103 protein-coding genes and 3 tRNA genes (1 of these 106 running past the window's edge) are annotated in these 115,343 nt (G+C 41.6%); 34 read left to right on the top strand and 72 right to left on the bottom strand.

The window, feature by feature from the left end; all coding sequences use genetic code 11:
* The 5 genes from OQ279_RS01685 to OQ279_RS01665 form a co-directional block, all read right to left on the bottom strand.
* Window positions 1–659, bottom strand: the 5' portion of a protein-coding gene (locus tag OQ279_RS01685; RefSeq protein WP_266068030.1) for a glutamate-5-semialdehyde dehydrogenase. The gene continues 538 nt to the left of window position 1, outside the view; the window shows 659 of its 1,197 coding nt (coding positions 1–659); its start codon is at window positions 657–659; its stop codon lies off the left edge, out of view.
* Window positions 660–790: 131 nt separating this feature from the next.
* On the bottom strand, window positions 791–4,243 hold the full coding sequence (locus OQ279_RS01680; protein WP_266068028.1) for an efflux RND transporter permease subunit: 3,453 nt from the start codon (window positions 4,241–4,243) through the stop codon (window positions 791–793).
* A gap of 1 nt (window position 4,244) precedes the next feature.
* Entirely contained in the window at window positions 4,245–5,417 is a 1,173-nt protein-coding gene (locus tag OQ279_RS01675) for an efflux RND transporter periplasmic adaptor subunit (RefSeq protein ID WP_266068026.1), read from the bottom strand.
* A gap of 22 nt (window positions 5,418–5,439) precedes the next feature.
* Complete coding sequence (locus OQ279_RS01670) at window positions 5,440–6,801, bottom strand: TolC family protein (protein WP_266068024.1); 1,362 nt, start codon at window positions 6,799–6,801, stop codon at window positions 5,440–5,442.
* A complete protein-coding gene (locus OQ279_RS01665) occupies window positions 6,798–7,406 on the bottom strand; it encodes a TetR/AcrR family transcriptional regulator (protein ID WP_266068023.1) in 609 nt (202 codons plus the stop codon). The genes OQ279_RS01670 and OQ279_RS01665 overlap by 4 nt, the downstream gene beginning before the upstream one ends.
* Before the next feature lie 157 nt (window positions 7,407–7,563).
* Between OQ279_RS01665 and OQ279_RS01660 the strand changes: the two genes are divergently transcribed.
* The gene (locus tag OQ279_RS01660; protein WP_266068021.1) at window positions 7,564–8,538 is read left to right on the top strand and encodes a polyprenyl synthetase family protein; all 975 of its coding nucleotides are present in this window, start codon (window positions 7,564–7,566) and stop codon (window positions 8,536–8,538) included.
* 5 nt (window positions 8,539–8,543) lie between these two features.
* On the opposite strand, the gene OQ279_RS01655 is transcribed toward OQ279_RS01660, so the two are convergent.
* Complete coding sequence (locus OQ279_RS01655) at window positions 8,544–9,080, bottom strand: alpha-ketoglutarate decarboxylase (RefSeq protein WP_266068020.1); 537 nt, start codon at window positions 9,078–9,080, stop codon at window positions 8,544–8,546.
* Window positions 9,081–9,193: 113 nt separating this feature from the next.
* Between OQ279_RS01655 and OQ279_RS01650 the strand changes: the two genes are divergently transcribed.
* Together OQ279_RS01650 and odhB are read left to right on the top strand one after the other, a co-directional pair.
* Entirely contained in the window at window positions 9,194–11,992 is a 2,799-nt protein-coding gene (locus OQ279_RS01650; RefSeq protein ID WP_266068019.1) for a 2-oxoglutarate dehydrogenase E1 component, read from the top strand.
* Window positions 11,993–12,044: 52 nt separating this feature from the next.
* A complete protein-coding gene (gene odhB, locus OQ279_RS01645) occupies window positions 12,045–13,331 on the top strand; it encodes a 2-oxoglutarate dehydrogenase complex dihydrolipoyllysine-residue succinyltransferase (RefSeq protein ID WP_266068017.1) in 1,287 nt (428 codons plus the stop codon).
* Window positions 13,332–13,577: 246 nt separating this feature from the next.
* On the opposite strand, the gene OQ279_RS01640 is transcribed toward odhB, so the two are convergent.
* Window positions 13,578–14,015, bottom strand: a complete 438-nt coding sequence (locus tag OQ279_RS01640; RefSeq protein ID WP_265162370.1) for a retropepsin-like aspartic protease — start codon at window positions 14,013–14,015, stop codon at window positions 13,578–13,580.
* 53 nt (window positions 14,016–14,068) lie between these two features.
* Here OQ279_RS01640 and OQ279_RS01635 point away from each other — a divergent pair, with 53 nt between their 5' ends.
* The 9 genes from OQ279_RS01635 to OQ279_RS01595 all read left to right on the top strand — a co-directional run bounded on the left by OQ279_RS01635 (window position 14,069) and on the right by OQ279_RS01595 (window position 20,481).
* The gene (locus OQ279_RS01635) at window positions 14,069–14,836 is read left to right on the top strand and encodes a TatD family hydrolase (RefSeq protein WP_266068016.1); all 768 of its coding nucleotides are present in this window, start codon (window positions 14,069–14,071) and stop codon (window positions 14,834–14,836) included.
* A 52-nt stretch (window positions 14,837–14,888) separates the two neighbouring features.
* A complete protein-coding gene (locus OQ279_RS01630) occupies window positions 14,889–16,031 on the top strand; it encodes a lysophospholipid acyltransferase family protein (protein WP_266068015.1) in 1,143 nt (380 codons plus the stop codon).
* A complete protein-coding gene (locus tag OQ279_RS01625) occupies window positions 16,015–17,043 on the top strand; it encodes an asparaginase (protein ID WP_266068014.1) in 1,029 nt (342 codons plus the stop codon). Before OQ279_RS01630 ends, OQ279_RS01625 begins: the two co-directional genes overlap by 17 nt.
* 96 nt (window positions 17,044–17,139) lie before the next feature.
* A tRNA-Ser gene (locus OQ279_RS01620) sits at window positions 17,140–17,227 on the top strand.
* Window positions 17,228–17,297: 70 nt separating this feature from the next.
* A complete protein-coding gene (locus tag OQ279_RS01615; protein WP_266068013.1) occupies window positions 17,298–18,098 on the top strand; it encodes a MotA/TolQ/ExbB proton channel family protein in 801 nt (266 codons plus the stop codon).
* 18 nt (window positions 18,099–18,116) lie between these two features.
* A complete protein-coding gene (locus OQ279_RS01610; RefSeq protein WP_266068012.1) occupies window positions 18,117–18,554 on the top strand; it encodes a hypothetical protein in 438 nt (145 codons plus the stop codon).
* 7 nt (window positions 18,555–18,561) lie between these two features.
* The gene (locus OQ279_RS01605; protein ID WP_266068011.1) at window positions 18,562–19,170 is read left to right on the top strand and encodes an ExbD/TolR family protein; all 609 of its coding nucleotides are present in this window, start codon (window positions 18,562–18,564) and stop codon (window positions 19,168–19,170) included.
* Between the two features lie 18 nt (window positions 19,171–19,188).
* The gene (locus OQ279_RS01600; RefSeq protein ID WP_266068010.1) at window positions 19,189–19,671 is read left to right on the top strand and encodes an ExbD/TolR family protein; all 483 of its coding nucleotides are present in this window, start codon (window positions 19,189–19,191) and stop codon (window positions 19,669–19,671) included.
* Window positions 19,672–19,773: 102 nt separating this feature from the next.
* Complete coding sequence (locus OQ279_RS01595; protein WP_266068009.1) at window positions 19,774–20,481, top strand: porin family protein; 708 nt, start codon at window positions 19,774–19,776, stop codon at window positions 20,479–20,481.
* Here OQ279_RS01595 and OQ279_RS01590 read toward each other — a convergent pair.
* The 6 genes from OQ279_RS01590 to pyrH form a co-directional block, all read right to left on the bottom strand.
* A complete protein-coding gene (locus tag OQ279_RS01590) occupies window positions 20,476–21,081 on the bottom strand; it encodes a hypothetical protein (protein WP_266068008.1) in 606 nt (201 codons plus the stop codon). The two genes, OQ279_RS01595 and OQ279_RS01590, sit on opposite strands and share 6 nt — an antisense overlap.
* Window positions 21,081–22,541 (bottom strand): RNA polymerase factor sigma-54, encoded by a 1,461-nt coding sequence (rpoN, locus tag OQ279_RS01585; RefSeq protein ID WP_266068007.1) that lies wholly within the window; start codon window positions 22,539–22,541, stop codon window positions 21,081–21,083. The genes OQ279_RS01590 and rpoN overlap by 1 nt, the downstream gene beginning before the upstream one ends.
* A 93-nt stretch (window positions 22,542–22,634) precedes the next feature.
* Window positions 22,635–24,077 carry an asparagine--tRNA ligase gene (gene asnS, locus OQ279_RS01580; RefSeq protein WP_266068006.1) on the bottom strand — a complete coding sequence of 481 codons (1,443 nt, stop codon included), beginning with the start codon at window positions 24,075–24,077 and terminating at the stop codon, window positions 22,635–22,637.
* Window positions 24,078–24,167: 90 nt separating this feature from the next.
* Window positions 24,168–26,588, bottom strand: coding sequence for an efflux RND transporter permease subunit (locus OQ279_RS01575; protein ID WP_266068005.1), 2,421 nt, complete (start codon window positions 26,586–26,588; stop codon window positions 24,168–24,170).
* 124 nt (window positions 26,589–26,712) lie between these two features.
* Complete coding sequence (gene frr, locus OQ279_RS01570) at window positions 26,713–27,267, bottom strand: ribosome recycling factor (protein ID WP_266068004.1); 555 nt, start codon at window positions 27,265–27,267, stop codon at window positions 26,713–26,715.
* Window positions 27,268–27,309: 42 nt separating this feature from the next.
* Window positions 27,310–28,017: a UMP kinase gene (gene pyrH, locus OQ279_RS01565; RefSeq protein WP_266068003.1), complete on the bottom strand. Its 708-nt coding sequence runs from the start codon at window positions 28,015–28,017 to the stop codon at window positions 27,310–27,312.
* Between the two features lie 145 nt (window positions 28,018–28,162).
* On the opposite strand from pyrH, the gene OQ279_RS01560 reads away from it, so the two are divergent.
* The gene (locus OQ279_RS01560) at window positions 28,163–28,528 is read left to right on the top strand and encodes a hypothetical protein (RefSeq protein WP_266068002.1); all 366 of its coding nucleotides are present in this window, start codon (window positions 28,163–28,165) and stop codon (window positions 28,526–28,528) included.
* A gap of 72 nt (window positions 28,529–28,600) precedes the next feature.
* Here the strand turns inward: OQ279_RS01560 and tsf are convergent, their stop codons facing one another.
* The 4 genes from tsf to rplM form a co-directional block, all read right to left on the bottom strand.
* Window positions 28,601–29,425 carry a translation elongation factor Ts gene (gene tsf, locus OQ279_RS01555; protein WP_266068001.1) on the bottom strand — a complete coding sequence of 275 codons (825 nt, stop codon included), beginning with the start codon at window positions 29,423–29,425 and terminating at the stop codon, window positions 28,601–28,603.
* A gap of 94 nt (window positions 29,426–29,519) precedes the next feature.
* The gene (gene rpsB, locus OQ279_RS01550; RefSeq protein ID WP_266068000.1) at window positions 29,520–30,419 is read right to left on the bottom strand and encodes a 30S ribosomal protein S2; all 900 of its coding nucleotides are present in this window, start codon (window positions 30,417–30,419) and stop codon (window positions 29,520–29,522) included.
* Window positions 30,420–30,601: 182 nt separating this feature from the next.
* Complete coding sequence (rpsI, locus tag OQ279_RS01545) at window positions 30,602–30,988, bottom strand: 30S ribosomal protein S9 (protein ID WP_029035773.1); 387 nt, start codon at window positions 30,986–30,988, stop codon at window positions 30,602–30,604.
* Complete coding sequence (gene rplM / locus OQ279_RS01540) at window positions 30,988–31,443, bottom strand: 50S ribosomal protein L13 (RefSeq protein WP_266067999.1); 456 nt, start codon at window positions 31,441–31,443, stop codon at window positions 30,988–30,990. The genes rpsI and rplM overlap by 1 nt, the downstream gene beginning before the upstream one ends.
* A 388-nt stretch (window positions 31,444–31,831) precedes the next feature.
* Here rplM and OQ279_RS01535 point away from each other — a divergent pair, with 388 nt between their 5' ends.
* A complete protein-coding gene (locus tag OQ279_RS01535) occupies window positions 31,832–32,437 on the top strand; it encodes a lipocalin-like domain-containing protein (protein ID WP_266067998.1) in 606 nt (201 codons plus the stop codon).
* A 140-nt stretch (window positions 32,438–32,577) separates the two neighbouring features.
* Here the strand turns inward: OQ279_RS01535 and OQ279_RS01530 are convergent, their stop codons facing one another.
* From OQ279_RS01530 to OQ279_RS01510, 5 genes are all read right to left on the bottom strand, one after another.
* A complete protein-coding gene (locus OQ279_RS01530; RefSeq protein ID WP_266067997.1) occupies window positions 32,578–32,910 on the bottom strand; it encodes a helix-turn-helix domain-containing protein in 333 nt (110 codons plus the stop codon).
* Window positions 32,911–32,922: 12 nt separating this feature from the next.
* Entirely contained in the window at window positions 32,923–33,255 is a 333-nt protein-coding gene (locus tag OQ279_RS01525) for a type II toxin-antitoxin system RelE/ParE family toxin (protein WP_266067996.1), read from the bottom strand.
* Between the two features lie 123 nt (window positions 33,256–33,378).
* Window positions 33,379–36,204, bottom strand: a complete 2,826-nt coding sequence (polA, locus tag OQ279_RS01520) for a DNA polymerase I (RefSeq protein ID WP_266067995.1) — start codon at window positions 36,202–36,204, stop codon at window positions 33,379–33,381.
* Window positions 36,205–36,425: 221 nt separating this feature from the next.
* Entirely contained in the window at window positions 36,426–37,736 is a 1,311-nt protein-coding gene (locus OQ279_RS01515; RefSeq protein WP_266067994.1) for a sugar MFS transporter, read from the bottom strand.
* 15 nt (window positions 37,737–37,751) lie between these two features.
* On the bottom strand, window positions 37,752–37,976 hold the full coding sequence (locus OQ279_RS01510; protein WP_266067993.1) for a hypothetical protein: 225 nt from the start codon (window positions 37,974–37,976) through the stop codon (window positions 37,752–37,754).
* A gap of 341 nt (window positions 37,977–38,317) precedes the next feature.
* Here OQ279_RS01510 and OQ279_RS01505 point away from each other — a divergent pair, with 341 nt between their 5' ends.
* Both OQ279_RS01505 and OQ279_RS01500 read left to right on the top strand, forming a co-directional pair.
* Complete coding sequence (locus OQ279_RS01505; protein ID WP_266067992.1) at window positions 38,318–39,538, top strand: metallophosphoesterase; 1,221 nt, start codon at window positions 38,318–38,320, stop codon at window positions 39,536–39,538.
* Between the two features lie 74 nt (window positions 39,539–39,612).
* On the top strand, window positions 39,613–39,909 hold the full coding sequence (locus OQ279_RS01500; RefSeq protein ID WP_266067991.1) for a thioredoxin family protein: 297 nt from the start codon (window positions 39,613–39,615) through the stop codon (window positions 39,907–39,909).
* A 141-nt stretch (window positions 39,910–40,050) separates the two neighbouring features.
* Here OQ279_RS01500 and OQ279_RS01495 read toward each other — a convergent pair whose 3' ends face one another.
* The 14 genes from OQ279_RS01495 to OQ279_RS01430 all read right to left on the bottom strand — a co-directional run bounded on the left by OQ279_RS01495 (window position 40,051) and on the right by OQ279_RS01430 (window position 54,756).
* A complete protein-coding gene (locus tag OQ279_RS01495; RefSeq protein ID WP_266067990.1) occupies window positions 40,051–41,892 on the bottom strand; it encodes a PLP-dependent aminotransferase family protein in 1,842 nt (613 codons plus the stop codon).
* Window positions 41,893–42,100: 208 nt separating this feature from the next.
* The gene (locus OQ279_RS01490; RefSeq protein WP_266067989.1) at window positions 42,101–42,301 is read right to left on the bottom strand and encodes a hypothetical protein; all 201 of its coding nucleotides are present in this window, start codon (window positions 42,299–42,301) and stop codon (window positions 42,101–42,103) included.
* A gap of 149 nt (window positions 42,302–42,450) precedes the next feature.
* Window positions 42,451–43,722, bottom strand: a complete 1,272-nt coding sequence (locus tag OQ279_RS01485) for a hypothetical protein (protein ID WP_266067988.1) — start codon at window positions 43,720–43,722, stop codon at window positions 42,451–42,453.
* A 111-nt stretch (window positions 43,723–43,833) separates the two neighbouring features.
* Window positions 43,834–44,313: a DUF423 domain-containing protein gene (locus tag OQ279_RS01480; RefSeq protein ID WP_266067987.1), complete on the bottom strand. Its 480-nt coding sequence runs from the start codon at window positions 44,311–44,313 to the stop codon at window positions 43,834–43,836.
* A 346-nt stretch (window positions 44,314–44,659) separates the two neighbouring features.
* Window positions 44,660–45,544: a hypothetical protein gene (locus OQ279_RS01475; protein WP_266067986.1), complete on the bottom strand. Its 885-nt coding sequence runs from the start codon at window positions 45,542–45,544 to the stop codon at window positions 44,660–44,662.
* Between the two features lie 38 nt (window positions 45,545–45,582).
* Complete coding sequence (locus OQ279_RS01470; protein ID WP_266067985.1) at window positions 45,583–45,879, bottom strand: HepT-like ribonuclease domain-containing protein; 297 nt, start codon at window positions 45,877–45,879, stop codon at window positions 45,583–45,585.
* 4 nt (window positions 45,880–45,883) lie between these two features.
* Window positions 45,884–46,219, bottom strand: a complete 336-nt coding sequence (locus tag OQ279_RS01465) for a nucleotidyltransferase family protein (RefSeq protein WP_266067984.1) — start codon at window positions 46,217–46,219, stop codon at window positions 45,884–45,886.
* Between the two features lie 203 nt (window positions 46,220–46,422).
* Window positions 46,423–46,887, bottom strand: coding sequence for a hypothetical protein (locus tag OQ279_RS01460; RefSeq protein ID WP_266067983.1), 465 nt, complete (start codon window positions 46,885–46,887; stop codon window positions 46,423–46,425).
* A gap of 288 nt (window positions 46,888–47,175) precedes the next feature.
* The gene (locus tag OQ279_RS01455) at window positions 47,176–48,588 is read right to left on the bottom strand and encodes a Kelch repeat-containing protein (protein ID WP_266067982.1); all 1,413 of its coding nucleotides are present in this window, start codon (window positions 48,586–48,588) and stop codon (window positions 47,176–47,178) included.
* A gap of 200 nt (window positions 48,589–48,788) precedes the next feature.
* The gene (locus OQ279_RS01450; RefSeq protein ID WP_266067981.1) at window positions 48,789–49,211 is read right to left on the bottom strand and encodes a type II toxin-antitoxin system VapC family toxin; all 423 of its coding nucleotides are present in this window, start codon (window positions 49,209–49,211) and stop codon (window positions 48,789–48,791) included.
* The gene (locus OQ279_RS01445) at window positions 49,212–49,460 is read right to left on the bottom strand and encodes a DUF6364 family protein (protein WP_266067980.1); all 249 of its coding nucleotides are present in this window, start codon (window positions 49,458–49,460) and stop codon (window positions 49,212–49,214) included. It lies immediately after the preceding gene.
* 100 nt (window positions 49,461–49,560) lie between these two features.
* Window positions 49,561–50,760 (bottom strand): site-specific tyrosine recombinase/integron integrase, encoded by a 1,200-nt coding sequence (gene xerA, locus OQ279_RS01440; RefSeq protein ID WP_274704419.1) that lies wholly within the window; start codon window positions 50,758–50,760, stop codon window positions 49,561–49,563.
* A gap of 69 nt (window positions 50,761–50,829) precedes the next feature.
* The gene (locus tag OQ279_RS01435; RefSeq protein WP_266067979.1) at window positions 50,830–51,471 is read right to left on the bottom strand and encodes a polysaccharide deacetylase family protein; all 642 of its coding nucleotides are present in this window, start codon (window positions 51,469–51,471) and stop codon (window positions 50,830–50,832) included.
* Between the two features lie 18 nt (window positions 51,472–51,489).
* Window positions 51,490–54,756, bottom strand: coding sequence for a glycosyltransferase family 117 protein (locus OQ279_RS01430; RefSeq protein ID WP_266067978.1), 3,267 nt, complete (start codon window positions 54,754–54,756; stop codon window positions 51,490–51,492).
* Window positions 54,757–55,013: 257 nt separating this feature from the next.
* Between OQ279_RS01430 and OQ279_RS01425 the strand changes: the two genes are divergently transcribed.
* Window positions 55,014–55,086: transfer RNA gene (locus OQ279_RS01425), tRNA-Gln, on the top strand.
* A 360-nt stretch (window positions 55,087–55,446) separates the two neighbouring features.
* Here OQ279_RS01425 and OQ279_RS01420 read toward each other — a convergent pair.
* Complete coding sequence (locus tag OQ279_RS01420; protein WP_266067977.1) at window positions 55,447–56,109, bottom strand: hypothetical protein; 663 nt, start codon at window positions 56,107–56,109, stop codon at window positions 55,447–55,449.
* Window positions 56,110–56,641: 532 nt separating this feature from the next.
* On the opposite strand from OQ279_RS01420, the gene lacZ reads away from it, so the two are divergent.
* The 3 genes from lacZ (at window position 56,642) to OQ279_RS01405 (ending at window position 61,541) form a co-directional block, all read left to right on the top strand.
* On the top strand, window positions 56,642–59,815 hold the full coding sequence (lacZ, locus tag OQ279_RS01415) for a beta-galactosidase, LacZ type (protein ID WP_266067976.1): 3,174 nt from the start codon (window positions 56,642–56,644) through the stop codon (window positions 59,813–59,815).
* Window positions 59,816–60,291: 476 nt separating this feature from the next.
* Window positions 60,292–60,651: a hypothetical protein gene (locus OQ279_RS01410; RefSeq protein ID WP_266067975.1), complete on the top strand. Its 360-nt coding sequence runs from the start codon at window positions 60,292–60,294 to the stop codon at window positions 60,649–60,651.
* Window positions 60,652–60,746: 95 nt separating this feature from the next.
* Window positions 60,747–61,541 (top strand): HAD-IIA family hydrolase, encoded by a 795-nt coding sequence (locus OQ279_RS01405; RefSeq protein WP_266067974.1) that lies wholly within the window; start codon window positions 60,747–60,749, stop codon window positions 61,539–61,541.
* A gap of 57 nt (window positions 61,542–61,598) precedes the next feature.
* On the opposite strand, the gene OQ279_RS01400 is transcribed toward OQ279_RS01405, so the two are convergent.
* From OQ279_RS01400 to OQ279_RS01390, 3 genes are all read right to left on the bottom strand, one after another.
* A complete protein-coding gene (locus tag OQ279_RS01400) occupies window positions 61,599–63,059 on the bottom strand; it encodes a glutamate synthase subunit beta (RefSeq protein ID WP_266067973.1) in 1,461 nt (486 codons plus the stop codon).
* 1 nt (window position 63,060) lies between these two features.
* Entirely contained in the window at window positions 63,061–67,584 is a 4,524-nt protein-coding gene (gene gltB / locus OQ279_RS01395) for a glutamate synthase large subunit (RefSeq protein ID WP_266067972.1), read from the bottom strand.
* Window positions 67,585–68,171: 587 nt separating this feature from the next.
* Window positions 68,172–69,152: an AraC family transcriptional regulator gene (locus tag OQ279_RS01390; protein ID WP_266067971.1), complete on the bottom strand. Its 981-nt coding sequence runs from the start codon at window positions 69,150–69,152 to the stop codon at window positions 68,172–68,174.
* Between the two features lie 169 nt (window positions 69,153–69,321).
* On the opposite strand from OQ279_RS01390, the gene OQ279_RS01385 reads away from it, so the two are divergent.
* The 4 genes from OQ279_RS01385 to OQ279_RS01370 all read left to right on the top strand — a co-directional run bounded on the left by OQ279_RS01385 (window position 69,322) and on the right by OQ279_RS01370 (window position 75,251).
* Entirely contained in the window at window positions 69,322–71,805 is a 2,484-nt protein-coding gene (locus OQ279_RS01385) for a TonB-dependent receptor (RefSeq protein WP_266067970.1), read from the top strand.
* A 10-nt stretch (window positions 71,806–71,815) separates the two neighbouring features.
* A complete protein-coding gene (locus OQ279_RS01380) occupies window positions 71,816–73,165 on the top strand; it encodes a DUF4374 domain-containing protein (protein WP_266067969.1) in 1,350 nt (449 codons plus the stop codon).
* A gap of 76 nt (window positions 73,166–73,241) precedes the next feature.
* Entirely contained in the window at window positions 73,242–74,414 is a 1,173-nt protein-coding gene (locus tag OQ279_RS01375) for a PepSY-associated TM helix domain-containing protein (protein WP_266067967.1), read from the top strand.
* Between the two features lie 195 nt (window positions 74,415–74,609).
* Window positions 74,610–75,251 (top strand): spermidine synthase, encoded by a 642-nt coding sequence (locus OQ279_RS01370; protein WP_266067966.1) that lies wholly within the window; start codon window positions 74,610–74,612, stop codon window positions 75,249–75,251.
* Window positions 75,252–75,265: 14 nt separating this feature from the next.
* Here the strand turns inward: OQ279_RS01370 and OQ279_RS01365 are convergent, their stop codons facing one another.
* From OQ279_RS01365 to ccoS, 18 genes are all read right to left on the bottom strand, one after another.
* Window positions 75,266–75,433 carry a hypothetical protein gene (locus OQ279_RS01365; RefSeq protein ID WP_266067965.1) on the bottom strand — a complete coding sequence of 56 codons (168 nt, stop codon included), beginning with the start codon at window positions 75,431–75,433 and terminating at the stop codon, window positions 75,266–75,268.
* A 361-nt stretch (window positions 75,434–75,794) separates the two neighbouring features.
* The gene (locus OQ279_RS01360) at window positions 75,795–75,974 is read right to left on the bottom strand and encodes a hypothetical protein (RefSeq protein ID WP_266067964.1); all 180 of its coding nucleotides are present in this window, start codon (window positions 75,972–75,974) and stop codon (window positions 75,795–75,797) included.
* An 89-nt stretch (window positions 75,975–76,063) separates the two neighbouring features.
* Window positions 76,064–76,795: an SDR family oxidoreductase gene (locus OQ279_RS01355; protein WP_266067963.1), complete on the bottom strand. Its 732-nt coding sequence runs from the start codon at window positions 76,793–76,795 to the stop codon at window positions 76,064–76,066.
* Window positions 76,796–76,980: 185 nt separating this feature from the next.
* The gene (locus OQ279_RS01350) at window positions 76,981–77,367 is read right to left on the bottom strand and encodes a group III truncated hemoglobin (RefSeq protein ID WP_266067962.1); all 387 of its coding nucleotides are present in this window, start codon (window positions 77,365–77,367) and stop codon (window positions 76,981–76,983) included.
* A gap of 15 nt (window positions 77,368–77,382) precedes the next feature.
* On the bottom strand, window positions 77,383–77,673 hold the full coding sequence (locus OQ279_RS01345; RefSeq protein WP_266067961.1) for a hypothetical protein: 291 nt from the start codon (window positions 77,671–77,673) through the stop codon (window positions 77,383–77,385).
* 123 nt (window positions 77,674–77,796) lie between these two features.
* Window positions 77,797–78,390 (bottom strand): Crp/Fnr family transcriptional regulator, encoded by a 594-nt coding sequence (locus OQ279_RS01340; RefSeq protein ID WP_266067960.1) that lies wholly within the window; start codon window positions 78,388–78,390, stop codon window positions 77,797–77,799.
* A 4-nt stretch (window positions 78,391–78,394) separates the two neighbouring features.
* Window positions 78,395–78,694 carry a thioredoxin gene (gene trxA / locus OQ279_RS01335; protein WP_266067959.1) on the bottom strand — a complete coding sequence of 100 codons (300 nt, stop codon included), beginning with the start codon at window positions 78,692–78,694 and terminating at the stop codon, window positions 78,395–78,397.
* 64 nt (window positions 78,695–78,758) lie between these two features.
* Window positions 78,759–80,033 carry an acetyl-CoA hydrolase/transferase family protein gene (locus OQ279_RS01330; RefSeq protein ID WP_266067958.1) on the bottom strand — a complete coding sequence of 425 codons (1,275 nt, stop codon included), beginning with the start codon at window positions 80,031–80,033 and terminating at the stop codon, window positions 78,759–78,761.
* Between the two features lie 5 nt (window positions 80,034–80,038).
* Window positions 80,039–80,611 carry a YceI family protein gene (locus tag OQ279_RS01325; RefSeq protein WP_266067957.1) on the bottom strand — a complete coding sequence of 191 codons (573 nt, stop codon included), beginning with the start codon at window positions 80,609–80,611 and terminating at the stop codon, window positions 80,039–80,041.
* A 73-nt stretch (window positions 80,612–80,684) separates the two neighbouring features.
* The gene (locus OQ279_RS01320; RefSeq protein WP_266067956.1) at window positions 80,685–82,004 is read right to left on the bottom strand and encodes a hypothetical protein; all 1,320 of its coding nucleotides are present in this window, start codon (window positions 82,002–82,004) and stop codon (window positions 80,685–80,687) included.
* Between the two features lie 57 nt (window positions 82,005–82,061).
* Window positions 82,062–82,652 (bottom strand): YceI family protein, encoded by a 591-nt coding sequence (locus OQ279_RS01315; RefSeq protein WP_266067955.1) that lies wholly within the window; start codon window positions 82,650–82,652, stop codon window positions 82,062–82,064.
* 377 nt (window positions 82,653–83,029) lie between these two features.
* Complete coding sequence (locus OQ279_RS01310; protein WP_266067954.1) at window positions 83,030–83,731, bottom strand: sulfite exporter TauE/SafE family protein; 702 nt, start codon at window positions 83,729–83,731, stop codon at window positions 83,030–83,032.
* Window positions 83,731–84,177, bottom strand: a complete 447-nt coding sequence (locus OQ279_RS01305; protein ID WP_266067953.1) for a FixH family protein — start codon at window positions 84,175–84,177, stop codon at window positions 83,731–83,733. Before OQ279_RS01305 ends, OQ279_RS01310 begins: the two co-directional genes overlap by 1 nt.
* A gap of 269 nt (window positions 84,178–84,446) precedes the next feature.
* Entirely contained in the window at window positions 84,447–85,823 is a 1,377-nt protein-coding gene (gene ccoG / locus OQ279_RS01300) for a cytochrome c oxidase accessory protein CcoG (protein WP_274704420.1), read from the bottom strand.
* Window positions 85,824–85,892: 69 nt separating this feature from the next.
* The gene (locus tag OQ279_RS01295; RefSeq protein ID WP_266067951.1) at window positions 85,893–86,765 is read right to left on the bottom strand and encodes a cbb3-type cytochrome c oxidase N-terminal domain-containing protein; all 873 of its coding nucleotides are present in this window, start codon (window positions 86,763–86,765) and stop codon (window positions 85,893–85,895) included.
* Entirely contained in the window at window positions 86,762–86,947 is a 186-nt protein-coding gene (locus OQ279_RS01290; protein WP_265162426.1) for a CcoQ/FixQ family Cbb3-type cytochrome c oxidase assembly chaperone, read from the bottom strand. The genes OQ279_RS01295 and OQ279_RS01290 overlap by 4 nt, the downstream gene beginning before the upstream one ends.
* A 5-nt stretch (window positions 86,948–86,952) precedes the next feature.
* On the bottom strand, window positions 86,953–89,145 hold the full coding sequence (gene ccoN, locus OQ279_RS01285) for a cytochrome-c oxidase, cbb3-type subunit I (RefSeq protein WP_266067950.1): 2,193 nt from the start codon (window positions 89,143–89,145) through the stop codon (window positions 86,953–86,955).
* Between the two features lie 4 nt (window positions 89,146–89,149).
* Window positions 89,150–89,338 (bottom strand): cbb3-type cytochrome oxidase assembly protein CcoS, encoded by a 189-nt coding sequence (gene ccoS, locus OQ279_RS01280; RefSeq protein WP_265162428.1) that lies wholly within the window; start codon window positions 89,336–89,338, stop codon window positions 89,150–89,152.
* 176 nt (window positions 89,339–89,514) lie between these two features.
* On the opposite strand from ccoS, the gene nirK reads away from it, so the two are divergent.
* From nirK to OQ279_RS01265, 3 genes are read left to right on the top strand one after another with little or no spacing between them, the layout of a single operon-like run.
* Complete coding sequence (nirK, locus tag OQ279_RS01275; RefSeq protein ID WP_266067949.1) at window positions 89,515–90,966, top strand: copper-containing nitrite reductase; 1,452 nt, start codon at window positions 89,515–89,517, stop codon at window positions 90,964–90,966.
* A gap of 28 nt (window positions 90,967–90,994) precedes the next feature.
* The gene (locus tag OQ279_RS01270; RefSeq protein ID WP_266067948.1) at window positions 90,995–91,774 is read left to right on the top strand and encodes a formylglycine-generating enzyme family protein; all 780 of its coding nucleotides are present in this window, start codon (window positions 90,995–90,997) and stop codon (window positions 91,772–91,774) included.
* A gap of 2 nt (window positions 91,775–91,776) precedes the next feature.
* The gene (locus OQ279_RS01265) at window positions 91,777–92,394 is read left to right on the top strand and encodes an SCO family protein (protein ID WP_266067947.1); all 618 of its coding nucleotides are present in this window, start codon (window positions 91,777–91,779) and stop codon (window positions 92,392–92,394) included.
* Window positions 92,395–92,514: 120 nt separating this feature from the next.
* Here the strand turns inward: OQ279_RS01265 and OQ279_RS01260 are convergent, their stop codons facing one another.
* The 4 genes from OQ279_RS01260 to OQ279_RS01245 all read right to left on the bottom strand — a co-directional run bounded on the left by OQ279_RS01260 (window position 92,515) and on the right by OQ279_RS01245 (window position 98,623).
* Complete coding sequence (locus OQ279_RS01260) at window positions 92,515–93,468, bottom strand: GNAT family N-acetyltransferase (RefSeq protein ID WP_266067946.1); 954 nt, start codon at window positions 93,466–93,468, stop codon at window positions 92,515–92,517.
* A gap of 421 nt (window positions 93,469–93,889) precedes the next feature.
* Window positions 93,890–96,259: a heavy metal translocating P-type ATPase gene (locus tag OQ279_RS01255; RefSeq protein ID WP_266067945.1), complete on the bottom strand. Its 2,370-nt coding sequence runs from the start codon at window positions 96,257–96,259 to the stop codon at window positions 93,890–93,892.
* A 134-nt stretch (window positions 96,260–96,393) separates the two neighbouring features.
* Window positions 96,394–97,278, bottom strand: a complete 885-nt coding sequence (locus OQ279_RS01250) for a YihY/virulence factor BrkB family protein (RefSeq protein ID WP_266067944.1) — start codon at window positions 97,276–97,278, stop codon at window positions 96,394–96,396.
* 79 nt (window positions 97,279–97,357) lie between these two features.
* The gene (locus OQ279_RS01245; RefSeq protein WP_266067943.1) at window positions 97,358–98,623 is read right to left on the bottom strand and encodes a cation:proton antiporter; all 1,266 of its coding nucleotides are present in this window, start codon (window positions 98,621–98,623) and stop codon (window positions 97,358–97,360) included.
* 141 nt (window positions 98,624–98,764) lie between these two features.
* On the opposite strand from OQ279_RS01245, the gene OQ279_RS01240 reads away from it, so the two are divergent.
* The gene (locus OQ279_RS01240; RefSeq protein ID WP_266067942.1) at window positions 98,765–99,532 is read left to right on the top strand and encodes an XRE family transcriptional regulator; all 768 of its coding nucleotides are present in this window, start codon (window positions 98,765–98,767) and stop codon (window positions 99,530–99,532) included.
* 74 nt (window positions 99,533–99,606) lie between these two features.
* Here OQ279_RS01240 and OQ279_RS01235 read toward each other — a convergent pair whose 3' ends face one another.
* From OQ279_RS01235 to OQ279_RS01220, 4 genes are all read right to left on the bottom strand, one after another.
* A complete protein-coding gene (locus OQ279_RS01235; RefSeq protein ID WP_266067941.1) occupies window positions 99,607–99,771 on the bottom strand; it encodes a hypothetical protein in 165 nt (54 codons plus the stop codon).
* Window positions 99,772–99,792: 21 nt separating this feature from the next.
* Window positions 99,793–99,945 carry a hypothetical protein gene (locus OQ279_RS01230; protein WP_266067940.1) on the bottom strand — a complete coding sequence of 51 codons (153 nt, stop codon included), beginning with the start codon at window positions 99,943–99,945 and terminating at the stop codon, window positions 99,793–99,795.
* 98 nt (window positions 99,946–100,043) lie between these two features.
* Entirely contained in the window at window positions 100,044–100,280 is a 237-nt protein-coding gene (locus OQ279_RS01225) for a hypothetical protein (RefSeq protein WP_266067939.1), read from the bottom strand.
* 398 nt (window positions 100,281–100,678) lie between these two features.
* On the bottom strand, window positions 100,679–101,176 hold the full coding sequence (locus tag OQ279_RS01220; RefSeq protein ID WP_266067938.1) for a DUF456 domain-containing protein: 498 nt from the start codon (window positions 101,174–101,176) through the stop codon (window positions 100,679–100,681).
* A 107-nt stretch (window positions 101,177–101,283) separates the two neighbouring features.
* Between OQ279_RS01220 and OQ279_RS01215 the strand changes: the two genes are divergently transcribed.
* From OQ279_RS01215 to OQ279_RS01200, 4 genes are all read left to right on the top strand, one after another.
* On the top strand, window positions 101,284–101,640 hold the full coding sequence (locus OQ279_RS01215; protein WP_266067937.1) for a BlaI/MecI/CopY family transcriptional regulator: 357 nt from the start codon (window positions 101,284–101,286) through the stop codon (window positions 101,638–101,640).
* A gap of 6 nt (window positions 101,641–101,646) precedes the next feature.
* Window positions 101,647–103,020, top strand: coding sequence for a M56 family metallopeptidase (locus tag OQ279_RS01210; RefSeq protein WP_266067936.1), 1,374 nt, complete (start codon window positions 101,647–101,649; stop codon window positions 103,018–103,020).
* A gap of 330 nt (window positions 103,021–103,350) precedes the next feature.
* Window positions 103,351–105,327 carry a DUF2075 domain-containing protein gene (locus OQ279_RS01205; RefSeq protein ID WP_266067935.1) on the top strand — a complete coding sequence of 659 codons (1,977 nt, stop codon included), beginning with the start codon at window positions 103,351–103,353 and terminating at the stop codon, window positions 105,325–105,327.
* Between the two features lie 33 nt (window positions 105,328–105,360).
* A complete protein-coding gene (locus OQ279_RS01200) occupies window positions 105,361–105,666 on the top strand; it encodes a hypothetical protein (protein ID WP_266067934.1) in 306 nt (101 codons plus the stop codon).
* 175 nt (window positions 105,667–105,841) lie between these two features.
* On the opposite strand, the gene OQ279_RS01195 is transcribed toward OQ279_RS01200, so the two are convergent.
* The 5 genes from OQ279_RS01195 to OQ279_RS01175 all read right to left on the bottom strand — a co-directional run bounded on the left by OQ279_RS01195 (window position 105,842) and on the right by OQ279_RS01175 (window position 112,625).
* A complete protein-coding gene (locus OQ279_RS01195; protein ID WP_266067933.1) occupies window positions 105,842–106,093 on the bottom strand; it encodes a hypothetical protein in 252 nt (83 codons plus the stop codon).
* Window positions 106,094–106,350: 257 nt separating this feature from the next.
* A complete protein-coding gene (gene hemN / locus OQ279_RS01190; RefSeq protein WP_266067932.1) occupies window positions 106,351–107,715 on the bottom strand; it encodes an oxygen-independent coproporphyrinogen III oxidase in 1,365 nt (454 codons plus the stop codon).
* A gap of 864 nt (window positions 107,716–108,579) precedes the next feature.
* Window positions 108,580–109,362, bottom strand: a complete 783-nt coding sequence (locus OQ279_RS01185) for a TIGR03915 family putative DNA repair protein (RefSeq protein ID WP_266067931.1) — start codon at window positions 109,360–109,362, stop codon at window positions 108,580–108,582.
* A complete protein-coding gene (locus OQ279_RS01180) occupies window positions 109,363–110,622 on the bottom strand; it encodes a putative DNA modification/repair radical SAM protein (protein WP_266067930.1) in 1,260 nt (419 codons plus the stop codon). It lies immediately after the preceding gene.
* A gap of 533 nt (window positions 110,623–111,155) precedes the next feature.
* Window positions 111,156–112,625 carry an AsmA family protein gene (locus tag OQ279_RS01175; RefSeq protein ID WP_266067929.1) on the bottom strand — a complete coding sequence of 490 codons (1,470 nt, stop codon included), beginning with the start codon at window positions 112,623–112,625 and terminating at the stop codon, window positions 111,156–111,158.
* Window positions 112,626–112,904: 279 nt separating this feature from the next.
* Here OQ279_RS01175 and OQ279_RS01170 point away from each other — a divergent pair, with 279 nt between their 5' ends.
* Window positions 112,905–113,249: a hypothetical protein gene (locus OQ279_RS01170; protein ID WP_266067928.1), complete on the top strand. Its 345-nt coding sequence runs from the start codon at window positions 112,905–112,907 to the stop codon at window positions 113,247–113,249.
* A gap of 183 nt (window positions 113,250–113,432) precedes the next feature.
* Here OQ279_RS01170 and OQ279_RS01165 read toward each other — a convergent pair.
* Window positions 113,433–113,514 (bottom strand) — tRNA-Leu (locus OQ279_RS01165).
* A 221-nt stretch (window positions 113,515–113,735) separates the two neighbouring features.
* On the opposite strand from OQ279_RS01165, the gene OQ279_RS01160 reads away from it, so the two are divergent.
* Window positions 113,736–115,133 carry a dipeptidase gene (locus tag OQ279_RS01160; protein WP_266067927.1) on the top strand — a complete coding sequence of 466 codons (1,398 nt, stop codon included), beginning with the start codon at window positions 113,736–113,738 and terminating at the stop codon, window positions 115,131–115,133.
* The last annotated feature ends 210 nt before the right edge of the window (window positions 115,134–115,343 follow it).

Raw genomic sequence — 115,343 nt, 5'->3', positions numbered from 1 at the left:
TCTGTATCGGCATTTTCGTGAATGTAGACGAAGTTGTTTCCGCGTCCGCTCACAATCACCTGTGCCGAAGAATTTTCTTTAACGAATTTGATAAGGCGTTCCCCACCACGTGGTACCACAAGGTCTACCTGCTGATTTGGGTTAGCGAGAAATTCCTGAGTTTGTTTTCTGTCAAACTGAAGGTATTCTACCCAGTTTGGAGAAATATTGTTTTCTTCAAGAGCCTGGTGCCAAAGTTTCACAATTTCCAGGTTTGAATTAAGGGATTCTTTTCCTCCTTTAAGAAGGATCTTGTTTCCCGATTTAAAGGCGATCCCTGCAGCTTCAACAGTTACATCGGGTCTTGATTCATAAATGATCATTACGGTACCAAAAGATGCGGTGCGGTTGTAAACCTGCATGCCGTTTTCATGCTTAAAGCTGAATCTTTCCACTCCTACCGGGTCTTCCTGGGAAGCCAGGTGTTTTAGGGAGCCTATCATACCTTCAATTTTGGCATCATCAACTTTTAACCGGTCTTCCATGGCCAGATCTTCCCCGGAATAGCTGTCGAGGTCGATCTTATTTGCTTTTAAAATATTGTCTTTTTCCTTTTCCACAAGATTTGCCATTGAGACCAAAACTGCGTTACGTTCATCAATGGTTAACTGAGTGTTCATTCGTTGAATTTTAATTAATAATTAAATTGTTCCTGCCTTAAGTGTCCAAACACTTTGCCAGACTGCCTATATATAAAAAAACCTCCAGATTTATCCGGAGGTTTCTAATATTCAGGTTCAAAAATGGCATTTTAAGCAGTTAATTTTTCTCTCTTATTCCTCACTTTTACGCGGCCTCTGTTCACCAGATAAAGCATTGCGGGAACCACCACCAGTGTTAGGAAGGTAGCGAAGATAAGCCCGAAGATAACCGTCCAGGCCAGTGGACCCCAGAAGATTACGTTATCACCACCAATGTATATTTGAGGATCGTAATTTGTGAAAAGTGAGAAAAAATCTATGTTGAGTCCTATAGCGAGAGGAATGAGACCTAACACTGTCGTAATGGCAGTTAAAAGTACAGGCCGCAATCTTGACTTGCCTCCTTCAACAATCGTCTCAAAATACTGGCCTTTTGTCAGTAGGTCTTTATCGTCAATTCCAAGACTGTCTTTTTTGCGGTCAATAAGTATCTGGGTATAATCTACCAGTACAATAGCATTGTTCACTACAATTCCTGCCAGCGAAATGATCCCCATCATGGTCATAATTATGATAAAATCCATCTGGAATACTACCAGCCCAAGAAAGACTCCTGCTAAAGACAGGAATACTGCTATGAGAATGATCAATGGTTTTGGAATTGAGTTGAACTGGGCAACCAGGATAAGTAGAATTCCGCCTAACCCAATTAAAAGGGCTTTTAGAAGGAACGACATATTTTCCTGCTGTTTTTCCTGCTCTCCCGTAAATTCAAGAGAAATCCCTTCTGGAAGATCGTAAGAAGCGAGTTCCTTTTGAAGCTGCTCTACAATGGCGTTTCCGTTATAGCCTTCCAGAACATTGGAATACAGAGTGATCACACGCTTTAGATCTTTCCGTTTTATGGCACTAAAGGAAGAAGTCAGCTCAGTTTTTGTCACCGAAGATATTGGTACCTGTACAATGTTTCCGGTGCTTTGGTTTTTAAAAGTGATGGGCTGGTTAAAAAGGGCATTTTCGTTATACCTTAGATCTTCATTGAACCGCACATTAATTGGGTAATCTTCATCACCTTCTTTAAAGGTAGAGATCTCTTCGCCATAAATTGCCCTTCGCAAAGTTTGTCCCACTGTACCTGTAGAGACGCCAAGCTGCCCTGCCTTTACGCGGTCTACCTGCACGTTGAGCTCAGGTTTAGATTTGTTCACATCTATTTGCAGCTCTTCAATGCCGGGGATGTTCATTTCCCCAATTTGCTTCCTCAGGTTTTCGGCAGTAATAAGCATTTGCTCATAATCTTCACCTTTTAATTCGATGTTGATAGGATAACCAACAGGTGGCCCGGCAGCATCTTTTTCAACAATGATCGAAGCCCCGGGAAAATCCTGTACGGCATCGCGAACCTCCGAAAGTACATGGCTACTCTTCACCCCTCGGCGGTCTTTAAACTCCCGCATGGTGAGGGTGACTTTCCCCTTGTGAGGCATATCGTTCTGCTGGCCCCCGTCAGTCTGCGGATTTCCGGCACCCCGGCCCACTTGTGAGATGGCCGATTCTACCATGAAATTGTATCCGTCTTCGTCTTCATACTTTTCTATCACCTCATAAACCTGCTGCTCAACTTGCTTGGTGATCTCATTGGTCTTTTTGATATCGGTTCCTTCAGGCAGTTCTATATAGGTAATGATCTGGTTAGGCTCATTTTCAGGGAAAAAGAGCACCTTCGGCTGTACAATACTCACCAAGATAAAGGACAGGATGAGCATGGCTAAAGTTCCGAAGAAAACCAGGTAAGAATTTTTTCCGCGGAGAGAAAAACGCAGGGTAGCTTCATACTTTTTCTCCAGTTTCTTTAACGCCCTGTACTGGAAAAAATCTACCCAGCTGCTTAGAAAATATTTATAAGCCCACAGCAAAATAGCGGCAAGAATAGAGAGATTCCCCGCTGCCCTAAGGCCACCCATGTCAAGCACAAATCCGGCGATGAGAAGTATTATTCCCACCCCGGTCAAAATTGCACTTATGCGAATAAGCTTCTTTTTTGTGAGCTCCTTTTCTTCAGTTTTCATAAATTCTGAAGTCAGCATCGAATTGATAATTAATGCCACAAAGAGGGAAGAACCCAGTACAATAGATAAAGTGATGGGGAAGTAGACCATGAACTTTCCTATGGTTCCCGGCCACAATGCCAGTGGGAAAAAGGCTGCAAGAGTTGTTGCGGTTGAAGCAATAATAGGCCAGGCAATTTCACCCACCCCTTGTTTTGCTGCTTTTATTCTTGGCACGCCCTGGTCCATGAGGCTGTACACGTTTTCAACCACCACAATCCCATTATCTACCAGCATTCCCAGCCCCATTACCAGCGCAAAAAGCACCATGGTGTTCAGTGTAAAGCCTATGCTTGACAGAATAATAAAGGAAAGGAACATGGAAAGTGGTATGGCAAACCCCACAAAAAGGGCGTTTCGGAAACCAAGAAAGAACATGAGCACCACTACTACCAGGATGATCCCAAATATAATGTTGTTCACCAGGTCGTCTACCATATTTTCTGTAGTGGTAGACTGGTCGTTGGTAAAGGAGATATGAAGATCGTCGGGAAGGCTTGTTTCCTGCTCTTCTTTAACTATGGCCTTAATATTTTCAATGGCCTCGATCATGTTCTTACCCCCGCGCTTCTTGATATCGAGCATCACCACGGGTTCTCCATGCTCCCGTGCAAAAGTGGTGGGTTCCTGTTCCTGGAACCTGATCTCTGCTATATCCCGTAAAAAGACATTTCCGTCTTCCCTTTTTACAATGACATTCTTAAGTTCATCGGGATTGGTTATTTCTCCAAGTATGCGAATATTCTTTTGAATTCCTCCTGTGATCACATTTCCGCCAGAGATGGTTTGGTTCTCTGTGCTCACGGCACTTATAATATCCTGAAAGCTCACTTTTGAAGCAGTCATCTTATAAATGTCTACCGCGATCTCCACCTCTTTCTCCTCGGCACCCCTAACAGAAGCTTCTTTTATCTGCGGAAGAAGTTCGATCCTGTCCTGCAGGTATTCTGCATATTCCTTTAATTGCTGCACCGGATAATCACCCGTAAGGTTTACGTTTAGGATGGGCATTTCTTCGGAAATATTCAGGTCGAAGACGTTTGGTTCTACCTTGGCGCCATTATCGAGCGTGGGCCAGGTGGTTGCTGCTTTTTGCTGGTCAACCTTATCTTTCACCTTTTGCTTTGCTGCATCTACCGAAATATCCTCGTCAAATTCCACGATCACCAGGGAGTAATCCTGAAGGGTAGTAGAAGAGATGTCCTGCACACCGGCAATGTTGTTGAATTCTTCCTCGAGAGGCTCGGTGATGAATTTCTCTACGTCTTCTGCGGAATTCCCGGGGTTCACCGAACTCACGTAGATCTTGGTTTCTACAACTTCTGGGAAAGACTCCCGCGGCATGCTGTAGTAAGACATCAGGCCGCCAATAAGAATGATGGCGACGATGACATACACCGTCATGCGGTTGTCTATAGCCCAGGAAGAAAGTTTAAATTCTTTATCTAATTTCATCTTAGTTCAATGCTTTGCGGTTAGCTATCTCTACCTCTTCCCCTTCCTGAATGCTGCGAGCGCCACTGGTAATAAGTAGATCTCCCACCTGAAGGCCTGAAAGTACTTCTACAGCATTGTCATAGGCCATTCCTGTTTTTAAAACCCTTTTTTGGGCTACTCCTGTACTGTCGGTTTCTTTTTGAACAACGAAAGCAACATTCTCGCCGGCAGAATTCTTCTGAATCAGATTTTCGGGAATAATAATAGCATTTTCAGAAGTGTAATCGTTGATCCTTACATTGGCAATAAGGTTGGGTTTTACCTGCTCCTGGCTGGGTGGTACTGCGATCTGGATCTCGAAGGTCCTGTTGTCCGGATTCACAAAATTTCCTACCTGCCTCACCGTGCTGGTAAACGAAGTGCCGGTGGCCGCTATGTCTACCATTACTTCGGTTCCTTTTTTAATGGTTCCCAGGTAAGATTCAGGTACTGCGGCGGTGATGTACATATCAGACAAATTAATGAGCCTGAAAAGCCTGCTTTGCCCCGGATTAACTACTTCTCCCTGTTCTGAAAAGATTTCATCTATTACCCCGCTAAAAGGAGCTCTTACTACTGTTTTGGCCAGTTGCGAGCGCATTTGTTGCACCGAGTTTTGTAGTGCCTCATAGTTGGTTTTTGCTTCCAGGTATTGTATTTCACTACCTATGTTCTGGTTCCACAGTCTTTGTTGTCTCTCAAAAGTGGTTTTGGCAAGGGATGCCTGGGCTTCCATTTGTGCCAGCTGGCTTGACAGGCCGCCTTCATCAATGCGTGCCAAAATTTGCCCTTTTTGAACCCTGTCGCCTTCCTCTACAGTTATGTTTTCAAGGATTCCAGAAAATTCGGGGTAAATGATGATATTCTGGCGGGTTTCTACATCGCCCGGCAGCTCAACATAATGTTTAAAGAGGGAATCGGAGACTTTTCTTGTGCTTACCAGGGTAAATTCGTTATTCCCGGCCAGTTTTTCTATGGCGGCATCCAGTTTTGTGATCTGGGAAGACAGTTCACTTTGCCTGGCACTTAAATCGGCTTTTTTGGCCCTTATTTCGCTGAGGTCGCCACTTTCAATAATTCCTTCGACAGAATCACTTTTTCCGCAGGAAATTAGGAGTAGTAAGATTACGGGTATCAGGTTTATCTTTTTCATTTTTTTGACTGTTCGTTGTTGGTTATTCTTCTTCAGAATATTTTTTTGTGCTCAGCACGTTTTCAAGTTCTACTTTAGCATTAATCACCTCAAGCATGGCCTGTAACAGGTTTTGTTGTGCAGTGTATAGTTGCCGCTGCGCCTCGCTGAGCTCAAAGCTACTGGCAAGGCCTTCAAAGAATTTGATCTGGTTCTTGTTCTCAATTCGTTCGGCCAGGGTCAGGCTTTCCTGCTGGGTTTCAAAATTTTCAAGACTGTAGCGGTAATCGGCTTTTGCGGCATCTATTTCCAGAGAGATCTGGTTCCTGGTTTCCTCAAGATCCAGCATGGCCTGGTCGTATTCCAGTTGTTTTTGCTTGGTGCGGGCGTTTCTCATCCCGCTGCTAAACACAGGCACGTTAAGGCTTATCCCTAAAATAGATTGCTGGTAATATACCTGATCATCATTGAAAAAGGTGAAGGAGTCGCTGTTGCCGTTGGTGCCGTAGTTAATAAAACCGGTGAGGCTTGGCAGCGCTTTGGCCTTTTCTAATCTCACATAGATCCTTGCGGCTTCTGCGGAATTCTGAGCGATGCGTACATCGATATTCTCTTCTACCGGAATGCTTTCTTCCAGCAATTGTAAATCATAAAACTGAAGTGCAAGAGTGTTAAGGTCATCTGTAGGAATTATTTTACGTTCTACCGGAAGCCCCATGGCCATGTTAAGCAATTGGTGGGATATACTCAGCATGCGTCTGTTACGGTTTAGATTGTTTTCAAGGCTAAGCCGGGTGATCTTTAGCTGTTCCACATCTTCCTCTTCGGTAAGGCCATTTTCAAAGATTTTTTGGGTGTCATTGAGATTCTTTGTCACATTCTCGAGATTGTTCTCAAGGATCTCAACGCTTTCGCGGGCCATGAGCACATTCCCGTAGGCGTTGATAATAGCCTTTCTCACTTCTAAATCGGTCTTGATTTTGGCATTTTTGGAGATTTGAAGCAGGGTGCGGGCCGATTGCACGCCCACAATATAGGAGCCGTCAAAAATAAGCTGCTGCCAGGTAGCAGTGGCACTCAGGTTTTGTTTGGTGCCAAAGCGTACCGGAACAAATGTTCCAGGTTCACCGCCGCCAATCTCCCCCGGAATAAGCGTGACCGGTTGCTTGACGAAGTTCTGATAATCGGCGTTAGCAGATATTTGTGGTAAACCCTGTGAAATGATTTCCCATTTTTGAGCGAGAGCTTTTTCAACCTCTTTTTCAGACTTCAGGGAAGAATAATTGTTTTCCAGGCCAATAGCGATAGCTTCTTCCAGCGAAAGGGGTAGCGGCTGCGCCGGGGGTTCCTGAGTCCAGGCTTGAATATAGAGCAGACTGCTGAATAAGAATATCAAGTGTTTCATGTTGTGCTGCTTGCGGTTATATAGTTTTCCAGTTTTTTAAGGCCTTTTGGGCTTACAATGGCCCTTAGGTGGTACTCTAAATGCATATTTGTAAGTTGATGTGGAGCAAATTGAGGTTCGGGAAAAAATTCGTGATCCTTGGTTCCAAGAATACCTACAAAGTAAATTCGGCTAATGAACTCTACGGGAAGGTCGCTGCGATAAATGCCTTTTTCAATCCCTTTTTTGAGGTTGTCTCTAGTAATTTCCTTGAGCATTTCACCCTGCTTCTCTCTTACCTTTAAGAAAACTTTCGGATAATATTTCTGCAATTGGTGCTGGGGTGAAGTTTTTTCGTGCTTTAAATGAGCGCAGGCAAATTCTTTAATAGCGTATAATTCGGCTATGGGATCTTTGTCTTTAGCTTTAATTTGCTCAATCCCTTCAGCAATATTTTGAAATACAAAATCGGCTGTGGCGTCAATTAGTTTGATTTTGGTGGGAAAATGAGTGTAAATGGTCTTCTTGGAGATACCAAGTTCGGCAGCAATCTCGTCCATAGTCACGCTTTTCACTCCCAGAGTGATAAACATGTCGGCCGCTTTTTCTACAATTTTATTCTTCAAAAGAGGATATTATAAGGCCGCAAAGATAATAATGGAAACTTTAAAAACAGTTAAAGTTTCCTTAGTTTACAGATGATCTTTGCCTGGGCAGAAAAGTAAATTTTGCGGCTGTTGATATTTTTCTTCTTGTTTTGGTATTTTAGCACAAAATCTATTTATGCTCACAGTAGACCGCTATCGTCAGGAATTTGAAGATTACTTATCCCAGAACATCGTTAAACAGGAACCTGCAAATTTGTATGATCCTATGGTCTACATTTTGGGGCTGGGAGGCAAAAGGGTAAGGCCTGTGCTGGTTTTAATGGCGGCAGAGATTCTTGGCAGTGACAGTAAAAAAGCGCTTGATGCTGCTTTGGCTATAGAGGTTTTTCATAATTTTTCCCTGGTGCACGACGATATTATGGATGACGCTCCCTTGAGAAGGGGAGAGCAAACGGTGCACGAACGCTGGGATATCAATACCGGTATACTTTCAGGCGATGCCATGCTTATTAAGGCTTACCAGTTATTTGAGAAGTATCCGGGAGAAACCTTCAGGCAACTGGCAGAGTTGTTTTCGAGCACAGCCATAAAAGTTTGTGAGGGCCAGCAGTATGATATGGATTTTGAAGTTCAGGAGAAAGTCAGCATCGATGACTATCTTAAAATGATAGAATACAAAACCGCTGTGCTTGTAGGGGCTTCCTTAAAAATGGGGGCTATTGTTGCTGAAGCTTCCGCAGAAAATTGTGACAGGATCTATGAATTTGGGCGTCTTTTGGGCATCGCATTTCAATTGCAGGATGATTATCTCGATGCTTTTGGAGATCCCGATTCTTTCGGAAAACAGGTTGGGGGTGACATTATTGAAAATAAAAAGACCTTCCTCTACCTGTCTTCTCTACAACATGCAGCTTCACGTGAAGCTATGCAGCTGGAACATCTTTATTCAATAAATCCGCCCGACCCCAGCTCAAAAGTGGAGACTGTAAAAGGCCTTTTTGAGAGTAGTGGTGCGGCTGAACTTACGCGTAAAGAAATTGAGAAGTACACTACAAAGGCATTTGAGGTGCTCGAAGAATTGCAAATTCCGGAAGAAAGAAAAAAGCCGCTCTACAATTTCGGAAAAGGCCTGATGGATCGGCAGGTCTAAAAATATTAGAAATATACGGTGACAAATGGCATTAAAGCGTTTGCGTAAATGCTTTTTTCATCATTGTGCAGCACATCATATCGCACGCCTATGCTCACGGGGCCTGTAACATAGCCCAAACCCAGGAAAAGCCCCGGATACCAGTAGGAATCGCTTTTATTCGCCCCGACCAGCTCAAAATTTCGCGAGACATAATGTTCTTCAAATTCTGCGGAAAGCTGTAACGGGTTTAAAGGCCGAAGTAAGCCAATAAGGCTGCCGCCGGTTGTATAAGAGGAGTAGCGGGAAGTATTGTTATAAGAACCCAAAAGGCCAACTCCTGCAGAAGCATAAGAATTAAAATCATAGATGGCTTTTGGAGCTATGTATCCGCTGAAGTAACCATTATTAACATTTAGGCCCAAACTTCCCCCAAAACGAACATCTTCCAAAAATGTCCTTTTTGGCACCTCTCTCTCCTGTGCAACCAAATATGAATGAGTGGAATATAGCGCTATAATTAAAAGCAAAAGCTTCTTTTTGTTACTGAGAAAGAAGTTCATAATGTTAAAAGTTTTTAAGGTATAAGGTAAATATATTAAATGCTCCTGTGCTTCTTTTTTAAAAATTGTACTTTTGTAACGTTTTACAAAAAAGAAACAGGTAGTTTCATATTATGGATAAATTTTCATTTTTAAATGCTGCACATACAGCATATTTCGCTGAACTTTACGACCAGTACCTGCAATATCCCGATAGTGTAGAACCCAGCTGGAGAGCTTTTTTCCAGGGTTTTGACTTTGGTTTGGAGACTTCGGGGAATGGACAGACATACGTTGAACACCCCGAAAGCGGTGAGCCGGTAGAAATGTCCGATTCTGTACTTAAGGAATTCAGGGTGGTAAAGTTGATCGAAGGATATCGCAGTCGCGGCCACCTTTTTACAAAGACCAACCCGGTACGGGAAAGAAGAAAATATAGCCCCACGTTAGATATTCAGAATTTTGACCTCAGTGAGAGTGACCTCGATACTGTTTTTAATGCGGGCGATATTTTAGGATTAGGACCTTCTACCCTTAGAGAGATTGTAGCGCACCTTCGCAAGGTGTATTGTGATTCTATTGGCGTAGAATATATGTTCATTAGAAATCCTGAACAGGTAAAGTGGATACAGGACAGGCTAAATATAAATGAAAATCAACCTGCTTTTACTGCGCCGCAAAAGAAGCATATTCTAAAGAAACTCAACGAAGCAGTTTCTTTTGAGAATTTTCTTCATACTAAATATGTTGGGCAGAAAAGGTTTTCTCTCGAAGGAGGAGAAAGTTTGATTCCGGCGCTCGATGCTATCATTGAAAAAGCGGCCGACCTGGGTGTGAAAGATTTTGTGATGGGGATGGCCCACAGAGGGCGTCTTAGTACCCTTACCAATATCTTCGGAAAAAGTGCGAAAGACATTTTTACTGAATTTGACGGCAAAGATTATGAAGAAGATGTTTTTGACGGGGATGTAAAATATCACCTGGGATGGACTTCCTGTCGCAAGACCGATAACGGGAAAGAGATCAACATAAACATCGCCCCCAACCCTTCCCACCTGGAGACAGTAGGGGCCGTGGTGCAGGGAATTACCCGTGGTAAACAAGACCGACACTATAAAAATAAGGCCGATGCTGTTCTGCCTATTATTGTACATGGTGACGCAGCAATTGCCGGGCAGGGTATTGTCTATGAGATTGTTCAAATGTCACAGCTGGAAGGTTATACCACCGGCGGTACCATTCATATTGTAGTGAATAACCAGATAGGTTTTACTACCAACTATCTTGATGGCCGCTCATCCACTTATTGTACAGATGTGGCTAAGGTTACCAAGTCTCCTGTACTGCACGTTAATGCCGATGATGTGGAAGCTGTGGTACATGCCGTACTTTTTGCACTGGACTTTAGGATGCAATTTGGGAAAGATGTCTTTATAGATCTTCTGGGATATAGAAAATACGGGCATAACGAAGGTGATGAGCCAAGATTTACCCAGCCAAAACTTTACAAAGCCATAGCCAGCCATAGTAACCCACGGGATATTTATGCTGAAAAACTTCAGGAACAGGGAATTATTGATGATTCTCATGTGAAGAAACTGGAAGAAGAGTATAAGGCAAAGCTGGAAGAGAATCTCGAGGATTCCCGTAAAGAGGAAAAGACCAGGATCACTCCTTTTATGCAGGATGAGTGGGAAGGTTTTGAGCATGTAGATGAATCCCGCATGATGGAAGAGGTAGATACTACCATTGATATGGAAGTGCTTACCGAAGTGGCCCAGGCCGTATCAGAGCTTCCTTCAGATAAAAAATTCCTTAGAAAAATTAAGAAACTGGTGGAGCTTCGTCGCACCATGTTCTTTGAAAGCAATAGCCTTGACTGGAGTATGGCCGAATTACTGGCCTACGGTACTCTTATTAAAGAGGGTTACTATGTAAGAATGAGCGGGCAGGATGTTGAAAGAGGAACTTTTTCTCACCGTCACGCCGTAGTTAAGGTAGAAGACAGTGAAGAAGAGATCATCCTGTTGAACCAGATCAAAGGCACAATCTGCGATACCAGAAAAGGTTCTTCGTGTGACTTTAAAGTATATAATTCGCTTTTATCTGAATATGGGGTTGTAGGGTTTGATTATGGTTATGCCATGGCAAGTCCTAACTGCTTAACTATTTGGGAAGCACAGTTTGGGGACTTCAGTAATGGAGCTCAAATTATGATTGACCAGTATATTTCGGCAGCCGAAGATAAATGGAAGCTTCAGAATGGATTGGTGATGTTCCTGCCTCATGGTTATGAAGGTCAGGGTGCAGAGCATTCTTCAGGAAGAATGGAGCGATACCTGCAATTATGTGCTAAAGACAATATGTTTGTAGCCGATGTTACCACGCCTGCGAATATGTTTCACCTGTTGAGAAGGCAGATGAAGGTGAACTATAGAAAACCATTAATTATCTTTACTCCAAAAAGTTTGCTTAGGCACCCAAAAGTAGTCTCTACAAAAGAAGAGTTTGCTAACGGAACTTTTCAGCCGCTTATAGATGATGCTGAAGCTAAAGCCGATAAAGTAAAATCTTTAGTATTTTGTACCGGTAAATTCTACTATGATCTTCTTGAGCGTAGAGAGGAATTAGAACGTGATGATGTGGCTCTGGTTAGAATTGAGCAGTTGTTCCCGCTACCGGCAGAACAAATAAAGGCTGTAATTAGCAAGTACAAAAATGCCGATGATGTAGTATGGGCACAGGAAGAGCCAAGAAACATGGGAGCTTATAGCCATTTGTTGCTACATTTAGAGGAGACAAAGAACTTTAGAGTATGTAGCAGGAAGTTTTACGGTTCGCCGGCGGCAGGAAGCTCGGTGAGGTTTAAAAAACGTCACGAAAAAGTAATAGAATCTGTTTTTGATAAGACCTTAGAGGTCACTGTTAAGTAATTAGAAAATTTGCCAACAGTAGTTGGCGTATAAAAATAAAAAAGAAGAAATCATGGCTTTAGAAATGAAAGTCCCTTCTCCGGGAGAATCAATTACCGAAGTTGAAATCGCACAGTGGCTGGTTTCAGACGGAGATTATGTAGAAAAAGATCAGGCAATTGCCGAAGTAGATAGTGACAAGGCAACCCTTGAACTTCCGGCAGAAGCGAGTGGGATCATTACCCTTAAGGCAGAAGAAGGCGATGCTGTAGCTGTAGGGCAGGTGGTTTGCCTTATTGATACCGATGCTCCAAAACCCGGAGGTGGAGAGAGTGATTCTAAAGAAGTGGTAAAAGAAGAGAAGGAAGCGTCTTCGGCTAAAGAAGAAGAACTTGAATCTTCAAAGAAAGACAATAAAAAGGCTGAAGCCAAAACTGAATCGTCTTCAAAACCAAGTACACCGGCCCAAAAGCAGGATACTTATGCTACAGGTAGTCCTTCGCCGGCTGCTAAAAAGATCCTCGATGAAAAAGGAATGGACGCGAAGTCTGTGAAGGGAACCGGTCGTGACGGCAGGATCACCAAAGAGGATGCGACCAATGCCAAGCCTTCAATGGGTACTCCCGGGAATGGTAAGCGCGGGGAAGAGCGTAAGAAAATGTCTATGCTGCGCCGCCGTGTAGCCGAACGTTTAGTAGAGGTTAAGAATGATACCGCCATGCTTACTACTTTTAATGAAGTAGATATGTCTGCAATCTTCTCGCTTCGCAAACAATACAAAGATGAGTTTAAAGACAGGCATGGGGTAAGCCTAGGTTTTATGTCTTTCTTTACTCTTGCCGTGGTTCGCGCACTTGATCTTTACCCCGGAGTGAATTCAATGATTGATGGAGATTTCCAGGTGAAGTACGACTATAAAGATATCAGTATTGCTGTATCTGGCCCAAAAGGTCTTATGGTTCCGGTGTTGAGAAATGTCGAAAACATGAGTTTTAGAGCTGTGGAAGCTGAGATCAAACGCCTTGCAATAAAGGTGAGGGATGGGCAGATCACTGTAGATGAAATGACCGGCGGAACGTTTACCATTACCAACGGTGGAGTGTTTGGGTCTATGCTTTCAACTCCAATTATCAATCCTCCACAAAGTGGAATTCTCGGGATGCACAATATTGTAGACCGTCCGGTGGCAATTGACGGTCACGTAGAAATTCGTCCTATCATGTACGTTGCCCTTTCGTATGATCACAGGATTATTGATGGTAAAGAATCTGTAGGATTCCTTGTGGCAGTAAAAGAAGCTCTGGAAAATCCTGAAGAACTGCTGATGGATAACGACGTGAAAAGAGCTTTGGAGCTCTAGGGTCTCTAAAATAGTAAAAAAGAAAGGCAATGATTTCAGGATCATTGCCTTTCTTTTTTTGTACTAATAAGCCAACAGGGTGTAGATGTTGAGCAGTAGTACAAAAATAATCAATGCTGCCATTAAAGCCGGAAACACCGGCAGGTGCTTTAGGTTGAAGAAATTCATAGCGATAGATTTTTTTGGTGACTGTAAGTTAGAAAAAACACTACCGCTCACATATGGGGAGAATCCCCCAATTTTAAATTACTTGAGATAAAGGTTCATTGATTTGTAATCAATAATAGCTTTTCCTTTTTTTAGAATGTCGGCTCCAATGATTCCCTGTACCTTTTCGGCTTTGTGTTTTACCAGGGCATCATTTACATGTCTTAAATCGAACAGTACCAGGTCGACCTTCTTTTTTTTCCAGCCTTTAATTTCAATGATATTCTTCTGGGCGATTTGGGTCATCATATTGGTGGCACCCGCACCGGCAGCTTTAATGTCGCTGTCTTCGGCCAGGAGTTCAAAATGGGAAACGGCTTCCAGGCCTACACAGGTACTTGATGCGCCTGTGTCAAGAATGAAATTCCCTTCTATCTGGTTTATTTTCGCTTTTAATTCTAAATGCTGAGTGGCGGTATAGGTAAGTGGAATTTTTTTATATCCTTTTTCCTTGAGTAACTTCTTGAGAGATGCCATTCTTTTCTTTTTTTGACAAAGATAGCTGTATAAAATAAATTAATTTTGCCGTTATGACAATTACCGATACACATACGCACCTCTACAGTGAATCTTTTGATGACGACCGTAAGGAAATGATTGAAAGAGCCATAGCAGCCAATATTACCAGATTCTTTATTCCTGCAATAGATTCGACATATATTCAGGATATGTACGCCCTGGAAAAGGCATTTCCGGAGCATATTTTTCTCATGGCCGGTTTACATCCCACTCATGTAAAGGAGAATTATAAGGAAGAATTGGCTATAGTTGAAAAGCAACTTGAGGAAAGGAAGTTTTATGCCGTTGGCGAGACCGGTGTTGACCTTTATTGGGATAAATCTACACTGAAAATTCAGCAGGAAGCCTTCAGGTATCAAATTCAGCTTGCTAAAAAGCATAAATTACCGATAGTTATTCACTGCCGCGATGCTTTTGATGAAGTTTTTGAAGTCCTGGAACAGGAAAAAGAAGAAGGCCTTTTTGGTATCTTTCATTGCTTTACCGGAACCTTGGAGCAAGCCCAAAAAGCCCTTTCTTACAATATGAAGCTGGGTATAGGCGGGGTATTAACCTTCAAAAATGGCAAAATTGACAGGTTCTTAAGTGAAATTCCGCTTAGTGAAATTGTGCTGGAAACCGATGCACCATATCTGGCACCGGTGCCTTATAGAGGAAAAAGGAATGAAAGTCTGTATATTGTTGAAGTACTTAAAAAAGCGGCAGAGGTTTACAACACGAGTCCCGAAGAAATAGCTGAAGTTACTACCCGTAACTCCCGGGAGATTTTTGGGATATAGCAGAGACTTGTGCTTATATTTTTGTTTTTTTGCTAACTCTAATGATGAAACAGTGACAAATTACGACGATATTCGGTTTTATAATGATGACGAAGTGCAGGATGCTCTAAAAGATTATGTTAGGCATCCTATGATAAAAGGGCTATTAACTTTTACTTTTCCGAATGTTGCTTATGAAAAAATAGAGGAGAAGGTAGTACAGTGCAACTCCATCAGGGATTTTCAAACCGGGATTATTTATCACACCGTGCAAAAGGTGTTGAGTAAAAGTTCTGAAGGGCTAACTTACTCCGGCTTCGATTCCCTTGATAAAGACGAATCTTACCTTTATATTTCCAACCACCGCGATATCGTTCTAGATACTTCTCTCTTAAACTGTGTGTTATATGAGAGTGATTTGCGAATGACTGCTTCAGCCATTGGTGATAACCTCGTAAAAAAGCCATTTTTACTGGCCCTTTCACGCCTCAATCGAAATTTTCTTGTAAAAAGGGGAATTAGTCCGAGAGAAATGCTGAAGAGTTCTCAAAAGCTTTCAGAATATATAAGAAAGCTGCTGCTTGAAGATAAACGTTCGGTATGGATGGCGCAGCGGGAGGGAAGAACCAAAGACGGAAATGATAATACCCAGCAGGGAGTGTTGAAAATGCTGGCCATGGCTAAAGGAGATGACTCTGTTGCTGAATATTTTACAAAACTGAAGATAGTCCCTGTGGCAATCTCTTATGAATTTGATCCTACAGATGTGCTTAAACTGCCCGAAATTCTAGCAAAAAGAATGGAGCAGATCTACATTAAATCGGCAAACGAAGATTTTAAATCTATCCTGAAGGGTGCTCTGGGGAATAAGGGAAGAATACATATCTCGGCCGGGGAACCTATTAGTGCAGCGGCACTGGGTGAAATTGAAGCAAAAGCAGGTTCAATGAACGAGCAGCTTCAGAAGATAACCGCCAGCATAGATTATCGCGTGCACCAGAACTACAAGCTGTGGCCTGCCAATTATATTGCCTTTGACCTTTTGAACGGTAGCAGCATGTTTCAGGAAAATTATACTTCAAAGCAAAAACGGCAATTTGAAAGGCGTCTTACCCGACGGGTCAACTTTAAAAACGCCCTTGAGGTGAACAGTTACCTCCTTATGTATGCCAATCCGGTAATAAATCAGAAGAATCAGCATGAAAACCAGCGCTAATATTCTCCTTATTTACACCGGTGGAACTATTGGTATGGTGAAGGATTTTGAGACAGGAGCTCTTAAAGCCTTTAATTTTAGTGAGCTGCTTCAAAATATCCCCGAATTAAAACTTCTTGAACATAACATAGATACCATAAGTTTTGAACGTCCTATAGATTCTTCTAACATGAACCCGGCTTCCTGGCTGCAGATGGCTGAAATCATTGAGGAAAAATTTGAGATGTATGACGGGTTTGTGGTTTTGCATGGCAGTGATACTATGTCTTACAGCGCCTCGGCCCTGAGTTTTATGTTTGAAAATTTGTCTAAACCCGTGATTTTTACCGGTTCACAACTGCCTATTGGAGACCTGCGGACAGATGCTAAAGAAAATCTTATTACCAGCATACAAATTGCCGGGCTTCAGAAGAACGGTAAGCCGGTCATTACTGAGGTAGGTCTTTATTTTGAGTACAAGCTTTACCGCGGTAACCGTACTTCGAAGATCAATGCAGAACACTTTCAGGCTTTTGCTTCCCCAAATTATCCGCCGCTGGTAAATTCCGGTGTGCATTTGGCTGTGAACGATGCTTATCTATGGCAGCCGCACAACCGCCGAAAGATGAAACTCCACAAGGGGCTTAACGATGAGATTGCCTTGATAAAGATATTTCCGGGTATCAACAGGAGCCTGCTGGAGCACATATTGGCCAAAGAAGGTTTGAAAGGGGTGATACTGGAAACTTATGGTAGCGGAAATGCGCCTACTCAAGACTGGTTTGTTCAGCTTTTAAAAGATACCATCTCCCGCGGGGTGGTCATTGTTAATGTTACGCAGTGTATTGGGGGCAGTGTGGCCATGGGACAGTATGAAACCAGTACGCAGCTTAAAAAGATTGGCGTAGTGTCGGGTAAAGACATTACTACTGAGGCTGCTGTGACTAAAATGATGTACCTCCTGGCAAAGGAACTTAGCCCAAAAGTTTTCAGAACAATTTTTGAAACATCTTTACGTGGGGAAATGTCGTAATTTTTGCTGCTGTTACTTGACCAGCTTCTCTTTTTTTTCGTTATTTGGCGAACTGTTCAGAAAAAGTTAAAAAAAGCACTGGATTGTATTTTTACTAGAGAGGTGGCCGAGTGGTCGAAGGCGCACGCCTGGAAAGTGTGTATACCCCACAAGGGTATCGAGGGTTCGAATCCCTTCCTCTCTGCTAGTTATTTTTATTTGAATAAATATTTATATCTTTAACCCGTTAACTAATTAAATTAAGACAAAAAGTAATGAAAAGATTATTTTCAATTTTGGTGATCGCTACAATTATGGTGTTCGGAGCCGTAGATGTGAATGCGACAAATAACGTGAATGCCCTGCCGGCTACCATGGTGAACTTTGTTCAGGATGAAGATCAGGCTGTTGCTGAAGAAGCAGAAACCGAAGATGTAGGATTTCACCAGGAGCTGAAAAGGCGCTTCATTGAAGGTGGACCTGGCTTTATGGGAATTGTACTTCTTTGTTTGATCTTAGGTCTGGCAATTGCAATTGAAAGAATTATATACCTTAACCTTGCTACTACCAATACAAAAAAATTGGCGCAAGATGTTGAGGATGCACTAAACACAGGTGGTATTGAAGCTGCTAAGGATGTTTGTCGTAACACAAAAGGTCCTGTTGCTTCTATCTACTATCAAGGTCTTGACCGTGCCGAAGAAGGTACAGAAGCTGCTGAAAAAGCGGTTGTAGCTTACGGTGGTGTTCAAATGGGACTTCTTGAGAAAAACGTATCATGGGTATCTCTGTTTATCGCTCTTGCTCCTATGCTTGGGTTCATGGGTACGGTAATTGGTATGATCGAAGCTTTCGATAGAATTGAAGCAGCGGGAGATATGCAGCCTTCACTTGTTGCAGGTGGTATTAAAATCGCACTTCTTACTACAGTATTTGGTTTGATCGTAGCTATTATTCTTCAAATCTTCTACAACTACATCATTGCTAAGATTGACCGTATTGTAAACGATATGGAAGATGCTTCTATCACTTTGATGGATATACTTGTAGAGTACAAGAATAAAAGAAGAGTATAATAATACCAAGATTTAATTATGACCTTACATAAAATATTAAAATATCTAGCGCTCGTCATCGGAGTGGTTGGGCTCATCCTTTGGGGGAGAGTGCTCATGGCTGGTGATGATGCTATAGAAAATTCAGCCGATGTACAGGCAAGCGTGGTATCTCCATTCTTATATGTTGCATATCTTGTGTTTGCTATAATTGTACTGCTGGTTTTGTTCTTCGTAATAAAAGGTTTGTTTTCAGGGGATATTAAAAGGACCCTTATTGCAGTCGGATCTTTTATTATCGTAGTGGCAATTGCCTATGTACTTACAGATGGTACCGAGAAAACTCTTAGTGATGGAACAATGCTTTCAGCAAGTGCAGACCACTGGGTAGGAGCAGGTCTTGTGACCTTCTACATCCTTGCCGGAGCTGCAGTATTGCTAATGGTACTTTCGGGAGTAAGAAAACTTATAAACTAAAGAAACTATGGCCAGACGATCTACACCTGAAGTTAATGCCGGTTCATTGGCCGACATCGCCTTCTTGCTTTTGATCTTCTTCCTGGTGACCACAACTATTGAGACAGATAGCGGTATCAGCAGAAAGTTGCCTCCAATGCAGGATGAAAATGTGGAACCGCCAATTATCAAAGAAAAGAACATTTTCAAGGTAATTGTAAACCGAAATAATGATCTGTTAGTAGAAGATGAGCTCATGGAGCTTAAAGATCTTAGAGAAGCTGCTGTTGCCTTTTTAGACAATGGTGGCGGGGTAGGCCCCGAGGCATGTGACTATTGCCAGGGCTCCGGAGATCCTACTTCTTCAGATAATCCTATCAAAGCAGTAATTATGCTTGTAAATGACAGGCAAACCGAATATGGTACTTACATTGCAGTTCAAAACGAACTGGTAGGAGCATATAACGAGTTGCGTGATCGTACCGCCCAAAGGTTGTACGGCAAGTCATTTACTCAGATGGAAGCTGATTACAACAGTGTCAATTATACCGGAAATAAAGATAGGTTGAAGGAACAAATTGAGGAAGTTAAAGATATGTGGCCTCAAAAACTTTCTGAAGCCGATCCTAAAAATTAATCGCGAAAACTAAGAACTATGGCAAAATTCAATAAGAAAAAAGGTAGTGAACTGCCCGCGATCAATACTTCGGCTCTGCCTGATATCGTATTTATGCTTCTTTTCTTCTTCATGGTTGCTACAACAATGAGGGAGACCACGCTGAAAGTGCAAAACACATTGCCTTATGCCGACCAGGTGGAAAAGCTTGATAAGAAAGATCTTGTGATGTACATTTATGCAGGTAAACCGAGTTCCAGGTTTCAACAAAATTTTGGTACCGAAGCCAGGATACAGCTAAATGATAACTTCGCAGAGGTTACTGATATTCAACAGTTCATTTATGCCGAAAGAGAAACTAAGAGAGAGGAGCTTGTTCCTTTCCTTACAACAGCGCTTAAAGTTGACCACGAAACCAACATGGGTCTTGTATCTGATATAAAAATGGAGCTTAGAAAAGCTGAAGCTCTTAAAATCAACTACACTACCCGTTCCGGTAAGGCGTCGCAAAACTTTGACTAAAATCAATTCATTATTTTTTGAAAATCCCCTTTCAAGTCTTTTGAAAGGGGATTTTTTTTGAATGCTGTTTTGCTTCGTATTATCTTTGGTTAAAATACTTCAATGCACAACATCCAAAAATGGCATTTTCTTCTCTTAATTTTCTTCCCGCTTTTTTTACAGGGGCAGGAAAGGAATGAGATCCCTTCGGTTGTAGATAGTTTGTATCGGGAAGACCAGGTCTATTTTGGCTTTACGTATAACATCGTTACCGGAAGCCCTTCAGAAATAAAGAGTTCACAGTTTTCAGGAGGTTTTCATGCCGGATTTATAAGGGATTTTCCGCTTAACGCCCGTCGGAATATTGGTGTTGGAGTGGGACTGGGCTGGTCAATTGATACTTTTGGCCAAAACCTTTTTATAGGGGAAGACCCGGGAGGCGAAGCGACCCGGTTTGTAGTACTTAACAGGGACAGGGTAGACTTTGATGCCAATCGCTTTACCACGCAGTCTATTGATCTCCCTGTGCAGTTTAGATGGCGTACATCCACGCCCGAGAGTTACAAATTCTGGCGCATATATACCGGGATACGGCCATCATATGTCTATTACTTCCAATCTAAATTTGTTCAGGATGGAAATACTTTTAAGGAGACCAATGTTTCTGAATTCGAGCGATTGCGGTTAGGGGCGACCTTTACTTTTGGATATAATACCTTTAATTTCTCCTTTTACTACAGTCTCAATTCCTTCTTTAAAGATGTTACAGTAAATAATGAGGATCTTGATCTTAAAACATTTCAGGTTGGGCTCACTTTTTACCTGCTATAGCCAAACCAGGGCAGCTATAACCTGGGGCAGTAGACCAAGAATAAACCCTATACTTAATTCGTTATACGAGTGGGCGGCATAAAGGAGTCGGGACGAAGCTGTGAGGCCGGTAATGGCTATCAGGAAGCTTACGCTGTAAACCAGGTTGAGATTAAAGTGTACACTTAGCAGGATCATAAATCCCAGTAACCCTGCCAGTCCCATCATGTGCAGACTTACCTTAACCTTTGCCAGTAGAAAGAACAACCCAAATATCGCAGAGGCCATGATGCCGGCAAAGAAGTAATATAACGCCGGGTAATCAAAGGTGTTGAGTACATATTTGAGCACCACAAAATCCAGCCCCGCATAGAGTAATAGCGGCCATTTTCTCTCCCTTATATCCCTTAGATGATGATCTGTTACCTTGCCTAAAGTTTTTAGCATGTAAACATAGACAATGGGAATGAAGATGGTAATAATGGCTATGGCCAGTAACTTGGCTTTTACCACTTCTATCGGGAAAAACCTTGGTGTTATCAGGAAATAGATTAAAGTACCCGCAAAAGGCATCCAAATGGGGTGGAAGAGGAAGGAAGCTGACCTTACGAGTAGCTTCATCAAATTTCTTTTCGAAGGCGGGCAACGGGAATATCCAGTTGCTCCCGGTATTTAGCAACGGTACGCCGCGCAATAGGGTATCCCTTTTCTTTCAGCATCTTCGCAAGTTTCTCGTCTGTAAGGGGTTTTCTCTTGTTTTCATCGTCAATGGTCATCTCAAGAATTTTCTTGATCTCCTTTGTCGAAACATCCTCTCCCTGATCGTTCTTCATAGATTCAGAAAAGAAATCCTTTATCAGCTTTGTTCCGTAGGGAGTATCTACGTATTTACTGTTGGCAACACGGGAAACCGTAGAGACATCCATATCGATCTCATCGGCAATATCCTTTAAGATCATTGGTCTTAAATTTCTTTCATCGCCGGTGAGAAAATACTCTTTTTGATAGTTCATGATGGCGCTCATCGTAACAAAGAGTGTGGTTTGTCGCTGTTTTATGGCTTCTATGAACCACTTTGCAGCATCCAGCTTTTGTTTGATGAACATGACCGCATCCTTCTGGGCTTTACTCTTCTCCCGTGATTCCTTATAGCCTTTAAGCATCTCACTGTAATCTTTGGAGACGTGCATTTCGGGTGCATTTCGGCCATTAAGGCTCAACTCAAGTTCGCCTTCTGCTATTTTAATTGTAAAGTCGGGGATCACATGTTCCACAGCCCTGGTGTTGCCGGCATAGGCACCACCGGGTTTAGGGTTGAGATGTTCAATGACCTCTATGGCATTTCGAAGGTCTTCTTCAGAAATATCATGCTTTGAAAGAAGTTTCTGGTAGTGTTTTTTACTAAACTGGTCAAAAGACTTCTCAATAATGTCTTTTGCCAGGCTTACAGGTCTTGTCTGGTCCCTTCTGTTTAACTGTATTAACAGGCATTCCTGAAGACTTCTGGCACCTACCCCTGCAGGGTCGAGCTCATGAACATATTTAAGTACTTTCTCTACAGTTTCCTCGTCGGTATATACATTTTGTGTGAAAGCGAGATCATCAACAATATCCTGAACAGATCTTCTTATGTAGCCGCTCTCATCAACACTTCCTACAAGAAATTCAGCAATCTCTTCTTCAGATTCGTCAAGTCTAAGCGTACTTAACTGCGTTTTTAAATATTGGGTGAAAGAAGTTCCGGAAGCATAGGGTACCTGTCTGTCTTCGTCATCTGCACTGTAATTGTTTGCCTGCAAACGATAATTGGGTATCTCGTCATCACTCAGGTACTCATCAACATCAATATCGGCTTCAATGCTCTCATTGCCCGGGTCTTCATCCTGGTAATCGTCTGTCTTGAAATCTTCTTCGTACTCGTCACTCTCTTCTTTACCGCCTTCAAGCGCGGGGTTTTCCTCCATCTCCTGCTTAAGCCGTTGCTCAAAAGCCTGTGTAGGCAGCTGGATAAGCTTCATCAACTGTATTTGCTGAGGAGAAAGCTTTTGAGATAATTTAAAATTTAACTGCTGTTTTAGCATATTCTTACTGGCTTTTTATAAAAATAAAAAAAACAATCTACAAACGTAAACGAACGCAGATTGTTTTATGAGTACTTTAGGATGAAAGGCTTTTTAGAACTCGGCGTTTAGAGGTGTTCTTGGGTAAGGGATCACGTCTCTAATGTTCCCCATACCGGTAGCAAACTGCACCAGTCTTTCAAACCCAAGTCCAAACCCACTGTGTACACAGGTTCCAAACTTTCGGGTATCAAGATACCACCAAAGTTCTTTTTCATCTATATCAAGCGCCTGCATCTTTTGTTTTAAGACATCAAGGCGTTCTTCCCGTTGCGAGCCACCCACAATCTCTCCAATTCCGGGGAAAAGGATGTCCATTGCGCGTACGGTCTTTCCGTCTTCATTTAAACGCATGTAAAACGCTTTTATGTTGGCGGGGTAATCAAATAATATTACAGGACATTTAAAGTGCTTTTCAACAAGGTATCGTTCATGCTCACTTTGAAGATCGGCTCCCCATTCTTCAATGATGTAATTGAATTTTTTCTTCTTATTAGGCTTAGAGCTCTTTAAGATATCGATCGCCTCGGTATAGCTTACTCTTTTGAAGTTGTTCTCAACCACAAATCTCAGCTTATCGCTAAGGCTCATAGCACTACGTTCGGCTTCCGGTTTTGCCTTATCTTCATTTGCCTGGCGTTCTTCAAGAAAAGCAAGATCATCCTTGCAGTTGTCCAGCACATACTTCAGCACATATTTGATGAAGTCTTCAGCAATGTCCATATTTCCGGCAAGGTCACAAAATGCCATTTCTGGCTCTACCATCCAAAACTCGGCAAGGTGGCGTGATGTGTTTGAATTTTCAGCTCTAAAAGTAGGGCCAAAAGTATAGATTTGACCTAAACCTAGAGCATAAGTCTCCCCTTCGAGTTGGCCAGATACGGTAAGATTGGTTTCTTTTCCGAAGAAATCTTCTTTATAGTTAATAGAACCATCTTCGTTACGCGGCACATTATCAAGATCAAAAGAAGTTACTCTAAACATTTCTCCTGCACCTTCAGCATCACTTCCGGTAATAATTGGAGTGTTCACATAGTGAAAATTGTTTTGCTGAAAATAGCTGTGAATGGCAAAAGCGAGTTTAGACCTTAGCCTCATCACGGCTCCAAAAGTGTTGGTTCTCACCCTAAGGTGCGCCTGCTCCCTAAGTTTCTCGAGAGAATGCCTTTTTGGAGAAAGAATGGTGTACTTCACTTCTTCGGGATCTGCATCTCCAAGAATTTCTACGGCGTTTGCCTGTACTTCCACTTTTTGCCCGCTACCCTGACTCTCTACCAGGGTTCCTGTCACCTTTATCGCAGCACCAACAGTGATGCGCTTTAAGGTATTTTCGCTTAGCTTTTCATAGTCTACCACACATTGCATGTTGTTGATGGTAGAGCCATCATTTAAAGCTATAAACCGGTTGCTCCTAAAGGAACGTACCCAACCTTTTACTTCAACTTCCTGCAAATACTGAGTGCTTTCTAAAAGTTCTGCAACTTTTCCTGTGATCATCTTTTTCTATTTGAAGAGCAAAGATAATTTTTCCGCACTTGCCTTACAAGTAATAAAATAAAGGCTTCTGACAAAATTAGGTGTCAAAAATCACATTTTTGGATCCTCTTCTTCTGAAATTTCTTCGGAATCCTCTTCCTGCGGAATAATATTTATCGTTGGCTCCCGCAGTACATCTTTGTTAGCGATTTCCTTCTGAAGTGAAAGAAGTAAAGCCGGAAGCAGTAGCAGGTTAGAAAGCATGGCGAATAAAAGAGTTGCCGAAACCAGTCCGCCAAGAGCAACGGTGCCTCCAAAACTACTTATCATAAATACCGAAAAGCCAAAGAAAAGCACAATTGAGGTATAGAACATGCTTACACCCGTCTCCCGCAGTGCCGCATAAACCGATCTTTTTACCTTCCAGTTATTCGCCTTAAGCTCCTGCCGGTACTTGGCGAGAAAATGTATGGTATCATCTACCGAAATTCCAAAGGCAATACTAAATACAAGAATGGTCGAGGGTTTTATAGGTACACCAAGAAAGCCCATCATTCCGGCAGTTACCAGCAACGGCAGTAAATTCGGGATTAGAGAAACTAGGATCATTTTAAACGAACGGAACATCCAGGCCATGATCACAGCAATCAGAAAAATAGCCAGGCTTAAGGAGATGACAAGATTCTTTACAAGATAATTGGTCCCTTTCTGAAATATTAAGGCCTTCCCGGTCATTTCTATCGAAAACCGGTCTTCAGGAAAAATCTCCCTGATCTTTGGCCACAGGTCTTCTTCGATCTCCTCCATCTCCTGGGTGCCAATATCTTTCATAAAGCTTGTCATACGGGCGTAGCGGCCTGTGCTGTCTACAAAAGAGGTGAGCAGGTTATCACCGCTGGCATCCAGCCCCTTTGCATAAGGCAAAATAAAAGTTCTTTCTTGGGAGGTGGGCAGCTGGTAGTATTTTGGGTTGCCATTGTAATACGCTTGCTTGGCATACTTCACCAGGTTGACTATAGAAAGGGGAGGGGAAAGTTCATCTTCTTCGGCAATAAGTTCCTGGAGTTCCTCCATTTTCTTTAAGGTTGGCAGTTTCATCACTCCCTGCTCCCGCTTAGTGTCAATAACAATTTCTAATGGCATTACACCATCAAATTCTTCTTCAAAGAACTTAATGTCCTTAAAGAATGCTGCCTCCTGTGGCATATCTTCCAGCAGGCTTCCCGAAACCTTTATGGTATAAATTCCAATGATACTCGATACGAGTAAAATAAGGGAGATAATGAAAATGGCAATGCGGTGGTGCTTCACCATTCTTTCCATCCAGTTTACAAAGCCACCAATCCATCTTTTATTGAGGTGCTTGAGGTGTTTTTCCCGCGGCACATTCATGTAACTGTAGATAATGGGGATGATGAGCAGACTTAGAATAAAGATCGCAATGATGTTTATTGAAGCTACTATCCCAAATTCCTTGAGCAGGGTGCTTTCAGTAAGAATAAAGGTGGCAAACCCTGAGGCTGTGGTAAGATTGGTCATCAAAGTGGCATTCCCCACTTTGGTAATTACCCGCTGCAGTGACTTTGCCTGGTTGCCGTGTTTCTGGATCTCCTGCTGATATTTATTGATGAAGAAAATGCAGTTGGGAATTCCTATTACAATAATTAATGGCGGAATGATAGCGGTAAGCACGGTGATCTCATAATGTAAAAGCCCCAGCACGCCAAAAGCCCACATTACACCTATAACTACGGTAATCATTGAAATTACGGTAGCGCGCACACTTCTAAAGAAAAAGAAGAAGATAAGGGAGGTCACCAGTAAGGCTGCGCCAATGAACAATCCTATTTCATCAATAATATTTTGGGAGTTGAGGGTGCGTATATACGGCATGCCCGATACATAAACATTTAGCCCATACTCCTCTTTAAACTTTTCTACTAACGGGATAAGCTCTTCTACTACAAAAGTCTTGCGCTGGCCGGTGTTCACTATTTCCTGGTCCAGGTACACCGCAGTTTGCACGGTATTGGAATGCCTGCTGTAAACAAGACCTTCGTAAAATGGCAAATCCTGAAACAATTTTTCCCGGTATTCTTTTACCTGCTGGTCATTGGGGTTAGCCTCTTTGATAAACGGAACCATCTCAAAACGCCCCGGATCTTCAAATTTTTCAAGTTTTTTTAAGTTGCCTAAGGCTACAGTGAACTCAACTTCCTGAAAATTGATTAAGCTGTCGGCCAGTTCATTCCAGGCGGTAAAATTCCTGGGGGTAAAGAGTGCTGTATCATTAACAGCCATGACAATAACATTCCCTTCTTCCCCAAATTTATTCAGGAATTCCTGGTACTGGAGGTTAATGGGATCATCATCGGGCAGGAGGTTGGCTTCAGTATAGGAAAACCTCATGTTCTTCCACTGTAAAGCGAGAAATACGGTACAGGCAGTAATTAATACCAGGATGAGGATCCTGTTCCGAAGAATAGTGCGTGCAACAGTATTCCAGAACTCAAAGCCGAGGATTTTAGACATGGGAAAAATTTGTTTTGCAAAGGTATGAAAGCATGTAAACTTTTTCCAACGTAGCGATCCCGAAAAAGGACAAAAAAAGCGACTTAAAAAGCCGCTTTTTGAAAGGTATGGTTCAACTGTCTTATTAGACGGTCATGATCTCTTTTTCTTTTACGGCCAGCACCTTCTCAATCTTCTCGATATAGGTATCTGTAAGCTTTTGGATTTCGGCTTCTCCTGTTTTTTGAAGGTCTTCAGAAATATCAAGCTTTTTAATGTCCTGGTTGGCATTTTTGCGGTCGTTTCTTACTCCAATTTTTGCATCTTCAGCTTCGGCTTTGGCCTGTTTTGCCAATTCGCGACGACGCTCCTCTGTTAAAGGGGGAACATTAATGATCACGCTGTCTCCGTTATTCATTGGGTTGAATCCGAGGTTTGCCTGCATAATGCCTTTTTCAATGGCAGTGATCATGTTCTTCTCAAATGGCTGAATGGTAAGGGTGCGCGCATCGGGCGTGTTTACGTTGGCCACCTGGTTAAGCGGGGTCTGGCTTCCGTAGTAATCTACTCTTACGCTACCAAGCATTGCCGGGGTGGCTTTCCCGGCCCTAATGTTGAGTAATTGTTTCTCAAGGTGAAGAATGGCTTGATCCATTGCTTCTTTTGTGCTATCGATTATAAAATCTAACTCGTCGTCCATTTCTAAAAATTAATTTTTAAAAATTATATAAGTCTTGTTCGTCTAAAAATTTACTTTGGTACCAATTTTTTCTCCGATTACTACCTTTTCTAGGTTGCCCGGTTTGTTCATGTCAAACACGATAATTGGCAATTTATTTTCCTGGCTAAGGGTGAAAGCCGTAGTGTCCATCACCTTTAATCCTTTTGTAAGTACATCGTCAAAGCTGATAAAGTCAAATTTCTTTGCTTTTTTATCAATTTCAGGATCTGCTGTATAGATTCCATCAACGCGTGTACCTTTTAGAATAACGTCTGCGTCTATTTCGATAGCACGTAAAACTGCTGCCGAATCTGTTGTGAAGTAGGGATTACCTGTGCCACCTCCAAAAATGACTACCCGGCCTTTCTCAAGGTGTCGCATAGCTTTTCTTCGGATAAATGGCTCGGCCACTTCATTGATCTTTATGGCCGATTGTAACCTGGTTTGAATACCGGCATCTTCGAGGGCCGATTGCAGGGCCAGGCCATTGATTACCGTGGCCAGCATTCCCATGTGGTCTCCGGTTACGCGATCCATTCCACGGCTCGCACCTGCCACCCCTCTAAAGATATTACCACCTCCAATGACTATAGCTACCTCAACTCCCCTGTTAGTCACTGCTTTTATTTCTTTGGCATATTCGGCTAAACGTATTGGGTCGATTCCGTATTGGCGGGTTCCCATGAGAGCCTCGCCCGAAAGTTTTAATAAAATTCTTTTGTAATGCATCTACGTGATTTGATGGGTTGTGCAAAACTAAGGAATTTATTAATGTGATATAGCGATAAAAAAGATTATTGGCACGTGCCGGCAGGGAAGATGATTTTCCTATTTTTAACCATGAAGAAATAATTACTTCAAATTAAATTTCACAATGAAGAAAACAGTTGTTTTAAAGGCTTTACTGGTCTTGAGTATCTTTTTAGGATTTTCCTGTGATAAGAATGATGCTATTGAAGGAACCCTGCCGGGCACATGGATTGAAGTGCAACCTGTATATGAACGCACCACACTTTTGTTTTCTTCGGAAAATAAAATGGTAAAAATAGATGGAGAGGGCAATGAAGAGAATTTCTCTTATGAAATTAAAGGAGATTCAATTCATTTGAGTAAACCCGGACAGGAAGATATGCGTAGATTTTTCTTTAAGAAACTTGATCCCGCAAGGTTCCAGATAGGAAATTTTTACACCACCAATCCTGAGGTTGAAGGTGCTTTTATGATCTTTGAACGACAATAATGGGTCTCAAAAAAGGCAAAAAACCCGCTCCTTTTTGGAAGCGGGTTTTTTATTGTATAAAAAGTTTAATGCTTATCCTAAAGCAACTCTTTCAAAAGCAACTACAGAAAGATTGGCATTCTCAGACTTTACATATTCAGCAACAGACATTTTACTGTCTTTGATGAAATCCTGGTTTACAAGAGTGTTGTCTTTAAAGAAACGCTTGATCTTACCTTTAGCGATATTGTCAAGCATACCTTCTGGCTTACCTTCCTGTCTTAGTTGATCTTTAGCGATCTCTATTTCTTTCTCGATCACAGACTGGTCAACACCTTCTTCATTAAGAGCAACAGGGTTCATGGCAGCTGCCTGCATAGAAACGTTCTTGGCAATTTCGTCAGCGTTTTCTGTTTGTTCAGAAAGTCCTGTCAAAACAGCAATCTTGTTACCTGCGTGGATGTAAGAACCTACGAAAGGAGCTTCAAGAGTCCTGAAGTCACCAATCTCGATTTTCTCACCAATAACACCAGTTTGTTCAGTTAATTTCTCCTGTACAGTGATGCCTTTGTAATCTTTTGCAAGTAGTTCTTCTTTTGAATTTACGTTCAAAGCAAGATCAGCGAAGTCTTGAGCAAGTTGAATGAAAGATTCATTCTTAGCAACGAAATCTGTCTCACAGTTAAGGGAAACGATCACACCTCTGGTGTTGCCTTCATTCACTGTAGCAATTACGGCTCCTTCAGAAGATTCTCTGTCGGCACGATTGGCAGCAACTTTTTGGCCTTTCTTACGAAGTACTTCAATAGCTTTTTCGTAATCTCCTTCGGCTTCAACCAATGCCTTTTTACAGTCCATCATACCGGCACCGGTTGCTTTTCTCAATTTATTTACTTCTGCGGCGGTTATATTAGCCATAGTCTTAAATGTATTTTATTAAAAAAAAAATAAGTCGTTTAGTTAAATTCAAATGAATGCAACCAAACGACTTACAGATCAATATTATTAACTTCTATTCTTCTTCGTCGTTAGAGCTTGCATTAGCTAAAGTCTCTTTTTTAGACTCCAGCTTTACATCCTGCTGAGCTTCTTTCATGTCTTTTTTATCCTGTGGATCTGTAGACGGAACTTCAGCTTCTACTCTTGGCTTTCTTGCCTTAGGAGCTTTTTTTGCAGGTTTGTCTTCTGCAGAATCTTCTTCTTTACCTTCTTTTCCTGAAGCTTTTCTTTCAGAAAGGCCTTCTACGATAGAGTCGGCCACGTAAGAAACTACTTTGCTAATTGATTTGGAAGCATCATCGTTTGCAGGGATAACATAATCCACATCTCTTGGATCTGAATTGGTGTCAACCATTGCAAAAATTGGAATGTTTAATTTTTGAGCTTCTTTAACCGCGATGTGTTCACGAGTGATGTCTACTACGAATAGGGCACCTGGAAGGCGGCTCATATCGGCAATAGAACCTAAGTTTTTATCCAACTTAGCTCTTAAACGATCTACTTGTAAGCGTTCTTTCTTAGAAAGTGTGTTGAAAGTACCGTCTTTCTTCATTCTATCGATAGAAGCCATTTTCTTAACAGCTTTACGAATAGTAACGAAGTTGGTCAACATACCACCAGGCCATCTTTCGGTGATGTAAGGCATGTTAGCTCTTTCGGCTTGTTCAGCAACAATTTCTTTTGCTTGTTTCTTGGTAGCTACGAAGAGTATTTTTCTACCACTGGCTGCAATTTTGCTAAGAGCCTCACCGGCTTCCTGCATTTTAGCAGCACTCTTGTATAGGTTGATGATGTGAATCCCATTGCGCTCCATGTATATGTAAGGCGCCATGTTCGGGTTCCATCTTCTTGTGAGGTGTCCAAAATGTACACCTGCATCAAGTAATTCTTTTACTTCTACTTTGTTTGCCATTTTTGTAATAGTTTACGTTCTGTTGAGATAGCAACAACCAGGTGGCGATACAATATCAGGCCCTGACCGTTTAGATGCTAAACTAACCACCGGCACTTCGACGAGCTTAGTGTGATTCCGGAGTAACAACAAAAATCTAATGATTTAAATGAACTTTTAGTGTCTTTAAACACCAAATAATATTAACGTTTAGAGAACTGGAATTTCTTACGAGCTTTCTTCTGACCGAATTTCTTACGTTCAACCATTCTTGGGTCTCTGGTAAGTAATCCTTCTGGCTTAAGAGTGCTTCTGTTCTCGGCGTCTAACTCTACCATAGCTCTTGAAAGGGCAAGGCGAATAGCTTCGGCCTGTCCTGTGATCCCACCACCGTAAACATTTACTTTGATGTCAAAGCTTTCGTTGTTTCCGGTCATGTTAAGAGGCTGTCTTACCTTGTACTGAAGCGTGCTTGTAGAGAAGTAATCCTTAACGTCTTTTTTGTTTACAGTGATGTTCCCGCTTCCTGTAGAAACGTACACACGTGCAACAGCCGTTTTTCTACGGCCAATTTTGTGAATAACTTCCATTACTTAAGATCGTTTAAGTTAATAGTTTTTGGCTTTTGCGCCTGAACGTCATGCTCAGATCCAGCAAAAACTCTTAGGTTACGGAAAAGATCTGCTCCAAGTTTATTCTTTGGTAACATTCCTTTTACTGCATTTTCCACAAGTCTCTCAGGACCTTTTGTGAATAATTCCGTTGCAGTTAAACTTCTTTGACCCCCAGGATAGCCGGTGTGGCGAATGTACTCTTTAGAGTCCCATTTCTTTCCTGTTAAGTTGATCTTCTCGGCATTGATAACAACTACGTTATCACCGCAATCAACGTGTGGGGTAAAATTAGCTTTGTACTTTCCTCTTAGTAGCTTTGCTACTACAGAAGAAAGGCGGCCCAGGGCCTGTCCTTCAGCGTCTACAACAACCCACTCCTTATTTACAGTGGCTTTGTTGGCAGAAACCGTTTTGTAGCTTAATGTGTCCACACTAATTAAATTTACTTAATAATTAAACATTCCATTCCCTGCATAAAACAGGGGTGCAAATGTACAACTATAAATTTATATTACAAATGGCACTTTCAATAATTTAAAAGGTTTAAATAAACTGATTTTCAGGAGTATTTACTTTTATATAATAAGAGCCTTTTTTCTCTTCATAATGGGATTAGTGAAACCAACTGCCCCGCCTTCTTCTTTCAGAAACTTTTTTTGAATGAATTTTCCCTTCCTCTGGCCGCTTGCCTAAAGGGTTTAGTCGTTAAAAAGCACATAATCACCGATTAACGGATTTTTTTGTGTTAAAAAATTATTAAAAAAGATTAACTGCATTTATCTTTGCACCCTGTTTCAATGAAAAAGAAAAGGATAAGAAATGAAAAAAATGTTACAAAGAATGATGATTGGCGGAGTAGGACTAAGTATGCTAATTTCCTGTTCTGCAGATAGTGTGAATGATGATGCGCTATCCCTTAATGCCACAACCTCTACTGTGCCCACCCAAAATCTTACTATGAATGATTTGGCCGGCACCTGGAACATGTATTCCATGACCTCTGTTGGAGAAGGAAAGACTGTAGATTTTGATCTGGATGGGAATTCTACTTATGATCTCCTTAAAGAAACCGATTGTTTTGACAATATGTTTTTTGTTTTTGAAACCGATGGTGATGTTTTGACCGAAAATGCCAGACTGTTTTTTGACGGTACTTCTGGAAAATTTACCTGCGCTACCACAGGCCAGTACGCTGCGACATATCAAATAAGTGGGAATGACCTTACCGTTACTTTTACAGTGAATGGTGTGGAGTATACCCAGTCTAAAACCGTTTCCCGCTTCAGTGAAAATGGGAAAGAATATTTAAAAGTAACACTGACTGAAGCAGAGACCGATTCGGCTGTTTATGTAGCCAAAGATCCGGGAAACACTGTAGCTTCCGATATCAAGCAAATTGATATGGTATACCAAAGAGCTGAATAAAGTAATTTTTGCCCCAAAAAAGAATCCCCAAAAAAGTCATTTTTGGGGATTCTTTTTTAAGGTATAAGGAATAATGTTTAAGGAATATGGTTTTGGCAAACAAAAGTTAGTATTTAAAACCCTTGTTATACCTGCAGTGCTTATGCTACTTTAAAATCCTCATCTTTCAATTCAACACTAAATTTGATATTAGCTTTTAAAGCTCGGAATACTTTCAAAATCGTCTCAATAGTTACGTTTTTTGCATTTCGTTCTAGTTTGGAAATTTGCGATTTTTGAACACCTACCAATTCTCCGAGCTGTTCTTGAGTCAGTTGTCTTTCTTTTCTGGCAGATTTTATCATTTCTCCTAAAACTTCCAATTTCAGGTCAAACTCATATTTGTCACGCTCCTTTGTTCCAACTTCACCAATATGTTTGTCTTTCATTTGATCGAGCGTCATCATTTTCATTTTTTCCTTTGGGGTGTCCATAACCTTTGATTTTTATTGCTCAAAATATTCTTTCTTTATCTGTTTTGCTTTTTCAATTTCTTCTTTTGGCACTTTATCGGTTTTTTTGATAATGCCGTGTGTGGAAATTACAAGTGTTTCAGTTTTTCCCGTTTTATCCCAGAAGGCAAATAATCTATATTGTAGTCCTCTGAATTTGGTTCTGAATTCCCATATATCATCTGTAAGTTTCTTGAATAATTTTGGGTCGTTTACAAGTTTCGCTTTATCTAAATTGTAATAAATTTTCTTTCTCGTTTTCTCGTCCAGGTTTTCAAGAAAGTCAATTGCCTGCTCTAGAAAAACGACTTCAAACTTTTTCTCCATTCAGATTGCTTTGTTGTTCTCCAACAACAAAGCTAATGCAAAGTTTCTATATATGGAAACTTTTGTAGATGAGATTACATCATAAGTAACATTTTTGAATCATGTATCTCCTTAATCCTTGCCTTAATGTGCTTCCAGCCAGTTTTCTCCCAGGCCAAGTTCTACTTCCAGGGGTACTTCCATCTTAAAGGCGTTCTCCATTTCATGTTTCACCATTTTTTCAATGTCCTGCAATTCGGGACGGTACACATCAAAAACAAGTTCATCATGAACCTGTAGCAACATTTTTGTTCGGTAATTGCCCTCCTGTAGCTTTTCGTGGATATTGATCATAGCCAGCTTAATGATATCGGCGGCACTTCCCTGTATGGGGGCGTTTACAGCATTCCTTTCGGCTGCACTCCGCACCATCTGGTTACGGGAATTAATATCCCGCAAATACCTTCTTCTGCCAAGCACTGTTTGCACATACCCATGTTCGCGGGCAAATTCTACCTGTTCACTAATAAAATTCCGGAGCTTTGGATAGGTCTTATAATAAGTGTCTATAAGTTCTTTTGCTTCTCCTCTTGAAAGTTCGGTTTGATTGCTTAATCCAAAAGCTGAAACCCCGTATACAATTCCGAAGTTCACAGTTTTTGCATTGCTCCGTTGTTCCCGGGTCACCTCTTCTATAGGAACATTAAAAACTTTTGCAGCCGTAGAAGCGTGAATATCCTGATTCTGTTGAAATGCAGAGATCATATTATCTTCCTGGCTCAAGGCTGCGATAATTCTTAGTTCTATCTGGGAATAATCTGCCGCCAGTAAAATATGGTCTTCATCTCTGGGGACAAATGCCTGTCGCACCTGTCGCCCTCTCTCTGTACGAATTGGAATATTTTGAAGATTGGGGTTTGTTGAGCTCAATCTTCCTGTAGCTGCAACCGTCTGCATATAATCTGTATGCACTCTGCCCGTATTCTCATTTACCTGCAGGGGCAGGGCATCAATATAGGTGTTCTTGAGTTTTACGAGTCCGCGGTAGTCGAGTACCTGCCGCACTATTGCATGCTGCGGCGCCAGGGCCGATAGAATTTCTTCGCCCGTAGAATATTGTCCAGATTTTGTTTTTTTTGGCTTCTCTACCAGTTTCAGTTTTTCAAATAAAATAATACCGAGCTGTTTTGGAGAGCCTATATTAAACTCTTCTCCTGCGGTCTCAAAAATGGCATTTTCAAGCTGCTTTATATCTTTATCTAATGCTTCGGAAAGGCTCGCCAAAAAGTCTTTATCCAGTCTTATCCCTTCCAGCTCCATATCGGCCAGCACCCGTACCAACGGAATCTCAATCTCATTGAAAAGTTTTTCAGTATTGGCCTCCTTTAATTCAGGTGTAAAATGCTGTTTCAGCTGAAGGATCACATCGGCATCTTCAGCACTAAATTCGGTTTGCTGCTCCAGCGAAATATCACGCATGGATTTTTGGTTCTTTCCTTTTCCCAGCAATTCTTCCACAAAAACGGGAGAATAATTTAAATAGGTTTCTGCAAGTACATCCAGACTGTGGCGCATATCGGGGTTGATAAGGTAATGCGCGATCATGGTATCAAACAGCGGCCCTTTGAACCTGATGTTGTACTTGGCCAGTACTTTAATATCGTGTTTTAAGTTTTGCCCTACTTTTTCAATGTCTTCAGCTTCAAAGAAAGGACGGAGTTTTTCCATGACTTCCTGTGCTGCGGCCCGATCTTCGGGTACCGGAAGATAAAATCCTTTTCCGGCTTCCCATGAAAATGCAACACCAATAATTTCTGCGGAAAGAGGGTTCGATCCGGTGGTGGTGAACTCAAAACAAACGCACTTTTGCTTCATTAAATTCTGAAGGAAAAGCTCCATTGCAAAACCGGAATTTACGCTCTGGTAAACATGAGGTACATCTTTAATGGTCTTTCTTCCTGAAAATTTCTCCACACTTTCGGCTGCTTCGGTGCCAAAAAGGGAAAATTGTCCGGCTCCTGCTTCCCGTTCCTGGGCTTTTGCGGTAGCTGTGCTGGTTACCTGGGTAGGCCTGGCTGTTTCTTCTCCCGAAAACAACTTCAAAAATTGCTCTTTTAGACGCCTGAATTCCAGTTCTTCAAAGATCTCCTGTACCTTTTCGGCATCGGGTATAGAAAGTTCATAATCTTCAGCGTGAAATTTCACATCACAGTCGGTCATAATGGCGGCCAATTGTTTAGACATCATACCCTGTTCGGCATGGGCCTCCACTTTTTCGCGCATCTTCCCTTTGAGCTTGTCGGTATTTGCCAGCAGGTTTTCCATGCTGCCAAACTCTTTCAGGAATTTCTTGGCAGTTTTTTCACCCACTCCCGGCAGTCCCGGAATATTATCTACTGCATCGCCCATCATTCCGAGGAAATCTATCACCTGCTCGGGGCGTTCTACAGCAAATTTCTTCTGTACTTCGGGGATTCCCCAAATTTCAATTCCGTTACCCATGCGGGCCGGGCGGTACATAAAGATGTTTTCGGAGACCAGCTGCGCAAAATCTTTATCGGGCGTTACCATGAAGACTTTATAACCTTCTTTTTCTGCCTGTTTTGCCAGGGTGCCAATAATATCATCGGCCTCACAGCCGGGCAGCACCACCACGGGAATGTGCATGGCAGTCAATATTTCCTGGATGTAAGGAATAGCTTTTAAAATAGGTTCGGGCGTGGCATCGCGGTGCGCCTTGTAAGCCTCAAACAATTCGGTGCGGGCAACACTTCCTTCCTTGTCAAAACACACGGCCAAATGATCGGGCTGCTCACGCCTTATAACGTCAAACAGCGAATTCATAAAGCCCATAATGGCCGAGGTGTCAAGACCCTTGGAGTTCACAATGGGATTGTTGATAAAAGCGTAATATCCCCTAAAAATCAGGGCGTAAGCATCGAGAAGGAATAGGCGTTTTTGTTCGGGCATGAATTAAATTTTAAGAGGATAAATTTACGAAACTTAAATGAGTATTAAGGTGCCTTGCACGGGAGTGAGGTTTATGTATTCAGTGTTAATCCAATAGCAGTGAATTGTAAGTTTAAAGCCAATAACCCTGCGCCCTCAAAAAAGTATGCCGGTATGCTTTTTCTGAAAAACATACCGGCACAACGCTTTTTTATCTATAAACTTCAGGAGTAACCTGACTTTTACACGGATAATTCTCTGTTCCTGTTTCTAAATCCGTAGAAAAAGATATACCCATAACATAACATGACCAGGATAAGGGCAAGATTAAATCCGAAGGAATCTGTAAGGTATCCAAAAGCAGGAGGAATAATGGCACCACCCACAATCATGGTACACAATACCCCCGAGCCCTGTGGTTTGTTGTCGCCAAGCCCGTCAAGTGCAAGACTAAAAATGGTGGGAAACATGATAGAATTGAACAGCCCTACCGCGATAAGCGTCCACATGGCTACCAGCCCCGTGGTAATATTTGAAATGAATACCAACCCAATAGCACAGACAGCAAAGGTGCTCAATACCATTGCCGGATTAAGAATTTTGGTAAGATAGGAACCAATAAAGCGGCCAATCATGGCACCGGTCCAATAGAAGGTAACAAAAACACCCACTACGGCCATATCTGTAGACGTGGTAACGCCCGAAGACAGGATCCATTCGGCGAGGGTTCGCATAAATGGCGTTTCCCGAATCACGTCGGGCAGGTTAAGAGTCAGGAAATAGTTGACCATATATGAACCTATCGCTACTTCGGCACCCACGTAGAAGAACAAACCAAAGGCACCCATAATAAGATTTCGGTCTTTAAGAACTACGCCATAATCATTAGAAGCTTCGGTATCTGTTACCTTCGGAAGGTTTACAAAAAGGAATACCAGTGCGATAAGGATGATAAAAATTGCAATTCCCACGAAAGGCGTTTGTACGGCTGCAGCTTCCGAAGCATAGTATTTTACCTGTTCAGCTTCGGTCATGTAAGCGATCTCTTCTTTGGTCATTACCTTGTCGCTTAAAATCAATAAAGCTCCCAAAGCCGGAGCGATAGCAGTTCCCAGGGAATTAAAAGCCTGCGAAAGGTTAAGACGGCTGGATGCAGTCTTTGCCGGGCCCAGTATAGTTACGTATGGGTTGGCTGCCACCTGTAGGATGGTGATCCCACCCGCCAGTATAAAATAACCCAGCATAAATACTCCAAACACGCGGTAAGATGCCGCAGGCCAAAACAGGAGGCACCCTGTAGCCATGGTGAAAAGCCCCAGTACAATCCCTTTTTTATATCCTATTTTAGAGAGCAGCCAGCCCGCCGGGATTGACAATAAGAAATAGGCGCCAAAAAAGGCAAATTGAACCATCCCTGCCTGGAAGTAAGAAAGCGTAAAGACTTCTCGTAACCTTGGGATTAGCGAGTCAACCAGCACGGTAATAAAGCCCCATAAAAAGAAGAGGACAGTAAGAAAGATAAATGCGGTACGATAGGATTTTTTTTGTTCCATTTTTAAATGTAGGGTTTAGTAGGGATGTTTGCTATTGGTTGCCTTTTTTTGCCACACTTCTCTTAGCGCCAGAAAACGTTGTAGCGGCAAGGGCCGAAAAAGATATTCCCCGGTGGGGGTGTCGTAAACACGTTGATAAAATGCCATTTTTGACAGGTTAGCGCAATCATTATAAAGGGAAACTGTAGTTGCTTTGGCTGCACCACGTGAGGTGTTCTTTGTAAAATGATGTGTTTTCAAATTAGCTAAAGCACAGTTAAAGAAAAATCTGCCGTAAATGTATGAAAACTGATCCAGAAATTGTGTGCCTGTAAAGCTGCGGCTGTATAAGAATGCTCATGTTTTAAGCTGAAAATTTATTAGCCTGTTTAAGACCATTTTACAAGCTCGGAGCATATATTTTTGCTGAAGTTAGGCCAATGCAATTCTCTTCCGCAGAAATTTTGCGCCAGATCATTACATTTTAAAATGCTGAAGTACTTACTTATGCAAAATATTAATTGTGCTATAAATGAAAGATTTGGCAGGCCGCAACTTTTGGCAGGGCTTTCGCAGTACCTTTGCAGCTTAAAAATTTTTACATGCGCTGGATCATTTTTGTAGTTATTTACGTCATTCTCGATATATACGCATATCAGGCTTTTAAAACCGTTACCCGCCATTCCTGGATCTACTTTATCTATCTCGCCCTTTCTCTTGGAGTTTTGGGGTATTTGCTGTACCAGTTCAATGTGCCCGAAAAACAGGGGCTTACCGGGGCGCGTAGTTATGCGATTGGGTTCTTTCTCGCTTTTTTTGTGCCTAAACTTATCCTTTTTGTGCTTTTATTTGGCGAAGATCTGGTAAGGTTGGTGGTGAGTGGTTTTCAAAAACTGGCACATTCAAATGCAGATTATTCATTACCGTCTCGGCGTAAGTTTGTGAGCCAGATAGCCATGGGGATTGCAGCTATTCCCTTCGCTTCGCTGCTCTACGGAATGTACCAGGGGCGATACAACTATAAGGTTTTAAAGTACGTTTTAAATTTTGACGACCTGCCCGAAGCATTTGACGGCTACAGGATCACCCAGATAAGCGACATTCACTCCGGAAGTTTTGACAATCCTGAAAAGATCCGCTACGGAATAGATCTAATTAATGAGCAAAAGAGCGATGCCGTGATGTTTACGGGAGACCTGGTGAACAATACAGCATCTGAAATGGACCCGTGGAAGGAAGTTTTTTCCACGATCTCTGCGCCCGATGGTGTTTTCTCGGTCTTGGGAAATCACGATTATGGCGATTATGTGAACTGGGAATCTGCAACGGCAAAAAAGGCAAATTTGGAGGCTCTTAAAGGAGTGCACCGGGAGATGGGCTGGAACCTTTTGCTTGATGAACACAAGAAAATTACCCGTGGCAGTGATGCTATTGCAATTGTGGGAGTAGAGAACTGGGGCGCCGGGTTTAAGCAGGTGGGAGATCTTAATAAAGCCGCCAGGGAACTTTCGGAAGAGGAATTCAAGATCCTCCTGTCGCACGACCCGTCTCACTGGCAGGAAAAGGTGAAGAAAGATCAAAAGAAATTTCATCTTACGTTAAGCGGACATACCCACGGAATGCAGTTTGGAATAGAAATTCCGGGCTGGTTTAAATGGAGTCCGGCACAGTACAGGTATGAACACTGGGCGGGGATCTATAATGAAGCCGGACGTTTTCTCAATGTGAACCGTGGCTTCGGATTTTTGGCTTACCCGGGTCGGGTAGGGATTTGGCCTGAAGTTTCGGTAATTGAACTTCGGAAGGGGCCAAAACCCGCATGAAACAAACTTTTGACTATATTTGAGAAAGGCTGCAGGAGCTCATGTTTCTGCAGCCGACTATAAATTTCAGGTATATGTCGAAATTTGGAGAGTTAATCGATTTGCAGGTGCCGGTCCTGCTGGAGTTCTACACCCACTGGCATGAAGCTTCCGAAGCTATGAATCCGGTTTTAAAAGATGTTGCAGCGGCATTGGGCGACAGGGCCAGGGTCATCAAAATTGATGTTGATAAGAATTCTGAACTTGCTGAAGCTTTGCGAATAAAAGGCCTGCCTACGCTAATGATCTATAAGGAAGGGGAGATGAAGTGGAGGCAGAGCGGAGAACAGGATGCCAACACGCTGATTGGCCTTATTAAAGAATATGTATAAAAATAGGTTCCAAAAATGGCATTTTTGGAACCTATTTTAGTTTTTGTTCGGCTTTACTTCTGAAGGAAATTGCTTCAAAAAGTTATTCAGTTCATGAAGATGATTTCCGTAGAAAAACGCAAAGCACTACTTCTGCCAAAATTAGATCTGCGCTACAAAATCTGAAAAAACCTGCTTATGGCGTTCAAGATCAAGATCTGGCGATACAGAAACTCGCGCAATGTAGTCTTTATCGTCTTCTTTAGTAGTTCCCTGTGTAGATGTTGCAGGAATAGTCCAGTAACAGCCTTTTAATTGCCCATAGCTTACGCAGTACTTGCTCTCATTGGGGATCTCGCTAATCATCATGCCAATTAGCTTTTGATTTAATGCCCTTTTATAAGTTTCCCTTTCTTCGGCAGTGTCGCCTTTTGTAGGAAGATCAAGTGAAAATACTGATGGGGTGAATCCCTGGCTCGCAAGTTCTTCTGAAACAAAATTTATTTTTGCTCCGGGTAAGGTTTCGTGGATGTAATTGACAAATTCCCGCGTGTTTTTGTAAGCCTCCTTGATCCTTTGGTTCATTGACGGAAGTTGCTCAGCCAGTATTTCAACCTGAAGATGGGTAGCCTCATTGTCACAAAGTTTTAGATGCCTGTCAATTTTATCAAGCAATCCTTCGGCTTTTTCATTGGCAACACAATAGCCCGCAGTACATTTTCCGCCACTGGGAAATTTTGATCCGCTCACATAAGATATGACTCGCGTATTAGAAAGGATGCCATCTTTAGCCGGGAACTGCACATTTGGGCAGAAGGTTTGATCTAAAATAAAAACAGGGTCAATAGCAGGCTGGCCATTTGCGGTTTCGCGTGCTTTCCCGAGAACTGCCTTTAGGTTATCAAAATTGGGCACTTCTACCCGTGGATTGGTGGGTATTTCAGCAATGATATAAGGAACGGCATCCTGCTGTGCGATCTTTTCTAAAACCGCATCAATGCTATCTACCATATTGTTGTTCCCGTCAACAAGTAAATCTACTACTTCAACATGATCAAGACAGGCGGCAACCCTTCGTGCCTGGTCGTTTGTGCCGCCATAACAGTTAGGTGGCACAATGAATTTTATGTCTTTACCCGGATGTTTTTCAAGAGCACTGTCAACAAGCCCCATCATGATAGCGTACTGCATAGAAAGCCCAGATGACGCCAGTAATGCCTTAGAACCGGTAGCGGTAATCTCTTTAATAGACTTTAGCACACTGGCTTTATTGACTGCAAGATCATTTTGTGAGCGTTTATATGATTTCCCTGTTATAAGCTGTAAGGCAGCAAAAGAATCGGCCGGGGTCATGGCTATGGTTTCCCTTCTTCGCACATGCTGAATTTCGGAGACGTAATCGTCATTTTGATCTCCATTTACCAGTAAGATACTACCAAGCTGTGGATGGATCTGGATAAAAAAGTCGACAGTTGCCGGAAGGTCAACAGTACCAAAATCCGTTTTTTGGGAAATGAGGATTGTGCTGCCATCAAATTCAGGGATTTCTTCCAGATTGTTGATCTGCTTTATTTCGAAGTTATATCCGTAAACCCGTTTAACAACATCGGCATCAAAAAAGCCGGGTAATTCTTCAGTATAAAGAATGCGGGTGTTCTTCTTAGTGAAAAGATTTTTTCTAAGCACGGCCAGTACGGGAACTGTCCTGGATGAAAAACTGATCACATTTTGTGGCTTTAGATCATTCAGGCGGGCAATGGTCCATTCAAGGATACTGGACAGTGGATGTCCCAGCCGGATATAATCAAAAGCGGTAGGTAGGGCACTAAGTGCTTCTTTTTTTGAATTATTATTCTGGTATAAATTTTCGAACTGTCTTAAGAACTGGGTTTTTGCCTGTTCTTCATTGTAGATGTCCAGCCTGTGGGTAGTGAGTGTTACCCAGTCATTGGGCATATTTTTTAAAACTGCTTCAAGGTAATTTAGCACGTTTTTCTCTTTCATGGTCTTTACTTTCAAATGGACCTGCAAGATAGACCGAATTGGACTTATTACAAAAGAGATGATGCAGAATTGTTACTCCTGTTCCCGGGCCAGGATGAAGACAGTCTCCACTATCTGCATTTCATTTTAAAAAAAATACAGGGCTTTTTCAGAAGGAAAATTATGCATTGTTGATGTACTGACTTCGATGCTTTGTATCGGCTTAAAATCAGTGAGAAAGTTTTTTCCTGAAACTTCCTTTTATTAAAGCAATCACCATGAGTCCCAAACCTAAGCCTTCAATAAGGCCGATTGCGAAATCGTATTTTTCAGAAATATTTATAAAGTGGCTCACCAGTTGGGCGATTGCGATGATAAATATTCCTGCAGAAATGAGTAGTAGCGTTCTGGTTCTGGTTAATTTGTTCACTTTTGATGGTTTTAAATGTGGTACTTCTAGTTATAATATGCTGTTACTGGCAGAGAGTTTCCCGGTTTCTTTATTCTAGAATTCAGTTTTGAAATTGTCTGCATCTACAAATATTCGAAGCTGCTATATAAAAGCTGAATTACTGATGGTTAGGCATTCTCCACTTGCTGCACAGCGTCAAGATAATTTTCATAAGAATTTAAAGGAATTCCATTTCTATGCTCCTTTAAAGTTGAGAAGAACTTTATTTCGAACCATACTTTACCCAGCATTCTTTGCTCCTGGGGATTTAAGCTTTCATGATCGTAGATGATGTGCTGCATTTGTAGACGGGCCAACTCCTTAATGTCATTGGCTGCATTACTATGGGTAGGCAGATTCCTGATAGCTCCAACAATTATGTAAGTCTTTCCATAACCCACTTTAGAAACATACTGGTTGCCATACTTAAGCTCAAACACCTCTTTGTTTTCTTCCCATGCGTCTTTAAGCGAATCTCCCACCTTACCTACAGCAGTAAAGTTATCGTAGCCATGCGGGTATTTCACGCCGCCTACGAGAACAACATCTTCGGTCACCGGGTATTGTTCAATGATCGACTGGTAAAGCTCATCGGTAATGGCAAGGCTGATCCCGGCTTGCGGCCGGTAATTATTGTAAAAGAATCCGTCGAATAAGCGGTAAGGGTACATATATTCCAGCGGATTTACACTGAACTGCCAGACGGGGCTTTGAGATAAAGATTCATTTTTGTCAATGTAAGAAGTTTCAGAAATACCGAATGGATTACCCAGAGGCATATAAGTATTTGTGTTCATTCCAGATCCAAACTTTTCCTGATAAGGGAGATGCTGTTGCAGAAGGGTTTTTCCGTTCTTAATGACGGTGAGAGTTCGTTCTTCTGAAGCTGAATTGAAAACCATCTCGCTGGAGCTTAAATTGTCGCTCGAGGTAAAATTGACCGAAATGAGATCTCCGCCGTCATTATAGTTGTAAATAGTTGTGCCATCTTCACTAAAAACCTTCTTGGTTAACGGCTGTCCATTTTCATAAATGGTTTCAAACCATAGGCTCCCGTCAGGGTTATAATATTTAGACCAAAGTGGTTTGTTGTCCTCACTGCGGCTTACTTCCATATATAGATGATGGTTGGGGATGCCAGAGTATATTTTTGCTGATTTTATAAAACCATTTTCATAGTACTCATATTCTTTTGTAGGTTCATCGCTACCGTAGCGTGCCTCTTTTATCCAGCCATTTTCGTGCTGACTAATAAGCTCAAAATATTTGTTGGATTCAATAGAGTAATCAGTTTTTGGGGTATCGTCTTTTTGGCAGGATGACAATAGTAATACAAATACGAGGGCAAGGTAGTGATATAAATTTTTGACCATTTTAAGAGAAAGATGAAAAAATCGCATTGAATTAGTAATTAATAAGGCTAAAATAATATTTTAAAGTAAAGAGTTTAGAGAATTTCAGAAGCTGCCCAATCTCGATGCTGAAAGTTTTGCAGCACATCTTCAAAATAACTATTTCAGGGTTTTTGGTTCCAGAATTTCCCCAATGAGTTTTTTATAGTCCTCAACATTCTTATTGAAGTTGCTTTTTAAATGCATCCCTGTAAGAATTCCTGTTATCAACAATATCCCTACCACCAGATATGCATAGGAACTTCTATTGATTTCGAAAATTATTCCGGCTAACAAACCCAACCCCAGAATTACATGGCCATACATCAACAATTTTGCTAAGGGGTGGTGGGTAAAGGAAATTTTTACGTTGGTTGCGGTGTTAGGCTCCCTTCTTAATATTCTGCCATTGACAATAATGTTATTCTGAACATTTACTTCAAATGCCAGGAGAAGCCTTTTGCGTATTTTAAATTTTATTGAATCTATTTTTTCACGACTTGTTTTGAAAACAAATCTATTCCTGTCACCAAGGGAAGATTCTAACTTTTTGCTAATCTCTTCAGGACTAGTATTCACTTGAAAATTCCAGTCTTTCATAATTTTAGTCTAGACGTTTGTACTATATGTCTGCAAAAAATTCATTTTGTTAATTATTTTTTGCAGTTTTCATCTTTTTAAAGCTGTACTTAGTCTCATATATCAAGTAAGTTGCGGCCTGGGAAACTCAAATAAATCAGCTGTAGATGTAATTTTAAAAGTAGTCAAAAATGACATTTTTGGGAGGTATTCTATAGGTGGAGGTATTCAGTTATGATAACGTCCCGAATAACACAAGTGCGGATTGGGGCACGAAATTGATCTTTTAATTACTGTTTTTAAAGGTATCCAAAAATGCTATTTCTGTCTGGTCTGCCGCATTTGTGTTAACCGATTTTGGCGTATTTTAAAACGGAACATCATTTCCTTCTACTTGAAAACTTTCTAGATTATTAAATCTAATATTTTTTAAAGAATTAATAATTTCTTCTCTGGTTGGGACAAAAACCTCATTTTCAAGAACTATATTAATTACAGTTTGATATTCCGATTTGATCTTTTCTATATTGTTGATATTGAAGTAAGATAATTTGCTTTTTTCGTTTTGAAGGTTTGATTTGAGTTCTGTATAAAAAAGACCTTCGTCGAGTTTTTCCTTCGATGTAAGTCGGATAACGAATGGTTCACTATGAATTGTAGAGAAATCTCGTTGTGCGGATTTTAATGACATTATTCTTGTTTCCAAGCTTTCAAATCTTTCTAATAAATACTTTTCAAAATTTTTCTCTGGTTTATCTGCAATTGAATCTATAAATATCTTACTTTGAGTAGCGTTATATATTGGATTATCTGAAGATTGCTTTTCTTTTAAAGCCTCCTTTATCATTGAAGTTAATGCTGTTTTTAATTCTTTTACGCCCAGCATATCATTTTTATAGAAAATCGTTCTCTGATCAATTATATCAAATGGTAATTTAGTTCCTTCTTCGCAAATATGGATGATAGGTTTTCTTGTAGCATGTCTTACAGCGACTTCGTACATTACATTAGGATTAACCCCAGTTAAGTTTGCAATAACAAGATCATCATAAATAATCTTTTTCATTATTTGATTATTTATTGAACCTGATGCATTTATTTCATGCGCAGCAACAATTGTTTGAAAATTAAAATCTTTTTCTAATAAGGGTCTTAAAACTGTATTTATTAATCCATCAGTATTTCTTCTGGTTTGGGAATCATTATTTCCAATTGGAGTGATTATAAAACAATTTTTTTCAGTCTGTTGCATATTCGATTATTCTTTAAAATTATGCCCAACTGTTCTTTTTAGTTGGAAAGATTCTGGATTTCTTTTTTTAATTCAGGTAGGTGTCTTCTTATGATTACCCACAGTATTGAATTGTCAAGACTATCATAACCGTGTATCAGTCTGTTCCTTAATCCAATGATTTGTTTGTCATTTTTAATTGAGAGGTCCGATTCCAATTGTCTGAGTTTATTAAGTGCTTCACCTATTATTGCCAGCTGTCTTTCTACGGCACTTTGGGTCTTGAAGTCACTCTGGTAAGAATCGAAATTAGGGGTGTCGGCTATGAAATTTTGAACCAAGTCAATAGCCATCATTATGTCAGACAGATATTTTTTGCTTTTGTCCGTCATAGATTAGCACTTTTGTGGCATCTATATTTTTTTTCAATACGGGGTTCTTTACAGAATTCTGAGTTAGTAAATCAACTTTCCTCTGAAAGAATTCTTCCAGTTTATCCCAAATGGCCAGTAATTTTTCTCCTCTTTCTAAAGGGTCATTTTCTTCAATTTCAATGAGTAAATCAATATCACTGCTATTCTCATCAAACTCATCTGTAGTAGCTGATCCGAAGGCATACAGGGTTTTCACATTGTATGACCTGCACAATGTGGTAAAGTCTGAAAACCTTGCTCGAATACTCTCCTTAATTCTCATAAGACTAAGATAATCAATTTAATATTGGGAAGTAAAGTGTCTATAGGAGGTAATAGAAACTTTACACCATACTTCCCCATAACACAGGATGGGGGCTTTAAACTCAAATAATCAGCTACAGATTTGATTTAAAGGTAGTCAAAAATGACATTTTTGGAGGGTATTCTATAGGTGGAGTTATTTAGTTTTGGAAGCCCAGGCTTTCACAGATAAAATTCTAAACCAAATCCGAAACCTATTCCATTAAATGAATACTTGTTTGAGAGCCTCTCAATATCAGGGAAACTTTTATACAGGGTTTGATGTGTAAATAAGACTTTAAAATAAAGAGTAATATGATCTATCAAAGGAATGTAATAACCTAAATCTGCTCTTAAATAAATACCTTTTTTATCAAGATCCCCCAGGTGTGTCCCGACTCTACCAGAAAATGAAGCGAAACCTTTTTTAGGATTGGCTGCGGGGAAAGGAGTAACCTCTAAAAATACAGGTAGGTATTCTATATTTTCATTTTCCAGTAAAAGGTTTTCTGAACCAATTCCTGCTCCAATACCAATTATAGATTTGTAATTTAAGGTAGCTGAAATTTCCAGGCCATATATTCGTGAGTTACTGCCTATCTCATAATCAGGGTTTCTGCTGGCTGGATAATCTTCAAAAGGGACCATAATGGCCGAAAATTGTGGTTTGAAACTGATTTCAATCTTATTGGCAGATCTGTTTTTTTCCTGATCATTTAATCCTTGAGCGAAAGTAAAACTGCTTAGGAAAAAAGTGAGAATTAACACTAATATGTAATGTTTGTTAAGGCACATATTTTACAAAGTTAAAGGCACATCCTTTACACTAGATTCTGACCCTTTAAAAGGTGCAGCTTGAAGTTTTGATCACCATACTTTAGAACTGAAGTATCTTTTCATTTTGTGGTGAATTCTTTTTTTTATCGAAACCAATTACTAGAAAAAAACATTTTCTTTAACCTTAGTTTTATTGAACTCCTCTAGAGCTATCTTGTAGCACATAGTAATTGGAGTTTTCGTATAAAGTTGCTCTTTATATCCGCCTATAACGAATAATTTGTGATTCAAAATATGAAGATTCGGTTCTTCAACCTGAAGATCAATCCTATAGGTTCTCATCTCTCTCTTTTCTACATCAATGGTATGAAATTTTCCACTTTCATATACATAAATTATATTCCCGTTAGAAACCACCCCCGGATTATTAAAACCATACTGCAACTTAGCTTCAGTTTTATATTTACCTGTAGTTAGATCTAACGATTCGATGCTGTTAGGAACGCTTCCATCACTCCCACCGATGATGAAAATTTTACCTTGAATATTAACAGCTTTAATTTCCTTTCTTTCGGGTAATTTTCCTGCTTCAAACCAAAGTCCCGTCAGAAAATTAAAAAGATGAACTTCATCAGTAAAGATCTTTTTTCTCCTGCTGTTTAAGCGGGTGGAGCCACCTAATACCAGTAGATCATTCCCATGAATGACCACAGCGGCGCCTGAAGCTTGATGAGGATAAACACGGTCCACTAGTAATGTGTCCTTCTGTAAATCAATAACTTCGATCGTTGTAGAAAGTAGGACCTTTTGGCCGGAGTGATTAAGATGTTTGCCGCCAAGCACATAAATTTTATTTTTATGTAGCACTGCATTATGACCGGCTCTCTTACTTACTTTGATGGGAGAAATTGTCCATTCATCCGTTAACTCATTGTAGACCTGTACATCCTCCGAATATTCAGGCATCGAGAAATTTGCTCGCGATATGCTCATGATGTCAGAAAGAGTTGGCTCCCCTAAGGTCGTCGCCATTGCTTCTTTGATTGGTTCCTCAACAACTGAAGCATCCCCTGCTATGACGTAAATCTTGTTTCCTAGGTCTATTGAACCAAAAGAATTAACTCCTTTTTTTAGTGAAGCTATCTCAGAAAACTTCAAGGTCTTGCTGAGCAGTCTCTTCGAATCCAGGTTCACCTCAGATAGTTGGTCCACTTCAGGCCTAAGGAAAATTTCATTACCGGATCTTCCTAATTCCTTCAGACTCATAGCAAGAGTTGTGTAGCCTATATAGGAGAAGGAAATAGAATCTGTTGGTGAAACCAACTCCTTTAGTACTAATATGAATTCGCCTTCTTCTCCAGAAATTGTAATATTTGTAATGGCTGAAGAGGTAATATGCACATCACTTAGGGGTTTTTTGGTGTCAAAATCTTTTATTACCCCGTGCAGCGTTTGGGAAGAAGAGATGCTGCTGCAGCAGAAAAGCGTGAGTAACAAAAGTAATTTTACTGAAGACATATCGATAAAGGTTAAGCCAGCAATGTTTCTTTCATTTAGTTCTAATTGTTTCATCTTTAATTTATAATGATCGTGGTTTTGTCCCCCGAGTGCCGTTATAGTGATGGCTGGCAATTGCTCATAATTGTTACGGTTATTGACAAGTAGCGGGAATAGGGACGCGCAGTTGTCGGCTTAACCTTTTGTTTCTTGGTTTTCTAAATTACACTTTCTCGGCAAAACCCGCTATTTGCTATAACCGAAATTAGGCGGAGTTATTTTGGTTTTATACTCTGCAAATATTCATCTGCACTCATAACAGGTAACAAAGACTTTTTGAAATCTTTTCCATTTCTAGTGATTATAATATCACAATTGGAATCTGTAGCACTGAAATATTGTAAAGTATCTTCAAAATCTTTAAAATCAGAGTTCAGTCCTTTTTCGATAATGTGTGCATCCAGTTTGCAGATTTCACATATGATTTTAAATTTTCTCAGTTTCTCCTGAGCAATTTTTGCAGACTCAAATTTTGAAATAAAATAATTTAGTGTAGCAAATGAAATTGGGGAAACAAGTAAGGTTAGTTCTTCTTTGTCAGCTAGTGAAGCTACTTTAGCAATTGAGTCATAGAAAGGATCCCGTTCTCCAAGTAAATCAAGGATAACGTTTGTATCTAGAAATAATCTCTTTTTCATTTATTTATATTTCTCCCATAATGAATCTGTGTATTCTTTTTTATAATCTAAATTGATCGGAATTTTTGTTCCAGTAGCCAGACTTTTAATGAAAGGAGAAATTTCAAAATCTGAATTTTTCTTGTCGGTTGTCAACGATTGTAAATATGCTTCTACAATTCTTGATAAGCTCATTTTATTATCTGAAGCATATTTTTTCGCTCGTTCGATTATTTCCTGGTTAAGTTTTAATGTCAGCTTTGTATCCATAACAAAATAATTATACGTGCAAAATTAATTAAAATATACGTATATCTTAAGAATGGAGCAGAATTTTTCTGAATAATTACGCTCAATATGTTTATCCCCATTAATATAGCTGTTTATCAGCAATATGCTGTGGTGGCAGTAACAGGTGGTCTTCTTCTAAGTCAGATTTGTAGATTTGCTTGACCATCACGTCTAAGGGGCTCTCAATTTTCAGGATATCTTTTCGGGAGACATGGGTGTAGATCATGGTAGTTTCGGGTTTGGAGTGCCCCAGTAGCTCCTGTATGTAACGTATGTCTACGCCGTTCTCCAGCATATGTGTTGCATAGGAGTGCCTTAGGGTATGTGGGGTAACCCTTTTTTTGATCCCGGCACGGCGGCAGGAGTCGGCAAGAAATGTTCTTATACTTTGTGGGCTGTAAGCTCCGCCGTAAAGGCCTTCAGCAAAAAACACACGAGGCACATAGGTGCTAAGGTAGTTCTTCAGCAATGGCAACATACTTTCGGCAAGCACCACCATCCTGTCTTTACGACCTTTCGAATTCTTTACAAAAATTTGCCGCCTGTGAATATCTATATGAGCCAGCTTTAGATTGAGCAGCTCTCCAATGCGAAGTCCGCCCGAGTAGATCATGGCCAAAATGGCGCGGTGTTTCAGGTTCCTGGTGGCTTGCAGCAGCTTCATGATCTCCTGGCTGGAGAGCACCACCGGTAAATACCTGCTTTTAGAAGGTCGCTTGATTTTGTTGACATCAATATGTTCAGTGTCGTAAAGCTGTAAAAAGTGTTTTAGGGCACTTATCCACTGCCTGTGGGTGCTAAGGGCATAATTTTCGGCTGCAATGTACTGCTCTACAAAGAGCTCAATATCCCGTTTTCTTAATTCTGAAACCTGCCTGTCTCCAACGTAGTGTACAAACTTCAGTACAAAACTATAATAGGTGCGCACACTGCTTTCACTAAGGCGCTGACCTCTTAGGTAATTCACGTATTCATGCATGATCTTCTTCTGGGCGGGGCTGAATTCCAATACAGGTTGTGGTTGTTTGGCTTCCTTTGCCGGCAGCTTAAAATTTTGAAGTTCGCTGTAATCAACAAATATTTTGCCCTCGCGCAGTTTGTTGTAAAGCAGCTGTTTATTGTCTGGCGTGTAAAGGCTGTAAAAGCAACTGTGCGTGCGGGTCCATTTCACAACGTCAAGCTTCTGTAATTTGGTTTTTATTTCCTGATCAAAAGGGAATTTTATACCTATCTGCCATTCGTTCCGGTGTAAAAGGGGAAAAAGGGTAACTTTTTTCATGCTGCTCATTTTTAGATAAATATAATCTAAAAACAAACCTGATTCTGAAAAATATTAGCGTATTATTCTTTATTTCAGCGCTTTAAAGGAGTAGCCCTGCTTCTGAAAATGTTCCAGCACCTGTGGTAAGACTGCTTTCAGGTTTTTTTCGGCCTTTATGCTGTCGTGGAAGACGATAATGCTTCCGGGCACGGCATTTTTAAGTACATTCTGAAGGACTTTTTCTGAAGAGAGCCGCTGGTCATAATCCATACTCACAATGCTCCACATCACAACGCTGTAACCTTCCTGCTGAAGCTTTTTGGCCTGCACATTTCTGATCTTCCCATACGGGGGGCGAAAAATGGCATTTTTGAGACCTGTTCTCTGCGGAAGTTCTTTTTCTATCACCTCCTGTGCCTGCCGCACATTTTCAAGATAGGTTGCGACAGAAGTTCTCCAGCCATTCAAATGATTGTGGGTGTGGTTTCCAACCGTATGGCCTTGCTCAACCACCATCCTGAAAATATCGGGATGTTTGCGAACATTGTCACCAATACAGAAAAAACTCGCGCGGGCATTGTATTTTTTAAGCTGGTCTAAAACCCAGGGCGTAATTTCAGGAATAGGGCCGTCATCAAAGCTGAGGTAAAGGCTTTTCTCCCAGGTGGCAACATCCCATATCCTTTTTGGATACAGAAGTTTTATCACCCGGGGTATACGCTCCCTCATTCTGCTCTTTTAACGGCTTTACAGCGAATCCCTGATCTCTTGCTGAAGCAGCTCTGCTTCCCTGGCAGGGATTTCTTCGGGCGTCTCTTCAGGCCTTGCGTAGAAGTGCTGGAACAGCATTAGGTACTGGTTGAATTTATCGGCCTCTTCCCGGGCTATTTCTTCAGTATCATTAATAATCAACACATCTACAAGGCTTCGGTACCGCTCAATGTCTGTAACTATTTCATTGCCGCGTGAGAATTGCCTGTCCAGTTCAAGGGAACTAAAATAGGTGAGGTTCTCCTGGTACTTTTTCGCTACCTGTTGCCACAACTCCCTTGCTTTTTCCTTTTGGCCTACTTCATAATAACCCTGTATAAAAGGTTCAAGTAGGGTGTAGTATTCAAAATGTGCTACAGGCATTTTTTCCATCGCAAGATCCATAACCTCTTCTGCCCTTTGCATCTTTCCTTCATTCATCAATGCTTCGGCAAGACGTGCTAGGTTGCTGCGGTATGTAATGGCATTTTTGCGGGTTTCAGGATCATAATATAAGCCCGGGTCTCCCGAATTACCCCAGTACCAGTTCATCACGATGTCGTACATCTTATCGGCATCTAAACGTCCCATATCAAACGGGTTCCGCGGATTCACCGGAGTCTTAATAGGAACCAGTTTGTAGGCCACGCCATCCAGTTGCAGGTAATCTTTCATCCACAGGTAATCATCATCTCCAAAGCTTCCGCCGGTAAAGTATATTGGGCGTTTCCAGTCGTTGTTGGCTACAATATCAAGCATCAACAAACGGTTTTTGTATAAGATATCTTCGTTGAGCTCAATCACGATCTCATCTACGATCTCATCAGCATTTTGCGGTTTTACAATACCGTATTCCAGCACATTTTCCCTGTTCACAGGAATTCTCACATGTTTGGTAGGGAAGGTGCTCACACTTTGGCCGCTCATAAGATCTGCTTTGGTGCGGGGGTCATCGCTCGCAATCCAGTTCATCCAGGTTTGAATGTTCATGGTGTCCTGGGTTACAGGTTGAAACCACACTGCATCTCTTGTTCCATAAGTGTACTGCTCGTGAACAAGCTGCCCCGGTATGGGCTCGCTTTCCCATGCCTGCCGTTTCATTTGGTCAATATACCAATCGGTCATAAACAGGCTGGTATTCACTATACGTACATCGGTACGGTAGCCTTCTACCTGCTGGGCATACCATAGGGCAAAAGTATCGTTGTCTCCAATAGTGAAGAGTATGGCATCCTCGTCAAGGCTGTCAAGGTACATTTTTGCCATGGCCAGCGCTGTATAACGGTTAGCCCTGTTATGATCGTCCCAGTTTTCGCTTGCAAGTACTGCAGGTACTGCGAGCAGGGAAGCCGTGACCACAATGGGTACTGCGATCTTTGGTTTCAGGTAATCTTTAAGGATGTCAAAAAGGGCATAAACCCCAAAGCCTATCCAAATAGCAAATACGTAGAAAGATCCTACCAGTGCATAATCTCTTTCCCGTGGCTCAAAAGGCCGTTCGTTGAGATAAATTTTTAGCGCAATACCCGTAAAGAGGAAGAAAACGAGCAGCACCCAAAAATTCTTCTTGTCTTTTGTATACTGAAAAACGAGCCCCAGCACTCCTAAAATCAGCGGGAGGAAGTAATAAGTATTTCTTGCAGGATTATTCAGTGCGTCTGAAGGAAGCTGATCCTGATTCCCCAGGCGGGCCTCGTCAATAAAGTCGATCCCGCTTATCCAGTTTCCATTCTGGTCGGTATATTTTCCCTGAACGTCGTTTTGTCGGCCTACAAAATTCCACATAAAATAGCGCCAGTACATGTAACCCATCTGGTACTCAAAAAGGTAATTGAGGTTGGAGCCAAACGAAGGTTTTTCAACATCAAGATATTCCCTGAAGCGGCGTAAAAAACTGTTGTATTGCTCGTAATCTACGTTCCCCTGATTAAAGTTCCGTTTAAATTCATTCACAGCGGCAATAAGCTGCTCTTCTTGCTGATATTCGGGTTTGATGGTGAATTCTAAAGGGCCGGTGAATTCCATGTAATTTGAAGCATGTTCTGTACTCCACATACGCGGCAGTATGGCTTTGTGATCATCATCTGTATTCTGTTTCGCGTTTTTGTAGTCGTTTACAATCACGTATTTTCCGGCAGCCTCGTCTTTTTCGTATTTCGGCTTATCGTCAATATAAGGGTTGTTCTCATCCAGCCCGCTGTAGATCTCTGTGAATTGTGGGCCGTAGAATAAATGCGTTTCGGGGTACTGTTCCCGGTTGTAATAAGCCAGCAGTTCGCGGGCGTTGTTTGGGTTATTTTCGTTGATCACCGTATTGGCGTTCGCCCTAATAGGCAGCATCAGCCAGGAGGAGAAACCAATAAAGATGAACAGGATGCAAAGCAGTAAGGTATTTAGCTGAAAGTATTGTTTTTGCCTGGTGTATTTTATTCCGAAGTAAAAAGCAGCAATAAGCACAAGGGCTGTAAAAATAGTTCCCGAATTGAACGGAAGCCCCAGGGTATTGACAAAGAAGATCTCTGTAGATGAAAATAAGTCAAGAGAATAGGGCAGCAGCAGCTTAAAGATGAACATAAGCACGGCGACCACTACCAAATTGGCAACGATAAAATTCTTGACGGTGATCTTTGAAAAGTTCTTGAAATAGTAAAGAAAACCTATGGCGGGCAGGGTGAGTAGCCCCATAAAGTGCACCCCAAAAGAAAGCCCTATGATAAAACTAATGAGGATAACCCAGCGGTTGCCGCGAGGTGCGAACATATCGCGTTCCCACAGCAATCCCAAATAAAACAGGATAGACATGAGGAAGGTTGCCATGGCGTAAACTTCGGCTTCCCCGGCGTTGAACCAGAAGCTATCGGTAAAAGTAAAGGCAAGAGAACCTACAGCGGCACTTCCAAGAACGGCAGCTTTTTTGGCCGCAGAGATCTCAGAGACAGGTCCGCTTATCTTGAGCACTAAAAGAACAATAGACCAGAACATGAACAGAATGGTGAATGCGCTGGCAAAAACCGACATTAAATTCACCATGTAGGCTACCTGTGAAGGTTCACTGGCAAAAATGGAGAAAAACGCACCCATCATTTGATAGAGCGGTGCCCCGGGAGGGTGACCCACCTCGAGGTTTGAAGAGGTGGCAATGTATTCTCCTGCATCCCAGAAACTAAGCGTGGGCTCAACAGTTAACCAAAAGGTAGTAAGTGCTATGAGAAAAACCACCCAGCCAAGAATTTTGTTCCACCGGGTAAAGTTAAAGTCTGTCATTTTAGTGAGTTTGAGAACAGTGGCGAATTTAAGAATAATTAAGCTATTGTGGGAAGAACGCATTTTAAAAGAAGATATTTTGGTGCAGCACATGGTTTTAACTTCCCCGCTATTGCTTATGGAACCCAAAAATTTTCCAGGAAAGGTGTCAAAAATGCCATTTTTGAAGGGGCGTGATTTGGAGGCGCAAAAAGAATTTCAAAAAAATATTTGTAGAAGTAAAAGTTTGTTTTAAATTTGCATCCGCATTACAGCAGTGGCCTATGGTGTAACTGGCAACACGTCTGGTTTTGGTCCAGAAGAGTCTAGGTTCGAGCCCTAGTAGGCCAACAAAGTTAATGTTAAACCGAATTGTGAAAACAGTTCGGTTTTTTTGTTTTTAGAGGTATGGGTGAAAAGCCTGTGTCGAGCGTAGTTGAGGGAAGGTTAAATACGTCCTTAAGTGTGTTCTGGGCAGTAGCCGTAAGGCTGCACAGAGAGCTCTTCCATTCCGAATGGCGGGGAGAGAGCGGTAATTTCAATATCTCTTTTTTATTTTTTCGATCTGAATCCCTGATCTCAAGTAATTGAGGCTGAACTTTCTCCTTATTAGTAGTTGTAGCTAATTTTTATTTGATTGAAAGAAGATAATACCTTTTAGTACTTATAAGAATTTAAAATTGGGTCTGGTTATTTAAAATTATTGAAAAATCAATGAGTATAATTGAAAATTGTATCAAATTTCAGAACATTCATTTTTTTATTTTCCGGAACTTCATATAGAGAGTCTAAGTGTAATTGACTTACTGAATCATTTGGTAAATAAATCATTGCATCAACACCTCGGGTAAGTAAGTTCATTATCTTCCCCCCTATAAATCCCCTCTTTTCATAATCTAAAAACATCCCAGTATTAGTATTAGGATAGAATTGCATACCAGGCTCTTCAGTAACTATTTTTTTAATTTCATTATTTCTTTCAAGACGGAATGACAAAAAATGTATTTCACGCAATATTTCTTGAAACAAGATACTATTTCCATCTTTTGCAGCTGATAACAGATCATCAACTAAGATATTAAAGTGGTATAAGTATTTCTTACCGTCTTCATATTTATACCACCTATCAATATTTTCATTTATATAATCTCGTCTTCTCTTTATTAATTTAATGTGCTCTTCTGAGAATTTCTGTTTCATTACATTGAAGGTATTATTATTTCCAATAACACCACCAGAAATCTCATCAGTCGAAATATTCTGAACATTTTGATTAGAAGGAGATAGATTTATTAACGAAAGAAAAGCAATAAATATGGGAATGAGAACTACACCAATTACCCATTGATAATGCTTTTTAAACCATTTTTTCATCCGTTCAAAAATTTATTCCAATTTCTTACTAAACTGTCTCGTAAAAATGTAGGGAACTATATTACCAGAATTCCACTCAAATATAGCAAATGTCAATGATACCTTAACTTTATAGGTTTTTAATGAGATTCGATTAATAAAAACTAGCTACAACAGCGTTAACGAAGCCAATATGCGGCATTCAAGGAAAACAATAAATTAGAACACCAAACAACAAAACAACAGGCCGACTACTCCGCGTGCTAAATTCCGCATACTGGCGTTAATCGCAGCCGGAACGCAGAACCCCTTGAGGATTCTATAGTGGGTTTAAGGCTTTTTCTTCAATCTAAAGACGGACAAGCTAAAAATATATTTAAGCTTCATCATATTCTTATGAAAAATTAATTCCTCCCTTTTTTTTCTTCCTATACAAAATGTTAAGAGGTAATATTTTAATACTTTTAGATCAGATTATTCCTACAACCAGCAATGGTGAGGAATAAATAAAAGACCAGGAGTCTTCTTTGTCCTAAAATGTAATTTTTTTTAAATGAAAATCCAGCACCTACTCTTCATCCTCCTAACAACATTGGTGAATAATGACACTTTTGCCCAGCAGAGCCACGAATGGGAAAACCCTTTAAAAATAGACAGGAACAAACTGGAAGGCCGCAGTGACTTCGTACTGTTTGAGTCGGCATCTAAAGCATTGGAGCAAAAAAGGGAATCCTCCAGTCTTTACAAGAGTTTAAATGGTAAGTGGAAATTTACCCTTGTTAAGCATCCCAGTGAACGTCCTTCGAATTTTCATAAAGAAGATCTGGATGACAGTAACTGGAATGAAATTCATGTTCCTTCCAATTGGGAACTTGAAGGTTATGATATTCCTATCTATACCAATGTAGTATACCCATTTCCGAAGAATCCGCCGCATATAGGCTATCCTTCTGAAAAAAAAGCATCCAATGGAGAAGTCCTGAATTTAAATACTAAAGAAGGGGAGGAAGAGATCTACAATCCTGTGGGTTCCTATCGCAAAACCTTTACAGTGCCTGAGACCTGGACCGATAAAGAGGTTATTCTTCATTTTGGCTCCATTTCAGGTTATGCCCGTATTTTCGTGAATGGTAACGAAGTAGGGATGACCAAAGCTGCCAAGACCCCGGCGGAATTTAATATCACTTCAGCTTTGAGAAAAGGAGAAAATCTTCTGGCTGTTCAGGTATTTAGATGGCATGATGGCAGTTACCTGGAAGATCAGGATTTTTGGCGTTTAAGTGGGATTGAACGTGACGTTCACTTACAGGCATTGCCTAAAACCACGCTATGGGATTATTTCATAAAAAGTGGTCTTACCAATAATTACAAGGATGGAAATCTTGTTGTAGATGTAAAACTTCAGGAATTTGATAAGGGAGGAACAGTAAAGCCCCAGGTAAAATTCACTTTGCTGGATGCCGGGGGAAGAGAAATTTATTCTGAGACAAAACAGGTTTCAAAGCATCAGAAGGAAGTTCAGTTCAAAAAAATAATTCCTTCCGTAGAGAAATGGAGCGCAGAATATCCTCACCTCTATACTTACACTATCACCTTTTTAGATAAAAAAGGGGAAGAAGTGGTTGCACTGGCTGGAAGAACGGGGTTTAGGGAAATCGAGATAAAAAATGCCCAATTGATGATTAATGGAGAGCCACTAACCCTAAAAGGTGTGAACCTGCATGAGCATCACCCTGTAAAAGGGCATGTGCCAGATCGTCAAATCAATGTAAAAGACATTGAATTGATGCAGAAAAACAATATCAATGCAATAAGAATGAGCCATTATCCTCATGATACCGGCATTTATGATCTGGCAGATGAATACGGGATGTACGTGGTAGACGAGGCAAACATAGAAACCCACGGCATGGGAGCCGAACACCAGGGAGGCTTTGATAAAACGGTTCATCCCGCCTTTTTGGAAGATTGGGCACCTGCACATATGGATCGTATGAAACGAATGCTGGAATTCAACAAAAATCATACTTCAATTATTATCTGGTCATTAGGCAATGAAAGTGGGAACGGCCCGGTTTTCTTTGATGGGTATGACTGGATCAAAGAAAGAGATACCACAAGACCGGTGCAATTTGAACAGGCCGGGCAGGAGCGCAATACCGATATTGTGGCACCAATGTACCCGGGTCTGGATTATATGAGGAGTTATGCTGCAGATGAAAGTAAAACCCGGCCCTTCATCATGTGCGAGTATTCGCATGCCATGGGTAATAGCAGCGGAAACTTCCAGGAATACTGGGATATTATCGAGAGCAGCGATCACATGCAGGGCGGATTTATCTGGGACTGGGTAGACCAAGGGCTACACGCCGAAACCCAAGATGGCCGCAAATTTTGGGCTTATGGAGGTGACCTTGGCGGCGGGCACCTTTATAATGATGGGAATTTTAATGCTAACGGATTGGTAAGTGCAGACCGTACCCCGCATCCCGCACTTCACGAGGTGAAAAAGGTGCATCAGAACATTAAATTTGAAAAGCAGGAAAATGCAATTCAGGTAAAGAATAAATTTAATTTCACTAATCTAAATGAGTTTGATTTTCAATGGGAACTCTTAGCGAATGGAGAAGTGGTGAAAACCGGGAAGTTTAATGCAGAAGTAGCACCCAATGATTCTAAAGAGGTGAAAATCGAACTCCCAGCACCCGGTGATAAAGAATATTTCTTAAACGTTTATGCTTATTCAAAAAATGCAAGGGCGTTGGTTCCGGCGGGACATGAAGTTGCACGCGAACAATTCGGGTTAAGTAAAAATGACTTTTTTGAATCGGAAGATATTACTTCAGGCCAACTTCAAATCAGGAAAAATGGTAAAAAAATGGCATTTTCAACAGCTATGGTTGAAGGAGTGTTTAATACAGGAACCGGAAATTTTGAAATTTATAAGCTGAAAGGTTTTAATAAAGCACCGATTTCTCAATTTCCCGAACCATTTTTCTGGAGGGCACCTACAGATAATGACTATGGGAACAGGATGCCCGAAAGACTTAAGGCATGGAAAGAAGCAACTTATAATTCTGAAGTTACTAAGGTCGAAGTGGGTAAAAAGACAAAAGCAGGTCAGCCAATAACGGTTATTTATCACCTGGCAGGGGTAGATGTTCCTTTTTTGGTCAATTATTTAATTGAAAACAACGGAAATATTCAGGTTACCGCAACTCTTAATTCTGAAAAAGATCTTCCGGAAATTCCAAGATTTGGTATGCGCATGATCCTGGAGGGAAACTTTGAGCATCTGGAATATTATGGCCGTGGGCCCTGGGAAAATTATTCCGATAGAGATACTTCGGCTTTTTTAGGTGTTTATAAGGATAAGGTGGCAAACCAATTCACATGGGAATATATAAGGCCGCAGGAAGCCGGGTACAAAACCGATGTTCGCTGGGTTTCCCTTAAAGATAATGCTGGCAGCGGAATTAAAATCACCGGAGGTCAACCTTTAGGGTTTAGTGCGCTAAATATTTCTACAGAAGATCTTGATGCAGGAGAAAGGAAAACAGGAAGACATCCTGTAGACCTTGAGGTGCAGGACAAGGTATTTCTTCATATTGATTATAAACAGCGCGGTTTGGGCGGTGATAACAGCTGGGGCGCCTACCCTCATGAACCTTACAGGCTTGAAAATGACAGCTACGAATACTCTTTTACGATTTCTCTGATCGAATAAATTTTTTTCTGAAATTTTCAGGTGATGACAGGTTAAAAAATAATTTTCCCCTTCTCTGGAAGTAGATTAGCCTTCAAAAAGGGTAGAATAGACTATGATTTTTGGAAGGGAAAGCTCATTTTTCTACCCGCAAATGACTTTGTGTGGATTTCCATATAATCAATTTAATAAAAATGTCATTTATAAATATTAACCTCATAAAATTTGGGGGTAGGATTTCATTTTATCATAAAAATATAATTTATCACAGTGATTTATAGGGGGTTGTGTCTTTTTTTATATAAATTTAATCTCAATTTTAAATTTTGTTGCTAATAAATTGAAGTAACAATGTTGTTATTTGAAAAGTGATTTTCGGATTTTACTTAAATATCCATTCCCTTCAAAAAGGCTGTTCAAAAATGACATTTTTGAAGGGTCATTCTGAAGAAAATTTCAGAAAAGAAGAAATTGTTTCGGCATAAAACTTAGAAAATATGACCACAACTTACGTAACCCAAAATGAGATGAGGTCGCTCTGGAAGATCTCGCTGGGAAAAATGATTGAAAGCTGCAGGGTAAATAAGAGCCTGCCTGGAGGTTTAGTGGAACTTATCAAGCACAATCTATTTGCAAAATACGCCTCCTACAACGCGCATCTTGAGAAGATTGAGATTGGGGTGAATGAGTCGAAGCAGAGAGCTGCATCTTATCCCGAGATCACGGTGTATCAATTTCCGCTTGATGAACTGGAGGATAAATTAACAGCTTCCTTTCAAACTACACGAGGAGATTTGGAGTTCTACGCACGGGTCTTCAAAGGGAAAGAGTTTAATGATAATATCTTTTTGCTCTAACCACTGGTTTTAAAAGATTGCGTAACTTCAGGACGTAATACTGCACCAAATTCTGGTGCTGTGAGAACCTTTTAGCCAATCAATATTTAAAGCCTATGAAAAAGGGATTTTTAATAGATATGGATGGAGTGATCTATGGAAATGACACTTTGATCCCCGGAGCCGATAAGTTTATTGAAAAACTTCAGGAAATGGATATTCCATTCCTGTTTATGACCAATAATAGCCAGCGTACCCCATTAGATGCGGTGAATAAAGTTGCAAAAATGGGAATTCATATTACTGAGCAGAATGTATACACGAGTGCCATGGCAACAGCTTCTTTCCTCTCCTTTATGAAGCCCAGCGGCAGTGCTTACGTCCTGGGCGAAGGCGGGTTGATCACCAGCCTCGCTAGGGAAGGATATAATCTTGTAAATCAACGTCCAGATTTTGTAGTGGTGGGAGAGGGCCGCAATTTCACTCTTGAAATGGTGAATTCGGCAGTAGATATGATCCTTTCGGGATCGCGGCTTATAGCCACAAACCTTGACCCGTCCCCTAAAAAAACAGGCTGGACCAACCTGGGGATTCGTGCCGTAGTGGCTATGATTGAAGAAGCCACAGGAAAAAAGGCATTTTCGGTAGGTAAACCCAGCCCGGTAATGATGCGTTCTGCCCGCAAATATCTCGGACTTGAAGCAAAGGAAACTGTGATCATTGGAGATACTATGGATACAGATATTTTAGGCGGCGTGCAGTTGGGTTACACCACCATACTTACGCTCTCGGGTATTTCTACCAGAGAGAGCCTGAATGACTATGCCTTTAAACCCGACATTATTGTAGATTCAGTAAAAGACCTGGATCTTGAGGAGGTATTTAACCTGCACAATAAGTCGTTTGCTTAGAAACAATGAAAACAAAAAAGCAGCCTTGATAGCTGCTTTTTTGTTTTGTTATAACGGTTAAGCCGCCGGTAAATCTCCCGGGCCTTTGGTTGGAAGTTGTGTGGTTCCCATCAGGAACATATCAACACTTCTTGCTGCTTCCCTGCCTTCAGAAATTGCCCAGACAATTAAAGATTGCCCGCGGCGCATATCTCCTGCCGTAAATATATTTGGAATATTGGTTTGGTAGTTATTTTCGGCTTTTATGTTGGTTCTTTCATCTACCTCCAAACCTAGTTTCTCACTCAGGGTCTTTTCTGGCCCGGTGAATCCCAGGGCTAACAGGGCCAGGTCACACGGCCATTCTTTCTCGCTTCCGGGAATTTCCCTTAGCTGAGGTCTGCCGGTTCCGGTATTTACCCATTCCACTTCTATGGTTTTAAGGGCCTTCAGCTTTCCGTTCCTATCCTTTATAAACTCCCTGGTGGCAATGCTCCAGTTTCTTTCAACACCTTCTTCATGAGAAGAAGTAGTCTTCAGGGTAAAAGGCCAGTAGGGCCATGGGCTGGCATCTGTACGGGTCTCTGCCGGCATAGGCATGATCTCAAAATTTGTTACAGATTTTGCACCGTGCCTGTTAGAAGTCCCCACACAATCTGATCCTGTGTCTCCCCCGCCAATTACAATTACATGTTTATCACGGGCGTTGAGGGCTTCTGCTGGTGCGGCCTGCCCGTCAACTACTTCATTGTTTCTTTTAAGGAACTCCATAGCCTGTACCACTCCCTGTGCATCTGCTCCCTCAATGGGTAGAGGTCTGCGCTGAGTGGCACCGCCGCAAAGAATTACAGCGTCAAACTCCTTCAGCTTTTCCACATCATAATTTACTCCAATATTGGTTCCTGTTTTAAAGGTGATGCCTTCCTCTTCCAAAACATTCAACCTGCGATCTATCACCCATTTTTCCATCTTAAAATCGGGTATGCCATATCGCAGTAATCCTCCTGGTTTTTTATCTCTTTCAAAGACTGTCACCCAATGTCCTGCCCTGTTTAGTTGTTGTGCTGCTGCCAAACCTGCCGGTCCAGATCCTACCACCGCCACTTTTTTCCCTGTGCGTACTTTTGGAGGTGCAGGTTGTATCCATCCCTCTTTAAAAGCACGTTCAGGAATGTACTTTTCCATCAATTCTATGGCTACGGGCGATTTTATAATCCCCAAAACACAAGCCGATTCACAGGGTGCGGGGCAAAGCCTGCCTGTAAATTCGGGAAAGTTGTTGGTGGAGTGCAGAATTTCTGAAGCCCGTTTCCAGTCATTCTTATACACTGCATTATTAAAATCGGGGATGAGATTACCAACGGGACAGCCGCTGTGACAAAATGGAATTCCGCAATCCATGCAACGGGCGCCCTGTTCCTGGAGCTCCTCATTGTTCATTTCCTGAGTGAATTCTTTATAGTTCTTAACCCTGTCTTTAACGGCAAGGGTTTCTTCTTCTCTTCTATTGTATTCTAAAAATCCTCTTAATTTATTCATTTCAGGCTGTTTTTAATTCCGTCTGGGCATTTCTCAACTTTTCTTCTTCCAAAATCTTCAGGGCTTTTTTGTATTCCACAGGCATAACTTTTATAAAGCCAGTAGCAGCAGTTTCCCAGGCTTCCAGTATTTCTTTGGCTACATCACTTTGGGTATAACTGTAGTGATTCTGGATGAGCGTTTTTAATTCTTCCAGGTTTTCTTCGGAAGGTTTCTCCAAATCGATCATTTCCATATTAAAGTTATGGCTGTCTACTTTATTGTGAGGGTCGTAGATATAGGCTACTCCGCCGCTCATTCCGGCAGCGAAATTCCTTCCGATGTTCCCAAGTATCACTGCAACGCCTCCGGTCATATATTCACAACCATGGTCGCCAATTCCCTCGATAACTGCCCTGGCACCCGAATTTCGGACGCAAAAGCGCTCTCCTCCAATTCCGTTGATGTAAGCCTCGCCGTTTGTGGCACCATAAAGTGCAACGTTCCCAATAATGACATTTTCATTTGATTTGAAAGTTGCGGTTGAAGGTTTTTTAACCGATAATGTGGCGCCACTTAAGCCTTTTCCGAAGTAATCATTGGTATTTCCTTCTACATTAAGTGTAAGGCCCCTGGTGGCAAATGCGCCAAAACTCTGGCCTGCAGCTCCCGTAAAATTAAGGGTAAGGGTGTTTTTTGGTAAACCTTTGGCCCCGTGAATTTTTGAAATCTCGTTGCTGATTATAGCGCCTGTAGTCCTGTTGATATTTGTAATAGGAAAATCCAGCTTCATCTTTTCTTTCCTGTATATGGCCGGATGTGCCTGTCTCAGGATCTCAAAATCTAAAACATTATCAAGGCGATGGTCCTGCTGCTTTGAATTGTATAAAGTCATGCTTTCATCAATATCCGGCTTGTACAGGATGTTAGAAAGATCAATTCCCTGGGCTTTGTAGTGCTCTATGGCTTTGTTCATATCCAGTTTCTGGCTTTGCCCCACCATTTCATTAATGGTTCTGTAACCCAGATCGGCCATGATTTGCCGTAGCTCCTGTGCAACAAAATACATGAAGTTGATCACATGCTCGGGGGTACCTTTAAAGTTCTTTCGCAGCTCAGGATCCTGAGTGGCGATTCCCACGGGGCAGGTATTTAAGTGGCAGGCACGCATCATGATACAACCAGAAGCTACCAGTGGTGCTGTAGAAAAACCAAATTCTTCGGCTCCCAGCAGGCATGCTATGGCTACGTCTCTCCCTGTTTTTAATTGTCCGTCACATTCCACTACAATTCGGCTTCGCAGGTCATTGAGGAGCAGGGTTTGCTGCACCTCGGCTATTCCCAGTTCCCATGGGAGGCCGGCATGGCGCAAAGATGTAAGGGGAGCGGCTCCCGTACCACCGTCATAACCCGAAACCAGGACCACATCTGCTTTGGCTTTTGCTACCCCGGCTGCAATTGTACCTACGCCAACTTTAGAAACGAGCTTAACGTTGATTCGCGCTTCCCGGTTTGCGTTTTTAAGATCAAAAATAAGCTGGGCAAGATCTTCAATAGAATAGATGTCGTGGTGTGGCGGCGGTGAGATAAGCCCCACATAAGGGGTGGAATTTCTCGTCTTTGCGATCTCCTGATTTACCTTTGGGCCAGGTAAATGCCCGCCTTCTCCCGGTTTTGCACCCTGGGCCATCTTGATCTGGATCTCCTGTGCATTGGTGAGGTAATTGATAGAAACACCAAACCTTCCTGAAGCTACCTGCTTAATGGCCGAATTTCTCCAGTCCCCATCGGGGCTTTTGTGAAAACGGCTTTCATCTTCTCCTCCTTCACCCGAATTACTTTTTCCTTTCATCCGGTTCATGGCGATTGATAAATTCTCGTGAGCTTCTTTGCTGATGGAACCAAAAGACATCGCTCCTGTCTTAAACCTTTTTACAATCTCTGTCCACGGTTCTACTTCTTCTATAGGTACCGGGTTGAGATCTTTGAACTTAAACATTCCCCGTATGGTCATGAGGTTGCGGGTTTGTTCATTCACCAGCCTCGAATATTCCTCATAGCTTTTTGGGTTATTTTGTTTCACTGCCTGCTGGAGCTTTGCAACAGTGGCGGGGTTAAACATATGTCTTTCCCCGTTTCTCCTCCATCTGTAATCTCCACCTATTTCGAGATCCATACCCTTTTGATCCTCTGCCGGATTAAAAGCTTTGCGGTACCGCTTCTGAATTTCTTTTTCTACTTCATACAGGCCTATTCCTTCTATACGGGTAGGCGTACTGCAGAAATATTTGTTTACAAATTTTTTGTTGAGCCCCAGGATCTCAAAGATCTGTGCCCCGCGGTAGGAGTGCAGGGTAGAGATCCCAATCTTATTCATGATCTTGATGATTCCTTTTCCCACTGCAGTATTGAAGTTTTGAACGGCAACTTCGGGGTCTGTCACATCCAGCTCTTTCTTTTCTACCAGGTCATAAATGATCTCATTTACCATGAACGGATTGATCGCACTGGCACCATAGCCAAACAACAAAGCAAAATGATGAGGTTCACGCGGTTCGGCAGACTCTATTACGATCTCAAAGCCGGATCTTTTATGATGTTTTTTTACGGTGTGATGCACGTATGAACAAGCCAGCAGCGATGGAATGGGGGCCAGGTCTTTATTGGTATTGCGGTCTGAAAGTATGATGATGTTACATCCATTGTCAACCGCTGCGGTGATCTCAATGATGATCTCATCCAGTCGCTCTTCCATACCGTTAAGCCCTTTATCAGCCTGGTATAGGATGGGGATAGAAACAGCTTTAAATCCGGGGATGTCTATATATCTGATCTTATCAAGGTCTTCATTAGAGATAACGGGATTCTGGATGCGGAGTTTTTTAGCATGTTCAGGCGTTATCTCAAAAAGGTTCCTGTCTTCTCCTAAAGAAAGGCTGATGTCTGTAACAATTTCTTCCCTTATCCCGTCAAGGGGCGGATTGGTCACCTGTGCAAATAGCTGCTTAAAGTAATTGAACAAAAGCTGCGGCTTGTCTGAAAGTACTGCAAGCGGAGTGTCAGACCCCATAGAACCTATTGCTTCCTTTGACAAATTTGCCATGGGCGCAATGATGGTATTGATATCTTCCTGGGTATAACCAAAAAGTTTTTGTCTTGTCTTGAAATCGGTTTTTTCTACAGGAGTTTTATTTCCGGTGTAGGGAACATTAGAAAGCGGTAGTAAATTTTCATCAAGCCACTGCTGGTATGGTCTTTCAGCAACAATATTGCTCTTAACTTCTTCATCTTCAATGATCCTTCCTTCATTCATATCTACAAGGAACATTCGGCCCGGTTCAAGACGTCCATGCCGTGCCACATTTTCGGGGGCTATTTCAATGACTCCTGTTTCCGAAGCCATTACCACGTACCCATCTTTGGTTACGGTATAGCGCGAAGGGCGTAATCCATTCCTGTCCAAAAGGGCTCCAATGTAGTTGCCATCTGTAAAGGGAATAGAAGCGGGCCCATCCCAGGGTTCCATGATACACGAATTGTATTCGTAGAATGCCTTTTTTGCGGGGTTCATCACAGGATTTTTTTCCCATGCTTCAGGAACCATCATCATAATGGCTTCGGGCAGCGAGCGGCCGGTGTGTAAAAGAAGTTCCAGCACCGTATCCATAGAGGCAGAATCTGACTTTCCTTCAGTAGTAACAGGAAGTATCTCCTTAATATACTCTCCTAAAAGGTCACTTTTAAAGAGCTCTTCCCGGTCTTTCATTCGGCTTAAGTTACCCCGCAGCGTGTTGATCTCTCCATTGTGGCACATATATCTAAAAGGTTGTGCGAGATCCCAGCTAGGGAAGGTATTGGTAGAGAATCGCTGGTGTACCAGGGCGAGCTTGGTTACCAGGTCATGGTCATTAAGATCGGTATAGTAAATATTAATATCTTCGGGCATAAGCAGCCCTTTGTAAATAATGGTTGTTGTAGAAAGGCTGGCTACATAGAAGTGAAAGGAATCAGAAAGAGAAGATTCCTCTACTTTGTGTTCAGCTATTTTACGCGCCGTGAAAAGTCGGGCGTTAAATTCTTTTTCTGAAATCTCCTCATCCTTGCCAATAAAGATTTGCTGCACATTGGGTTCACTAAGGGCGGCAACGCTTCCAAGGCAGGATTTGTCTACCGGCACTTCCCGCCAGCCCAGCATTTTTAAATGCTGCCTGTTTATCTCTTTTTCAAAGATCTCCTTTACAATTTTACGCTGGTTGGCCGCAGGTGGTAAAAAGACCATTCCTACTGCATATTCTTTGGGGTTGGGGATCTCAAAATCGCATACTTTTTTAAAGTAGGCGTGTGGGATTTCTATCAAAATACCCGCACCGTCTCCGGTTCTGCCATCTGCACTCACAGCACCGCGATGCTCCAGTCTCACCAGGATGTTAAGTGCTTTATGAATAATATCGTTAGTCCTTTTGCCCTTTAAGTTGCAAATAAATCCTGCGCCACAATTGTCGTGTTCAAATTCGGGGGAGTAGAGTCCCTGTTGCTTCATTCTCATATAGATCTCCTTGGAAAAAAATTACTGAATATCCAGCAAAATAGCCATTTCTGTAATAATAGAATAACGAAATTTCTATTTTAATACATTAAATAGTGATTTGAGAATATAAATCAATTAAAATGATAAATTAGGAATATAGTGGAATCATATTAAGAATTATGCAATTCAAAATGGATGAGATTTTTCTGCGGAAGGCTGGGGAATTGCAAAGAAATAATACGGGTAAAACTGAAAGAGAACGCATCGCAAACCGAAATTAACAGATGTCCAAAAATGGCATTTTTGACTGGTATTTTTTGTAAGAGACCTAACCTGATAAATATCATGGTTTTAGCCTAATGTTTTTCCGACTTTCAGTCTTTCCCGGTCATCCAGCATTTTTTGATGGAATATAAAATCTACATAGCAGGAGGAATTGTGACAATTCTCGTTGTGGCCCTGTACTGGATCCTTATTAACAGGAACAGCAAGTAGACCTACGGCTTTTTCCCCTTCCTGTTTCAAATTACCAAAGATGGCAAGAGGCAAGACTTGTGTGAGTAAATTTCACCAATCCCTAACCCTTAATCACCAATAACCAATAACTAATTGAGGGAGCTGGGTAAAAATCCGTAATACTTTTTGAAGGCCACCGTAAAGTGCTGCGGATTCTTATAACCTACTTCATAAGAGGCTTCAGACACCGACAATTTTTCATGGGTGATAAGCTCTTTCGCTTTTTCCATACGCAGCCCGGTGATGTACTTGAAAATTGTGGTAGAATGCACCTTTTTGAAACTCTGTTTGAGTTTTGAGGTGTTGAGACCTGCTATGGGAGCAAGTTCGTTTATGGTGAGGTTTTTTCTGAAGTTCTTCTTAATGTGCTCCTCCACCCGTAGAATCCCTGTGTACTCCTTTTTTGGAAGGTGATCTTCCTGTGAAACACTATTTTTCGCGTCATCGTCTACCAGGAAACTCAGTAACATAGCGGTAATTCGGGCTTCGAGGTAGATCTTTTTGATATGTCCGCAGTAACGGCAACTAATAATTTCCCGTATGTGTTGCTGCAATTCTACCGGAATGATTCGGCTTTCCTCCCACAACAGGAACGGGTGGTCCTCTTTAATTCCGTCCTTCAATGAAGATAATCCGCTGTAATCGGGGCCCATGATCTTCCGAAGTAATTTTTCAGTAAACAGCACTTCCAGGGTTTTCCGGGAAGAAGATTTGAAGTTCAAACACCCTTCGGGCCTGGGGAGGTAAAAGATATTGAAATGGCCGGCAGGTATAGAGATCGCAGGTACAGAAGGATCTACTGGGCAAAAATTATAATCTCCCTCCAGTTCAAAATGCAGTTTAAAAAGAGGCGAATTTCCCGAAATGTTTATCGAATAACCTGCCGAAGCTTCCAGGTTCTGGGTAATTAAACAGAAATGATCCAGGTGCAGCTCGTGCATACTGCCTTTAACAACCTCCTTGTCAATAATGAAGGTTTCTTCACTGAAGGCCTCGGCGCAAAAATCTTTGCTGAAAGTCTTTACTACAGCATTTTCTTCAAAAAAAGAACTTTCTAACCTGAATTTCATTTGTATTGTCGCCTGACTTCCTTTTAAATAACATCGCTAAAGGGTCGGGGTGGGCACATTATTCTTTTCACGTAAGTAAAAATTCCTTTTGCGTTACCCAATGGCAAGCCTCCCCCTTTACTTTTGCCAAAGGTAATTATTTTTATTAAATCTAAATAAGCCCATTCTTTTGAAATCTGCATCTTCATATATCTGGTCCGTTCTCTTCTGCTTTTTTTCGGTGGTTGTGTTTGGGCAAACAGCTAACAATTCCGGGGAAAAGGCCGGGCAGGCGATTAGTGCTACATATACCGTTTCCGGTTATTTAAAAGATCATAATGGATATTCTTCAGCCAATGTTGAAGTTGTTCTCTCAAATACTTCGGAAGAATTCAAGGCCACATCAAATTATTCAGGTTATTATGAAATTTCCGGGGTGCCTTCAGGGTCATATATAATTGAACTTCGGAAGGAGAACCACGTTGAATATGGCGAAGTGATCATTAACGGGGAAGACGTGGTGCAGAACTTTCAGATTAAAAATAAAGGAGATTATGAACTGAGTGAGGTACTTCTGAATGTAGAATCTGTAAAATCTGAAATTGAAAAGAAAGGTTTCGCGGTAAATGTCATTGAAACAGAAGAAGCTGCGGTAAGAAATATTCAAACCAACGAACTCCTGAACAGAAGTGTGGGAGTGAAAATAAGACAGGGTGGTGGTTTGGGCTCTTCTGTAGACTATAACCTCAACGGGATGTCTGGTAACTCCATCCAGATTTTTATTGACGGAATTCCACTTTCGTCTTACGGTTCTTCCTTCGACCTTAGCAGCATTAGCCCCAGCATGATAGAACGTATTGATGTCTACAAAGGTGTGGTTCCTGCCGAACTTGCTTTTGATGCTTTGGGAGGTGCCATAAATGTCATTTTGAGAGATGATTTTAGAACCCAGATCAATGCTTCGGTTTCTTATGGCTCCTTCAATACTTTCCAGTCCAATTTCAATGCAGTTTACCAGGCAGAGAACTCCGGATTTTTTGTGAAAGCTTCAGGATTTTATAACCATTCCGATAATGATTACGAGGTTTGGGGAAGGAATGTTTACAACATTCTGCCCAATGGGAAATATGATTATGTAAAGGTGAAGAGGTTCAATGATGAATACTCTTCCCGTGGCGGAATTCTAGAAGCAGGTTTCAAAAAGGTCAATTGGGCCGATAAATTTTCTGTGGGATATACGGCTTCAGATTCTTACAACGAAATTCAGCATGGTGCGTACATGACCATCCCATATAAAGGAAGGTTCATGGAAGCCGAGGCGGGTATTGTGAATCTCACATACGAAAAATCTGATCTTTTTATTAAAGGTCTAGACTTCAATTTTCACGGTTTATACAACGAGCGCAAAAGAACTATAAATGATACGGTGACCTGGACCTACAACTGGTCTGGTGAACTTAGCCGCGACCGAAAAGGAGATCCTATACCGTCGCAGCGGGGAGCACAGCAGGGAGCGCCTACCATTGCAAATATTTACCGGGATATTTACTCTTTTAGGGGAGGACTTACTTACTCCTTTAACAACAATCACAAGATTGGCCTGCACCACGTACTTTACAATATTTCGAGAGAGCAGAATGATGAGCTTTGGAACGGGATAAGAAAGAACTTCATTGAAACCCGTGAGCTTGAAAAGAATATTTCCTCTTTTTCTTATGAGTCGAGATGGTTCAATGATAAATTAAAGGCCAATGTCTTCGGAAAGTACTACCAGCAAAAAACCAGGCAAATGGACCCAGGTGTAGAAACCATTGACGGGGAAGAGGTGCGGGTAGAAGAATACTTCAGCAATAATTTCGATTATACGGGATACGGGATGGCCCTTTCTTACCTGGTGAACTCGGGCATTGCTATTTTAGGTTCCGCAGAAAAAGCCCTCAGGCTTCCTACTGATAACGAGATCTTTGGGGATGTAGGAGAAAATGTTGCCGAAAATTCAGGACTGGAACCCGAACAAAGCAATAATTATAACCTCGGATTCAAGATCGGCCCGTACAAAATTGGTGAACACAGCGTCTCTCTCTACGCTTCTGGGTTTTTAAGGGACACACGCGGCATGATTGTAAGGGAACCCCAAATGACCTTGAATGATGCACAACAAACTGCTCCTTTTGTAAACCTGAGAGGAACAGAGTCTAAAGGCTTTGATGCAGAATTAAATTATATTTTTAAAGATAACCTCAACCTGCTGGTCAACCTGTCCAAATTCAATACCAGGATGAGTACAAAGTATGATTCTAATGGTAAAGTTCTGTTTAACTACAACGTGCAAATACCAAGTGAACCGTTCTTTACTGCCAATGCTTCGGCCCGGTATTCCTTCAAAAATGTGTTTCAGAAGGAATCTTTACTAAACATCTATTATAACTATGCTTTTGTTGACTCCTTTTACAATGTATGGGTGGTGAATAAAAGGAGCGGACTTGAAAACTCGATGGTCCCCGAACAACATATACGGGATGTTGGCTTGAGCTACGTTTTTCCAAAAAAGAATCTCATTGTGAGCTTTGATGCCAACAACATATTCAACAAACAGGCTTATGACAATTTTGCCGTGCAGAAGCCGGGAAGAGCCTTCTATTTAAAACTCAATTATTCAATCAATAAATTCTAAATTATTAAACATGAAAAATAGATTTACAAGACTATTTGGTTATACCGCTGTAGTTGGACTATTAAGCCTGTCTACGGCATGTAGCAGCGATGATGACATCAATTCACCAGATCCCGAGCCAAATCCCACAGAAAGCAGATGGATTACCATCGCTGGAGCCGTGATGGACGAAACTCCGGGTAACGGTAACGGCGGAACCGTGCTTTATTCTATTTCAAAAGAAAATGCTGAAGATCCCAACTATGCGATCAATGTTTTTGATAACGGTTTCCAGGTGAGATCTCAAAGAACAGCGAGATTACAATCTTCGGTAGATGGTTCTACTATGTTCAACATTGCTTACGGGGGTGACAATGGAGGTGAATTTTCAAAGTACATCGTTAATGGAGGTGACAATTTTGAACCAACAGGAGGCCTGGTAAATATCTCACAATATGCAGGGACTTCTCCAAGATGGGTAAAACTTTTTGACGGAGACAAAACCGGGGTAGCCGTTAGTGTAACCAGCCCTATGGTAAATGATGGGGACACTTACGAGTACACAAGAGGTACAGCAACCATCGTTACCATAGATATGGAGAACGTTGAGATCTCGAATAACATTTCTTTTGAACTCCCACTGCCTGCAGAAGAAGAGGCAGCAGGGCACCACATTTTTAGGTTAGATACGCCTGTACTTAACGCTGCAGGAGATAAATTGATCATTGGTACCTGGATGGGGAAAACAGACCCTGCTACAGGAGAACGCGACGCGAACGCCTATGAAAGACTGGGATCAAAAGCGGTGGTTGTAGATTACCCATCATTAGAAAATCCTAAGATCATTACTTCTACTGTAGGATTTGGTGACACCAGCGGTTACCGTAGCTTTAACAGCTTTTTAGCCGAAGACGGTAATATTTACCAGGCTACTCAAAGAGATCCGGGTGGTTCTCATATTCTAAAGATCAATACAGATAATGAATATGATAACAGCTATGATTTTAGCCTTGATGAAGCCCTTAACGTTACAGGTTCATACATCCAGAGCTGGAGATATGTGAAAAATGGTATTGCTTATGTAATGTACACCCACGACGATGCAGCGTATACAAGTTTTAGTGACCGCACTCAACAAAGCTTCCTTGCAAGAGTAGATCTTAATGCCAAAACTGCACAAAAAGTAGACCTGCCTTATGAGCCAGATATGTACTTCTTCCAGTACCAGGGCTTTGTGGTAGATGGAGATAATGTTTATGTTACTGTTTCCCCGGTTGGGAAAGACGGGAATATCTATGTTATTAACAGTGTAACAGGTGAAGTGACCAAAGGGGCGCAACTGCTTAACGAACCAGGAAACCATTTCATCGGAGTGTTTTAATTTTGAATTAGCTTATCATATCTTACTCCACAGTTCCGGCTACAGCTTTTTGTGCCGGAACTTTAAATTTCTTTCAATGAAGAATAAAAAGAAAAAATACGGCATTAGAAAGTTCCTCAATGACGTTCATCTATGGCTTGGCCTTGCCAGTGGGATCATCCTTTTCCTGGTTTGTTTCAGCGGAACTGTACTCACTTTTGAGAAGGAAATTAAAAATGTTTTTGCTGAAGATTTCAAGGTCTCGGGTACGCAGGCTATGGAAATTGAAGCACTCACTGAAGTATTGCAGCAGGAAGGAGAGGTCTCTTCGGTAAGTATTCCTGCTGAAGCCGGGAAACCTTACGAATTCCGGGTAAAGACATCTCCCGAAGATCGTCGCGGCACCACCTTCTACGTAGATCCCTACACCGGTGATTACATGCAGACCAAAAAGTCTTCGCTCGACGATTTTTTTATGTGGAATTTCAGGATGCACAGATGGCTGCTTTTAGATTCGGCTATAGGTCGTCCCATTGTAGGAATAGCCACAATTATCTTCTTTATTCTTTCCCTGAGTGGCGTTGTACTTTGGTTCCCAAAAAAGCTGAAGTGGAAAAACATGAAGAGCGGCTTTAAAATCAAAACCTCGGCCAACTGGAAACGCATCAATCACGACCTTCACAATACACTCGGATTTTACGCCTGTATTGTATTGGTCATCATGACCCTCACCGGACTCTTCTGGAGTTTTGAGTGGTACCGCGAAGCAGGGAGTGCAGTTTTGGGTACAAAAGTCTTTAACAGGGGTGGAGGACCTTCCTTTACTTCCAATGAAAATATAACTGAAGCCGATTTAGCCTCAATAGCCTCTATCTACAACATTTCTTCGGAAGAACTCAACTATGAAGGCACCACCACAATTTCATTCCCTTCCGAAAGGGAGCAGGTGTACAAAATAAGAAAGACCAACGACAACGGCTGGTCTCCTGTGACTTCAGATCAATTGGTGATAGATCGCGATGGTACAGTTTTGAACAAAGAGATCTTTAGTGAAAAACCACTTAATGTACAGGTGGCTTCCCTCATCAAACCTATCCATACAGGAGAGATCTTCGGAACTTTTTCCAAGATTATCTATTTCCTGGCATGTCTCATCGCGACTACTTTGCCTGTTACCGGTACGCTGATATGGCTTAACAAGATGAAAAAGAAGAAACCGAAGAATAGAGCCAGGAAACAAGAGGAAAGAGTCAAGACTGTTACGGAATAAATTTTTGCGGGTTTCGGGTTGCCAGTTGTCAGTTGCGGGTTGCGCGTTTGTGGAGTCCTGATTAGAGTTGACCATTTTTAGAAGTTGGATGATTCTATTAACTCCCGCACCGCATATTTCTGCCCACTGACCACGGAGCACTGGACACTTCTATTTTCGCCCTTCTAACTTCTAAAATCGTACTTTTACAGGGCTATGAAAAAGACCTTCAGCTACCTGTGGCCGCTCACCAAAAAGTACAACTCCAATTACAATGGGAAACTGGAAGTCACCTGGATCAACGGGCGCAAGGTGCTTGACAGCAGTAACGCCAATTATTCTTACGGTGCCCTTCAGGAAGTGCTTGACCATGGTTTTGCAGAAGTGCGTGCAGATCGTGCTGCCCCGGTGCTGCTTCTGGGCCTGGGAGGCGGTAGTGCAATTCCCCTGCTTCGGAACAAATATGGCTACTACGGAAAGATCACTGCCGTAGAACTTGATGCTGCAGTTATAGAAATTGCCAAAAATGAGTTTAATATTGAAGCACATCAACCCCTCGAGTTGCTGTGTACCGATGCTGAAGCATTTGTTGCCTCTTCGCAACAGCAGTTCGGGTTTATAATTATCGACCTCTTCCTGGATCTCAAGGTGCCGGCGCAGTTCTTTACCGATGCTTTCTGGAAGAATGTTGCAGCATTATTAACGGCAGATGGGAAAGTGCTTTTCAATGCCGGAATAAATGAGGCGCACCAGGAACATATCGACTACCTGCTCAAAAATGACACTTTAGGCATACATTTTCAGCAGAAGGAAAATGTCTACGGAAGTAACACCCTGCTGCTTGGGGAACGAAAGTAAAGCTGAAGCCTTACTTAATTCTGGTAGACCACGAGAGATAAAACATGAGGTCTCAAAAATGGCATTTTTGGGACTCCATTTCCGGAATTATGTGAATAATACTTGCTGCTGAGGTTTATCTTCAGCTTTATTCCATTATTCAGGATATTTTCATCAGAAGGGATTCCGTAAGTCTTCGTCATTAATGTCTGAAGAAGCTAAGGAAGAAACATCAGTGTCAAAAATGGCATTTTTGGAGGTCTATTTTTAGAAGTCTTCTGCAGGGAATATCATAGTAAGAATTCACTAAAGTTTAGGTGCAGCAAATCCTTCAGAAGTAATCTTTCGGAATAATAAAAAAAGAAAAAAGGCTATCTTAAAAAAACTTCACACGTCATTTTTAACACCAGAACATCATTATTTAAATGATTCCGTGTCAAAACCGCTGAAATAAATTCAGGGTGACGGGAAAAGAGCTTTTAAGACAGCCTCTGTAAGTGGATACTTTGAGGAATAGTACTAATTTACTGTTCCTGTAGTATTTTTGTCAAAAGTTCTTACTACTTAAGATAATTTGGCCTTGATCTGGTCTTTATTATCTCTCACAAGGGTGTAGGCATAATATCCGGCTCCTGCAACAGCTCCCCATTTAAGGAGACTACCTGTCCACTGAAGTCCTTTTTTGGCAGCCCAAAGTTTTACTACTTTTTCACCTGCATCTTTTGCATTTTTCTTCAAGTCCATTTTTGTTGGTTTTTAAGGTTCTTTTTCAAGATCGTGAAGTAATGGGTTATCTTGCGTTAAAGGCTTTCCAAATAACACTTTTTTAACCCTTAAGCCTTTCCTGTGGGCTTAATCATTAATTCGTTAACATTTACGCTGTTAGGCTGTGACACTGCATACAACACAGCATCGGCAATGTTTTGAGGTTCCAGTTTGGGTTCGTTGCCAGAATAGTCTTTTTCTTCCAGTAATTCCTTGTCGGTAATATCATCCCTTAGGTTAGTGGCAACAGTTCCGGGTTCAATAGAGGTAACGCGGATGTTAAACTCGGGAGAGAGTTCCATTCTCATGGCACGGGAGAGGGCAATGACTGCTGCTTTTGAAGCGCCGTAAACCGCACCGCCTTTAAATACCTCTATACCGTCTACAGAAGCAATATTTATAATGTGCCCGTTCATTTGGTTCTTCATGGCCGGTAACACCGCATTGATGCAACGCAAAGTCCCTTTTACGTTCACTTCAATGGTCTCAAGCCACTCTTCGAGATGTTGATTTTTGAGGTAAGTAAGCGGCATTACGCCGGCACAGTTCACAAGAATGTGCACTTCCCCAAATTCGTCCCAGATATCTTTAAAAGCACCTTCTACACTTTCAGAATCTGTGACATCCATTCGCACCACCAGGCTCTTATTTTTTAATTCGTCCTGGAGGTCGTTTAATTTTTGAATATTTCGGCTGGCCAATGCCACTTTACATCCGGCCCCAGAAAGGGCTTTTGCAATTGCTCTTCCAATTCCGCTGCTGGCTCCGGTCACTATGGCCACCTTGTCCTGTAATTCCATCTTTCAGTTTTTCTTTAAAAGATAAGATTTGTGCTGAAGGTGTAGGGGGTGAATAACAGGAATTTAACGTCTCTGTCTAATATTTCTGAAGGAAGGGGTTTTATAATGTATGCTTCGGGAATACTTCAGAAGGAGTCAGGAAACACAGAAGATTAAGATGAGAAAATAGCTTTTCCGAAGGAGATTTATTGCTGCCGACTCAGGTACATATTCATAAAGAGATTATGTGCCATATTCCTGGCTCTGTTCTTCGCAATGTTGGCTCTGTCGCCTTCAAAAAGTTCATCAAGGGTTTCATACCACATGTTGAGCCATTCGCCGAAATGTGCCTGTTCAATAGAATGATCAAAATCCCGGTCTACTTCTTTGTGTGCCCGCATGGGGTTACCACGAAATTTGCTCACCATAAACAGGTTGGTTTCCCAGAAATCGGTAAGCTTCTCAAGGTGGGCCGGCCAGTCATTAATAGTGTCATTAAAGAAGTGGCCAATCTTTTTGTTGGCGCGTACTTTGGTATAAAATGTAGAAACCAGGAGAAAGACATCCTCCCGGTTTTGTATATCGTTTTTCATAAGAAAATCTGCTTTCTAATAGCGCATAAACACGTTGATTATTAGCAGGATCGTGCTTAGCAGAAGGCTGAAAATTAAGGTATTAAAAACAAACTTAGGCTTTAACTGGGCTAAAACTGTTACCATATATGTCATACACACTGCAACAACCAGGAATAACTGGAACATTTGAATAAAATCATGCCCGTTCATTAAGATCACCATAGCCGCTGCAGCACCCAAACAGGTTGAAAGGATGATGGCTACTGCCGAATATCCTACATAAAGGTCTTCAAAATCTTTGTAAAGTGTGTTGTAAAGTTTCATAGCATAGTCGTTTTTAATTATGCTGTAAAATTAAGAGGATAGCGAAGGAGAGAATATGATTGGGATCATAAAACAGGACATTTATGTCTCAGGTCCAAATCATAAGAAGCTGATAATGAACTTTTACCGGTACACTTTTCGCTTTTTTATTTGAAGTTCGCCTTTCTTTTCAAGAGATTTGGTGGCACGTATTACTGTCTCCACGCGCAGCCCAGTAAGATCGGCGAGTTGTTGCCTAGTAAGGTTAAGCCGGTATGTGAACTTTCCATCTACCTTATCTACCTGCTTTAGGTAATCTATGATACGAAGAATCCTGTGCTCGGGTTCCTGGCTCGATATTTCTGAAACCATGATGGCTTTGTAGTAAAGCCTTTTTGCAAGGGTTTCGGTGATCTTGAGGTGGACTTTTGGGTTTGACGAAAGCAGTTCTAAAAATTGTTCTTTTGAAAGCTGAAAAACTTCGGCATCTGAAATGGCTTCGGCATTTGCCGGATATTTCACGTTTGCCAGCAATGGCGGTTCCCCAAAACTCTGCCCGATAGAAAAAATACCCTGGATGAACTCTTTACCATCTTCGTTGTAATTGTTCATCTTGATCTCTCCTGAAGCTACCTGGTAGAAGTTGAGAGCCGATTCTCCTTCCCGAAACAATTGATCTCCTTTAGAAAAAGGCACCCTCTTGGCGCCGTAATTAAGCAACAGGTTTTCGTCTATCATAGATCTACTGGTGGGAATTTATAAGCTCAACCAGGTTAGCTTTTGGTACCACGCCCGACTGTCGCCATAATTGTTCTCCTTTTTTAAACAGGATAAGTGTGGGCACGCCGCGCACCTGGAATTTTTCGGCCAGCGCCTGATTTCTGTCTACATCTATCTTCACAATTTTAACCTTGTCTCCAAGATCGGCTTTGGCTTCTTTCAAAATAGGAGCCAATGTTTTGCAGGGGCCGCACCAGTCGGCAAAAAAATCTACAAGAACGGGCTTGTCATCCTGGATGATCTCGCTGAATTTACTTTTCATATTTTTCTTTTTTAAGCTCTTTAAAGGTACTCAAAAATGGCATTTTTGGAAAGTATTTTCAGGTCTACCTTATTCCGCAGAGCCTTTTATGAGCTTCCTCTTCCAGGGCTGCCCTATGGTTGGGGTGAGCGATAGAGATGAGGGCTTTGGCTCTTTGTTTCAGGTTTTTTCCGTAGAGATTTACTACACCATACTCGGTAGCAATGTAGTGTACGTGAGCCCTGGTGGTGGTAACGCCTGCACCTTCTTTTAAATTAGGAACTATCTTGGAGATACCTTTTAAAGTGGTTGAAGGCATGGCAATAATTGCTTTGCCACCTTCAGAAAGGGAAGCGCCGCGAATAAAATCCATTTGTCCGCCTACGCCCGAATACTGGTAGGTGCCAATGGTATCGGCGCAAACCTGCCCGGTAAGGTCTATTTCTATTGCGCTGTTAATGGCTGTCACCTTCGGATTTCTTCTAATAATCGCCGTATCGTTGGTGTAGGCTGCTTCCTTAAAATGGATCACGGGATTGTCATCTATGAAGTCGTATAATTTTGAGGAGCCAAGGGCAAAGCAGGTAACGATCTTTCCGGTTTTTACCTCTTTTTCTTCCCCGGTGATGATGCCTTTTTCTATGAGTGGCAAAACCCCGTCAGAAAACATTTCAGTATGAATTCCAAGGCGTTTGTGGTTCATGAGGTTGTTGAGCACCACATTTGGAATGGCGCCAATTCCCATTTGAAGGGTGGCTCCATCTTCAATAAGTTCGGCTACGTTTTTTCCTATTTGCTTCTCAATTTCTGAAGCTTCAACAGGCATATGGGCATGTAAAGGTAAACTGGCCTCTACTGCGGCTGTGATCTGGCTTACATGAATAATCCCGTCACCATGGGTTCTTGGAACCTGCGGATTTATTTGCGCAATAACTGTTTTAGCGGTTTGTATAGCCGGAAGGGTAATATCTATTGAAAGGCCCAGCGAACAGAATCCGTGTTTATCGGGAGGGGAAACCTGAATAAAAGCTACATCAAGGGGTAAGATGTTCTTTCTAAATAACAGGTGGATCTCACTTAGAAAAATAGGAATATAAGCCCCGTATTCCGAATTTATCGCATTGCGAACATTACCGGCAGCAAAACAGCTGTTCAGAGAAAATGATTCCCTGTACGGCGGCTGTGTATAACGCGCAGGGCCTTCGGTATGTATGTGGAAGATCTCCACGTTCTTTAATTCTTTATGGCGCTCTACCAGGGCCTCAATAAGAATATTTGGTGTCATCGCCGCTCCCTGGAAAAATATCCTGTTACCCGATTTTACATAAGACACGGCCTGGGCAGCACTTACTAACTTCATATTGCTTATTTTTTTACCTGTAGATTAAATTGAATGTCGATTTCGTCTTTAACGACGATCATTCCAAACAGCTTTTTTGGAGCCTCAAGTCCGTAGTCTTTTATGTTGAGGTGCAGCTTTCCTTTAAATTCAGCTATTGCAGCATTTTTTATGGCTACAGGCAGCTCGTAAAATCTTTCTTTACCTGCTATGGTGATGCCAACTTTTGCTACTGCTTTTGTAGGGGAAGACATGCTCACCTCGTTTAACTCGAGAAGTATCCTGGGATGTTTATCTGTTTGCAGGAGGTCGTGGAAGTCGCGGTTAATACCTTTGCTTCCGCAGTCAAAGCCTTTGTTGTTAAGGATGAGAACAGCTCCTGTAAATTCTATTTTACTGCCATTTTGGGTGAAGGTGATATTTTGAGAATCTTCTAAATACGAGTTATCAAACTCACACTGGAATGCAGCAATATTAGAGTCCCCAATGATAGTGAGCTCACTGCTGGGGAGCACTGTGATGTATCTTTTCTGAAAATCCTGTGCGCGTGTTACCGCACTACAGAAAAGTACCAATAAGACAAACGCAATTTTTTTCATTTTTTTAAAGTTAAAAAAAATGGGGGAATTTAATTCCCCCATTTTCTGGCTAGTTCAAACGAATCTTTTATTCTTAGAAGCTAATTACCGCTTCAATGTTAAAGCCGTTGAATTGTCCGTCGTTGTGAATATCACCTGTAGGGTAGTCATTGTAATCCTGGTTAACATACTCAACTTTAGTAAGGATGTTTTTGGTCATAAACCATCCACCTCCAATGTTGAAGCGGTTAACGGTTACATCTTCTCCAGATTTAAGTTCACCATTTACAGTATTGTAACGTCCACCTACGTAGAAGTTCTCGTTGTTACCAAATCTGTAGATAAGTTCACCTGCATATTGGTTCCAGCTTCTTTCGTCAGTTTCAGAAGCGTATTTACCGCTAGCTCTTTCATAGATTCCGAAGAATTCAAGTCCACCTGCTTTGATGAAAGGGTTGATCATGAAAGAGGTCAATTCATTTTTAAGGTCTGGGTTAATTCTACCAGATCTAAAGCCATCTCCAGGGTTGTTTGCATCTGGGCCAGACATTACGTTGTAGTATCTTGAACCTGCACGGTCACCACTGTATAAATAAGCACTTTTAGTTTGGTTTGTGTGGTAAACCGATCCTGTTAATCTAAATCTGAAATCTTCAGAGATTTGGTTGTCATAACCAATTTTTGCAAGAAGAGAAGGGCTTGTGTGACCTTCACTAGAAGTAGACTGGTTTAATTTACCGTTGGTAAATCCAACCATACCTAACCATGGTCCGTTGAAGTAGTAGATCTCACCACCTACCTCAGTAGTAAAGCTGTCCATTAGGTAGTTTCCTACGAATGGGTTGTAAAGAGCCATTGCGTTGTCAGTTCTTCTGAAGTGAGCATCACCATAGTTGTTCTCCATGTGACCAAACCTGATCCTTAAGTGCTCCATAAGACCAGAAGCTAACCCTTCACTGATGAAGTCAAGGTTATCTACTTGTAGGTATCCTCCTTTTACGTAAGTATCAGGGTGGTTTTGAGAAGAAAGGTAAGTGTTAAGGTGTACTCTAACTCCTTTTGCAAGCAAAATGTCAAAAGTCATGTTTGCAGTAGCAAGGTTAAAGTCTTTTCCAAGTTCATATAATTCAGGAGCGCCTGAAGCATTTTCCTGTTCTAATGCCTGGAATTGAAGTGCAAAAGCACCACCAAGTCTTACCTGTACTCCTTCGAATTCACCGTAGTTGTTGTCTTTTGTAGGCTCAAATGTGCTTATACCGCGTTGATCTGGATATCTAAAGTTAGGTAGACTTCTGTCCCAAAGGGTAGTGTTTTCATTGTCTTCTACAACAAGAACATCTACATCTTGTGCCTGTGCCTGAAAGCCCATGGCCATCAAGAGAGCAATACCGGAATATTTAATTAGATTTTTCATTTTTGATACATTAAAAAAGTTGATAGTTGAATTTTAATATTTGTTGTTGAATTAGGGTTATTTAGTAAAAACGGTCTGGAATTTAATGTTCACTTCATCTCCAGTGGTGATAGTTCCAAACATGGCTGTAGGGGGATCCACTTTGAAATCGGTCATTTTTATCTTTTTGTCTCCGCTAAGAGTGATTTTATCACCGGCAACTTTAGCATCGAAGATCAATTCTACATTCTTCTTGGTTCCTGCAATGGTAAGTACACCATTAGTAGTTACTTTGCATGAGGTTTTTGAAGTGCAATCAAGGTTTTTAACGCTTGATAATTCGTAGGTAATTCTTCTGTGTTTATCAGTGTCAAGAGCCTTATAGGTGTTTTTGTCCATTCCTCCTTTTCCACTCTTCAGGCTTTCGGCAACTACTGCAAACTGTAATTGATCAAGTTTCACTAGTTGTCCGTCTTCCATTTGAACCTTTATACTTCCCTGGAGTTCTTTTGCACTTAACTCCCAATCATGTATGTTTGAGGTTCCTTCCACTTTTAAACTGGAGGCTCCGCTATTTACATTAAAGGTTTGTCCTACCATTGTATTGGCAGAAAAGACCATTACCAGAAAGCTTCCAATTACTAACCAAAGGTTCTTTTTTGTGTTCATGATTTTTGTTTTTAATTATGGTACAAAGATGGCACAGATATGAGCGGTAGAGTATGACGTGGGTCAGCTTTCAGCAAGATTCTTATAATGCCTGATTCTAAATTTTTATATTCTCCTTCACTTTTGCCTAATTACCTTTTAATGAGCTGGTTAATCTTGAGCATAAGTCAGGCACTCGTCTAAAAGCTGATAATGCTCATATATTCACCGATAAAATGTGCCCCCAAAGTTCCAAAAGATGCCATGTGTTGGCAAGGGATTAAGAAATTTTAACCAGAATTTTAGGAATTTGGAATCAAAACAGGGATGAATATGTCCTATTTATTAAAAAATGGATTGCCACGAAAGAATAGAAAATAACAAATTCTTAACAGATTTTAGTGGCAGCTGGCTGCAGCATTGACCACAGCTGTTTGTGGCGCAGGAGATAAATAAGGAATGCCAAGCCCCATACCTCTAATAATAAATAGTACGCCCATGAGAACTACAAAAACCGGAATGAGTTTTTGCACCTTCTTTCTCATCCCTCCTCCCAAAAGTCCACCAAAGTATACTGCTGTTGTCATTAGCGGGATGGTGCCAAGCCCAAACAGCAGCATATAAAGGCTTCCTGTAAGCATCTCACCGCCAGCCAGTGCAGCAAAGACAGCCACGTAAACCAGGCCGCAGGGTAGAAGACCATTAAGAAACCCAATGGTGAAAAAAGTATCGGGTGTTCTTTTTTTAAGAGCGATACCCAATGAAGATTTGATCCTGCCTACAAACCGGAACAACGGCTGGGAGAAATTTACCTTTTTTAATATACCCGACGGAAGAAGGATAGCCAGGATCATAAGCACGCCTATACCAATAGACAGTTGCTGCTGCATTCCAAAAAGGTCAAAACTCTTGCCCAGTAACCCAAACACCAGTCCTATAAGAGCATAGGACAGCAGACGCCCAAAGTGGTAAAGAAAAATCTGGAGTAGCTTGAGGATCTTATTGTCGCGAGACAGCGGAAGCATAAAAGCAATAGGCCCACACATCCCAATACAATGGAAACTACCAAGAATACCCAGTATAAAGGCAGAGTAGAGCATTAATATAGAATATCCTCTTTAAAATAGAATTTTTCACCCTTGTATTCCCAGTCAATAATGATGTTCCAGCGGCCGTCTATAAAGCGACTATCAGGTACGAGCAATTGATGTGAGGACAATGAAAGAGGAATTTCAGAGTCCAGCTGCTTGTTTGACGGCCGGTACAGGAACACATTTCCTTTTATGGATGCAAACTCAAGTTCCTGGGGAAAGTTTATCACAAGACCTTCCGAAGTTTGTTCGAGCTGTATATTTTCTGAGAGCAGGCTGGCATTTTTTGTCTTATCCAACTGTTCCTGGAATGTGAGTTCATTTTTGTAGTATTCTTCTACAACCAAATCATGGCTGTAAGCTTTATCAGTGATCATAGTAATCACAAAAAACATTATAAACGCTATAAAACTAAATATAGCCAGTACCAGTGATGTGCCCCAGGATATTTTCATGATCTTAATTTGTTATTGCCAGTGAGACATCGTCTCTCTGTGGTTCTATTATTTTTTACCTGTTTAATGATTTTTATTTAAATCAGGTAACTCTGTTTTTTCTTCTGTTAAGTGAGCAATGGTTTCTTTTTTCATTGCTGCCCCCGTTATAATGCCCTTGTATACGCTTCAAAAATGGCATTTTTGACAGGTATTTTTTTCAGGTCTTTTTCTTCGGAAGCATTTATTGCCACTTCAATTTTAAAGTATCAGTTTTATTGATTCCGTATTTACCTGAAGCTTCTTGGCCCCATAAAATTGGTGCTGGTGGTTTCTATCAATTTCTCCCCGCTGTAAACCCCTATTTCCACCTTATTTTTTTCATCTTTTAAAAGAGCCTTCGGGATCTCTATAAACAAGGTTCCCTGTGCAAGTCCGTTTTCAGGAACTATAATCCTTTCATGGGTTACAGATTCAATACTTCCCCTGTGTGACATCAGTTTAAAATGTACATCTTCAAAACTGCCTGTAGTTTTATTGATAAGTTTAAAGGTGTAAACATTACTGATAATATTATTATCGTGAGTCTCGTACAATTGTCCCGGCAATCTTAAAACTGTGGCTTCAACATCTGTCCTTAAGAACAACATGCCCGAGAGAATCCCTACCAATACAAACAGAATGGCAGCATAACCTTTCATCCTGGGGTTAAACCTGAATTTTTCCTCTTTCTCAATATTCTCTTCAGAATAAAAACCTATCAATCCTCTTGGAAGGTCTACTTTATCCATCATGGCATCACAGGCATCAATACAGGCGGTACAGTTGATGCATTCCAGCTGTGTGCCATTTCTTATATCTATTCCCGTAGGGCAAACATGTACACATTGGGAACAGTCAATACAATCACCCTTTCCCAGCTGGGCCCGATCTTCATTTTTTCTGAATTTTGACCGACCTTTAGAACGTTCCCCTCTTTTATGATCGTAAGCAACAACTACAGATTTCTTATCTAGCAGTACACTCTGTAATCTTCCATAAGGGCACGCAATGGTGCACACCTGTTCTCTAAACCATGAAAAGATAAAGTAGAAAACCCCGGTGAAGATCAAAAGAGCTATAAAGGTGCTCAGGTTCTGGAATGGCCCTTCTGTAATATATCTAAGCAGCCTTTCGCTTCCCACGAGGTATGCCAGGAAAACATTGGCAATGCCAAATGATATGAGGAAGAACAGGAACCATTTAAAGCCTTTCTTTCTTATTTTATCTGCATTCCATTCCTGCTTATCCAGCCTCATCTGGGCACCGCGGTCTCCTTCTATCCAGTACTCGATTTTTCGGAATACCATTTCCATGAATATCGTCTGGGGGCAAATCCAGCCGCAAAAGATCCTCCCAAATGCCGAAGTAAAAAGCGTGATGAACAATACTGCAATGATCATTGCAGTAACCCCAAGATAAAAATCCTGGGGCCAGAATGGCTGCCCAAAAATGAAAAATTCCCTTTCCAGCACATTGAACATCATGAACTGGTGGCCATTTATATGTATAAATGGCGAAGCAATAAGAAAAAGGAGCAGGAACCAGGTTAAGTGTGTACGGTACTTATAGAATCTCCCTTCAGGTTTCTTGGGGTAAACCCAGGAGCGCTTACCTTCGGCATTCATTGTGCCTATTCTGTCCCTAAAGTTATTTTCTTCTCTTTCCACTTCCTGCTTCCTTTTCTTAATTCAATTTTATTCTGTCCAGATATCTCCTTCAGCGTCTTTTGGATTTGCTGGAGAAGTTCCCTGGAGGCTAAGTACATAACTTGCTACCTGTTGGATCTCTGCCGGTTTGAGTGAAGATTTCCACGCAATCATTCCTTTACCTGCACGTCCACCTTCACTAACTGTGTGGAAGACGTTTTTGATACCTCCGCCAAGAATCCAGTGTTCGTCGGTAAGGTTAGGTCCTATTCCACCACCTCCGTCGGGAGCGTGGCAGGCCATACAGTTGGTTTGGTAAATTGTCTCGCCCTTTTTTAATTCGGCAGCTTCGGTTAGGAGAACCACGTTTTCGGCATTAACAAGATCGGGGGCTGTCTTTTTGTATTCTTCAACCTGAATTTTAGCAGCCAGCATTTCCTTTTCAAATTCGGCTACCTGGTTTTCTCCATCCCACAGGTGGTAATATGCGAGATAACCTGCAGCAAAAACTATAGAGGCGTAAAAGGAGTAGAGCCACCATGGCGGGAGCTTATTGTCCAGTTCTTTAATTCCGTCGTAGTTGTGGTCCAGCTCCAGCTCCTTTTCTTCAGAAATTGGGCGTGTACCGGCAAGTTTACGGTAGATCCTTTTTAAGTCATACTTTTTGATTCGCTCCTGTTGAGCTCTCATGTATCGCTCTTTAGCTTCAGGGGTAAGCGCCTGAAACATGACATTTTCAATTGCATTAAGAATGGCTTCCGCAGCAATAAGGAATAACAGGATAACCACCAGCACGGCCGATAGCAGTGGAAATTCAATAAAAGCATAATTATCACCTGAGTCTATAAAGTATTCTAGAACTCCTACAATGAGGAGAAAGAAAACGGGGATTCTTATCCAGGCTGGGATGGATTGTCTCATAGGTTCTGGTCGTTATCTGTTTCTAATGGTATTTGTTCTACAGTATGGATGTAGTCTTTTTTTGCGGTGAAGACCCACCAAAAAAGTGCTACAAAAAAGATGAAGAAAATAAGTAGGGAAATAATTGGATAGATCTCTATCCCTGCTATGCTCTCCATATGTCCTTTTATAAATTTTAACATGACAGTTAGTTTGTTGAAGTTGTTGAATTCACTACTTTAATATCTGTTCCCAATCGCTGTATATAGGCGATAAGGGCAACGATCTCTCTATCTTTCATCTCAATAAATTCCAGTCCGTTCTCTTCAGCATATTTTTTATCTGCCTCATATGTGGCAACAAAATCGGGATCGCTGTAAAGGTTTTGCTGAATGCTGGTAGCCTGCTCTTCCATATGAGCCTGGGCGTTTGCTATCTCGGCTTCGGTATAAGGAACTCCAAGTTGTACCATTGCTTCCATTTTAGCTTCGGTTTCAGAGCGGTTATGTTTGCTGGTGATCAACCATTTGTAACCGGGCATGATAGAACCAGATGAGGTACTTTGAGGGTCATACATGTGGTTAAAGTGCCAGTTATCTGAATACTTGCCTCCAACTCTCATAAGATCTGGGCCTGTACGTTTACTTCCCCATAAGAACGGGTGGTCATAAACATATTCCCCGGCCTTTGAGAATTCGCCGTAGCGTTCTACTTCACTCCTAAAAGGGCGAATCATTTGTGAGTGGCATGATACACAACCTTCTCTTATATAAATATCCCTTCCTTCAAGCTCTAGTGGCGTGTAAGGCTTAACACTGGTAATAGTGGGAATATTTGACTTTACAAGCAGGGTTGGTACAATTTGAATAATACCTCCTATAAGAATCGCGATAGTAGCTAAAACTGTAAGTTGCACCGGCTTGCGCTCCAACCAGGTGTGGAAGCCTTCTCCCACAAGTCTTCTATTGCTAATTTTTTGTAGTGGTGCTGCTTCAGCCAGCTCATCGGTTACTTCACTACCGCTTCTAATGGTTTTGTAAACATTGTACAACAGGATGAACATTCCGAAGATGTACATACTACCACCAATGGCCCTAAACCAGTACATAGGCATGATTTCGGTCACGGTTTCGAGGAAGTTTCCGTAGACAAGGGTGCCATCGGGGTTAAATTGTTTCCACATTGAAGCCTGTACAAAACCTGCAACATACATTGGCAGTGCGTAAAGGATAATACCCAAAGTACCTGTCCAGAAGTGGGCGTTGGCAAGCTTAATAGAGTGTAATTTGGTCTTGAACATTCTTGGAACCAGCCAGTACACCATACCAAAGGTTAAGAAGCCGTTCCATGCAAGAGCCCCCACGTGTACGTGTGCAATTACCCAGTCGCTAAAGTGAGCAATGGCATTTACGTTCTTAAGAGAGAGCATTGGGCCTTCAAAAGTGGCCATCCCATATCCGGTGATCGCTACTACCAAAAACTTTAAAACAGGGTCTGTCTTAACTTTGTCCCAGGCACCACGCAGGGTTAAAAGTCCGTTGATCATACCACCCCATGATGGCATCAACAGCATAACAGAAAAAGCAACACCAAGGTTTTGAGCCCAGTCGGGTAGTGATGAATATAATAAGTGATGTGGCCCGGCCCAGATGTAAATAAATATTAAGGACCAGAAGTGGATTATAGATAATTTATAGGAGTACACCGGGCGGTTTGCAGCTTTGGGTACAAAGTAGTACATGAGCCCAAGGAATGGTGTAGTAAGGAAAAATGCAACCGCATTGTGACCGTACCACCATTGTACCAGTGCATCCTGTACTCCTGCATATACCGAGTAGCTTTTAAACAGGCCAACAGGAATTGCAAGGCTGTTGAAAATATGAAGTACTGCTACGGTAACAAAGGTTGCGATGTAGAACCAGATGGCTACATATAAATGCCTTTGTCTTCTCTTGAAGATCGTGGCAATAAGGTTCCATCCAAAAACAACCCATACAACAGCAATAGCAATGTCAAAAGGCCATTCCAGTTCGGCGTATTCCTTAGAACTTGTAAAGCCCAGGGGCAATGTAATGGCAGCGCCAACAATGATTAATTGCCAGCCCCAAAAGTTGATACTGCTTAAGATGTCACTATACATCCGGGCTTTGAGCAGCCGCTGGGTAGAGTAGTATACCCCGGCAAAAATAGCGTTCCCCACAAATGCGAAGATCACCGCGTTGGTGTGCAGTGGGCGCAGGCGTCCAAAACTCAACCAGGAGATGCCATCGGTTAAATTGGGGAAAAGGAATAAAAAGGCCAAAAGAAGCCCGACTGACATTCCTATGACGCCCCAAAAAAGGGTAGCATAAAGGAACTTTTTTACGATTTTGTTGTCGTAGTAGAACTGTTGCAATTCCATTCTTTTAATTGTCTTGATTAATTTTACTCGATTTTGTTGATTTCTCTTTTACAAGCTCATCCTCAAAAAGAATACGCACCGATGGGGTATAATCATCGTCAAACTGGCCGTTACGCACAGCCACTATAAAAACAACGAAAAACAATACCGCCACAATAATGCTTATTGTAAGGAGTAAATAGATGACGCTCATACCTATTTATATATCAGGCAAAACTACAGGCATTGTTGGCTTGTAAATATGATTTCGGTCAGGTTTCATCAGAAATATATTTGTAAAAAATTCAGGCATATATGATTAGGCTCATATAAAAGAGAGAGCTTAAATCGGACATTTGTATCTGAAATTAATATTAAACACATCTGATCATGAAAAATTTCAAACATTCAAAAAAGAAACTTGTATACGTTTTCTTTCTTGCAGCCCTTGTAGTAGGGGTGTTCACTTCCTGCGATAAAGCAGTTGCAGCTAAAGAAAACCCAGAACTAATGAAAGTATATGGAGAGAGCGAAGCCGAAATGACTGCTCCTCCAATGGTGCCAAGACCTGTTGGAAAAAGAGCTGCTACCAAACTCATAGTTAATATGGAAGTAGTAGAAAAAGAAATGGAGATGAGCGACGGAGTAAGTTATGTGTACTGGACTTTTGACGGTACAGTTCCCGGAAGCTTTATTCGTACCCGCGTTGGAGATGAAGTTGAATTCCACTTAAAAAACCACCCCGACAGTAAATTGCCACACAACATAGATCTACACGCAGTAACAGGACCTGGTGGTGGTGCCGAATCTTCTTTCGTAGCTCCAGGCCACGAAGCTGTATTTACTTTTAAAACCATGAATCCTGGTTTATATGTATACCACTGTGCTACTGCTCCTGTTGGGATGCACATCGCTAATGGTATGTACGGTCTTATTCTTGTTGAACCAGAAGGTGGTCTTGAGCCGGTTGATAAAGAATATTACGTTATGCAGGGTGATTTCTACACCGAAGGTGAGAATGGCGAAAGAGGTTTACAGGCTTTCAGCATGCAGAAAGCAGTTGATGAAGATGCAGATTATGTAGTATTCAATGGTAAAGTTGGTGGTCTTACAGGTGACAACGCCTTAACTGCAAAAGTTGGTGAAACCGTACGTCTCTTTGTAGGTAACGGTGGCCCTAACCTGGTATCTTCCTTCCACGTGATTGGAGAGATCTTCGACAAAGTTTATGTTGAAGGTGGATCTTTGATCAACGAGAATATTCAAACTACTCTTATCCCTGCCGGTGGTGCCGCTATTGTAGAATTCAAAGTTGAGGTACCCGGAAACCTTGTATTGGTTGATCACTCTATATTTCGTGCTTTCAACAAAGGAGCCCTGGGTATCCTTAAAGTTGAAGGAGAAGAGAATAAAAAAGTCTATGGTGGTAAAATCGAAGAGAAAGTTTACAACCCCGGAGTTTCTGCTGCCGAAGTTACCGAAGAAGAAACTGAAGATGCACCTGTAGCCAATACTTCTTTAGCCGAAAAAATGGAAAGGGGAAAACAAATCTACACCCAAAACTGCCTTGCCTGCCACCAGGCTACCGGTAACGGGATCCCAAATGCTTTCCCTCCCCTTGCAGGTTCAGATTATCTTAATGCCGATGTTCATCGTGCCATTGAAGTAGTGAAGTTTGGTCTTACCGGTGAAATTGAAGTGAATGGCAATGTGTATAATAGTGCAATGCCAAAGCAAAACATTTCAGATGAGGATGTTGCAAATGTGCTGACTTATGTTTATAATAACTGGGGCAACAACAAAACTGAAGTGACTGCCGAGATGGTGAAGAAAGCGAAGTAATTAGCAGCTAACTATAAAATTTAAAGAAATGAAAACCTTAACCAGATTGGCAATATGCATCGCGATAATGATCCAGGGCCATGCCTATAGCCAGTCTGGTTCAATGGTCGAAATCCGCGGGGGAGAGTTTATTCCTCTCTACGGAACAAAAACCGAAGTTCCTGTTGGCGATTTCCTGATGGATGTCTATCCCGTGACCAATGCCGAATTCTTAGAGTTTGTAGAGCAAAATCCGCGTTGGAGGAAGTCTCAGGTAAAACAACTGTTTGCCGATGAGAACTACCTGCGCAGCTGGAAAAATGATTTGGCTTTTGGCAGTGAAGACCTGCCCAATTCCCCGGTGACAAATGTCTCCTGGTTTGCCGCAAAGAATTATTGCGAGTGCCAGGGCAAAAGGTTGCCTACAGTAGATGAGTGGGAATATGTGGCCATGGCAAACGAGACCAGCCCCGATGCCCGTTCCGAGAAATCTTATAACCAATACATCTTAAGCTGGTATGAAACGCCCACCACTTTTAAAAATACAGTTGGCAATACCTTTAAGAACTATTGGGGAGTGTATGATCTTCACGGCCTGGTTTGGGAATGGACTTCCGATTTTAATTCGGTGATGATTGGAGGGGAATCCCGGCAAGACAGCACAGGTGATAATAACCTCTTTTGCGGGGCGGCTGCAGTTGGCGCCACAGATCTTATGAACTATGCAGCCTTTATGCGCTATGCCTTCCGCGGAAGCGTAAAAGCAAGATATGCTGTAAAGAACCTCGGCTTTAGATGCGTCCGGGATATTGAAAAAACAAATTTATGATCATGAAAAAAATAGCTTTTATAATGCTTTCTATGGTTCTTTTAGCAGCTTGTAACGATGGCCAGAAGAAGGAAGCAAAGGTTGAAGAAGTCGCAGTGAACAATACAGAGATAAAAGGGGAACTGCCCGAATTGTCTATCTATAATCTTCCTGCTACGTGGACTACCCAAAACTATGAGGACATTCAGCTTGAAGATCTTCGCGGCAATGTGCTGGTCATGGTAATGATCTATACTTCCTGCAAAGCTGCCTGCCCGAGATTGATCGCCGATATGCGCAACATCGAAAAGCAGGTGCCCGAAGAGTATCTTGACAAGACCAAATTCATCATGGTGAGTATTGATCCTGAAACCGATACGCCCGATCGGCTTAATGCCTTTGCCAAAGAAAATGAAATGGAAGACGACCACTGGCTTTTTCTTCGCGGTACGCTAGAAGATACCCGTGAGTTTGCGACCGTGCTGGCCGTGAGCTATAAAAAGATCTCGCCAATAGATTTTTCACACTCCAACATCATCAGCGTTTTTGACGAAGAAGGGGTGCTGGTTCACCAACAGGAAGGCCTTGGGGTAGACAATACCGAAACCGTAGAAGCTATTAAAACTGAAGTTTCAAATTAAGTAAGATCAGATCAGATAGTCGGGGCTGTCTGAGAAAAGTACTGTACCGTTAACCTGAAATTCATTTCGGGTTCTCCAGAAATTCTGAAGTAAAATCCAGACTGGCGGTGCTCTCTTCTCTCAGGCAGTCCTTTTTTTAATCCTCATCTCCATTTGGTAAAGATCAAAACCCGGCGCCCAAAAGTCCTTCTCAAAATGCCTTTTTTGGAACCCCATGTTTTCATAGAATTTTTCGGCCTGCCCGGTAGTCCTCACAACAATTTTTTCAATGCCAGGTAGTTTTTTGATTTGCTCAATGCGGTAGAGCGTCAACTTTTTCCCAATTCCCAAACCCTGAAATTCCGGGTGCACCAAATCCCATGAGATCCTTGCCGCCCGGCCTTTATCAAAACCGGTATTAAAACCTCCTGCAGCCACAATGCCGCCGGGGCCGTTTACAACAAAATAATTTTCAGCCTCATTTTCCAGGTATTCTCGCAAATCTTTTTCTTCGGAAGGGTGAAAGCTTTTGGGAGTATTTAATCGCAGCAGCTTTAAAATTTCTTCTTTTTCATCATTTCTGAAGGCTCTTATGCTGAAAAGTTCTTCCCGGGAGATCGCGTAATGTATTTCATGATCTTCTTCTCCGGTCCTTCTGAAGTTTAACCGCTCCAGGAGTTTAATGGCGGAATTATTCCCGTTAGAAGTCACAGCAAATATCTTTTTAAGGCCTTTCTTAAACCCCACAGCTATTGCCAGTCGCATTGCCCGGCTCATAAAGCCTTTGCCCCTGTACTTCTCGAGCAGGATGCAACCAAGCTCTCCCGAATCATTTTTGAAGCCACGGTAATAGCCGCAGGTGCCTGCAATCTTTCCCGTGCTCTTTTCTTCTATACCCCAGTGAATGCTGTTTCCAGAAATATAATCCTGCTCGATATTTTTCAGCATCATGGCAGCTTCAGCTTCATTTGTAGCCTTTTTTCCGTCGTAGTAGGAAATACTCACCAGCACCGGAACATCTTCGGGTCTAATTTTCCGAAGCAGGATATCTTCAGAAGCAATTTCAGGAAACTCTGAATAAGGGGGTGGAATCATAACTCTTGAAAGTAAGTGGAAATCATTAAACTTTTCTTCTTAACCTGATAGCACATGGAGCTCAAAATATCCATACTTAAAAATAGAGAGGTGTCAAAAATGGCATTTTTGGATCCCCGTATTTTTCGATCTCATTTTATTACAAGAGATCTTGAGTTAAGGGAAACCAGTTCTTCAGAAACTAAATATAATAAGATTACCGGGAAAGGTTTTTTTTTCTGCTGTGTCAAAAAGGGCGTTTGGGAGGGTGCTTTAAAGCAACAAGAAGCAAGTAGGGGTTTGCTTTCTCGTCGCTTTCCCGCCATGAGGCAGGAAAACAAATAATCACCTTCCTAAAGTATAAGTTTTTGGCTCTAAATCCCAACTTTTTTTCAGAAAAAAACAGGTTCAGAATATTTTGCCACAGCAAGGCTACTGAGGGCTAAATTTTACGGCCAATTATGTTGGTGCATATTGTGGTGAAGGCAATGATACTTATAGAACTAAACGGCATCAAAATAGCAGCAATGATGGGAGATAACTGTCCTGTCACTGCAAAATACAGCCCTACCACATTGTAGAGAAAAGATAAAACCATGCTCACTTTGATGACGCTCATGGCCTTTTTAGATGCCGTGATGAATTTTGGCAGACTTTCAAAGCTGCTGGCGTCTAAAATGGCATCGCAGGCGGGAGAGAAGACGTTTACGTTTTCAGAAATGGCAATTCCCACTTCACTTTTAGCCAGGGCCCCTGCATCATTGAGTCCGTCGCCTACCATAATGGTCTTTTTTCCCTCTTTTTGAAGAGAAGCAATATAATCGAGCTTGTCTTCCGGTTTCTGGTTAAAGAGCATCTGGGTACTGGCAGGTAAAAGTTCTGTAAGCCTTGATTTTTCTCCTTCATTATCACCAGAGAGAATGGAGAGGTGGTATTGTGGTGCCAGTTGAGTAAAAAGCTCCTGCACTCCTTCACGATATTCGTTGAAAAAGACATACCGGCCCTTATATTCATTATTTGCACTAATATGTACCGAGGTGTTGAGGGAGGTGCCGGCTGTTGTGCTTCCAACAAAATCTGCCGATCCCACTTTCATGGCCTGTTTGTGGTAAACAGACTCGATTCCCTTTCCGGTAATTTCACGGAATTCTTCAGGCGCAACGATATCATATTCGGCCAGCATATCGTAAAGGCTTCGGCTTAACGGGTGGTTTGAAGCGCGCAGGGTATTCTTCAGAAGAAATTCTTCTTCCGAAGTTAAAGTGACGCCTTCATAGCTAATGTTGCTTTTCTTGTTTGAAGTAATAGTTCCCGTTTTGTCAAAGATCAGGGTATCGGCTTTGGCAAGTTGCTCAATGACTCCGGCGTTTTTGAGGTAAAATTTCTTGTTCCCAAAAATGCGGAGCAGGTTGCCCAGGGTGAATGGTGTAGACATAGCCAGGGCGCAGGGGCAGGCAATAATGAGCACAGCCGTAAAGACGTTAATGGCTGTTGTCACGTCTATAAAAAGCCAGAATGCAGTGGCCGAAAAGGCGATTAACAGCAGTACCGAGGTAAAATATTTGCTGATGTGGTTGATGAAAGAGGTAAACGAATCTTCCTTTTTCACCTGGAAAACGTCGTTGCTCCACAACTTTGTAAGGTAACTTTGAGAAACCGATTTAAGGGCTTCCATCTCTATCATCCCCGAAACCTGTCGCCCACCGGCAAATAACTTATCTCCCGACTCCTTTTCTACGGCCTCCGATTCTCCCGTTACAAAACTGTAATCTATACGTGCTTTGCCGTTGATAAGAATCCCGTCTACGGGAATGAGCTCTTCATTTCTTATCAAAATGCGGTCGCCCTTCTCAATGTCATGAACGTGAATGCTTTCTTCTTTCCCATCAGGATTTATGCGGGTGATGCCGATAGGAAAATACGATTTGTAATCTCTCTCAAAAGAGAGGAAATTGTAAGTCTTCTGCTGAAAGAATTTTCCGAGGGTAAGGAAAAAAACGAGTCCGGTGAGGCTATCGAAGAATCCGGAGCCCCAGTCAAAAATGATTTCAAGCGTACTGCGCACAAACAGGACGAGCACGCCCAGGGCAAGAGGTACATCGATATTAAGGATGTTGGCCCGCAGACCTTTATAAGCCGATACAAAATAATCCTGTGCGGCATAAAAAACCACCGGCAGGGAAAAGGCAAACATGAGCCATCTAAAAAGGCCTTTATACTGGTCTAGCCAGTATTCATTAACTTCAAAATATTCGGGAAAAGAGAGGAACATGACGTTCCCAAAAGCAAAACCGGCAACCCCGAGTTTATAGATTATGCTGCGGTTTATCTTTTTCTTTCCGGTTTCACTGTCATCAAGACTTATGTAGGGTTCATAGCCAATGCTGCTAAGAAACAGGACGAGGTCTTTTAAGGTGAGTTTTTCAGAATTATAGGTAATGCGCAGGCTCTTTTTAGGAAAATCAACTTGTGAGGCAGTGATCCCGGACTTCAGTTTGCTCAGGTTTTCAAGGATCCAGATGCAGGAACTACAGTGAATATGTGGGATGTACAGCGAAATAACCTGCACGTTGCCATCATTGAATTCCAGGAGTTTGTCAACGATCTTTTCATTGCTCAAAAAGTCGTATTTCCCCTCGAGTTTGGCAGGCGCGGCGCCGGGAGCCGTCTCCATTTCATAATAGGAAGTAAGGCCGTTCTCTGAGAAGATCTCATAAACAGTTTTGCAGCCATTGCAGCAAAAAGACTTATCATCAAAGCTGATGCATGACTTAATCGTATCACCGCAGTGATAGCAAGAAAGTTCTTCCATAAAAATTGCTCGTTTCGTACCGGGTACAAAGGTTGAAAATGAGCGGGTTGGAAAATATGATACCGGTCATGTTTTTAAATGCCTTTCAAAAATGGCATTTTTGAAGCGTATTTTATGAGGCCACCGCTGTGAATTTATGGTTTGGTGCGGGAATATTTTTCTATTTCTGAATTGATTTCAGCGCCAATAAGAATAATAATACTGGTAAGGAAGAGCCATAGCAGCATAACTACTACTGCTGAAATAGAACCATACACCTCGCCGTAACTTCCGAAGTTTTTCACGTAGAATGAAAATCCCCAGGAGGCGATTAGCCAAAGCAAGGTGGCAATAAGTGCTCCCGGCAGCACCCATTTAAAAGCAGAAGTGGGTTTTGCAGGTGCATAGCGATAGATCAATCCTATAAAATATACCACCAGGGCAGCAAGAATAAGCCATCGCAGCCAGGTTATCAATGCGGTCACTGTAGATGGCAATGAGATTTCGTCTATGATCACGGGCCAAATCACAATGATTCCCAGGCTTAAGATCACCAGGAGAATAGCACCAAAAGTAAAAAGTAAGGTGAGGGCGTTTTGCTTGATGAAGCCCCTTTCATTGTTGGTGCCATAAGCAATATCAATACCTGTGAAGAGCGATTTCATGCCTTTATTGGAACTCCATAAACTCAGAAGGATCCCAATGGCCAGGCTCCAGCTAAGGGCACTTTGAGGTGTGGAAACAAGATCTTTTAATTGGGTCTGAATAATCTCAAAGGCCTGTTGTGGCATGACCTGTGAAATTTTTTGCAATTGGCCCTGAAGGCTCTGCGGATCCATCGCAAGGCCGTAAATAGAAACCAGTGCCCCTATAGCCGGGAACACCGCTAAAAACGCATAAAAGGCGACTCCTGCCGAAACGATGGAAACATTGTCTTCTCCAATTTGATCTTTAACTGCAATCCCAATAGATTTCCAGCCAGAGGAGGAGATTTCAGATGGTTTTTCTACGGTTTGGGAAGAATGGTAGCCTTTGCTCATTTTTCTTGTTTTTCTGAATTTTCCTTTTAAAATAAGAAATTCATTCAGCAGAAGTTCAAATATTTGCTATAAACATTTGTTAATCCTCAAGGGTAGAGCCTTTCTTTTCAAACTTTCCGCGCTTTTTAAAGTGACCAATCACCGAAGGTGCGGTGAAGCCGTGAATCACAATAGAGATGAGAATGATGTAGGCGGTAATGGCGTATAATTCATTCTTATGGCTAAAATAGTCGAAAGTCACAAAAGCCCAGGAGAGGTAGAAAATAGAGCCAATTCCCCTAATTCCGAAGAAACTAATGGCAAGTTTACTTTTGAAGTCCTTCTCTACGCCCCATAACCCGATGAGTCCCGCGACCGGTCTAACGACAAGAACAAACAGAAAGGCGAAAACCACCCCTTTCCAATCGGTTAGCGTAAGCATGCCGTTCATTATTGATCCTCCAAAAAGCAGGATATAGATCACCATAAAAAGGTGCTCCATCTCCTGGACAAAGTCGTGCAGTTTCTTCTTGTAATCCTGATCTACCTTTTCGTAATACCTAAGGCTGAAGCCGGCAAAGAAAACTGCGAGAAAGCCGTAGCCGTGAAGTAATTCGGTCACGCCGTAGGTCATAAAAGTAAGGGAGAGGGCAAGGAACCCCACAAAGGTTTTTACACCGGCGTATTTATGGATACGGTCCATCAAATGGCCAATAAGCCATCCAATGAACAGCCCGCAAATAACCCCAATAACTACTTTCAGAAGTAATTTATCCCAAAGCCAGTCTGTAAAACTGAATGCGGCCCAGCTCCCGGCCTGCGCCACGAGTACAGCAAGATAGGAGAAGGGATAGGCGATCCCATCATTGAGTCCGGCTTCGGCAGTAAGTGTAAACCGTATATCGTTGGCATGTTCTTCTTCTTCGAGAGGGTCATCAAGTTGTACCTCGGCGGCAAGAACGGGATCGGTGGGGGCGAGAACGGCTGCCAGTAAAAGACTGGATGGTAAACTGAGCAGCAGGAAATACTGCCCCAGCAGGAATGCCGAAACCATGCAAATGGGCATGGTAATGAACACCAGTAGCAGGGGTTTGCGCCAGGCTTTAAGGCTGTAGTTTGCGCCAATTTTTAAACCGGCGCCCATGAGTGAAATAATGACCAAAGCTTCAGAAAAATACATAAGGCTTTGATCATCCCACAAAGGATCTGGCCAACCCAGGGGCAACCCCACTGCATAAAGGCCAAACCCGATAAGCAACAATAGAATGGGGGAGCTTATCTTCATTTTTTCAGAAAACGACGGCAGCCACGCCATAATGATGGTAGCGAAACCGAGGCCTGCAAGGATCAGGTAATGTTTTTCCATTGTTGAAAAATAGGATTTATTCTCCCTTTTTCTTCCTAAAGGAATGTTACTTCTTTAGTTACAGTTGAAAAAACAGAAAAATTTAGGAAAGTGTCCTAAAAATAAATTGGATATTTTCCTAAAATAGCTAAATTTGTTTGTATGGGAACAGATGTATCACAAGAAATTAAGCGGTTTAAAGAGGTAAGGGATGAAAATAACTTTACGCAAACCGAATTTGCCAATTTACTGGGCATCAAGAATTCTACGGCCGACATTGAGAGGGGGCGTACCAAACTATCGGGAAAAGTGGTGGCCGAGTTGCTGCGTCAATTCGCTATTAATCCCATGTGGTTGTTTGGAGAAAGTAACCAAAAATACCTGCAGGTGACCAAAGGCGATATAAGTCCCAAAGTGGTGAGCCTTAACAGTGCAGAGGAAGAAAACATTGTGCTGGTTAATGTAAAGGCCGCTGCGGGTTATCCACATAATGTGCAGGATGTGGAATGGTATCAACAATTACCGGCATTTGATATTCCGCTGCCCGAGTACCGAAACGCCACACACAGGGGCTTTCAGGTTGAGGGAGACAGTATGCTGCCCAACTTCAGGCCGGGGGAGTGGGTTCTTGGAAAAGCTGTTCCTACAATAGAGGAAGCCAGTAATAACAGGATCTATGTGGTAGTACTTTACGACTCAGTTCTGGTAAAAAAGCTTCAGAAATTACCCGATCCTTCAAAACTATTGCTCATTTCTTTAAATGAAGAATATTTGCCTATTGAAGTGAGGGTAAATGATATTCAGGAGTTGTGGCAGGTAAATTCCAAACTCACTTTTAACCTTGATGCCCCTTCCGAAAGTAGCTTGCTGAAGCAGTTACAACAGTCGATGGAAGATCTTAAGAATGAATTCAAAACATTAAAACATTAAAAAACGGCCTGAAATAAATCAGGCCGTTTTTCGGGATATTTTAATCCCCGGTTAAAGTTGGTTAATGGTTGTTATTAGAGATCATCCTGGCCTCCGAGCCCTGTGTTCTCTCTGGTTTCATTTACTCCTTCTTCTACAGCTTCGCCGGTTGCTTCGGCAGCATCTTTTGTCTCCCTGCACGAAACAAGGGAAGTTGACAATGCAAAAGAGAAGAACAATAACAGAGCGTACTTTTTCATAATGAATGGTTTAGTTAAAAATTAATCAAGTTCATCTTCCAGTTCATCACCGGCTTCTTCAATCTCTTCACCTACCTCTTCTACATCATCGGCTTCTCTCCCGGTGTCACGACAGGAAATAAATCCTGAACTCATCGTGAACAGCAGTACAAATAATAGCGCAATACGTTTCATATTTTATGTATTTGTGGTTAATTATTTTTTGTGATTTCCCTTCCTGGAAAAGATGTCTTTTTTTTTGACATTTTAGACAATCCTGGATATGAGGGAAATTAATTGTCATCTCCTATTTTGTCTATTTCCTCATCAATTTCCTTATTGACTTCCTGGTCTATTTTCCTACCAGTGCGTTCTATGATCCCTTCATTATCTTCATCTTCGAGAGGTTCTTTTTGTTCAACCTCAACTTCTTTTTCACGTATCACTTCTCTTTCTGTAACAGTCTCGCGACAGGAGACCAGTAACGAACTTCCAAGCGCCAGAACGGCAAATAAATTTGTGATTCTCATAGTTTTTAATTTTCATTTGAGACCACCAAAGTAGTAAACTGCTGCTCCTGGGCTTAATCAATTAGCAATTATTTAATAAAAAAATTAGATAATATACAAAAACATCTTAAAAAATAAAGGATTAAATAGGATGTAAAGAAGACTTGCTTTAATTGCTTTCTTCCTTCAGTATGAAACGGTTCTGGGTTTATATTACCCAATCCTGAAGTTAATTTTGAAGTTACAGTTCTGCTGATATCATTATTGAAAACCTTTACTGCTGAAGTGGTACTTAAGTCTAGACCCACAACAGGAAGATCACCAAAATCAGAGCATCTATTGGATATTCAAAAATGGCATTTTTCTACATCTCTCTAATGAGGTCAAAGTGGGATTGAAGTTTGGGGCCTAAAGGATATTTAAAAAAGGAGAGCTCTAAACTCCCATAGCTTGTAAATAAAGAGCAGGAGAAAAATGGCAGTTACTATAAACTCCATAAAAGTAGAAGCCAGTAACCCAATAAAGGAGCCCGTTGCCGCTTTAAGTGCAGTATGGGAGTCGGCCTTATTGATGATCTCTCCCAAATAAGCCCCAACAAAGGGAGCTATTAAAATTGCAAAGGGGATAGGGATAAAGATTCCGGCGAAGAGGCCTATAGTTGCTCCAAACATACCTTTTTTACTACCACCAAGATATTTGGTGCCCAGCGCCGGGATAGTATATTGAAGCGCAAAAATGACTATGGTGATGAGTAAGGTAACACCAAGATAGGTGTAATTCATGGGAATGGCCGAAGTGAGGTGCAGTAACAGCAGGCCTGCCCAACTTACAGGTATTCCGGGTAACATGGGTAAAAAACTTCCAAGGATTCCTACGAGCATGAGAATGGCCGCCAGTGCTACCAGAATAAGGTCCATAAATAACATTTTAGGGCTAAGATAGAGAAAGAAGCTGAACAATTAAGAACTAAAGCATTAGTTTAAACTAAATATTTAGTTTATATTAGCTCAAACATTAAGATGTTATGAAGCAATTGACTAAAGCCGAAGAGGAGATCATGCAGATCCTCTGGGATCTAAAAGAAGCTAACGTGGCTACAATAATTGAAGAAATGCCCGAACCCAAACCTGCATATAATACGGTTTCTACCATTGTGCGTATTTTGGAAAGCAAAGAGTTCGTTAACCACCGCAAGCAGGGTAAAGGCTATATCTATTTCCCTACCCTGGAGAAAGAAACCTATACAGATCAAAGCATGAACAAACTCGTAGACGGATATTTTAATGGGTCATTTAAAAGTATGGTGTCTTTTTTCATGAAAAAGAACAAGATGGATACTGCCGATCTTGAAGCTATCCTGAAGGAGATCAATAAAAAATAGAGAACTATGTTGCATTACATTCTACAAGCCATTGTTTTTCAGCTCATTTTCCTTGTGGTGTACGAGCTGTTGTTAAAAAGAGAAACTTTTTTCAGCTATAACCGTATTTATCTGCTTGTTACCCCAATACTGGCGCTTATACTTCCTCTGCTGAAGATCTCTGCGCTGCAAAATGCCATTCCTGCTGAAAATTTTGTCATGCTTCCCGAAGTGTTTTTAGGAGAAGCGCCCAAAGCCGGTTTAGGTAATGCAGGAAGTACTATAGCTGCCAAAAATGTGCTTTTTGATCATTGGTGGCAGCTTATTTATTTTGGAGGGCTTCTCTTTAGTCTGGGGTTTTTCTTTAATAAGCTTAGGATCATTAGGCAGCTCTTTGATTTTAAACCGGTGGTGAACACTTCAGAAATGAAAGTTGTGGAGGTGCCGGATTCCAATATTGCCTGCACCTTTTACAAAACCATATTTCTTGGTGCCGGGCTTTCAGAAAAAGAGCGGGAGCAAATACTGTCGCACGAAATGGTACATGTGAGGCAGAGACATACGCTAGACCTGTTGTTCTTTGAGCTGTTGAGGATCATTTTCTGGTTTAATCCGCTTATTTACATCTACCAGTCCAGGATTTCGGCGCTGCATGAATTTATGGCCGATGCCGGGGTAGTCAAAAATGTCAAAAAACAGGACTACTTCCAGCAGCTGCTCAATTCAGCTTTTAATACTGAAGACATTTCATTTATAAATCAATTTTTTAATCATTCAATCATCAAAAAACGAATAGTTATGTTGCAAAAAACCAAATCAAAGTCAGTTTCAAAGTTCAAATTTTTAATCATTCTGCCGCTCATGGCCGCCATGTTGACCTATGTGGCCTGTAGCTCTTCCAAAACAGGAAATGAACAAGTTTCAACTCAACAAGTGCCGCCCCCGCCGCCTCCGCCTCCAGCCCCTGAACCTTCAACTTCTGTACCCAAAGCAGGGCAGGAAACGCTTGATATTCCATTTGCCGTTGTTGAAGAGTTGCCTGTTTTTCCGGGCTGTGAAAGTTTTGAAACCAGAGAGGAAAAGGCCGAATGTATCACCCAAAAAATAAACCAGTTCGTAAACACTAACTTCAATACCTCTCTGGGTAAAGAATTAGGATTAACAGGCCTAAACAGGATCTATGTGCAGTTTAAGATTGCCAAAAATGGAGTTGTGGAAGTATTGGGAGCAAGGGCGCCACACCCTGCACTTGAGGAAGAAGCAAGGCGGGTAGTGAATCTTCTCCCAAAAATGACCCCGGGTAAGCAAAGAGGAGAAGAAGTAGGAGTGCTGTATTCCCTGCCAATTAGCTTTATGGTTCCCGAAGCTACTTCTGAAGACAAAAAATCTTCTGAAAACTAGTTGATGAAGTTTAAGATTTTATTCCTCATTATTATAATCCTTTCCACTAAAGCCGAAGCCCAAACTTCGGCTTTAGTCATGGCTGATAGATAGTCTTTTTGGTAAGTTCCTAAGATCCCCCACTCAAATCAAGGCAGTTCAGGGTGGATTATTTAGTCCGCTTGAAGCCTCAAAACCGAAGACCGACCCATAATTTCCATTTTTGATAATAGCATTTTTGAGAGGGGATTGAGTTTATTTTCCTACATTTATTTTATCTAAAGCTAAGGCTGAAGGTATCTTTCCCTACGCTACATGACTAAAGTAATTCCATAGCCCAACCAAAAAGGTATGCTAAATTCCTACTATAAGGACGACATTCAAACTTTTATAAATAAAAGTAGAGAGGAAATAATTGGGGAAATAACCCTTTCTAATCAATTCGACTCAAATAGAAAACAAAACAAATCTTGGGAACTCCAAATATACATTCTTCAAAAGGTCTTAAAATCTTATAGTGGCACGATATTTTTTGAATTTTCTATTCCGAGAATGGGGAAAAGAGTAGATGCTTTGGTAATTATTCAAAACACTGTTTTTGTAATAGAGTTTAAAGTTGGAGAAAGTAAATATCATAACATCAACATTGAACAAGTTTGGGATTATGCATTAGATTTAAAAAACTTTCACAAGCCAAGTCACAAGGCTCTTCTAGTTCCAATCTTGGTTGCAACAGAAGCAGAAAACTCTATTATTGAAATTGCTACCACATCCCATAATGATAAATTGTTGCTTCCTATTAAAGTAAATCAACAGGATCTTCAGGATGCAATTTCTACGACTCTAAGTTTTTACACTGATAAAGAACAAGATATATCAGCAGAATATGCTGCTGGAAGTTATTCTCCTACTCCCACCATTGTCGAAGCTGCATTAAATCTTTACCGGACTCATACCGTCGACGAAATTACACGTAGCGATGCAGAGGCTAAAAACCTTACCGAAACGACTTCTCTAATTTCGCAAGTCATTAAAAAAGCCCAAATAGAAAAGAAAAAAATTATATGCTTTGTCACCGGTGTGCCTGGTGCCGGAAAAACTTTAGTTGGTCTAAAAGTCGCAACTTCTCATCTTGATGAAGAAAACGGAAATACCAGCGTATATCTTTCAGGAAACGGGCCTTTAGTTTCAATTCTTCAAGAAGCTTTAGCAAGAGATAAAATTAAAAATGAAAAAGAGAATGGAAGAAAACTGACCAAGGGGAAAGCGAGGGCAAGTGTCAAAACCTTTATTCAAAATATTCACCATTATAGAGATGCATATCTAGTCGATCCAAAACCACCATACGATCACGTCGCCATTTTTGATGAAGCACAACGGGCGTGGAATAAGGAGCAAACAGTCAAATTCATGAAGCAGAAAAAAGGTCAGCATGATTTTGATTTTTCAGAACCTGAATTTTTGATATCATGTTTGGACCGTCATAAAGATTGGTCTGTTATTATCTGTTTAGTAGGTGGAGGACAAGAAATAAATACCGGTGAAGCTGGAATTTCTGAATGGTTAGAGGCAATAAAAAATAGATTTTCAAATTGGGAGGTCTATATTTCTCCAAACTTAGTGGATTCTGAATATCAAGCTGAAGAAGCCATAACTAATCTTAAAGAGAAAACTTCAGTAAAGTTGAATCCTTCTTTACATTTAAAGGTTTCTATGCGTTCTTTTAGAGCAGAAAATTTATCTCTACTTGTAAAGAATATTCTCGACCTCGATTACAGTTCGGCAATTAAAACTTATTCTAATTTATCGACTAATTATCCAATTGTTCTCACACGCAATGTGCATAAAGCTAAGAAGTGGCTTAAAGAAAAAGCAAGAGGAAGTGAACGGTATGGAATCATTGTTTCCTCACAAGCCCAGCGATTAAAACCTTACGCTATTGATGTGAAAAGTCCAATGAATCCTGTTCATTGGTTTTTGAATGATAGAGACGATGTTCGTTCTTCCTATTTTTTAGAAGATGTAGCAACAGAATTTCATGTGCAAGGTCTTGAGCTCGATTGGGCTTGTGTAACCTGGGACGGTGATCTACGATATTCTAAAGAAGGGTGGAAAAGTTTTTCTTTTGTTGGAAAGAAATGGCAGCATATACATAAGGAAGAGCGACAAAAATATTTAATTAATGCTTACCGCGTATTGTTAACCCGAGCCCGACAAGGTATGGTAATAGTAGTTCCAGAGGGAAGTAATGAAGACCATACAAGAAAACCAGAATTTTATAATTCAACTTTTAATTATCTGAAATCAATAGGATTCTCAGAAATTTAATTTTTTCCTGGTATCTTCAGTTAAAAATTAGAGATGCAAAAGAAATCTATTTCATTTCAGTATTTACATCGCGATGAGGGAAACTACAAAACTTTTGGAGAAATAATCTTTGGGAATGATGAAGATTTGAGTCCGGAAAAAGCAGAGGAGACTCTACGTAAGAAACTCATAGATACTACATACTTTTATCCTTTGCCAAATGGGATTCCCCTTTTTCAGGAACATACAGGTTATATCTACTTCTCCGATTGGTACGAGTTCCAGAAATTTTCCCGGACCAATGAGAAGCCTACCGATCCAAGGAGTTTAAGTACTTTTTTATCTCAGTTTTCTGAATGACTCCCCTCCACCAACTTCTTCTGCAAATTGAGCAAAAAACCTTGGGAGCAGGAACTGGAGCTTAGCCGGAACGAATATTTAAAAGGTGAAAGGCAATCGACACCAACATCAAGTTTGTGATTTACATAGAACTGCCATATATGGCGAAGGGAAGTTTTAGCGGGGTTAGTCCAAATTATTTTCTCCAATTCCTGACTTCTTCCTCTAGTTGATCCTGTGTACTAAAATTACCCTTTTTATATTCAGCCTCAGCCTCAGAATTTTCCTTTTGAAACTCTTCTCTATTTAAAGGCTTTCCCTTTACAGTATAAGCCACTATGGAATCATTTTCATAATTCTCCACCAGGGCCTGAACTTCTTTTAGTACCGTTTCGTCAGCTTTATTGATGTAATCCACTAACCTGCGCCTTAATTCTATAGCTTCCATCTCATCATTTTTAATAAAGATAATGAATTCAAATAATCCTTCAATTCCTATTTTATTTCCGAATGATATGCGTAAGACTCAAAGTGAATTCTCTATCGATCGGAGGAAATACGAAAAAGTCGGGCAATAAAAATGAACATCTTCATCCGAAGTAAAAAGCGAGAGCAGAACTCCAAAAGAAGGAAATTGCCGCAGTCGCTAAAAATGTTCTTTGGAAAGACGTAGGAACTTTGAATTTTGAACCTTAAACCCCTTTCCTAAACCGTCATAGAAAACAACCTCGTTTCCGGTTTATTTCTTTGCAGCAGCAGGTCAAATGCCATGCAGATGTTCCTTACAAAAGGACGTCCTGTTTCTTTGATGATGAGTTTTTCATCCCCGAATTCCAGGAGGCCGTCGGCTTCCATTTCTTTCAGGCTGATGAGGACTTCAGGAAGTTCCGGAAATTTCATAACGTCGTCTTTCCATGATGTTTCCAGGTTGCACATAAGATTCAGAATGTGCTGTCGCATTTTTTCATCTTCCGCAGTGAGTATATGTCCGCGGTAAAGGGGCAGATCGCCTTTTTCAAGGATCCCGTAATATTCTTCAATGGTCTTGACATTCTGGGCGAAACCGCTCCAGCTGTCACTAATAGCCGAAACTCCCAGGCCAATCATCACTTTGGTCTTTGAAGAGGTGTAGCCCATAAAGTTGCGGTGCAGCTTGTTGCTTTCCATCGCCTTGTACAGCGTATCGGTCTTTAGAGCAAAATGATCCATACCCACTTCTACATATCCGGCTTCGGCAAGTAACTGTTTTCCCACCTCGTACATTTCGCGTTTCACAGCGGCTGTTGGCAGATCTTCATCCTTAAAACCACGCTGCCCGTTCCCTTTTATCCACGGCACGTGCGCATAGCTGTAAAAAGCAATCCTGTCGGGCATCAATTCTCTGGTTTTCTCTATGGTTTCCCTCACGTGGTCTACAGTCTGAAACGGCAGACCAAAAATCAAGTCATGACCCACAGAGGTGTAACCAATTTCGCGGGCGCCTTCAGTAGCATTTTTCACATTCACAAAGGGCTGAAACCTGTGAATAGCCCGTTGCACCTCAAAATTATAATCCTGCACCCCGTAGCTCACCCGGTCAAAGCCCAGGTCGTAAAGTAACTGCAGGTGTTCCTGTTTGGTGTTGTTGGGGTGGCCTTCAAAGCTGAAATCGGTTTCCTCTGCCCGATCAGCTTTTTCAAAAAGTCCGTCGAGAAGGATCCTAAGGTTTTCCGGAGAAAAGAAGGTGGGTGTTCCTCCACCCAGGTGAATCTCCTTAATCACCGGGTTTTCCTCCAGCAGGTTCACGTACATGTCCCACTCCTCAAGCACTGCAGCGATGTACGGCGACTCCACTTCATGACGTTTGGTAATGCGTTTGTTGCAGCCGCAAAAAGTACACAGGCTCTCGCAAAAAGGCAGGTGGATGTAGATACTTATCCCCTCTTCGCTGTTGCTCTCCAAAAATGACTTTTTTAACCGCTCTTTATATTGTGCTACCGTAAATGCAGCTTCGTTCCAGTAGGGCACCGTGGGATAACTGGTATACCTGGGGCCGGGAACGTTGTATTTCTGAATTAAAGAAGTGCTCATACCTTTTAATTTAGTTGCAAAAGTATAAGGCTGGCTCTGATTATAACATGATTTTAATCAGGTCATAAATGTCTGAATTACATACCTCTTTAAAATGGCATTTTCTGAAGGATTTTTTCTGAAGGATTTGTCAGGCATCAACCTGTCCCGATGCTTCGGGAGTTTCAGGTTCACGTTTTTTCCAAAGACCAGATCTAAGTGATTCTGAAATAAATTCAGAATGACGTCTATTTTAGGTTCTATTTTAAACAAGAAATCACCTCGTGACCTACATATCTAAAATACCATTGTCAGCGGGTTATTTTGAAAAAAAAGGATAAGAATTTTTCCAATTGAATATTGTTCTGTTCTTTTTTGCATTGCCCAAAAAAGAACCAAAAAACGCTAGGCTTACGTAAATTGATCTAAATTTTTCGGTCGATGTCTAAATTTTCTGAACTCGCGGGAGAAATTGTAGAACGAGAATAATAAAGAACGCTCAAACAGCATAAGATTTAAACGTCATCTCTCTTCAAATTTCATGATCAATTTTCGATAGGCCGGTAACATGTTTTCCACAATTATTCTCGGGGAGATTCTTTTTTGTAAGTGTAGTGCTCCCCCGGCGTTAAAAATTTTTGAAGCCTTGGAAAAAATTTAGCCGGGGGAGCACGGTTCTAGTTTTGCGGGAGCAAAATTGGAAACACCTATCAAAAAAGTGTCCTTTTTTTGGTTCGTTTTTTTGGACAAGCAAAAAAATGAACAAACATGAATAAAATCGAAATCTTAATGACCGAAGGGAAACTTCTTAATTGCAAATAATTCACAAAGACCTGTTCAGATTGATAAACATGATCAGAGAAAGAAACTTACCTCTCTAAAATGTCATTTCTGAAGGTTCTTTTCGGTGAGGTATTTCCAGTACCGCTTTGGGAGGTGTTGCACATGCAACTTAGAGTTTGCCCTGCTTTTGATGTTTGTGCTGGTAAAATACTGATCCCATAACTGCTGAAAGGCTATTTCTGAAGTGTGAAAAAAAGCCTCGGGTGAGCCTGAAATTCCTATGGCGGGATCGAGATCCAGGGTGATATAATTTATTTCTGAAAGATCCCACGCGATGCCGAAATTCCGTTTTAGATCATAGATGATCCACTTTTGATCTGCATACCGGTTCTTAAAATGGCTTTTTATTAGCGGCAACACGTTGAAATCGGGTTCTATTGCCGCAAAATACACCTGCTCTTTGGTCAGCCTGAATCGCACAAAAGCTTCCATGCGATGTTTCTCCCGGCCGACTTTCTTAGCTGCCTGCGCCACTTTCAGCACTGCAGGATGGGAAAAATCCCGGTCTACAGGCACATTTTCAGCCAGGATATAGCGAATCATACTGAACATGTGCATTTCCATCCCTGAAATTTCACTCAGAAAAGCCCATTTTAGGTCCCGAAGCCCGGCGGGAGAAGCTTTTTTCTTCATGGACCTCCATACGCGTTTGGCCTTTTCAGGCTCTGTGATCACCTCCTTTGATTCTGAAAATAGTTGTTGGCCCGGCTGCGCTCCCGGCGGTTTTACATCCACAACTTTCAGCTTTTCTTCGTAGGCGGTGAACACGCAGCAAAGAAAACCTTCCAGCGTGCCGTCATAAGTAAGTACTGCCTGCTGTTCCATCTAAAAAAGGCTTAACTGGGTTCCGATCTCCTTCCTGAACTTTCCGGAAGAGGTTTTTAAAATGACATTTTTGAGATACTCGCTGGAAGGTTCTTTCACTTCAAATTCGCGGGAGTCGCAGGTGATGAAATGTTTCGCCCGGTTCATGGCGATCCCGATATTCTTCAAGTGTTCCCAATTGAGTTTCCGGAATTTCCTCGCCTGCAGGATCTTGTTGACCGATTTTAATCCGATACCGGGAATGCGCAAAAGCAATTGCTTTTCTACCCGATTGATATTCACCGGAAACAAATGCCGGTTTCGCAGCGCCCAACTGAGTTTTGGATCTACTTCGAGGTCGAGATTGAGGTGCTGCTCATTCAGCAGCTCCCGAATATCAAAGCCGTAGAAGCGCAGCAGCCAGTCGGTCTGGTACAGCCGGTTCTCCCGCAACAGCGGCACCTGAGAATTCAAAGCCGGCAACCGCGGATCTTCAGCCACCGGCACGTATCCCGAATAATAAACCCGCTTCATGTTGTACTTCTTATAAAAAAAGTTGGCCGAATACATGATGTCGCGATCGCTTTCGCCCGAGGCGCCTATGATCATCTGCGTGCTTTGTCCCGCCGGGGCATATTTTGGGGTGCTTTTTATAAGCCGGCTTTCCTGTTTGTACTGGATGATCTCATTTTTCACCTTTTCCATCGGCTTCATGAAATCTTCATGCTTTTTGTCGGGTGCCAGGAGCTTGAGTCCGCTTTTGGTGGGGATCTCGATGTTGACGCTCAGCCGATCGGCATAGAGTCCGGCTTCGCGCATGAGTTCGTCGCTGCCACCGGGAATCGACTTCAGGTGGATATAGCCATTGAAATTCTCTTCCAGTCGCAGCTTTTTCGCCACCTGGATAAGGCGTTCCATAGTATAATCGGCATCTTTAAAGATTCCGGAACTCAGGAAAAGACCTTCAATATAATTGCGTCGGTAAAAGTGAATGGTAAGATCAACCACTTCCTGCACCTTAAAAGCAGCGCGTTTTACCTCATTACTCTTGCGGGTCACGCAGTAGGCGCAGTCAAAAATACAGTGGTTGGTGAGCAGGATCTTGAGCAGGGAAACGCAGCGGCCATCTTCGGTGTAGGAATGGCAAATGCCCATGCCCGAGGAATCTCCCAGGCCATTGGTGGTGTTTTTGCGTTTGCTTCCGCTGGAAGAACAGGACACATCGTATTTTGCTGCATCGGCCAGGATACTTAGCTTCTCTTTTATTCTCTCATAATCCATGCTGAAGACTTTCAGCAAAAATAGGAAAATATCCTATTTATAGGAATTATTCCGCGTAATTAAAAAATTGGATCGCTTCGCTGCAAGAATTTGGAACCAGGGCTTGAGTTTGAGATGAAAATCCACCACCACCTTTTTTAAATTGCCTAACCATGTTTTTCTCATGGGCGTGACTTCGAGCCTGCCTGATACAGGCAGGTGATTTTTATGAGCTGGAGCGACGGGAAATCGTATCGGGAAGAAAGCCGTCCACTTAGCCACTGTTCTTGATACAAATCTACCCTTGCTATTGCAGTCAAAGATTTACCCGGTTCTCGATACATTTTTCACCATGCTCCCGCATGGCGAAAAACACTCGAACTGACGGGGAACTGCAAATTGTAGATCTGTTTATTATTCATTGATCATTCACTCAAACAACTTCAGAATAAGGATTAATGCAACTTACCTCTCAAAAATGGCATTTCTAAAAGCTTTTTTCTGAAAGAAATTCCGCTTAAACCTTGAACATTAAACCTTAGACCTTAAACCTTTTAAAGTTGTCCCACGGCATCGAGCAAGCCTTCACGCAGGCCTTTCCAGGCGTAGTTCCAGAAAGACTTGTTTTTGGTACGCTCTACCCGCACATCCTGGCCGCCGCCTTCATCGGGTTCCTGTTCGTTATCTACAAAGAGGTTGGCAATAGCACTTAAAAAGCCTTTTTTCTCCTTCTCTTTATTAACCAGTTCCACTTTAAATTCGTCATATTCCATTCTGAAATCGCCTTGCAGCACATCGTCATTTCCGTAGAAATTAAAGTAGACGCTATTTACCGTTCCACGGGCACGGGCATTGAGGGAAGGAATAAGAAAAGGGTCCAGGGCCTCACCTTCGAGGGTGCCAAAGTTGCCTGAGATCTGAAATTTGTCCTGAGGATTAAAAACAGGGAAGGTCCAGTCAATACTGACAGGGGTGCCTTGCATAAAATCGGCATTGGCAGTTATTTTGGGTTGAGTATCGAGCTCCTTTAGGTTGTGGAGATCATTTATTTCGCCATTAACAGCAGCAAAGCGGACTATAGCGGGCTTCTCTGCGCCCTCTACCTGCTCTTCATACACAATTTCGCTGTTTTTCACCTCTACCTTCTCAAAATTGAGAAAAATAGGTGCCTCCCGCAACATCTTACTGTAAAGCGGCTTCTCATTTGGATAATCGGCTACCAGTTTGTTCCTGTAAATATCAAGCTGAGCCCGGGCCACGGTCATTTTTGGATTTCGAAGGTACAAAGAGTCATTCCGCATCTCAAAATTAAGACTGTCGAGCGTGATCTTTTCTACATCAAGCCTCACGTAGTCTTTTTCGTAAGGGATCCTTTGCACAAATTCTTCGCGGGTAAAGAGGGAACGGATCTTAAAATCGGAAATATCTATCTGCCCATTCTGTGCTGAAACACTTCCCACATCAATGTAGTGCTCTGGATTCATCCTCAGATAAAGTGTATCGAGTTCAAGCTGATAATTTTTGAGACCCGAGAGCTGCATTCCCGATTTAATATCTTCAACCCGGGCAGTTGGGATATGAGCATACATAGTAGCCGCAGCAGTATCGGAAGGTTGTTTACTAAAACTGCCATTTTTGACCCGTAGATTCTTTACATGTACCTGCTGTTGCGCCGAAGATTTCTTTGCAGAAGTATCTTTAGGAAAGAAGGTAAGCGAGGGGGAGATGATCTCAAATTCATCTACCTCGATATTGTTATTGAATAAATATTCGGTGTACGAAAGTCCGTTTACTTTAACTTTATCAATGCTCCCCGCAAACCTGCGTTCATCCAGCTTCAGGTTCTCTACGCTGAACCTATTAAGAAAGATATTTACTGAAAGATCGTTGTAACCCGAAGCCTGCAGTTTCTCATCAAGCTGCTGCTCAATGCTGTTCTTTACGTATAGATTTGCCAGAAACAGCAGAAGAATAATCCCTGCCACACCCGCACCGATCCAGATAATTGTTTTTTTCTTGCTCACGCTTTTTTTGTTTAAGATAGTATTTTTCCTTCAAACACCTGTTAACACTACTTCAGGAGAAAACAGACTATGTTTTACCATCTTAAAAAGCGGGTACAATTGTTAAGATTTTGCTGTAAGATTCCACTTACATTTTCTTAATTCTTCACAACTTTGGTTCGGGAATGTTACTTCGCTGTTAATTCTTTATTAATCAACATTTTATTAGAACATTTTTAACACTTCAAGTCTTAATTTAGGCCCTGTAAGAAGAAAACTAACTAAAATATAATCAGCCATATGACATCATTTCAACCCTCTCAAATCATAGAACAATTCAAGAATTTTATACACGATAGTTGTGCTACTTGTGAAACTGAAATGGATAAATACAGCTCTCTTCACAAGGGGATCATTAAAATGTATTTTGGGGCCCGTCGTGTAGAGATAGATTATAAGCAACAACTTATTAAAGCTGAGATTCCTATGGCTCCGCATCAATACACTACAGTAAATTTTGAGTGCCAGGACCTGGACAGGTTCCTTTCTTCCTGCCTCAAAAATGACAAAAGAAGCCTGAATTTTTATCAGAGCTCATTAAACTACTACAACCATACCCCGAAAGCACTTTCCCAGGTTGCTTAGTGAAATGTTGAAATGCGGTTTATGAATTTAGCTTCGGAATTTTCCGGAGCTTTTTTTTGCTGAAAAGAATTTGCTGACAGAAGAGAGGTTGACATCAACCTTGTTTAGCTGGGTATTTTTCAATTACCGAAATATCAATGCAATAAAAAAGCCGACTCGTTAAAGTCGGCTTTTCTCAGTCTGTGCGGGCGAAAGGACTCGAACCTTCACACCTTGCGGCACTAGATCCTAAGTCTAGCGTGTCTACCAATTCCACCACGCCCGCGTTGGTAATTTCAATAAGATTGCTTGTTGTAAGCGGATGCAAATATAAGCATAAGTTTGAATCTGCAAATGGAAAAATAAAAAAAATTCTCCGTTAGGGAGAATTTTTTTTATTTAGTATTGAGTAATTAGTACTGAGTATTGAGATGTCTTCCCGCTAACTACTCAGTACTAATTACTCAATACTATTTTTTACCTTTACTCTTTACCAAAATTATACACATGCAAGACATTAAAAAATATGTGGAAGCGAATAAACAGCGGTTCATTGACGAACTCGTGGAGCTGCTAAAAATCCCTTCCATTAGTGCCGATTCCAAATACAAGAAAGATCTACTAAAAACTGCCGAAGCTGTTAAACAAAGCCTGCTAGACGCTGGTTGCGATGTGGCCGAAATCCATGAAACTCCCGGTCATCCCGTTGTTTTTGGAGAAAAGATCATTGATAAGAACCTGCCCACAGTGCTCGTGTATGGTCATTACGACGTCCAGCCGCCAGATCCTGTTGAACTATGGGAGAGTCCGCCGTTTGAGCCGGTGATAAAAAACACAGAAATTCATCCCGAAGGTGCCATTTTTGCCAGGGGAGCATGTGACGATAAAGGCCAGATGTACATGCACGTAAAGGCATTGGAATACATGACCAAAAATGATAAACTTCCCTGCAATGTGAAGTTCATGATTGAAGGGGAAGAAGAAGTGGGTAGTGAAAACCTTGGCTGGTTCATTGAGAAGAACAGGGAAAAACTGCAGAACGATGTGATCCTTATCAGTGATACCGGGATGATTGCCAAAGATGTACCATCTATCACCACAGGCCTCCGCGGCCTCAGCTATATGGAAGTGGAAGTGACCGGGCCCAACCGCGACCTTCACAGCGGACTATACGGGGGAGCGGTAGCAAACCCCATTAATGTGCTTTCAAAAATGATCGCTTCTCTACAGGATGAGAACAACAGGATCACCGTTCCGGGATTTTATGACAATGTAAAGGAGTACAGCGAAGCTGAAAGGGGAAAAATGGCCGAGGCTCCTTTTGATCTTGAAGCTTACAAGAAGAAACTCAATATTGAAGATGTTCATGGAGAAGAAGGTTTCAGCACCCTGGAACGGGCTTCTATTCGACCTACACTAGATGTGAACGGAATTTGGGGAGGCTACACCGGTGAAGGTGCAAAAACAGTATTGCCATCAAAAGCCTATGCTAAAATTTCTATGCGTCTGGTAAGTGATCAGGACTGGAAAAATATAAGTCAATTGTTTACCAAACATTTTGAGAGCCTCGCGCCAAAAAGTGTAAAGGTAAAAGTGACTACTCATCACGGCGGGCAGGCCTATGTTACTCCAATAGACACACTCGAATATCAGGCTGCCAATGATGCTTATGCCGAAGTCTTCGGAAAAGATCCAATCCCGCAGCACAGCGGTGGAAGTATTCCCATAGTTGCCCTGTTTGAGAAAGAACTGAAAAGTAAGACTATTCTGATGGGCTTCGGACTGGATACCGATGCGATCCATTCCCCGAATGAACACTTCGGAATCTGGAATTATCTTAAGGGAATTGAAACCATTCCGTACTTCTATAAGCACTTCACTAAACTGAAGCAGGCAGAGAAGTAGCAGAATACAGGGGACGGATTGCAAATCTGCACCAAACGGAATATATAAAACCTAACAGGTCTCAAAGACCTGTTAGGTTTGAATACAATACAAAAGGCCTCACAGGTTTTCAAAACTTGTGAGGCCTTTTAATATTCTGACTAACGTCAAATTAGTTGGTTGGAACTAAAGTTGGTGAAAACCCCAGATCCTCTGGTTTGAGTTCCAATT

The organism is Salinimicrobium profundisediminis, from assembly GCF_026241755.1.
Lineage (GTDB): Bacteria > Bacteroidota > Bacteroidia > Flavobacteriales > Flavobacteriaceae > Salinimicrobium > Salinimicrobium profundisediminis.
Note: the sequence above shows the minus strand (reverse complement) of the source record. Positions and strands in the feature narration are given on the sequence as shown.

Bases quoted from the DNA above. Each gene is read 5' to 3' on its own strand.
- OQ279_RS01680 (WP_266068028.1), bottom strand. From the start codon at position 4,243: ATGAAATTAGATAAAGAATTTAAACTTTCTTCCTGGGCTATAGACAAC.
- OQ279_RS01675 (WP_266068026.1), bottom strand. From the start codon at position 5,417: ATGAAAAAGATAAACCTGATACCCGTAATCTTACTACTCCTAATTTCC.
- OQ279_RS01670 (WP_266068024.1), bottom strand. From the start codon at position 6,801: ATGAAACACTTGATATTCTTATTCAGCAGTCTGCTCTATATTCAAGCC.
- OQ279_RS01660 (WP_266068021.1), top strand. From the start codon at position 7,564: ATGCTCACAGTAGACCGCTATCGTCAGGAATTTGAAGATTACTTATCC.
- OQ279_RS01655 (WP_266068020.1), bottom strand. From the start codon at position 9,080: ATGAACTTCTTTCTCAGTAACAAAAAGAAGCTTTTGCTTTTAATTATA.
- OQ279_RS01650 (WP_266068019.1), top strand. From the start codon at position 9,194: ATGGATAAATTTTCATTTTTAAATGCTGCACATACAGCATATTTCGCT.
- odhB (WP_266068017.1), top strand. From the start codon at position 12,045: ATGGCTTTAGAAATGAAAGTCCCTTCTCCGGGAGAATCAATTACCGAA.
- OQ279_RS01640 (WP_265162370.1), bottom strand. From the start codon at position 14,015: ATGGCATCTCTCAAGAAGTTACTCAAGGAAAAAGGATATAAAAAAATT.
- OQ279_RS01635 (WP_266068016.1), top strand. From the start codon at position 14,069: ATGACAATTACCGATACACATACGCACCTCTACAGTGAATCTTTTGAT.
- OQ279_RS01625 (WP_266068014.1), top strand. From the start codon at position 16,015: ATGAAAACCAGCGCTAATATTCTCCTTATTTACACCGGTGGAACTATT.
- OQ279_RS01615 (WP_266068013.1), top strand. From the start codon at position 17,298: ATGAAAAGATTATTTTCAATTTTGGTGATCGCTACAATTATGGTGTTC.
- OQ279_RS01610 (WP_266068012.1), top strand. From the start codon at position 18,117: ATGACCTTACATAAAATATTAAAATATCTAGCGCTCGTCATCGGAGTG.
- OQ279_RS01605 (WP_266068011.1), top strand. From the start codon at position 18,562: ATGGCCAGACGATCTACACCTGAAGTTAATGCCGGTTCATTGGCCGAC.
- OQ279_RS01600 (WP_266068010.1), top strand. From the start codon at position 19,189: ATGGCAAAATTCAATAAGAAAAAAGGTAGTGAACTGCCCGCGATCAAT.
- OQ279_RS01595 (WP_266068009.1), top strand. From the start codon at position 19,774: ATGCACAACATCCAAAAATGGCATTTTCTTCTCTTAATTTTCTTCCCG.
- OQ279_RS01590 (WP_266068008.1), bottom strand. From the start codon at position 21,081: ATGAAGCTACTCGTAAGGTCAGCTTCCTTCCTCTTCCACCCCATTTGG.
- rpoN (WP_266068007.1), bottom strand. From the start codon at position 22,541: ATGCTAAAACAGCAGTTAAATTTTAAATTATCTCAAAAGCTTTCTCCT.
- asnS (WP_266068006.1), bottom strand. From the start codon at position 24,077: ATGATCACAGGAAAAGTTGCAGAACTTTTAGAAAGCACTCAGTATTTG.
- OQ279_RS01575 (WP_266068005.1), bottom strand. From the start codon at position 26,588: ATGTCTAAAATCCTCGGCTTTGAGTTCTGGAATACTGTTGCACGCACT.
- frr (WP_266068004.1), bottom strand. From the start codon at position 27,267: ATGGACGACGAGTTAGATTTTATAATCGATAGCACAAAAGAAGCAATG.
- pyrH (WP_266068003.1), bottom strand. From the start codon at position 28,017: ATGCATTACAAAAGAATTTTATTAAAACTTTCGGGCGAGGCTCTCATG.
- OQ279_RS01560 (WP_266068002.1), top strand. From the start codon at position 28,163: ATGAAGAAAACAGTTGTTTTAAAGGCTTTACTGGTCTTGAGTATCTTT.
- tsf (WP_266068001.1), bottom strand. From the start codon at position 29,425: ATGGCTAATATAACCGCCGCAGAAGTAAATAAATTGAGAAAAGCAACC.
- rpsB (WP_266068000.1), bottom strand. From the start codon at position 30,419: ATGGCAAACAAAGTAGAAGTAAAAGAATTACTTGATGCAGGTGTACAT.
- rpsI (WP_029035773.1), bottom strand. From the start codon at position 30,988: ATGGAAGTTATTCACAAAATTGGCCGTAGAAAAACGGCTGTTGCACGT.
- OQ279_RS01535 (WP_266067998.1), top strand. From the start codon at position 31,832: ATGAAAAAAATGTTACAAAGAATGATGATTGGCGGAGTAGGACTAAGT.
- OQ279_RS01530 (WP_266067997.1), bottom strand. From the start codon at position 32,910: ATGGACACCCCAAAGGAAAAAATGAAAATGATGACGCTCGATCAAATG.
- OQ279_RS01525 (WP_266067996.1), bottom strand. From the start codon at position 33,255: ATGGAGAAAAAGTTTGAAGTCGTTTTTCTAGAGCAGGCAATTGACTTT.
- polA (WP_266067995.1), bottom strand. From the start codon at position 36,204: ATGCCCGAACAAAAACGCCTATTCCTTCTCGATGCTTACGCCCTGATT.
- OQ279_RS01515 (WP_266067994.1), bottom strand. From the start codon at position 37,736: ATGGAACAAAAAAAATCCTATCGTACCGCATTTATCTTTCTTACTGTC.
- OQ279_RS01505 (WP_266067992.1), top strand. From the start codon at position 38,318: ATGCGCTGGATCATTTTTGTAGTTATTTACGTCATTCTCGATATATAC.
- OQ279_RS01500 (WP_266067991.1), top strand. From the start codon at position 39,613: ATGTCGAAATTTGGAGAGTTAATCGATTTGCAGGTGCCGGTCCTGCTG.
- OQ279_RS01495 (WP_266067990.1), bottom strand. From the start codon at position 41,892: ATGAAAGAGAAAAACGTGCTAAATTACCTTGAAGCAGTTTTAAAAAAT.
- OQ279_RS01485 (WP_266067988.1), bottom strand. From the start codon at position 43,722: ATGCGATTTTTTCATCTTTCTCTTAAAATGGTCAAAAATTTATATCAC.
- OQ279_RS01480 (WP_266067987.1), bottom strand. From the start codon at position 44,313: ATGAAAGACTGGAATTTTCAAGTGAATACTAGTCCTGAAGAGATTAGC.
- OQ279_RS01475 (WP_266067986.1), bottom strand. From the start codon at position 45,544: ATGCAACAGACTGAAAAAAATTGTTTTATAATCACTCCAATTGGAAAT.
- OQ279_RS01470 (WP_266067985.1), bottom strand. From the start codon at position 45,879: ATGATGGCTATTGACTTGGTTCAAAATTTCATAGCCGACACCCCTAAT.
- OQ279_RS01465 (WP_266067984.1), bottom strand. From the start codon at position 46,219: ATGAGAATTAAGGAGAGTATTCGAGCAAGGTTTTCAGACTTTACCACA.
- OQ279_RS01460 (WP_266067983.1), bottom strand. From the start codon at position 46,887: ATGGTCCCTTTTGAAGATTATCCAGCCAGCAGAAACCCTGATTATGAG.
- OQ279_RS01455 (WP_266067982.1), bottom strand. From the start codon at position 48,588: ATGAAACAATTAGAACTAAATGAAAGAAACATTGCTGGCTTAACCTTT.
- OQ279_RS01450 (WP_266067981.1), bottom strand. From the start codon at position 49,211: ATGAAAAAGAGATTATTTCTAGATACAAACGTTATCCTTGATTTACTT.
- OQ279_RS01445 (WP_266067980.1), bottom strand. From the start codon at position 49,460: ATGGATACAAAGCTGACATTAAAACTTAACCAGGAAATAATCGAACGA.
- xerA (WP_274704419.1), bottom strand. From the start codon at position 50,760: ATGAAAAAAGTTACCCTTTTTCCCCTTTTACACCGGAACGAATGGCAG.
- OQ279_RS01435 (WP_266067979.1), bottom strand. From the start codon at position 51,471: ATGAGGGAGCGTATACCCCGGGTGATAAAACTTCTGTATCCAAAAAGG.
- OQ279_RS01430 (WP_266067978.1), bottom strand. From the start codon at position 54,756: ATGACAGACTTTAACTTTACCCGGTGGAACAAAATTCTTGGCTGGGTG.
- OQ279_RS01420 (WP_266067977.1), bottom strand. From the start codon at position 56,109: ATGAAAAAATGGTTTAAAAAGCATTATCAATGGGTAATTGGTGTAGTT.
- lacZ (WP_266067976.1), top strand. From the start codon at position 56,642: ATGAAAATCCAGCACCTACTCTTCATCCTCCTAACAACATTGGTGAAT.
- OQ279_RS01410 (WP_266067975.1), top strand. From the start codon at position 60,292: ATGACCACAACTTACGTAACCCAAAATGAGATGAGGTCGCTCTGGAAG.
- OQ279_RS01405 (WP_266067974.1), top strand. From the start codon at position 60,747: ATGAAAAAGGGATTTTTAATAGATATGGATGGAGTGATCTATGGAAAT.
- OQ279_RS01400 (WP_266067973.1), bottom strand. From the start codon at position 63,059: ATGAATAAATTAAGAGGATTTTTAGAATACAATAGAAGAGAAGAAGAA.
- gltB (WP_266067972.1), bottom strand. From the start codon at position 67,584: ATGAGAATGAAGCAACAGGGACTCTACTCCCCCGAATTTGAACACGAC.
- OQ279_RS01390 (WP_266067971.1), bottom strand. From the start codon at position 69,152: ATGAAATTCAGGTTAGAAAGTTCTTTTTTTGAAGAAAATGCTGTAGTA.
- OQ279_RS01380 (WP_266067969.1), top strand. From the start codon at position 71,816: ATGAAAAATAGATTTACAAGACTATTTGGTTATACCGCTGTAGTTGGA.
- OQ279_RS01375 (WP_266067967.1), top strand. From the start codon at position 73,242: ATGAAGAATAAAAAGAAAAAATACGGCATTAGAAAGTTCCTCAATGAC.
- OQ279_RS01370 (WP_266067966.1), top strand. From the start codon at position 74,610: ATGAAAAAGACCTTCAGCTACCTGTGGCCGCTCACCAAAAAGTACAAC.
- OQ279_RS01365 (WP_266067965.1), bottom strand. From the start codon at position 75,433: ATGACGAAGACTTACGGAATCCCTTCTGATGAAAATATCCTGAATAAT.
- OQ279_RS01360 (WP_266067964.1), bottom strand. From the start codon at position 75,974: ATGGACTTGAAGAAAAATGCAAAAGATGCAGGTGAAAAAGTAGTAAAA.
- OQ279_RS01355 (WP_266067963.1), bottom strand. From the start codon at position 76,795: ATGGAATTACAGGACAAGGTGGCCATAGTGACCGGAGCCAGCAGCGGA.
- OQ279_RS01350 (WP_266067962.1), bottom strand. From the start codon at position 77,367: ATGAAAAACGATATACAAAACCGGGAGGATGTCTTTCTCCTGGTTTCT.
- OQ279_RS01345 (WP_266067961.1), bottom strand. From the start codon at position 77,673: ATGAAACTTTACAACACACTTTACAAAGATTTTGAAGACCTTTATGTA.
- OQ279_RS01340 (WP_266067960.1), bottom strand. From the start codon at position 78,390: ATGATAGACGAAAACCTGTTGCTTAATTACGGCGCCAAGAGGGTGCCT.
- trxA (WP_266067959.1), bottom strand. From the start codon at position 78,694: ATGAAAAGTAAATTCAGCGAGATCATCCAGGATGACAAGCCCGTTCTT.
- OQ279_RS01330 (WP_266067958.1), bottom strand. From the start codon at position 80,033: ATGAAGTTAGTAAGTGCTGCCCAGGCCGTGTCTTATGTAAAATCGGGT.
- OQ279_RS01325 (WP_266067957.1), bottom strand. From the start codon at position 80,611: ATGAAAAAAATTGCGTTTGTCTTATTGGTACTTTTCTGTAGTGCGGTA.
- OQ279_RS01320 (WP_266067956.1), bottom strand. From the start codon at position 82,004: ATGAAAAATCTAATTAAATATTCCGGTATTGCTCTCTTGATGGCCATG.
- OQ279_RS01315 (WP_266067955.1), bottom strand. From the start codon at position 82,652: ATGAACACAAAAAAGAACCTTTGGTTAGTAATTGGAAGCTTTCTGGTA.
- OQ279_RS01310 (WP_266067954.1), bottom strand. From the start codon at position 83,731: ATGCTCTACTCTGCCTTTATACTGGGTATTCTTGGTAGTTTCCATTGT.
- OQ279_RS01305 (WP_266067953.1), bottom strand. From the start codon at position 84,177: ATGAAAATATCCTGGGGCACATCACTGGTACTGGCTATATTTAGTTTT.
- ccoG (WP_274704420.1), bottom strand. From the start codon at position 85,823: ATGAATGCCGAAGGTAAGCGCTCCTGGGTTTACCCCAAGAAACCTGAA.
- OQ279_RS01295 (WP_266067951.1), bottom strand. From the start codon at position 86,765: ATGAGACAATCCATCCCAGCCTGGATAAGAATCCCCGTTTTCTTTCTC.
- OQ279_RS01290 (WP_265162426.1), bottom strand. From the start codon at position 86,947: ATGTTAAAATTTATAAAAGGACATATGGAGAGCATAGCAGGGATAGAG.
- ccoN (WP_266067950.1), bottom strand. From the start codon at position 89,145: ATGGAATTGCAACAGTTCTACTACGACAACAAAATCGTAAAAAAGTTC.
- ccoS (WP_265162428.1), bottom strand. From the start codon at position 89,338: ATGAGCGTCATCTATTTACTCCTTACAATAAGCATTATTGTGGCGGTA.
- nirK (WP_266067949.1), top strand. From the start codon at position 89,515: ATGAAAAATTTCAAACATTCAAAAAAGAAACTTGTATACGTTTTCTTT.
- OQ279_RS01270 (WP_266067948.1), top strand. From the start codon at position 90,995: ATGAAAACCTTAACCAGATTGGCAATATGCATCGCGATAATGATCCAG.
- OQ279_RS01265 (WP_266067947.1), top strand. From the start codon at position 91,777: ATGAAAAAAATAGCTTTTATAATGCTTTCTATGGTTCTTTTAGCAGCT.
- OQ279_RS01260 (WP_266067946.1), bottom strand. From the start codon at position 93,468: ATGATTCCACCCCCTTATTCAGAGTTTCCTGAAATTGCTTCTGAAGAT.
- OQ279_RS01255 (WP_266067945.1), bottom strand. From the start codon at position 96,259: ATGGAAGAACTTTCTTGCTATCACTGCGGTGATACGATTAAGTCATGC.
- OQ279_RS01250 (WP_266067944.1), bottom strand. From the start codon at position 97,278: ATGAGCAAAGGCTACCATTCTTCCCAAACCGTAGAAAAACCATCTGAA.
- OQ279_RS01245 (WP_266067943.1), bottom strand. From the start codon at position 98,623: ATGGAAAAACATTACCTGATCCTTGCAGGCCTCGGTTTCGCTACCATC.
- OQ279_RS01240 (WP_266067942.1), top strand. From the start codon at position 98,765: ATGGGAACAGATGTATCACAAGAAATTAAGCGGTTTAAAGAGGTAAGG.
- OQ279_RS01235 (WP_266067941.1), bottom strand. From the start codon at position 99,771: ATGAAAAAGTACGCTCTGTTATTGTTCTTCTCTTTTGCATTGTCAACT.
- OQ279_RS01230 (WP_266067940.1), bottom strand. From the start codon at position 99,945: ATGAAACGTATTGCGCTATTATTTGTACTGCTGTTCACGATGAGTTCA.
- OQ279_RS01225 (WP_266067939.1), bottom strand. From the start codon at position 100,280: ATGAGAATCACAAATTTATTTGCCGTTCTGGCGCTTGGAAGTTCGTTA.
- OQ279_RS01220 (WP_266067938.1), bottom strand. From the start codon at position 101,176: ATGGACCTTATTCTGGTAGCACTGGCGGCCATTCTCATGCTCGTAGGA.
- OQ279_RS01215 (WP_266067937.1), top strand. From the start codon at position 101,284: ATGAAGCAATTGACTAAAGCCGAAGAGGAGATCATGCAGATCCTCTGG.
- OQ279_RS01210 (WP_266067936.1), top strand. From the start codon at position 101,647: ATGTTGCATTACATTCTACAAGCCATTGTTTTTCAGCTCATTTTCCTT.
- OQ279_RS01205 (WP_266067935.1), top strand. From the start codon at position 103,351: ATGCTAAATTCCTACTATAAGGACGACATTCAAACTTTTATAAATAAA.
- OQ279_RS01200 (WP_266067934.1), top strand. From the start codon at position 105,361: ATGCAAAAGAAATCTATTTCATTTCAGTATTTACATCGCGATGAGGGA.
- OQ279_RS01195 (WP_266067933.1), bottom strand. From the start codon at position 106,093: ATGGAAGCTATAGAATTAAGGCGCAGGTTAGTGGATTACATCAATAAA.
- hemN (WP_266067932.1), bottom strand. From the start codon at position 107,715: ATGAGCACTTCTTTAATTCAGAAATACAACGTTCCCGGCCCCAGGTAT.
- OQ279_RS01185 (WP_266067931.1), bottom strand. From the start codon at position 109,362: ATGGAACAGCAGGCAGTACTTACTTATGACGGCACGCTGGAAGGTTTT.
- OQ279_RS01180 (WP_266067930.1), bottom strand. From the start codon at position 110,622: ATGGATTATGAGAGAATAAAAGAGAAGCTAAGTATCCTGGCCGATGCA.
- OQ279_RS01170 (WP_266067928.1), top strand. From the start codon at position 112,905: ATGACATCATTTCAACCCTCTCAAATCATAGAACAATTCAAGAATTTT.
- OQ279_RS01160 (WP_266067927.1), top strand. From the start codon at position 113,736: ATGCAAGACATTAAAAAATATGTGGAAGCGAATAAACAGCGGTTCATT.